This window comes from Lysobacter sp. TAB13 (assembly GCF_052113885.1).
Taxonomy (GTDB): domain Bacteria; phylum Pseudomonadota; class Gammaproteobacteria; order Xanthomonadales; family Xanthomonadaceae; genus Lysobacter; species Lysobacter gummosus.
Map to the genome: position 1 here is coordinate 1 of NZ_JBFRDR010000012.1, position 115343 is coordinate 115343.

Sequence of the window (115343 nt, forward strand, 5' to 3'; positions counted from 1 at the left end):
CGAACTGCGGGCCGCGCATCCTACAGCATGTTTCCGATGCGTCAACTACCCATCAAAACCGCTGTTTTCTGCGCCCCAACCACTCGATGAACAGGGCGGCGGGCCGCGCATCTTACAGCATCATCTTCGACCGTCAACTCCTGCCGAATTCGCTGTCTTCCGCGCTCCCTGCCGACCGATACAACCCGTCAGCGGGGCCGCGCATTATGCAGATGCGCATGGGGTTGGGGAAGGGGTCGAAGCAAGAAAAACCAAAAAACTTTCGGCTTGACGATCGCCCCGCGCTGGCCGATGGTCGCGCCATCCATCGCGCTATAAGGAATTACGCCATGCCCAAGCGGTTCGCGCTCTTGCTCGCCTGTGCCGCGGCGCTCGCCGGCTGCGCCTCGGACTCGGCGGAAAGCTGGGTCGAGGTCCGCGGCCAGCGCTACCAGGTGGAGGTCGCCAAGACCGACGAAAGCCGCCAGCGCGGGCTGATGTTTCGCGATGAGATGGCGGCCGATCACGGCATGGTGTTCGTGCACGAGGCCGAGACGCCGCAGGCCTACTGGATGAAGAACACCCATATCCCGCTGGACATCCTGTATTTCGACAGCAAGCGCAGGTTGGTCACGCAACAGCGCGACGTGCCGCCGTGCTCGGCCGGCGACCGCTGCCCGCCCTATCCCAGCGACGCGCCGGCCAAATACGTGCTGGAGCTCAATGCCGGCCAGGCGGCCAGGCTGAAGCTGGAGAGCGGGGACGAAATGAAGCTGGGCCCCGGAATCGACTGACTGCGCCGGCGCGGGCCGGCTGAACCGTATCGCCCGCCGTCACAGCGCGGGCGTCATGAGGTCGGAGCCGACGGCTCAGACCTCCATCATCTCGAAATCGTCCTTGGTCACGCCGCAGTCCGGGCAGGTCCAGGTGTCGGGGATGTCCGCCCAGCGCGTGCCCGGGGCCAGGCCTTCTTCGGGCAGGCCCTTGGACTCATCGTAGATAAAGCCGCACACGACGCACATCCAGGTGCGGTAGGCGGTGGTCGCGGCGATCTCGGACATGGGCGGATAATGCTTGGCGTTGCGGGACGGGCATTGTCCCATCCCGCCCTCCCCGACGGAAGCTGACCCATGAATTTATCCTGGCCGCGGCGCGGCCTGTACGCGATCACGCCCGACGAACCCGACAGCGGGCGGCTCGCGGCCCGGGTCGCCACGGTCCTGGAGGCCGGCGCGGCGTGGCTGCAATACCGCAATAAACAGGCCGACGCCGGCTTGCGGCGCCAGCAGGCCCTGGCGCTGTTGCCGCTGTGCCGGGCGCGCGGGGTGCCGTTGATCGTCAACGACGACTGGCGCCTGGCCGCCGAGATCGGCGCCGACGGCGCGCATCTGGGCGAAGACGACGGCGAACTGGCCGCCGCGCGCGCCGCCCTGGGCGATGCCGCGATCCTCGGCGCCTCGTGCTACGACGACATCGCGCTGGCGCGTACTGCCGCCGCTCACGGCGCCAGTTACATCGCCTTCGGCGCGTTCTTCACCTCACCGACCAAACCCAATGCGCGCCGCGCCTCACCGCAATTGCTGCAACAGGCCGCGGCGCTGGGTTTGCCGCGAGTGGCGATCGGCGGCATCACCCCGGACAATGCGCGCGGCCTGGTGCTCGCCGGCGCCGACCTGCTCGCGGTGATTAGCGGCGTGTTCGACGCGCCCGATCCCGCCGCCGCGGTCGCCGCCTACCTTTCCTGTTTCGAAGAAGAACCCAATGAATAACCCACGCTCCCACGATCTGTTCACCCGCGCCTCGCAACTGCTGCCCGGCGGCGTCAATTCGCCGGTACGCGCGTTCAAGTCGGTCGGCGGCGAGCCTTTCTTCGCCGAGCGCGCGCAAGGCGCGCATCTGTTCGACGTCGACGGCAATCGCTATATCGACTACGTCGGCTCGTGGGGCCCGATGATCGCCGGCCACGCCCATCCGCAGGTGCTCGCCGCGGTCGAGCGGACCATGCGCAACGGCCTGAGCTTCGGCGTGCCGAACCCGCTGGAAGTGACGATGGCCGAAGCCATCACCCGCATCGTGCCGAGCTGCGAGATGGTGCGCATGGTCAACTCCGGCACCGAAGCCACGCTGTCGGCGATCCGGGTGGCGCGCGGCGCGACCGGCCGCAGCCGCATCGTGAAATTCGAAGGCTGCTATCACGGCCACGGCGACAGTTTCCTGGTCAAGGCCGGCAGCGGCGCGCTGACCCTGGGCCTGCCGAATTCGCCTGGCGTGCCGGCGGCGCTGGCCGATCTCACTCTCACCCTGCCCTACAACGACTTCGACGCGGCCACGCGCCTGTTCGAGGAAGCCGGCGACGACATCGCCGGCCTGATCATCGAACCCATCGTCGGCAACGCCAACTGCATCCTGCCCGAAGACGGTTATCTGCAGCATCTGCGCGAGCTGTGCAGCCGGCACGGCGCGCTGCTGATCTTCGATGAAGTCATGACCGGTTTCCGGGTCGCGCTGGGCGGCGCGCAGCAGCGCTACGGCATCGTTCCGGACCTGAGCACCTTCGGCAAGATCATCGGCGGCGGCATGCCGGTCGGCGCTTACGGCGGCCGGCGCGATCTGATGAGCCAGGTCGCGCCGAGCGGCCCGATCTACCAGGCCGGCACGCTCAGCGGCAATCCGGTGGCGATGGCCGCGGGCCTGGCGACGCTGGAGCTGATCCAAGCGCCGGGATTCCACGATGCGCTGGAACGCAGCACGCACGCGCTGTGCGACGGCCTGGAAGCAGCCGCGCGCGAGGCCGGCGTGGCCTTCCACACCACCCGCGCGCCGGGCATGTTCGGCCTGTATTTCCGCGAAGGGCCGGTGCGCAGCTTCGCCGATGCCATGGCTTCGGATACCCAGCGTTTCAATCGCTTCTTCCACGGCATGCTGGAGCGCGGCGTGTATCTGGCGCCGTCGGCGTTCGAAGCCGGTTTCGTCTCCAGCGCGCACGGCGAGGCCGAAATCGCCCAGACCATCGAAGCGGCGCGGGCGGCATTCGCCGCGCTGTAAGCGAACTGGCTTCGCGAACGAAAAGGCCGACGCAATGCGTCGGCCTTTTCGTTACGGCAACCGCGATCAGAACGTGAACGTCGCGCTCAAGCCGATGTTGCGCCGCGCGCCGAACCAGCAATCGCCGCGGCCGCCGCAGTAGCTGAAATAGCGCTTGTCGGTGAGGTTGGTGACGTTGAGCGCCCAGCGCCAGGCGCCGACGTCGTAGGACACCATCGCATCGCCGAGAACGACCGACGGCGTGGTCGGGCTGGGCGGTTCGACGAAATCGCTGAAGTAGCGCACGCCCAGGCCGGCGGCGAAGCCGTCGCGGCCTCCGACGCTGAAACGCTGCTTGCCCCACACCGCGGCCTGATGGCGCGGCGCCGGGGTCAGCTGCTTGTCGTTGTCGAGATAGTTGTAGTGCGCGGTGATCTCGAAGCTGGAGGTCAGCTTGCCGGTGAATTCGAGTTCCAGCCCGTTGACCTTGGTCTTGCCGACCTGCAGGTTGTTGTTCGGATTCGACGGATCGGCGACCAGGCGGTTTTCTTCGCGCAGTTCGTAGGTCGCGGCGGTGAAGCTCAAATCGCGCCCGGCCGGTTCGAACTTGACGCCGGCTTCGACCTGCTCGCCCTGCTGCGGCTTGTACCGCGCGCCGCTGATGGCGTTGGTGCCGGCCACCGGAGTGAAGGACTCGCTGTAGCTCACGTACGGCGACCAGCCGGCCCAGTCGTGGAACATCACGCCCAAGCGCTTGGTGGTGGCGCTGGATTTTTCGTCGGCCGCGCCGACCTTGCCGCTCTTGGCCCGGTCGTGGCGCAGGCCGGCGACGACGATCCAATGCTCGCCGATATGCATCTGATCCTGCAGATACAGGCCGATCTGGCGCTGGCTGGTATTGACCGCGGCGCCCAGCGGCGGCGGCGTGTACGGCACGTAGACCGGATTGAACACGTCGATCGGCGGCAACGTGCCGCCGCGTTCGGGCGCGCCGTCGAAGCTCTGCGCCTCGCTCTGCTTGAAACGCTGCGCGTCCAGGCCGAGCAGCATCTGGTGCTTGACCGGGCCGGTGCCGAAATGGCCCTCGACGTGCTGGTCGATGTTCTGCATCCGCGCTTCGTTATGGGCGAACCAGCCTTCGCGGTTGATCACGCGCTGCTGCGGATCGATGAAGGGATTTAGCGGATTGCTGAAAGGATCGGCGTAGACGGTGACGTAATCGACCTCATTGCGCGAGGCGCGGAACGATTGGCGCAAGGTCCAGTTCTCGTTGAAACGGTGTTCGAACAACCAGCCGGCGCTGCGGTGGTCGGTGTCGTAGTGGTCGCCGGGATTGCCGATGAAACGGCTGGCCGGAATGCGCCCGTTCGGATTCGGCGAAACCAAGCCGCTCCACTGGAAGAACTGCGAGGTCGAACCGGTGCGGTCCTGCTGCCAGCGCAACAGGAAGGTCAACGAGGTGTCTTCGCTGGGACGCCAGGTCAGCGACGGCGCGATCAGGCGGCGGTCGTCGTTGACGTGATCGACCTGGGTGTCGCTGTCGCGGTACAGGCCGACGAGGCGATACAGCCAGGTGCCGTCGGCGGTCAGCGGGCCGGTGAAGTCGGCGTTGATCTGGCTGCGGTCGAAGCTGCCGACCTGCACGCCGATCTCGCGCTGGGTCTGCGCCTGCGGGCGTTTGCTCACCAGATTGATCACGCCGGCGGTGCTGCCCTGCCCGAACAACATCGACGAGGGGCCGCGCAGCACTTCGATGCGTTCGAGCATGTACGGATCGGTGCGGGTGGTGCTGGTGTAGTAGTTGTACGCGCTGCGCAGGCCGTCGAGATATTCGGTGGGATCGCTACCGCGGATCAGGGTCCAGTCGCCGCGCGAATCCAGGCCGTAAGCCTCCGAACGCACGCCGGCGGCGTAGTTGAGCGCGTCCTGGACGTTCTGCGCGCCCTGGTCGCGCATCTGCTCGCCGGTGACCACGGTGATCGCCTGCGGGGTTTCCCCGATCGGCGTGTCGGTCTTGGTCGCGGTGGTCGCGTTGGCGGCCTTGTAGCCGTTGGCCTGGCCTTGGACGACGACGTGGTCGAGATTGGTGGCCTGCGGATCGGGCGCGTCGGCGACCTCCGCCGGGGCGGCGGCCAGAGCGGGCGCGCTCAGGGAAAAGGCGATGGCCAGGGCCAAGGGCGCCTGAAGATGGCTGCGGGACATGCGGGGGACTCCGAGGGCTTGAAGCAAACGAGAATTATTATCGTTTGAAGGAAATGCCCACGTAAAGCCCTGTGAACGCGATCGGCCGCCGCGGCGCGCGGCGAAATGCCGGCACCGGAGCGATTAGTCGGAAAATCGAGCGCGCGATCAAAGCCGCGCGGCGATGCGCTCGGCCAGACGATCCAGGCTGGCGCGATCGCTGGGCGCGGGCAAGCCGTCGCGGTAGGCGCTGAGGATGCCGTCGTTGTGACGGCGCGGCTGCACATGCAGATGCACGTGCGGGACTTCCTGTCCGCCGGCATCGCCGTTGGATTGCCACAGATTGAGCCCCGGCGGCGGCCCGTGCGCGGCCAGCGCCTTGGCCACGCGCACCGCGACCGCCATCAGATGCCCGGCCGTCGCCTCATCCAGGGCGTAGATGTCCGGCACGTGCCGGCGCGGTATCACCAGCACATGCCCTTCCACGGCCTGGCGCAAGTCCATGAAGGCGACGACGCGATCGTCGCGGTAAACGAAACTCGCCGGCGCGCGGCCGGCGAGAATTTCGCAGAAGACGCATTCGCTCACCGGCGATGCCGCCCGCGCGCGCCGGCCATCGGCCTCAGCGTCCGAGGAACTGCAGCAGCGCCGCGCGCAGGCGCGACAGGCCGTCGGCGATGTCGGCATCGCCGATGTTGAGCGCGGGCACGAAGCGCAGCACGTCCGGGCCGGCCTGCAAGACCAGCAGGCCGTGTTCGACGCAGCGGTCGAGGATCTCGCCGGCCTTGCCCGCGTACTCCGGCCGCAGCTGCGCGCCGATCATCAGGCCGCGGCCACGGACTTCCGCGAACAGGCCCAGCTCGGCGTCCAGCGCCGCCAAACCATCGCGGATCGCCTGCGCCTGGCGTTCGACATTGGCCGCGATCTGCGGCGAGCGCAGTTCGCGCAACGCCGCGCCGGCCACCGCCGCCGCCAGCGGATTGCCGCCGAAGGTGGTGCCGTGGGCGCCGAACTGCATCGCCTGCGCGGCCTTGCTCGCGACCAGCATCGCGCCGATCGGAAAACCGCTGCCCAACGCCTTGGCCAGGGTCACGGCATCGGGCTTCACCCCGTAGCCGTGACAGGCGAACAAGTGCCCGGTGCGGCCCATGCCGCATTGGATTTCGTCCAGGATCAGCAAGGCGCCGTGGCGATCGCACAACTCGCGCAGGCCGCGCAGGAAATCCTCCCGCGCCGGCGTCACCCCGCCCTCGCCCTGCACCGGCTCGACCAGCACCGCGCACACCGCGCCGTCGGCCATTGCCGCTTCGGCCGCGGCCAGATCGTTGAAATCGCTGTAGCGAAAGCCCGGCGGCAACGGCTCGAAACCTTCGTGGTACTTGGGCTGAGCGGTGGCAGTGACCGCGGCCAGGGTGCGGCCGTGGAAGCTGCCGCGGAAACTCAGAATCACCCGGCGCTCGGGCTCGCGGCCCTGCGCGGTGGCCCACTTGCGCGCGAGCTTGATCGCCGCCTCGTTGGCCTCGGCGCCGGAGTTGCACAGGAACACGCGCTCGGCGAAACCGGAGGCTTCGACCAGTTGCTCGGCCAGATGCAGCGGCGGCTCGCTGATGAAGACGTTGCTGGTATGCCACAGCTTGCCGGCCTGCTCGGTCAGCGCCGCGACCAGCGCCGGATGCGCGTGGCCGAGCGCGTTGACGGCGATGCCGGCGCCGAAATCGACGTATTCGCGGCCGTCCAGATCCCAGATGCGCGAGCCTTTGCCGTGATCGAGCACGATCCGGCGCGGGCGGTAGACAGGCAGGTAGTAGCGCTCGGAGAGGGCGTACAGCGAGGCGGTATCCATGGGGGCGTCGATGCGGCGAGGGGAACGGAACGGCCATTGTCGCCGATCGCTGTGGCGCTTGCAGTGCCGAAGGCCGGCAAGGCGGCCCGGGCGCGGCCGGGCGTCGGCGCGGGGCCGGGAACGCGACGGCCGCCATCCCTGTTGCGGCGCCAATGCGGGCATCATCAGCCGGCGCCCAGGCCACGGCGCGTGCGGCCGCGTTCCCGCTCGGGACCACGTCCGCAAGCGCCATCCGATCGCTGCTCGAACGCCGATTCAACGTTACCTACGACGAGGGAAACGCCATGAGTTCACGCTGTCGCCGTATCGCTCCGCCGTTTACGATCGCCGCGCTGTCCGCCGCACTGATGCTGGCGCTGAGCCCGGCCTTCGCCGCGCCGCCCAAGATCGTCATCACCGAAACCCAGGCCTTCGACGCCAGCTCGGTGCCGGCCTACACCGGCGATTACGCCGATGTGTACGCGCAGTTGGACAAGCAGCGCGAAGCCGATGTCGCGCAACTGCAGCGCTGGGTGCGGCAGCCGTCGATCAGCGCGCAGAACAAGGGCATCGCGCAGATGGCCGAGTTGCTGCGCGAGGATCTGTCGAAGCTGGGTTTCCGCGACACCGCGCTGGTGCCGACCTCCGGCCATCCGGGCGTCTACGGTTATTACGACGCCGGCGCCGCGCACACGCTGGTGGTCTACATGATGTATGACGTGCAGCCGATCGAGCCGACCGGTTGGAAGGTCGATGCCTTCGCCGGTTCCCTGGTCGATGAGCCCAAGCTCGGCAAAGTGTTGATGGCGCGCGGCGCGACCAATCAAAAAGGGCCGCAGCGCGCGTTCCTCAACGCCCTCGACGCGGTGATCAAGACCCGCGGCAAGCCGCCGGTGAATCTGATCGTGCTGGCCGAAGGCGAGGAAGAACTCGGCTCGCCGCATTACCCCGAGGTTGTGGCCAAGTACCAGGAACAACTGCGCAAGGCCGACGGCGTGTTCTTTCCGATGAACACCCAGAACCGCGACGGACAGGCGTCGATGTTCCTCGGCGTCAAGGGCATCTTGTACATGGAGCTGGAGGCCAAGGGCAATCCGGCCACCGGCGGCCCGCAGCGCAGCGAAGTGCACGGCTCGCTCGCGGCCAAGCTCGACTCGCCGAGTTGGCGGCTGGTGCAGGCCTTGGCGACCTTGACCACGCCCGATGGCGAAATCGCGGTGCCGGGCTATCGCGATGCGATCCGCGCGCCCAATGCCGAGGAGCAGCGATTGTTCAACGGCATCGTGCGCAACGCCGAGGGCGAGCAGGCCAAGCAGCTCGAAGGCCTGGGCGCGGCGCGCTGGAAGAACGGCCGCAACGTCCGCGAAGCCGCAGCCGCGGAGTTGTTCGACACCACTCTCAACATCGACGGCCTGGTCGCGGGCTATACCGGCGAAGGCGTGAAGACGATCCTGCCGCATCGCGCGGTGGCGAAGGTCGATTCGCGGCTGGTGCCGAACCAGACCCCGGATCAGGCCTTGGCCTTGATCCGCAAACAGCTGGATGCGAAAGGGTTCCAGGACATCGAGATCCGCAAGATGTCGGGTTATCCGCCGGCGCAGACTTCGGTCGATGCGCCGCTGACTCGCGCCGCGTTGGGCGTCTATCGCAAATACGGGCAGACGCCGCCGGTGGCGCCGCGCATCGGCGGCAGTGCGCCGTACTACGTGTTCACGCAGACCTTGGGTTTGCCGATGATCGCCGGCGGCCTCGGGCACGGCAACGGGGCGCATGCGCCGAATGAGTACATGGTGATCGAGCCGGAGGCGGGATCGAAGATCGCGGGGTTGGTGCAGGTGGAGCGGTTCTATGTGGATTTGCTGTATTCGTTGTCGGATGCGTTGAAGCAGTCGGGTAAGTAAGGCCGGTTCACGCGGCGGCTTCAGCTTGAAGCGGCTTCGTGTTTTCAGGTGTGGCCGAACATCCGGCGCAGCAACTGATGAATTGCTCCGCATTTGCTCTGGCATTGCACTTGCCCTGGCTTTGCACTTGCTCCGGCCTTGCACTTGCTCTGGCCCGGCGCAGCTTGTAACTCGCGAGACCAGGGACACCCGGAGGGCGGCGCACATGGACGTGCGCCGGGTCCCACCTTGGGCAGGATGCCCAATGTGGGACCTGCCTGCGCAGGCATCGCACTCGTGGCTCTTGATTCGAAACAGCTAAAGCCCTTTCTTTGGTTACTTTCTTTGTGGCTTTGGACAAAGAAAGTGACCCGCCGCTTTATGGCGGAAGCGTTTAGCGTTTGATCTTGCTTGAAGCTTCTAAGGCTTCTAAGGCTTCTAAGGACCCTGAAGTCCCTGATCGAAACAACCAGACCCGTGCACTCCCTCCTACCGTCATTCCCGCGAACGCGGGAATCCAGAGACTTCAAACGTTCTCGCACGAAAGGCCCTGGATTCCCGCGTTCGCGGGAATGACGAGCAATAGAGCTTCAAGCAAGAGCGAGAGCGAGAGCAGGATCAAACGCCTAAAGCTTCCGCCATGGAGCGGCGGGTCACTTTCTTTGTCCAAAGCGACAAAGAAAGTAACCAAAGAAAACGCATTGGCTGTTTCGAGTCAAAAGCCACGAGTGCGGTGCTTGCGCAGGCAGGTGCCACATTGGGCATCCTGCCCAAGGTGGCACCCGGCGCACGTCCATGTGCGCCGCCCTTCGGGTGTCCTTCGGTCTCGCGAGTTACAGGCGGCGCCCAGCAACGGCAAAAGCTAAGCAAAGCAAAGCCGGAACAGAGCAAAGCCGGAGCAGAGCTAAGCCAGAGCAAAATCTTGGCGCTCGCAATCGCTATGGCAAGAGCCACTGCAACGCGGGCTCCACGATTGTCGAAACGAAATGCCGCCGGCAAAACGCTACGTCAATCCAAGAACAAATCCGGCAGCAACGACTTGCCCGGATCGACCGCGTACTTGCTGAAATCCGTCACCCCCGCCTCGCTCAACACCTCTTCGTCGATCAGGAAATGACCGTAGAAGTCCTTCGCCGGCCGCACCAGCACCGCATGCACGGCGTCGGCGACGATTTCGGGTTTGCGGCAACGGTCCAGGGGGACGCCGGGGATCAGGTTCAGAGCGTCCGTGGCGATGATGGTCCTCGGCCACAGGGCGTTGACCGCTACTCCGGTTGGACCGAACTCGCCGGCCAGGCCCAGGGTGACGAAGCTCATGCCCATCTTCGCCAAGGTGTAACCGGTGTGCTGCGCCCACCACTTCACCTCCAGGCTCGGCGGCGGCGCCAAGGTCAGGATGTGCGGGTTCGGCGCTTGTTGCAGATACGGCAGACAGGCCTGCGCGCACAGGAAACTGCCGCGCGAATTCACCTGCTGCATCAGGTCGAACCGCTTCATCGGCGTGTCCAGAGTCCCGCGCAACCAGATCGCGCTGGCGTTGTTGACCAGGATGTCGATGCCGCCGAACGCGTCCACCGTCGCCGCCACCGCGGCGTTGACCTCGTCTTCTTCGCGAATGTCGCACTTGAGCGCAAGCGCGCGGCCGCCGGCGGCGGCGACTTCGGCCGCGACGCTGTGGATGGTGCCCGGCAACTTGGGATTGGCGACCGAGGACTTGGCCGCGATCGCGATGTTGGCGCCGTCGCGCGCAGCGCGCAGCGCGATCTCGCGACCGATACCGCGCGAGGCGCCGGTGATGAAAAGGGTCTTGCCGGACAGAGTACTCATGGGTTTTGGCCGTGATTAGGGATTCGGGAATCGGTCAAGCAAAAGCAACGCCTCAATCCTAATCCCAATCCCGACCTCTAGCCGAGATCAGATCGACGGCGCTACCGCTTTAAACGATTCCCGAATCCCCAATCCCGAATCCCGGCCCTCAGGGCTTAGGCCCCTGCCCCTCGTTGTCTTCCCAATGCAGGATGCGCCGGGTCACGAAGCGGTACACCGGCTTGCCGGTCGCGAACCAGGCCTCGCGCACCCATGAGTGACGCTTGAGCACGCGCCGCTCCACCGGCGTCAGCGCGTTCGCGCAGTACGTGCGCTTGTGCTTGAGCAGATGGCGCAGGTCCTCGCGCGCGAGCAGGCGCATCCAGCGCGAGCGCGGGTCGCCGCGCACGGCGAGTTGGAAATCGATGATCGCCGGCGTGCCGTCGGCCAACACCAGCCAGTTGGCTTCCTTGGCCAGATCGTTATGCGCCAGGCCGCGCCGGTGCAGGCGCTGCAACAGGCGCCGGGCCAATCGGAAATAGGCCAGATCGCCGTGCGGCGGGCGCTGGTACATGGCCGCGCCTTCCATATAGCTGCGATCGAGGCGGCGGCCGTTCCAACGCAACAACTGCGGCGTCGCTTCCAACCCGTGCACTTGCTGCAGCGCGCGGGCCTCGCGCCGCGCCAGCCACCAGGCCGGCAGACGCAGCCACAGCGGCACGTGGGCCAGATCGCGGCGCACGAACAGGCCGCCGGCGTCGCGCATCAAGGCGATGCGGCCGAAACTGTCGGCCTTCAGCGCGGCCACTTCGATTTCACTGACGTCGGACATCGGGGAAGTGTACTTCGGGCCCGGTCGGGGGCATTGGACGCAAGGCGCGGGGATTACGGAACTCGCGGGCCCGCCGCGACTCGATTCATGGCGAGCGAAGCCCGTCCACGCCCCTCGTTCCCCTTCCGCCCCGGTCCTGTCCCGTGCCCTCAGTCACGCCCACCAGTCACCCGCGCCACAGAATGGCCTGCCTATAATCGACCGATGGACTCAGCCTGGCTAGAAAGCGCGACCGCATGGATCGCGGCCAATCCGATCGCGGCCGGCATCGTGATCTTCCTGATCGCGTTCTGCGATGCACTCATCATCCTCGGCATCGTGGTGCCGGCGCTGCCGTTGCTGTTCGCGGTCGGCACGCTGGTGGGCCTGGGCCACATCAACGGCCCGTATGCGCTGATCTGCTCGACCCTGGGCGCCTTCGCCGGCGACGGGCTGAGTTACTACATCGGCCACCGCTGGGGCCCGCAATTGCGCGAGCGCTGGCCATTCTCGAAATATCCGCAATGGCTCGACCGCGGCGAGAGTCTGTTCCGCCGCAACGGCAGCAAGGCCATTCTGATCGCCCGCTTCGTCGGCGCGATCCGTCCGTTCGTGCCGGCCATCGCCGGCATGCTGCGCATGCCGATGCGCCGCTACGCCTTGCCCAGCCTGATCGCCTGCGTCGGCTGGTCGGCGCTGTTCCTCGCCCCAGGTTGGGTGCTGGGCGCGTCCTACGACGCGGTCGCGGCGGTCGCCGACCGGCTCGCGGTGGTGCTCGGCGGCTTGCTGGTGGCGGTCGCGCTGGTGTGGGCCACCGTGCTCTACACCTGGCGCTGGTTCGCCAATCACGCCGACAACCTGCTCGCGCGCGCGCTGCGCTGGACCCGCGCGCATCCGCGCCTGGGCCGTTACGCGGCCGCGCTGATCGATCCGAACCGGCCCGAATCGGCGTCGCTGGTGATGCTGGCGGTATGCCTGCTGGCGATCAGCTGGATCTGGTTCACTCTGCTCGCCACCTTGCTGGCCAGCGGCGGGCCGCTGCAGATCGATCACACCGTCCACGAGTTCATGTGGACTTTGCGCAATCCGCTCGCCGACCGAATGATGGCCGCGCTCGCCGGCCTGGGCGATCTGCAGGTGCTGGCGCCGGCGTCGATCGCGGTGCTGGCCTATCTGGCCTGGCGGCGGCGCTGGATGGCCGCGGCGCACTGGGTCGGCGCGATCGTGTTCGGGCTGGTGCTGACCTCGGTGCTGGAAGCGGCCATCGACATGCCGCGTCCGCCGACCGCACCGGCCGGGTTCGGCTTTCCTTCGGTCGCGGTCACCATGACCACGATCGTGTTCGGCTTCTTCGCGGTGCTGATCGCGCGCGAATTGCCGGGACGGCAACGGGTGTGGCCGTACTTGCTGGCGGGCGTGGTCACCACTCTAGTCGGATTCGCGCGGTTGTACCTGGGCGCGCACTGGCCCAGCGATCTGGTCGGCGGCACTTTGTTCGGCATCGTCTGGCTGTTGCTGCTGGGTATCGCCTATCGCCGCCACGTCGCGCGTTCGTTCTGGATGCGGCCGCTGGCGTGGTTGTTCTACAGCGTGTTCGTGATCGCGGCCCTGTGGCATGCGCCGCGTTCGGCCGATGCGCTGCTGGCCAAGTTCGCTTCGGCCACGCCGACCACGGTGTTGGACGCGGAGCAATGGTGGCAACGCGACTGGACGCAACTGCCGGCGCAGCGCAACGAGCGCGATGCGCGCCGGCGCTGGCCGCTGGACATCCAGATCGCCGGCCCGCTGCCGCCGTTGCGCGTGAGCCTGGAAGCCGCCGGCTGGCGCGTGCAGGAACAGGCCGACTGGCTGTCGACCATCGCTCTGCTCGACGACGGCACGCCGCCGCGCGAGCAAGTCGTGCTGCCGGCGACGCTGGACGCGCAGGCCGAATCACTGCTGATGCTGCGCGACGGCCCCACACCCGACGTGCAATACGCGCTGCGCCTGTGGCCGGCGCCGTCGGTGTTGTCCGACGGCACGCCGCTGTGGATCGGCACCACCCAGACCCTGCGCCTCAACCAGCCCTTCGGCGCGGCGGCGCTATGGCTGCCGCAGTCCGACGACGGCAACGCGCACGCGCAAGTGCGTCATGCGCTGACCGGTTTCACCATGATCCAGCAGGCGCATCCGAAGAACGGCGTGGAAGTGTTGCGAGTGCGTTCGCAGTATCGGCCGCCGGGCGAGGCACCCGCCTCGCCGCAACCTCAGGGCAACAGCGCCAGCAACTGATCCAGGCGCAGGTGCGGATCGTCCATCTGCAACAGCATCTGCCGCTGCGGCAACGACAGCGGCAACAGTTCGGCCAGGCGCCAGCCGACCCAGGCCGCGTCGTCCATGCGCGAATGCGGGGCCTTGGCGTGTTCGCCGCCCGCTTGTTCCAGCAGGCTTTCGAGCAAGGTCACCAGCAACGAATGCTGCGGCCGTACGACTTCCTCGCCGTCGCCGGCGCACCACTGCACTTCGGCGACCTGCAGGCCGTTGTCGCGCACGCGCACGCGGCTGGCGTGGAAGCGGCGCGCGCCGCGCACGCGCAAGGTCAGCAGGCCGTCGTCGCCGGTGCCGAAGTCTTCGATCAAGGCTTCGGTGCCGTAGGCCGCGGCCGATGCCGGGTTGCCGACTTCGCTGCCGTCGATGATCAGGCACACACCGAAGCCGCGGCCCTGGCGGCCGCATTCGCGCACCAGATCCAGATAGCGGCGTTCGAATACGCGCAGGCCCAGCGAGCCGCCCGGCAGCAGCACGGTGTGCAGGGGGAACAGTCCCAGCGTCTCGGCGGCGGCGGTGTCGGCGGACATGGCCGCAGTGTAACCGCGACGCGCGCGCTCACCCAGCCGGTTGCGGCGGCGAGAATGTGATGCGGCGACGGGGCCTGCGACCGGCATCGCAGAGCGAGTCGGGCGATGCCGGCGCCGATGCCGGCGGGCGCGCGGCCCGCCGCGTAACGATCGTCAGCTTGCTTGCGATTCGCGCAAGGCGGCGAAAAACCGGCGCGGCGCGCCGTCGAAGCCGCCGTTGGACATGAACACGACGTGGTCGCCCGCGCGCACGCGTTCGCGCAAGGCCGCGATCAGCGCGTCGGCGTCGGGCACGGTGACGCCTTCGCCGCGCAATCCGCCCACGACCTTGCCCGCATCCCAGGCCAGTTCGGGGCGATGCAGAAACACCACCGCGTCGGCATCGTTCAACGACGGCGCCAGCGCTTCGGAATGCGCGCCCAGCCGCATCGAATTGCTGCGCGGCTCCATCGCCACCACGATCCGCGCCGAACCCACGCGCGCGCGCAGGCCGGCGAGCGTGGTCGCGATCGCGGTCGGGTGATGGGCGAAATCGTCGTACACGGTGACGCCGCCGGTTTCGCCGATCACTTCCAGCCGGCGCTTGACGCTGCGGAACTCGGCCAGCGCCGGCAGCACCGTCGCCACATCGACCCCGACCGCGTTCGCCGCGGCCAGCGCGGCCAGCGCGTTCATCACGTTGTGGCGGCCCAGCAGCGGCCAGCGCACTTCGCCGATCTCGCGGCCGCGATGCACGACGATAAAGGCGCTGCCGTCGTCGTGGATCATGCGCGCGGTCCAGTCGTAACCGGCCTTGCCTTCCAGGCCGAAGCGCTCGACCGGTGTCCAGCAGCCCATCGCCAGCACTTCGCTCAGGCGCTCGTCCTCGCCGTTGACGATCAGGCGTCCGCGACGCGGCACGGTGCGCACCAGATGATGGAACTGGCGCTGGATCGCGGCCACGTCGGGAAAAATATCGGCGTGGTCGTATTCCAGATTGTTGAGGATCGCCACCAGCGGCCGGTAGTGGACGAACTTGCTGCGCTTGTCGAAGAACGCGGTGTCGTATTCGTCGGCCTCGACCACGAACTCGCGGCCCGCGCCGATGCGCGCGGACACGCCGAAGTCCTCCGCCACCCCGCCGATCAGGAAGCCCGGCTTGCGGCCGGCGGCTTCCAGCAGCCAGGTCAGGATGGTGGTGGTCGTGGTCTTGCCGTGGGTGCCGGCGACGGCGAGCGTGTCGCGGCCCGGCAGCACCTGCTCGGACAGCCACTGCGCGCCGGAGGTGTATTTGCGGCCGTCGTCGAGGACCTGCTCGACCGCGGCGTTGCCGCGCGAGAGCGCATTGCCGACCACGATTTCGTCGCAATCGGCGGAAATGTGCTCGGGCTTGTAGCCCTGCTGCAGCGCGATGCCGAGTTGTTCGAGCTGGGTGGACATCGGCGGATATACCGCCTGGTCGCTGCCTTCGACGTCATGGCCGAGTTCGCGCGCGAGCGCGGCGACGCCGCCCATGAACGTGCCGGCGATGCCCAAGATATGGAGCTTCAAGATCCGAAATTCCGAAAGAGACTGCGAATGTTCAACGTAGCGGCTCCCGCTGGCACCAACTCCCCCTCTCCCGCTGGCGGGAGAGGGATGGGGTGAGGGGGCGCGAAGGTCGGCGAACGGCGCAACCTGCCTGACACCTACTCGAACCGCCTGGCTTTCAATATGGCGTGGGGCTGCGCTTGCCCTCACCCCGGCCCTCTCCCGCGAGCGGGAGAGGGAGAAAAAGCAGATCAGCCAACAACCGGAGCCGGCGACAACGCCTCGATAATCCGGGTAAACACCTCATCCAGCGAGCCCACGCCATCGACCACGGTCAGGCGCCCATGCTGGCGGTAATACTCGATGACCGGCGCGGTGACTTCGTCGTAGACCTTCAGACGGGTGCGGACCGCGTCCGGACTGTCGTCCTTGCGGCCTTGCTCAGCGGCGCGGCCGGCGATGCGCTCGACCAGCAGTTCGATCGGCACTTCCAGCTGCACGGCGAAGTCCATCGGCTGGCCGATCTTCTTCAGCAGCGCGTCCATCGCATCGGCCTGGGCCAGATTGCGCGGGTAGCCGTCGAGAATGAAACCGCCGGCGGTGTCGGGACGCGAGAAACGGTCCTCGAGCATGCCCAGCAGGATTTCGTCGCTGACCAGGTTGCCGGCATCCATCACCGCCTTGGCTTCCAGGCCCAGCTTGGTGCCGGCGGCGACTTCGCCGCGCAACAGGTCGCCGGTGGAAATATGCGGCACCTGCAGATGCTCCTTGAGCCGCGTGGCTTGCGTGCCCTTGCCGGAACCGGGCGCGCCCAGTAGTACCAATCGCATCAACATCGCTCCTAAGACACATGAAACCATGGCGTCCGTGCGCCCTGGCGACGGACCCGGCCCACCGGCCGCGCTTGAAGCTGGCCAGTCCGCGGGGCGGCGCTACACTCGAAGCTGCCAACCACCCGCCGGGCAAAATGTTGCGGTCAGCTTACCGCAAACCGGCGCCAATCCTGGAATTCCCATGCCGACCGGAACACCCGCCAGAAAGTCGCCCCGCCCCTCTTCGGGCAAGATCGCCGGAAATCTGCTTTACGCGCAATCCGGCGGTGTGACCGCCGTCATCAATGCCACCGCCGCCGCGGTGATCGAGACCGCCCGCGCCCGCGGGGTCAAGGTATTGGCCGCCCGCAACGGCATCCTCGGCGCGCTGCGCGAGGAGCTGATCGACACCTCGAAGGAAACCGCCGCGGCGATCCGCGCCTTGGGCCACACCCCCGGCGGCGCGTTCGGCTCGTGCCGGGTCAAGCTCAAGTCGCTGGACGCCGACCGCGCCCGCTACGAGCGCCTGCTGGCCGTGCTCAAGGCCCACGACGTGCGCTGGTTCCTCTACAACGGCGGCAACGATTCGGCCGACACCGCGCTCAAGGTCTCCCAGCTGGCGGCCGAATTCGATTACCCGCTGACCTGCATCGGCGTGCCCAAGACCGTGGACAACGATCTGGCCGTGACCGACTGCTGCCCGGGCTTCGGCTCGGCGGCCAAGTACACCGCGGTGTCGGTACGCGAGGCCGCGCTGGACGTGGCGGCGATGGCCGAAACCTCGACCAAGGTCTTCGTCTACGAGGCCATGGGCCGCCACGCCGGCTGGCTGGCCGCGGCCGCGGGTCTGGCCGGCGACGGCCCGGACGCCGCCCCGCACCTGATCCTGTTCCCGGAGCGGCCGTTCCAGGAAGCGGATTTCTTCGCCAAGGTGAAGGCCACGGTGGAGCGCGTGGGCTATTGCGTGGTCGTGGCCAGCGAAGGCATCCAGACCGCCGACGGCCGCTTCGTCGCCGATGCCGGCGGCGGCAAGGATTCCTTCGGCCACACCCAGCTCGGCGGCGTCGCCTCGCATCTGGCCGGGCGGGTCAAGGACGCGCTGGGCTACAAGGTGCATTGGGCCCTGCCCGACTATCTGCAGCGCTCGGCGCGGCACGTGGCGTCGAAGACCGACGTCGAACAGGCGCGCGCGGTCGGCAAGGCCGCGGTCGAGTTCGCGCTGAAGGGCATGAACTCGGTGATGCCGGTGATCGTGCGCACCTCCGACGCGCCGTATCGCTGGAAGATCGAAGCCGCGCCGCTGAACAAGGTGGCCAATCACGAGAAGAAGATGCCGGCCGGGTTCCTGCGCAAGGACGGCTACGGCATCACCGCCAGCGCGCGCAAATACCTAGAACCGCTGATCCGCGGCGAAGCGCCGCCGCCGTACGGGCGCGACGGCCTGCCGCAATACGTCTCGCTGAAGAACACCGCGGTGAAGCCCAAGCTGCCGCCGTTCGAGGGCTGAGCGGCGACCGTGTCCAGCCGCGCGCCTTTGCTGCCGCCCCTGCGGCCCTGGATCGAACAGGTCTGGGTCAGCGCGCGCGCCGATGCGGCGCCGGCGCATGCGCATGCGCGCGAGCATTCGCTGCCGAGCGGATCGATGCATCTGGCGATCCGGCTCGACGGACCGCCGCTGCGGTTGTATGCGGATGCGGACGATCGGGTCGGGCGCGGTTATTCGGCGGCGGTGGTGGCGGGTGTCCGGGCTTCGTATTGCATCAAGGACACGTCGTTGCCGGCCGCTTCGGTTGGCGCGGTGCTGCGTCCGGGCGCGGCGCTGGCGCTGTTCGGGGTGTCGGCGGCCGAGCTGGAAGGCCGCCACGTCGATCTGCGCGAGTTGTGCGGCGCGCGCGCCGACGACTTGTACGAACGCCTGTCCGCCTGCGCCGATCCGCGCCGCCGCCGTGCCTTGTTCGAACGTTTCCTGCATGCGCAGCTGCGGCCGGTACGCGGGCTCGATCCGCAGATCGCGCAGGCGGTGAGCAGCCTGCAGCGCAGTGCGCCGGCCTTGCAGGCAGCGGCGCGGTTGGAAGCGATCGTCGCCGATGAAGATGACGATGACGACCTGCGCATCGCCGCGCTGGCGCGGGCGAGCGGCCGCAGCCATCGGCACTTCATCGCCGGCTTCCGCGATCTCGCCGGTCTGGCGCCGAAGCGTTATGCGCGGGTGCTGCGTTTCAAGCGTCTGCTCGCCGCGCTGGCGGCGACGCCGCGGCCGCAGTGGGCGCAGTTGGCGGTGGATGCGGGGTATTTCGATCAGTCGCATCTGATCCGCGAGTTCCGCCGCTTCGCCGGGGTAAGTCCGCGCGAGTATCTGGCGGCGGGGGCGGCTTCGGCGCATCACTTGCCGGTGGGAATTGCACGCGGCGATTTGAGCGGAAAGCGTCGGGGCTGAAAGCCCCTCTCACAAAAAGCCGCCCCTCCCTCGAAACACTTTTGTGAGAGGGAGCTTCAGCCCCGATGCTTTCCGATCCGGCGCTGATATCTGAAACAAGGGCATCGGGGCTGAAGCCCCTCCCACAACAGCCCCTCCCACGAACTCGGTAAATTTCGTCCAATCCGCAGCGCCGGCGACGCCGCACACTCGCGCTCACTTTCCAAACGGAGCCCCTTCATGGCCGTCCACGAATTGTTCTCCTACCTGTGCGTGGCCGACGCCCAGGCCGCGGTCGAGTTCTACTGCAAGGTGTTCGAGGCCAGCGAGAAGTTCCGTCTGGTCGAACCGGGCGGGCGCATCGGCCATGTCGAGCTCGACCTGGGCGGCACCACCTTGATGCTGTGCGAGGAATTCCCCGAAGTGGACATCCGCCGCCCGCAGCTCCAAAGCGGCCACAGCCACACCCTGCATCTGCACGTGGACGACGCCGACGACACCATCGCCCGCGCGGTCGCCGCCGGCGCGCGGCTGACCATGGCGCCGCGCGATCATTTCTACGGCGAGCGCTCGGGCACGGTGATCGATCCGTTCGGCCATCGCTGGAACATCGGCCACAGCATCGAGGCCCTGGCGCCGGAGGAAATGCAGCGCCGCTACGATCTGGACCCGGATTGCGCCGGCAGCGAAACGGCGTCCGACTGAAGCCCGGCGGGCCCGACGGCACAGGCCGGAAGGCCCGCCGCGACGCGTGGCCGGCGGTCACCGCATCTGTGCGCCGCGTCGCCTAATCCCGCACTCCGGGCCGCGATAGCCACCGAAAAACGTTGAATCGCCCACCCGATTGCGGCAATCTGCCGCCGTCGGCGTTCGTGCGGGATCAGAGCGCAGGGACGCAACGATTCATCATTACAGGGAGTCCTTCATGAAAGGCAAGTTTCTGGTTCCGTTGGTGCTGCTGATCCCTTCCCTCTCGGCCGTCGCCGGCCAGTGCGAAACCAATTTCGTCAAGAAGGGCAACATGATCACCGGCACCGAGTACTTCACCTCGGTCCAGGTCAGCGGTCTGTCGGCGGCCAGCGCCATCGGCCAGGTCCGCAACGCCGGCATCGCGCGCAACATGGTCGTGCTGGACGAAGACCTGAACGCCGGCACCCTGGTGCTGGAAGAGCCGTCCACCGCGATGAGCCGCCCGCTGCCGCTGCAGGTCACCGCCGACAACAGCGGCACCGTGACCGCGTCGCTGAAGCTGCGCAAGGCCTCGGTCGGCCATACCGAAGAAATCAAGAAAGGCATCTGCGAGATGATCGGCTCGCTCAAGCCGGGCAAGACCGCGCCCTCGCGCGCCGCCGCGCCCAAGCCGCTGCCGACCGTGATCGACGCGCCGCGTCTGGCGCGTGAAATCGAAGCGCAGGCGAAGGAAAACGCCGCGGTGGTCGCCGACCGCTACAAGGGCCGCGTGTACACGGTGAAGGGCTCCAACGCCGGCGTCAGCGACGGCAAGAACGGCCGCTACTACGTCACCTTCCAGGCCACCACCTCGCTGATCCCGGGCATGGCCGGCAGCGATCGCGAGCTGTTCGCCACGCGCGTGCGCTGCCTGCTGCAGCCCAACCAGAAGGCCTATGCGCTGACCTTGCGCGCCAACGACCGGATCCAGCTCACCGGCACCTTCGATGAGTACAACGACACCGACTTCGTGGTCGAGCTCAAGGATTGCGTCGGCGTCAAGTAAGCCGACGCTCCCGCAAGAAACGCAGAGGGCCGCGAAAGCGGCCCTCTTGCTTTATCGAAGTTGGAAACCGCCGCGCTCAGCCGCCGCAGGCCTTGCCTTCCACCGTCATCGACGCTGCGAACATCGGCACCGCCGCCAGTTTGCTGGCCGCGGCCTTTTCCTTTTCTTCCTGCAGGTACAGGCGCGACTTGCCCTGCGCGTCCAGCGTCGGCGGCGCGATCGCGGCCGGCTTGCGCCAGATCCGCACCACCGCCTGTTGCTGCGTGCAGGCCGCGTTGGAAACCCGGATCAGATCGTTGAACAACCAGCCGCCGGCCACCGAGGGCTGGGCCTTGGCCGCATCGACGAAACGCGCGCGCGGCTGGCAATTGGGGCTGGTGCGCACGACCGCGAATTTGTACGGCTGCGCGGCCTGGCCGGTGAACGCGCCCTCAAGGCGCGCGCAGGCTTCGGGAATCTGCCGCAGCGTGCGCACCTCGCCGACCGGCTGGGCCGGCACGGCGGCATCGCGCTTGATCTCGGGCGTCGGATCGGCGGCGGACACCGGGGCGGCGATCAACGCCAGGGCGCTGAACAGGCTGACACTGACTAGGACGGGGACGTAACGCATCGTCGGCTCCGGTTCGCAAGGCCGACGCAGCCTCGCACGCAGCGGCTGAACCGTCACTTCACCCCGGCCGCGCGCATCTGCGCTACATCCGGCGGGCGCGGCGAAAGCCGGCGGCCGTTACGGCCGCCGGCGCGCTCGGCTCAGTCGATCGGCACCGGGCACTGCTTCTGCACGCAGCAGGCCCAGCAGTAGGCCTGAGTGCCGCCGTTCTGCTTGCACTCGTAGATGCACTGCGCCATTTCCGGGGTGATGCTCGCGCTACCGGCGAAGGCGGTCACGCCCAGGCCCATGCCGAACAAAAACACGCAGCCCGCGATCAGCTTCTTGCTCATTCGTTTCTCCCCAATCGTTTGAAGTTCGACGGAACATCCTTTCCTGCACTTCAAGCGCGCGGGCCCCGGATCGATTCGCGACTCGGCGCCCGGCTCTCGGCCACGGATGCAGCGCTCCGCGGCGCGCGCCGCGCCGGTCGTGGCGATTCCATGACCTTGCGGCACGCGCTGCGATCTAAGCCGCGTGCCGCGGCAGTGTCAAACCGGCCCGTCATGCACGGGCAGACCGCGGTGCGCACGCTCACGCGGCTGGCCGCGCGAACGCACGCGCCCCCACGTCCCGATCACGCATTCAGCCTCAAACCGCTCCCGCCCATGGACGCAGGTCAAGCCCGCGCCGGGATCGAGTCGGGAACAAACCGGACGGGTTCCGTGACACGGGTCGCAAGCCCGCATCGAATGTCTCCGCGCCCCCGGCGCGTCAACGGCGCGTGGTTTCGTCGGCCCAGTGCCTATGCCATAGTCGGCCCACGCCGTGTTCGCAACACGGCGTCGCTGCAATGCAGCACGCGCAGCGCGCGGGACGCGATTCCACGGCACATCGGCCAACGAGCGAATTCGCGGCTTACAACTCGATCCGTTGTCCTGTGATGTCCACTTTCTAACTCGGGGAGGGGTTCATGCTGGAGCAGTACGGTTTGATTCTGGCGCTAGGCTGCGCCGTCATCGCGATCCTTTACGGCATCGTGTCCGCGCGCTGGATCAGCGCTCAACCCGCCGGCAACGCACGCATGCAGGAGATCGCCGGCGCGATCCAGGAAGGCGCACGCGCCTATCTCAATCGCCAATACACCACCATCGCCATCGCCGGCGCGGTGTTGTTCGTACTGATCGGCATCTTCCTCAACTGGCATACCGCGATCGGCTTTTTGATCGGCGCGGTGCTGTCGGGCGCGGCCGGCTACATCGGCATGAACGTCTCGGTGCGCGCCAACGTGCGCACCGCCGAAGCCGCGCGCAAGGGCATGGGCCCGGCGATGGACGTGGCCTTCCGCGGCGGCGCCATCACCGGCATGCTGGTGGTCGGCCTGGGCCTGCTGGGCGTGGCCGGTTACTGGCTGGCGCTGGCCAAGATGGGCGTCAGCGGCGAAAAAGCCCTGCACGCGCTGGTCGGCCTGGCCTTCGGTTCCTCGCTGATCTCGATCTTCGCCCGACTGGGCGGCGGCATCTTCACCAAGGGCGCCGACGTCGGCGCCGACCTGGTCGGCAAGGTCGAAGCCGGCATTCCCGAGGACGACCCGCGCAACCCGGCGGTGATCGCCGACAACGTCGGCGACAACGTCGGCGACTGCGCCGGCATGGCCGCGGACTTGTTCGAAACCTATGCGGTGACGGTGATCGCGACCATGCTGCTGGGCTCGCTGATGGCCAGCGAGGTCGGCGGCAACGGCGTGCTGTATCCGCTGGTGCTGGGCGGCGTGTCGATCATCGCTTCGATCATCGGCGCGTTCTTCGTCAAGGTGAAGACCGGCGGCTCGATCATGGGCGCGTTGTACAAGGGCGTGATCGTCTCGGCGGTGCTGGCGGCGATCGCGTTCTATCCGATCACCACCGAGCTGATGCGCGATTCCAGCTTCGGCGCGATGAACGTCTACGGCTGCGCGCTGATCGGCCTGATCCTCACCGGCGTGATCGTGTGGATCACCGAGTACTACACCGGCACCCAGTACGCACCGGTCAAGCATGTCGCGCAGGCTTCCACCACCGGTCACGGCACCAACATCATCGCCGGCCTGGGCGTGTCGATGAAATCGACCGCGCTGCCGGTGATCGCGGTGTGCGTGGCGATCTGGGGTTCGCACTACCTCGCCGGCCTGTACGGCATCGCCATCGCCGCGACCTCGATGCTGTCGATGGCCGGCATGATCGTGGCGCTCGACGCCTACGGCCCGATCACCGACAACGCCGGCGGCATCGCCGAGATGGCCGAGCTTCCGCCGGAAATCCGCGCCATCACCGATCCGCTGGACGCGGTCGGCAACACCACCAAGGCGGTGACCAAGGGCTATGCGATCGGTTCGGCCGCGCTGGCCGCGCTGGTGTTGTTCGCCGATTACACGCACAACCTGCAGGCCGCGCATCCGGGCGCGGTGTTCAACTTCGATCTGTCCGACCACATGGTGATCATCGGCCTGCTGATCGGCGGCCTGATTCCGTATCTGTTCGGCGCGATGGCGATGGAAGCCGTCGGCCGCGCGGCCGGCGCGGTGGTCGAGGAAGTGCGGCGTCAGTTCCGCGACATTCCCGGCATCATGGAAGGCACCGGCAAGCCGCAGTACGACAAAGCCGTGGACATGCTGACCAAGTCGGCGATCAAGGAAATGGTCGTGCCCTCGCTGCTGCCGGTCGCGGTGCCGGTGGTGATCGGCCTGCTGCTGGGTCCGAAGGCGCTCGGCGGCCTGTTGATCGGCACCATCGTCACCGGCATCTTCGTCGCCATCTCCATGACCACCGGCGGCGGCGCCTGGGACAACGCCAAGAAGTACATCGAGGACGGTCATCACGGCGGCAAGGGTTCGGAGGCGCACAAGGCCGCGGTCACCGGCGACACCGTCGGCGACCCGTACAAGGACACCGCCGGCCCGGCGATCAATCCGCTGATCAAGATCATCAACATCGTCGCGCTGCTGCTGGTGCCGCTGTTGCCGGTCGGCGATCTGAACGCCTCCGATGCCGGCGCCCCGCAGCCGGCGCTGACCGCGCCGGCCGACAGCTCGATGGGGTCCGATGCAGGCGGCGAGCCCGCCGCCGAAGCTCCGGCCTCCGATGCAAGCGCTTCGGCCACCGCGAGCGGTGATGCGAATGCAAGCGACGCCGCAGCGCCGCAGCGCAGCGCCAAGCTCTACTTCGACGTCGGCAAGTCGCAGCCGCCGGCCAATGCCGAAGCCGATCTGGCCGGCGTGGTCGCCGCGCTCAAGGACGACGCCAACACCAAGGCGCGCATCTCCGGCTTCCACGACGAGACCGGCACCGCCGCGACCAACGCGGAGCTGGCCAAGAAGCGTGCGCAGGCGGTGCAGCAGTGGCTGGAATCGCAGGGCATCGCGGCCGACCGCATCGTCCTCGACAAGCCGGCGATCGCTACCGGCAGCGGCGATGCCAAGGAAGCGCGTCGGGTCGAGATCACCGTCGAGTAACACCGGCGGCGCAAGCTGCATGCGACGACGGCGGCTTCGGCCGCCGTTTTCGTTTTCGGCGTTGCAGTGGGAGGGGGCTGTTGTGGGAGGGAGCTTTAGCCCCGATGCTTTTCGATCCGGCACGGCGATCTGAAAGAAAAGCATCGGGGCTGAAGCCCCTCCTACAACAGATTCCGAAGCATGCGCAGGTTGTAGTTATGATTGCGCCGAACCATTCAGGCTCAACGCCCGCGCTCGCCACGGGCCTCACAGGAAGGACACGATGAAAACGAACTATGGATGGCTGCTGATGTTCGCGCTGATCGTCGGCGGTTGCTCGCGCTCCGGCGCCGATGCGAGCGCGCCGGGCGCGGCTTCGAATGCAGACGCGGAAGCGAAAACCCTCACCCAGGCCCGCGCCTCGGTCGATCCGCAACTGATCCGCCAGCAGCGCGACGGCACGCCGGTGCCGGTGCCGCCCCCGGGCACGCTCGATCTGGTGCGCTATCCGGCCGCGGCCGGCGAGCTGGCCGCCTATCTGAGTCCGCGCCCCGCCCAGCCGGGCAAGCACCCTGCGATCATCTGGATCAGCGGCGGCGACTCCAACACCATCGGCGATTCGTGGACGCCGCAGTCGCGCGACAACGATCAAAGCGCGATGGCGTTTCGCCAGGCCGGCGTGGTGACGATGTATCCCTCGCTGCGCGGCGGCAACGACAACCCCGGCGTGCGCGAAGCCTTCTACGGCGAAGTGCAGGACATCCTGGCCGCAGCCGATTATCTGGCCAAGCTCGATTTCGTCGATCCCAAGCGCATCTACCTGGGCGGACACAGCACCGGCGGCACGCTGGTGCTGTTGGTCGCCGAAACCGACCCGCGTTTCCGCGGCGTGTTCGCCTTCGGCCCGGTCGCGGACGTGTCCGGCTACGGCGAAGGCATGCTGCCGGTGGCATTGGACAACGAAGCGGCGATCCGCCTGCGCTCGCCGGTACATTGGACCGCGTCGATCCGCAGCCCGGTGTTCGTGTTCGAAGGCGACCACGATGCCAACACCGAAGACCTGCTGCTGTTGCGCAAGCTCAATCAAAGCCCGCAGGCGAAGTATTTCCTGATCCCGCGCGCGACCCACTTCAGCACCCTGGCGCCGGCCAATGAGTTGATCGCGAAGAAGATCATCGCCGATCGCGGCGAGCGCAGCGATATCGGGTTCAGCGAGGCGGAGCTTTCGCAGTTGCTTCCGTAAGCGATCTCGGTCGATCGCTCGGCCTATGCGTGAGCGCAGCCGCTGCGCTCACGCGCCGCGCCTGCAGCAAGGCGCGGCGCCATTGTGGGCTTCAAGATTCAAAAGCCATGCGCGCGACATCGAACCAAGGCGTGCACAGCGTCTGCTGACGTTCGGCCACGGCGAACGACGCGCGCCAGATTTCGACATCGCCGACCTGCTCGGGCGAGTTGAAGTCGGCGTCGGCAAACGCGGCCACGCCCAGGCACCAGCGCAATCGCTTCGGCGCCTGCAGGCCGGGCAATGCGAATTCGAAATGCCCGTTGGACTGCGCGCCCGCCGCGAGCTTCGTCGCCAGCGGCGTGGGCGGCGATACCGGCGCCGGGCGCGGCAACGGCAGGGCGATGTGTTCGAGCACGACGTCGTCGCCGATGCTGCGCAATGTCGGCGCGGCGATCGCGCCGGCTTTCTGCCGGCCGCTCGCGAGCGCATGGCGATCGCCGCGATCGAACACCGCCAACGCCTGCGCGCCGGTGTTGCGCAATCGGTAATCCACCCGCAGCACGCGCTTGGCCGGATCGTAGGCGAAGGACGCGGACAGCTCGGCGCCCTGCCCTTGCACCTGGGTTGTCGCCGCGGCGGCCGATGAGGCATGGGTGGAAGCAGACATGGTCCGGCCGGGCTCCGCGGCGAAACAGGGAGGCGACGCTGCCGCGGCTATGGCCAGCAACGCGATGGGGAAACGGGCTGCAGATTTTTTAAATTTCATACCGCGACTCGGATAAGGGGAACGGTACTGTTTTTGTGGGAGGGGCTTCAGCCCCGATGCTTTCCTTTCAGATCGCCGCATCGGACCGAACAGCATCGGGGCCCAAGCCCCTCCTACAGAGACCTCGCGGCAATCTAAACAAAGCGAAGGCAGCCCGCGGTGAACGCGGGCTGCCTTCAGGCTCCCCTAACCTAACCACAGTGGCAGCGATATTCAGAGCGAGTAGCTCGGCCGGTCCGGCAAGCCGAGTTCGCCGCGCAAGCCGTTCTCGGTCAGATGATCGGGATTGGCCGTGGTCTTGGGCGTGCCGGGATCGCCGTCGAAATCGTAGGCCGGCGCGCTGGTTTCCAGGCCCACCGCCTGACGTTCGGCATTGGGCACCCGGCCGTCGTCCGGACCGGTGCCGCGATAGGTGCCCGGCTGGAAGCTGCCGTTGACGCCGTTATAGGAATGCGACATCTCGTGATACAGCACCACCACCGGCGCCGGGAATTCGGCCATGTGGAACGAGGGGTTGTAACTGATCTGCACGTCGCCGCCCTTGCCCGGCTTGCCGTTGACGATATCGGCGTCGTTGCTGAAGGTCTGGGCGTAGCCGTTCTGCTCGTTGGCCAGTTCCTTGATGGTCACGGTGTTGCCGCGCGCGGCGGCCTTGTCGAATTCGGCCAGCATCTGCTGCCCGTTCGGCGAGCTGCGCAGGAAGTCGATCTCGGCGCCGACGCGCTGCTTGAACGCATCCGAGCCTTCGATGCTCACGCCCTTGCTGGAGCTGATCTCGACGTTGATCACCGTGTTCTTGGCGCCGCCGGCGGCGTTGATCAGGTCGGCCGCGGTCTGCGCGTAGACGGTGTCGGTGCCGGACTGGTTATCGACCGTGTCCTTGCCCGCGCCGGTATAGACCGCGTCGTCGCCTTCGCCGCCGCGCAAGGTGTCGTCGTCCAGGCCGCCGGACAGCATGTCCTTGCCGGCGCCGCCATCGAGCGTGTCGTTGCCCTTGCCGCCTTCCAGGAAGTCCACGCCGTCGCCGCCGGCCAGGCTATCAGCGCCGTCGCCGCCATAGACCACGTCGTCGCCGCTGCCGGCGTCGAGACGATCGTCGCCGCTGTTGCCGAACACATCGTCGCGGCCGGCGCCGGTGCTGATGTCGTCGTTGCCCAGGCCGCCGTCGATGCGATCGGCGCCAGCGCCGGTGGCGATCTTGTCGTCGCCCGCGCCGCCATCGACGACGATGTTGACCTTGACGTTGGAGGCGACGTTGATGGTGTCGTTGCCGGCGCCGCTGCGGATGGTGAGTTCCTGGCTTTCGCCCAGGCGCACCTCGTACTTCTCACCGTTGACGCCGACATCCAGGGTGCCGTCGTCGCGCTGGGTGATCTGCACGTCGTCGTTCTTCGCGCCGGTGCTCAGCACCACTTGGTCGGTGCTGACGTAGGTGCGGCCGCCGCCGGCGTCGGCCAGGGTCTGCTCGCGCGCGATCGAGACTTCGGCGCCTTGATGCAGCGGGTCGATCTGGACGGTCTTGCCGTCGGGCGTGCTGCCCTGGCTGCGCTGCTGCGGATTGGTGTCGGTACCTTCGATGCGGACTGCGTCGCTGGCCGCCGCGCTTTGCGCCGGCGCCAGCAAGGCGGCCGGATCGGCAGTCACCTGCGGCTGCGGATCGAGCAGACGGCTCGGGTCGTTGGCGGCCGGGTTGTCCCAGTAGCTGTCGGCCGGGGGCGGTGCGGGACGGGTGGCATCGAGCTGTACGGACATGTCGGACCTGCGATGGACGGAGTTCGAAGCTCCATAGATACGCAGACGTATGGCCGCATCCAAGCTAGGGCGTACCCAAGCTAGGGTCGGCACCAGGGTCGGCCCGCGGCCGGCGCGGACCGCGGCCGTGGGTTACCAGACTTCCAGTTCGTAGATCCGCATGGCCGGGTCGGCCGGGTCCTGCGCGGGCTGGCTTACCTCCAGGCGCACGTAGCGCGCCTGCACCGGTGCGATGGGATGCGTGCTGACGCCTTCGACGTTGTCGCCGACCTTCACCACCTGTCGCCACGTCGCGCCGTCGGGCGACACCGACAAGGTGAACGCGCGGGTGTTCATCGATGCCGGTTCCGCGCCGGCCTGCGCATGCTTGACCGTGAAGCCGTGCAGCGTGCGCAGCGATTGCAGATCCACCTGCAGCCACGCCGGCTGCTCCAGCGAACAGAACTTGTCGTGGGTTTTGCTGGCAAGCAAGCCGTTGACCGCTTTCTCCGCTTCCTCGCCGGGCTTGCAGATCGTCGAGCCCGTGGTCGGACGTTTCAGCGCCAAGTTAACCCGCGCAGGTTCCAAGGCCTGCGCCGAAGACCCAAGCAAAACCAGACTCACCGCCACACCCCACCCACACCCACGCTTCATACCGATGCCCTCTGCTGCGCCAACCACGCACGTTTGCTTGCCTCAGCCGTCTTGTGGTCGCCGTCGTGGCTCCAACCCGGCGGCATCACCAGATACAGCAACTTGTTCTTCAATCCCGGCGCCTTGGCGATATCGCGTCCCAGCGCATGGAACTCGCCCAGATAGGCATCGAGAAAACTGCCGGGCTTCATCGGCCGGGTGATGCCGTACTCGATGCGCACATCTTCGCGCTGCGGTTGATAGGTTCGAAACACGCGGTCCCAGACGTTGAGCAGATTGCAGAAGTTGGTGTCCATGTAGACCACGTTGCGCGCGTGATGCACGCGGTGATGCGCGGGCGTGAGGATGATCCGGTGCAGGAACCCCAGGCGTCCGTCCTTGAGCGCGTGTTCGCCCAGATGAATGAACTGTCCCCACAGGCCGTCGATGAACATGATCAACAGCAACAGCGGCGGCTCCACCCCGGCCAGGATGCAGATGCTGGTGCGGATCAGGTCCGCGTACGGCGCTTCCAGGAATAAGTGCGCGTAGTTGACCGACAGATTCATCGCCACCGGCGCGTGATGGGTCGAATGCAGACACCACAGCAGCCGCACCTTGTGCGCGAGGTAGTGGTAGACGAAGTGCGCGAACTCCCAGACCAGATAGCCGTAGATCAGCCCCGGCACGCTGATGCCGACCTGGAACGGCGCGTACGGCTGCAGCAGGCCGATGCACAGGGTGACCACGCCGAAGGTCAGGAACGCCGAGATCAGCCGGTTGGCCAGCATGGTCAGGAACGGGAGCTTGTAGTCCTCGAGCTTGAACTGGCGATGGGCGATGGTGCGCAGCAGCTCATAGATCAGCAGGACCGGGATCACCGGATACAGCAATGCCGCCGCGCCGTCGGCGCTGAGCAGGGCCCGGTAGCCACGCTCGGCCAACAGCTCCAGCAATGCGCCCAGGCCGAAAAAGCCGACCAACTCCTGCTGGACATGCCCCCACCACTGCATCGTCGCCCCCGGATTTATATCGATCTAAATCGAGGATAGACAGCCGGGCCGGGCGCCGGCAAGCCGGCGGCCGCGCAGGCGTTGGACGACGGATTTGCGTTTTTTGGACGCCTCCCGGGGCGCCGTCGGACCACGGCGCTCGATCGCGCGTTTCGCCGCCGTTCGCCGCATGAAGACCGGGCTTTGCCGCCGGTTGGACGTTTACGCGCCGGACGGGCCCGCTCCGATCCGCCCGGCCCCTCGTGCTGCAATGCAACAGCCGGCCGCGTAGAATGGCGCACCCCTTTCTTTCATCCGGCCCGCACCTGCGCGGGCCTCAGCAGTCGGAGCACACATGGGTCTGGACCTCGTTCCCACCGGCAAGAACCCGCCGCACGAGCTCAACGTCATCATCGAAATCCCGAAGGACGCCGAGCCGGTCAAGTACGAGGTCGATAAGGCCTCCGGCGCGATCTTCGTCGACCGCATCCTCTCGACCCCGATGCGCTACCCCTGCAACTACGGCTACGTGCCGCACACCGTCTGCGGCGACGGCGACCCGGCCGACGTGCTGGTGGTGCTGCCGCTGCCGCTGATCCCCGGCTCGGTGATCCGCTGCCGCCCGGTCGGCGTGCTGCGCATGGTCGATGAGGCCGGCGGCGACGAAAAGATCCTGGCCGTGCCGGTGGACAAGGTCTTCGCCGGTTACAGCCACATCAACGACATCGACCAGGTCAGCCCGCACTGGCTCGAGCGCATCGGCCACTTCTTCGAGCACTACAAGGACCTGGAGAAGGGCAAGTGGGTGAAGCTCGACGGTTGGGGCAACGCCGAGGAAGCCAAGAAGATTCTGGTGGAGTCGATCGAGCGCTACGCGGCCGAGGCCGACAAGCCGAATTTCTGATCGATTCGCCGCATCGCACGACCGGATGCAAAGGGCCGCCCCGATGGGCGGCCTTTTTTTTGCCGCGCGCCGGGGCCGGCATCAGCGCCGATAGCCGCGCGGTCTGGGCGACCTGCAAATTGGGACCGCTCTCACGGTCGAACACGCCGATGGCACTTTCTGTCCACATCGAGTGGGTAGGGAGACCGCGAGTGGGCGGCGTTACAACTACTGCCCCTCTCCCGCTTCGATGGGGCTACCGGCTTACCCACCGCACTCAGGAATCCATGCCCATGATCGCAAAGACCGCGCTATCGCTTGCCTTGCTCGCCGGATTGTCGGGTTTCACGGCTATCGCTTCGGCGGAAGAAATGGGGCCCGCTCCCGTCACCGCGGCACCTTCGGCCAAGGCCTTGGGCGGCGTCGAGTTCGCCACCGACAGCAAGTCGAAGGCCATCCGGGCGGTCGATCTGGGGCTGCCGGAACAAGCCGCGCTCACCGCGATCCGAGGCCGTCGCGCCGACCAGGTCAAGAACGGTCAGCCGCTCGAGATCGGCTTCGCCCGCAACGTCGGCCGCAGCCGCATCGACCTGGGAGGCCTGGACTGGGAAACCCTGGCCGACGGTTCGCGCGGCGCGCGCTTCACCCTGACCTCCACCAATGCGGTCGCGCTGCGGGCCGGCCTGCAACTGCGGGCGACCGGCAAAGCCGCCGCCTCGGCGGTCACGTTCCGCTTCGCCGGCAGCGACGGGCGCGTCTTCGCCCAGGGCGGCGGCGCGTTCTCCGGCAAGGCGCCGGGTTGGTCGCCGGTGGTCGCCGGCGACACGATCACCGTCGAAATCGTCCTGGCCGCCGGTCAACGGCCCGATGCTTTCTCGCTGACCGTACCGCAGCTGTCGCATCTGGATATCGATCCGGCCGGCAGCTCGCGCGAATTCGCCAAGGCCTCCGGCGTGGGCGCAAGCCAGGCCTGCGAGCAGGACATCGTCTGCCGCGTCAACCCGAGCGCCAGCTTTGTCGATACGAGCAAGGCGGTGGCGCGGATGGTTTTCACCACCAGCGCGGGGTCGTATCTGTGCTCGGGAACGCTGCTCAACAACAGCAACTCGCCGAAGCGGAATCTGTTCTGGACCGCGGCGCATTGCATCAGCACGCAGACGGTTGCCGACACGCTGCAGACCTATTGGTTCTTCGACGCCACCGCTTGCAATAACGACACCGCCAATCCGAGTGCGGTCACCTTGTCCGGCGGCGCCTATCTGCGCCACGCCGACACTACTCGCGACACCTCGCTGCTGGAGCTGAAGAGCGCGCCGCCGACGGGCGCGTTCTACGCCGGTTGGAACACCGCGGCCATCGCCGCTACCGGCACTTCGATCGAAGGCATCCACCACCCCGCCGGCGATCTCAAGAAGTACTCGCAAGGCACGGTGAAAGGCTTGTCGACGACGCTCGACGGCAAGACGCCGCTCACCCAGGTGGTCTGGAATGCGGGCGTGACCGAAGGCGGTTCGTCGGGTTCCGGGCTGTTTACGGTCAACAGCTCCGGCGACTACCAGTTGCGCGGCGGCCTGTACGGCGGCTACTCGGCGTGCAAGAAAAAGGGATCGCTGGGCCCGGACAAGCCGGACTCGTACTCGCGCCTGGATGGGGTGTGGTCGAGTATTTCGTCCTACTTCTCGCCTTAATCTTTTCTTTGTTCGAACACGGCCCCCTCCTGGGCTCAGGAGGGGACATCCGGCTCGCGGTCTTGGCGAGCCGCGGTAAACGACTGCATGCGGGCAACGCCCGCATGCGAATACTCAGCGGCTCAATGGCCTTTGCCGTTTCCTTTGCCATTTCCCTTGTCGTTGCCGTGTCCCTTGCCGTTGCCGTGCCCTTTCCCATTGCCGCGGAAATCATCGCCCTTCGACCCGCCCTTTCCATGGCCTTTCGACGAAGGATGGTCGTAGCGATACGAATCGTGCTTGGACCCGCCCGGCCCTTTCGAGTGGCCCTTGCCCTTGCCGGGACCGTGATCGGCCCAGTTCACGTGCACGGATTGATCGACCCGGATCGGATAGCCCCAGCGATCGTAGGTGGTCACCGCGCCGCGCTTGAGCGCGTGGAAGGCCGGCGAACCGGGCTTGATGCCCATGCGTTGCGCGACCGCGCCCCAGCCCTGCCCCGGATTGCGGTCGTATTCGCGAACCACGTTCTGGCAAGGCACGCCGAGTGAACGCGCCAGCGCGCAAGCGTAGTAGACATCGCCCGGCGCCCAACGCCGGCGCTGCAACAACTCTTCGACGTAGGACCGCGGCGCGCCGTAGTAGCCGCTGACCTCATCGACGAAGGGTTCCGGATAACGCCGTCCGTAATCGTTGATCTCGCCCAGGCGCGTATCCACCCAGACATCGCCGGTGCGTATGTTGTAGCCGATGGTTTGCGCCTGCGCCGTCGCCATCAAGCTCAGGCCAAGCAGCGCAGTGAGCGCGCAGCGCTTTAGAAGTTTCATCGTGACACCTCGTCGTGGTGCGTGTGGTCCAGGACATGCGAAAAACCGCGCCGATGCCCGCAGGCGCCCGCGTCCATGCTTGAAGTTCTGCCCCTGTGTCCGATCTTAGCGCGAAGCGCCGGCCCGGGCGGCGACGCCGGCTTCACAGGTCAATTCTCGCCGTGCTTTATGTAGCCGTTGCTCGCCGACCGCGCACGGGTCTTTTCTTCCGCGTCGATCCGCAGCGTCCGACCGACCGTCAGGCCCGAGTAGGCCCATAGGACATAGAGGACTTGTTCGAGCAGCGAGCCGTTCGGCGCATCCAGACTTTGCTCCGCCATGGCGGACAAGGCCGCAAGCGAGGCCGCGGCCAGCAGTTGCGCCAAGACGACCACAAAGAATGCATGCAAGTACGGCCAGGCCGCCTGGACCCGCCCCAGCCTGGCGAACACCGCGATCACGACCACGGCAGTGATGAAGTTTTCGAGCCCCAGATAGAGGACCGAGGTCAGAGCCGATTCATGACCGGTAAGCGTTGGAGCCAACGCCCCAATCGCTACCTGCGACACCAGCAGCAACAAGGCGAACTTGAAGATTCTGAGGATATTCAAATTAAGCGCCGCCGTGCGCAAGGGCGATGCCCCGCATCTTAGTGCACGGATCGCCTCGCGGCGACGAACCCGACCGGCAAGACGGCGACCGACAAAAAACTACGGCCCCTTTTGGGGCCGTAGTCGTATTGCGGTACTGCCTGACTTCTTATCAGAAGCGCTGGGTGTACTTCATGTACACGAAGCGGCCGATGTCGAAGCTGCCGTTGTAGCTGAAGCTGCTGTTCGGCTGGCTGTACATGGTCTGGCCGATGTGGTCGAACACGTTGTTCGCGCCCAGCGAGACCGTGGCGTTCCACGGGGTGTTGTAGCGGACCTGCACGTCGTGGAAGGTGTTGGCGCCGACTTCACGCACCGGCACCGCGCCCTTGTACGCCGAACGGTAGCCCGGCTTGTCGCACTCGGCGCCGCCGTTCAGATCGTACGAGCACTCTTCCTTCAGACCCGAGTAGTAGCGGATGCCCCAGCTCGCGCCGAAGTCGCCCCAGCTCCAATCGGCATTGAAGTTCGAACGCACGCGGAAGTTGCTCGCGCCGTCGGCGACCCAGCTGGAACGCTGCTCGACCGGAGTCGTGGACTCGTTGTCGCGCTTGTATTCCAGGTAATCGACGTAGGTGGTCTTCCAGGTGAAAGCGAAGTTGCCGTAACGGGTGTCGGCCAGGCGGTAGGAGATGCCCAGGTCGTAACCCGCGGTTTCCTGGTAGCCGGCGTTGATCAGGTTACGGGTGACGCCGACGACTTGGCCGAGGTTGTCCGGATCGGTGTCGCGGATGAAACGACCGCAAGCCGAATCGATACCCAGGATGTAGCAGTTGTTCAAGATCGAGGAGACGGTCTCAGCCGCGATCACGTCGTCGATCTTGATCTTCCACCAGTCCAGGCTGATGTCGAAGCCGTTGAACCAGCTCGGGCTGTAGACGAAACCGACGGTGGTGGACTTCGAGGTTTCCGGCAGCAGGTTCGGGTTCGAACCCGACAGGAACGAGCTGTCGGACTGAGCGTTCGGACCGGTCGCCGGCTTGCCGCCGGAAGCGACCTGACGGAAGCCCGCCGGAACGCCGCCAGCGCCGCAACGCGTCGCGACCTGCGGGTTACGCACGGCCGAACCGAACAGCGTGTCGCACGGATCGGTGTAGTTGTCGAAGCTCTCGCTGATGCCGCCGTACAGATCGGCCACGGTCGGGGCGCGGAAGCCCGTCGCGTAGGTGCCGCGGATCAGCAGGTCGTCGATCGGCTTCCACTTCAGGCTGAACTTGCCGTTGGTGGTGTCGCCGAAGGTGTTGTAGTCGGAGTAACGGCCGGCGATGTTGAACGACAGTTCCTTCGCGAAGGCCACATCCGACAGCACCGGCACGGCCAACTCGACGTAGAACTCGTCGAGCGAGTAGCCGCCCTGGGTTTCGCTACCGGCCAGATCGGTGCTCAGACCCGACTGCAGCAGCGCGTCGGGCGAGTAGTGAGCCTCTTCCTTGCGGTGCTCGTAACCCGCCGCGATGCCGAGGTCGCCCGCCGGCAGCGTGGCGAGCACGCCGCTGAGGTTGAGGCTGTAGACCTGGGTCTTGGTGGTCGAGGTGTCGTGGGTCGGCAGGTACAGGAACTTCTGCAGATCCTTGTTGTTCAGCGAACCCGGGGCGTTGACGTCCGGACCCAGCAGCGGGTTCCAGGCGTAGCAGCCGGCGATCGGGTTGGCTTCGGTGCCGCAGCGCGCGACGCCGCTGGCATCGACGAACGACGGGCCCAGCGCCTTCTCGACGTTCGGCAGGAACAGATTGCCGGTGCCGGTCTTGACGCCCTTGTTCTGGTTGTACAGGTAACCGACGTCCCAATCCCACGGCTTGCCGGCGAAGTCGAACGAACCTTCCAGGCCACCGCTGAAGCGATAGGTGGTCAGCTCGGACTTGGTCTGACGCGGCACTTCCCAACCACGGCGGTAGAAATTGGCGTCACGGCCGAGCGGGTTGAACGCGCTGTCGGCCTTCAGGCTCAGGTCGCCGTCATAGCGATCGCTGAAACCGGTCGAGCGGAACGGATAGCCCGCGATCTGCTGGGTCGCTTCGCGATCGGTATACAGCACGTCGGCCTTGGCGCGGACGTTGTCGGTGATATCGAACTCGGCGTTGGCGAACACCGAACGACGCTCCAGACCCGTGGACAGGTACATCTGCTGGTTGGCGTTAGCCTGGTCCAGCAGACCGTTGGTGTCGTGGAAGTTGTTCTTGTCTTTGGTGTTGGTCGTGCCGCGGTTGGCGGTCAGCTGACGGTCGTCGAGCTTATTGTCGGGAGTGCCGTTGTTATCGAACAGCGTGCCCCACTGATTGATGCCGCTCCAACCGTTGCTGCGAACGCCGCCGTTGGGACCACCCAGATCCGGCGTCGGATGCGCGCGGCCCTGCGGGGAGGCAGTGAAGTCGCGGTCGCGTGCATAGACCGGATCTTCCTTGCTGTATTCCGCGCCCAAGGTCACCGAACCGCGCTCACCGGTCTGACCGATGACGAAGTTATAGACTTCCTTCGTGCCGTCGCCCTGACCGTACTGGCCCAGGTACGCGCTGCCTTCCAGGCCGTCGAAACGCTTGCGGGTGATGATGTTGACCACGCCGGCGATCGCGTCGGAGCCGTACAGCGCCGAAGCGCCGTCGGTGAGGACTTCGATGCGCTCGACGATCGAGCTCGGGATCGCTGCCAGGTCGGAGTAGCCGCTGGAGCTGATGCCCATGCGCTTGCCGTCGATCAGCACCAGGGTGCGCTGCGGACCGAGGTTGCGCAGATCGACATACTGGCCGCCCACGTCTTCGCCCGACGCCAACGCGTCAGCGCGCGAGATCGCCGGCGAACCGGTAGCGGTGATGTTCTGGACGATGTCCGCGATGCTGGTGAAACCCTGCTTCTGGATTTCGGCGCGGGTCATCGTGACGACCGGCTGCGAGGTTTCCAGATTCGCCTGACGGATGCGCGAACCGGTGACTTCGATGCGGTCGAGGGTGGTGGGGGTTTTGGAGGCGTCAGCTTCCTGGGCGCCGGCAATCGCCGGGACCAGAGCCGACACTAACGCCGCGGCGATAGCGGACGGCAACAAGCCGTACCGCGCCGAGGGGCGCAGACTGCGATGGTTCATCTATCTCTCTCCAGTAATCTCGTTATGGGCGTGTTAAAACGCCCTGCAAAATTACGTTCGAAGTGGCGATGCTGCTTTGCGGGTGACGCCGGGTGACTTTGCCGAATCAGCCCTCGCGGTCTGGGTCACGTCACAGTAAGAAACGCGCAGCGCGCCTGAAATGTGATGTGTTGGCGTAATTTTTGACCGACAGCGCATTCATCAATTGAATCTCGGCACATATCGCGTCAATTTTGCGTTGAGTGCTCGCACGCTTTGCCGAATCGGCTCGCACAATTTTCGATACGTTTTGTGTGGATCACGTTCTTCGCGATGCGAATGCACGGCGATGAATCGCGCATCGATGACGCGCGGGCGATGTTCAGCGAACTCGTATCTGTCTGCATGCGGTGTCGCTTACGCACGCGAGCGCGGCAGCGATCGCCACGGCGATGATCGAGCGCAACGCGCACGGCATTGCGCCGATGCGAGCCGGATCGAATGGAAAGTGTGTGCGCGCCATCGCGACGACCGCGCCCGGCCTTGCGCCGGACCGGCGCCGAGGCTTCGCTGCGCGCGGGCGCGCAGTCGAAACCTCGGCGGTCTTCATCGGATCGTGTAACTGCCGCGGGGGGAGGCTGGCGGGCACGCGTCTGCGCGATGGATCGGGCAGGCGTACAGCGGGCGCCAGGTGGTGCGGTCTTGCCGGACAACTATCGGTGACTTACGCCGCGATCACCTGCGACGCGCTCACAGACTTACTTCTTTCGTACAACCGCTTGGATCTTTCGTACCGCTTTCGTCCCGACAGCTTGCGCCGTCGCGGGACTCAGCTCGCCATCGCCAACTTGCGCATCGGCGCCACCGCCGGCTTGGCCGACTCGAGCTTGGCGCTGGCCGCGGCGCTGCGGTAACGCGTGGCCGAGGTGCCGAAGCGGGCGCGGAAGGCGCGAGCGAAGCTGCAGCAGTTGTCGAAACCGCTGGCGGCCGCGACTTCGCCGATCATCATCGAGGTGTTCTTCAACAAGTCCGCCGCGTGCTCCAGGCGCATGCGCGCCGAAGCGGCCTGCGGGCTTTCCTCGTACAGGCTGTGGAAGGTCTTGGAGAAGTACCAGCTCGAGAAACTGGTCAGCTCGGCCAGCTCGCTGATGCGCACGACGCGGTCGCAGTTGCCTTCCAGGTACAGGCGGGCGCGTTGCAGACGGCCGAACACCTGGCGCTTGCGGCTGCGCGAGCGGCCCGGGCAACGCTGGATGCGGGCGGTCAGGTCGCGCTGGACGCCGGCCAGGTGCAGCAGGATCGGACGCAGGGCGTTGATGTCGAAGCCGGTATCGGCCTCGCCGCCGCGGGCATGGGCCTGGCGCCACAGGCGCAGGGCGATGCGGGCGTCGTGACGGCTCATGCGGCCGCGGCCGGCGTACAGGCTGCTGTCGGCCAGGCGGGCCATCGACTTGATCGCGTCGGCGGTCAGGTTCAGACCGATGCACACGCCGTAACGGTCGGCCTGCAGGACCGGCTTGGAGTCGCGCTCGAACGCGATCCAGTCACCGCGCTTGAGGCGGAACTTGCCTTCTTTGGCCTCGACCCAGGAGCTGCCGCGCAGCTGTACCCAGATCGAGAAGTGAGTTCCGGACAACTGGGCGCTGCCCAGTCGCGAGACGCCGACGCAACTTGCCTGAACGGACAGATCCTGAGCGTCCAGCTGCAGAAGCTGTCCGCGATCGGCCCACAATGCTTGCTCCATTGGTCCACCTCATTTGCGGGGAATGAGGTTTTTATTTGCCTGAGCAACGAACCCGGTGCCGGAAATTTGACGGAGAGTTAGACGAATTCGGAACGACGTCACAACCGAAGCTTTTCCGAAAGAGGTTTTTACTTTCGAATCAATTAGTTGAGCCAGCCCGGAACGAAGGTCTTCGGCTCTTCGGGCAGATCCATGTAACCGATATCGGCGCCGTCCCACTTCGCCAGCGACAAATACACGGTGTCGCCGCGCGGGCTCAGGCTGAATCCGTTGGGGGCCGAACGCCGGCTTTGGTCCAGGCACAGCACCGACGGCGGCAACTGCGGGGAGGCGATCCGGCGCAGCATCGCCAGGCAGGTCGGTTGCTGGTCCAGGTAGCGCAACTCGCCGGTTTCCGTCGCCACGTCCCACAGCCGGTAGCGCTCGGCGACCGGTTCGCTGTCGTCGATGCGACGCACGCTGGACGCGGTCAGGGCCAGATCGGACTGCCACAGGCCGGTCTGGGTCTGGCGGGTGAACAGCAGGCGGTTGCGGGCGCCGTCCACCCGGACCTGGGAGATGTCGTCGATGGCGCCGGCCAGGCGCCACGGCGTGCGCTGGCGGTCGAACAGGTTCAGGCGCAGGCGGCCGTCGCCGACGCTGGTCAGGATCAGCAGCCGGCCCGGATCGGACGGTTGCAGCGCCTGCACCGGCTCGCCGGCGGGAATCGGCAGGCGGTTGACCCGGCCGCTGGCGGGGACGATCTCGTAGACCACGTTGCGACCGTCGGCGTCCGGCCCGACCACGGTGACGCGGGTGCTGTCGGCCGACCACGACGCGGCGTAGCGCGTGCCCGGCTGCACGCCCTGCAGCATGCGCAGCGAGTCGGGCTGATCCAGGTCGGCCCACCACAGATGGTTGCTGCCGGAGCGGTCGGAGAAGAACACGATCTGGCGGCCATCCGGCGCCACCATCGGCAGCATGTCGCGCGCCGAGGACGGGAACAGCGGATCGACCACGTGCACCGCGCCCTTGCTGCTGTCGCCGAGCACGACCCGGAACAGGCCGAAATACGGTTTGCGCTGGACGAAGGCCGCGGCCGGCCGCGCCGCCGCGACCGCCGGCGCCTGCGCCGATTCGATGCCCAGGTCGCGGGCCTGGCCGGTTTCCAGGTCCAGGCGGAACATGCGGGTATCGCCGTCGATCATGCGGCCGAACAGGATGCTGCGGCTGTCGGGCAACCAGTCCCAGCCGCGCACGTCGGCGCTGAGCTGGCTCAGGCGCTCGGCGGTGCCGCCCTCGGCCGGCAGGCGCCAGAAGTCGCCTTGCGGGTTGTTGCGCAGGAACACGATCCAGCGGCCGTCGGGCGAGAACCGCGGCGACAGATCGACATTGCCGGCGCCGGGGCGATACGGCACCGCGCGCCATTCGCCGCTGGCCAGATCCAGCACGCGCATGCCGACCAGGCCCTGCGCGGTGAGCATGCTGCCGAAGATCAGGCCGCGGCCGTCGGGGGTCCATTCGAAGGTCGGCGGGCTGCGCGGATCGCAGGTGCCGATGTCGCGCTCGGCGCCGCCGTTGGCGGCGATCATCAGCACTTCGCAGGACACGCCCGGCTCGACCCGCAGGAATGCGATCGAACGGCCGTCCGGCGACCAGGACGGGGCGCTGTCCTCGGCCAGACCGCTGGGCCGGGTCAGCTGCCGCGGCGGGGTCTGGTCGGTGGTCTGAACCAGGATCGCGGTGCCGCGCTGGCCTTCGGGCACCGCCACGTAGGCGACCAGGGCGGCGTCGGGCGACAGGGTCGGGGCCAGCTCGAAGCCCGGCATCGAGGTGATCAGGCGATACGGCCGGGCCGCGCCGGCGATCCTGGCCGGGTCCAGCGGCGCCACGGCCGCGCCGGACGCGCTGGGCTGCCGCGCCATCGACCACCAGACCAGACCGGCGACCAGCGCCACCACCGCCGCGATCACCCCGAGGATGGAATGCCAGGTGCCGCGCGGCCGCGCCTGGAGCGGCAGCGGCACCGGCTCGACGTGCTCGTCGATCCGCGCCGTCTCGGCGCCGTGGCCATTGCCGTTACCGGCGCCGATCAGCTCCACGTCCACGGCCGGCTCGGCGTCGTGCGCCGGGGTCGCCTCCGGGCTCAGCCACTCGACCTTGGCCAGCAGGCGGTAGCCGTTCTTGGCGATGGTTTCGATGTAGCGCGGATTGCCGCGGTCTTCGTCGAAGGCCTTGCGCAGCTGGGTGACGGCCTGGGTGACCACGTCATCGGTCGGCAGCGTATCGGGCCAGACCTCGGCCAGCAGCGCGTCGCGGCTGACCACGCGGTCGGCATGATCCACGAGCACGAGCAACACGCCCATCGACTTGGGCGTGATCCTGCGCGGCCGACGCGCCCCGGGCGCGCGGATCTCGCGCAGGGGAATATCGACCACGCAATCGCCTACCCGCAGATGTTCGGCGGGCAATGGCGGCGTCGATGGCTCATGGAGTCGCGGCATGAATCCTGCTAATGGTGCGCACTTGCCTATTGCCGGTCATGTGCCTGAACGCATAGGCGACACGAAGGGCGAATCGACATATCCGGCATAGCGCGATGGCGCGATCGGAAAAGCGCGCCGATCTTTCTTGTTCTAGCCGCCATTCTAACGTCCGCGAAGCTGAGCCGAGGCTGTTCGAGCGTCGCAGGTGCCATTACGTGCGGTAAAAGGCTGAAACGTATCGTTCCAAAACACGCAAAAATGCGTGTGTTTATGTGTAACCCATCGCGATATCTGCGCTGATTCGTTTCAGCGCCGTTCATGCCGGAGCATCGTCAGCCCGATCAGGCGCGACACCACGGCGGCGATATAGCCCACGCCGGCGAACTGCTCGAACATGGTCAGCACGCGCGCCGCCGGGCTCATCGGCAGGATGTCGCCCAGGCCGACCGCGGACAGATTGGTGAAGCTCAGGAACAACAGTTCGATCCAGGTGCGCGGCTCGCCGGGCCGCTCGGCGCCGACGAAACTGCCCGGATACCAGGCCTGGCAGACCAGGAAGGCGTACGCGAATCCCCACGCCAGCAAGGTGAAGGTCGCCCCGGCCGCGAACAATTCGTCGGCGGTGACCTTGTGGTCGCTCATCATGTACGCGATCAACGCGCCGGCCGCGTAGAAATACACCGCCGCTTCCAGCGCCGAGGACAGCACCAACAGGCCGGGGCTGGCGATGAGCACCGACAGCACCGACAACGCGAACGCCGGAACCGCCAATATCCACGCGATCCATTTGATCGCCGGGCTGCGATTGACCACCCACACCGCCAGCGCCAGCACCAGCACGCCGAACGCGCCGAACACCACGCGTCCGTGGCCGCCGGGTTCGAACAGCGGATACGCCAGCATGCTCAACAACTGCGCCGCGAGCAGGAAGGCGGACGGATGCCGGCGCGCGAGGGCGCGCCATTTCAGGCTGGCGTAGCTCAGATCGCTCATGCGCGGAAGTTTGCAGGACTTGGGGGGCGGCGGACAGTGGGGCGGGTGGAGCAAATCCCCCTCGATCCCCCTTTTTCAAAGGGGGAAGTCCTTCGGGTTGGGGCGTGGGGATTTGGCGACGGTTTCGCGTCTCGACGCACTTCACGCCGCAGCGGCTTGTCTTCCCCCTTTGAAAAAGGGGGATTGAGGGGGATTTGCTTCACCCACAAAAACAAAACGCCCGCGCGCGCCAACTCGGCAACGCGCGGGCGTCAGCCCAGCGACAGCTACGCGCGAATCAAGCCCGGCGATACACCTGCGCACCTTGCGCGCGGAACTCGGCGGCCTTCTCGGCCATGCCCTCGTCCAGCGCCGCGGCTTCTTCCACGCCGTGTTCCTTCGCGTACTCGCGCACGTCCTGGGTGATCTTCATCGAGCAGAAGTGCGGCCCGCACATCGAACAGAAATGCGCGACCTTGTGCGCGTCCTTCGGCAAGGTTTCGTCGTGGTACTCGCGCGCGCGCTCCGGATCCAGGCCCAGGTTGAACTGATCCTCCCAGCGGAACTCGAAGCGCGCCTTGCTCATCGCGTTGTCGCGCGCCTGCGCGCCCGGATGGCCCTTGGCCAGATCGGCCGCGTGCGCGGCGATCTTGTACGCCATCAGGCCTTCGCGCACGTCCTGCTTGTTCGGCAGGCCCAGGTGCTCCTTCGGCGTGACGTAGCACAGCATCGCGGTGCCGAACCAGCCGATCATCGCCGCGCCGATCGCGCTGGTGATGTGGTCGTAACCCGGCGCGATGTCGGTGGTCAGCGGGCCCAAGGTGTAGAACGGCGCTTCGCCGCAGACCTCGAGCTGCTTGTCCATGTTCTCCTTGATCAACTGCATCGGCACGTGGCCGGGGCCTTCGATCATGGTCTGCACGTCGTGCTTCCAGGCGATCTTGGTCAGCTCGCCGAGCGTTTCCAGCTCGCCGAACTGGGCTGCGTCGTTGGCGTCGGCGATCGAGCCCGGACGCAGACCGTCGCCGAGCGAGAAGGCCACGTCGTAGGCCTTCATGATTTCGCAGATGTCCTCGAAGTGCGTGTAGAGGAAATTCTCCTTGTGATGCGCCAGGCACCACTTGGCCAGGATCGAACCGCCGCGCGAAACGATGCCGGTCACGCGCTTGGCGGTCAGCGGCACGTAGCGCAGCAGCACGCCGGCGTGGATGGTGAAGTAGTCCACGCCCTGCTCGGCCTGTTCGATCAGAGTGTCGCGGAAGATTTCCCAGGTGAGTTCTTCCGCGCGGCCATCGACCTTTTCCAGCGCCTGATAGATCGGCACCGTGCCGATCGGCACCGGCGAATTGCGGATGATCCACTCGCGGGTTTCGTGGATGTGCTTGCCGGTGGACAGGTCCATGACCGTGTCCGCGCCCCAGCGGATCGACCACACCAGCTTCTCGACTTCCTCCGCGATCCCGGAGGACACCGCGGAATTGCCGATGTTGGCGTTGACCTTGGTCAGGAAGTTGCGGCCGATGATCATCGGCTCGCTTTCCGGATGGTTGATGTTGTTCGGAATGATGGCGCGGCCGCGCGCGACTTCGTCGCGGACGAATTCGGGTGTGATGATCTTCTGGATATCGGCGCCGAAGGTGTGACCGGGATGCTGATTGAGCAGGTGCGCTTCGCGGATCGAATCCAGGCGCTGGTTCTCGCGGATGGCGATGTATTCCATTTCCGGCGTGACGATGCCGCGGCGCGCGTAATGCATCTGGGTGACGTTGGCGCCGCCGATCGCGCGGCGCGGCAGCGGACGATTGCCGAAGCGCACGTGCGCCAGCTTCGGATCGTGCTCGCGCTTGCGGCCGAATTCCGACGACAGGCCGGTCAGTTCCTGGGTATCGCCGCGCGCGGCGATCCAGGCCGCGCGCACCGGCGCCAGGCCCGAGGCCAGGTCGATGGTCGCGCCGGCATCGGTGTAGACGCCGGAGGTGTCGTAGACCGCGAGCGGCGCGTTGTCTTCGCCGCCGAAGATGGTCGGCGTGCGCGCCAGTTCGATCTCGCGCATCGGCACCCGCACCTCATGCCCATGAGCGGCATCGGGCGAACCTTGCACATAGATCTTCCGCGAACCGGGGATCGGGCGAGTGACGTCTGCCGACAGCTTGTCGGCTTGCTGGATCAGTTCGGAGGGCACCGCGTTCATTGACTGTCGTCCTGTTGTTCGCTCCAACGGAGCCGGGACGAAGCGGGCGCGCGCAGACGCGGCAAAGCCGGGTCTTGCGAAGCTTCCCTACGGCGGTGTCAACCGCATCAGGTTCGAAGGGACTGTCTCAACCGCCGGCGCAAGCCGCCGCGGTACCCCCGCTTCAGTGCGCATTAGACATGGAAACGCGGGCCGGCGCCAATGCGCGGGCGTTCAGCGGGGGCCGGCGATCCGGGCGCCGGGGCCGCCCGGCGCGATCCGTGAACCCGGACACGGCCGAATTCGACCTGATCCACCCGGTGCCCGCGCCCCCGCCGCCGTGGGGCGGCTGAAGCGCGGGCGTCGAACGCGCGGCGGTCAGTGGCCCGGGTTGGTGTACCAGCCGTAGCAGTAGTTCTGTCCGTTCTTGGTCAGGTAGAAGCGGCTGCAGTTGGTGTCGTAGCTGCTGCCGGTGGCGGTGATGCGATAGCCCGACAGGTAGGCGCCGTTGAGGTGATAGAAGCTGCCGTTCTGTTTAAGCGACCAATGCTCGTGCGGACCGGTCGAGCTGCCGCCGTTGCACAGCGCCTGCGCCTGGGTGTTGGCCGGATTGGCGATGGCGGTGTTGCTGCCGACGTTCGCGCCGGTGTTGTACTGAATGTTCATCAGATGGTAGTAGGTCGTGGACCAGCCGCCGCTGTGCACGATCTCGGCGAAGCACGAGGAGTGGCGCTTGAACGAACCGTTCGCCGACGCCGACACCCAGGTGTTGTTCTGGTTGCTGCCCCAGCCGCCGCCCAGCGACATGTCCAGCGACGACATCGGGTAGTTGCCCGAGCCGGTGTTGGTATGCGCGCCGCCGACATGCCAGCGCGCGCCGCGCGGGAACGGGAATTGCAGCAGGCCGTTGGGCGACAGCGGCTGCACGTCCGGACCGGCCTTGGCGAAGCGCGCCGACGGCGCCTGGGCCTGGCGCGGCTCGTTGAACAAACGGCCGTAGACCAGCTGGAACTCGCCGTCGCCGCTGAGCTTGGCGCTGGCCTGGCTGGCGCCGGCGCGTTCGAACAAGGCCTGCAGCGGATTGGCGCGCGCCAGGGTCACCGCGCCCTTGGCGTCGGGGCCGTCGTTCTCGTACAGCGCCTCGCGCAGGGCCTGGGCGACTTCGCGGGTCTGGCCGTTGAAATCCTTCGCCTTCGCCAACGCGCCGAACGGACGCTTGGCCGCGTCGGCGGCGGCGTGCTTGCGCGTGATCGCGCCGCTTTGCTGCTCCATCAACGCGATCAGCACCTTCGGGCTGATGCCGCTGTAACCGGCCCAGTGCGAGATCGATTCGGCGTGACGCGACAGATGCGGCGCGTTCTTGGCCAGATACGCATCGATGTCGAAGTCGAACATTTCGTCGTACGAGTACACCAGGTCCTCCCCGCTCAAGCCGCGTTCGGCCGCGCCCGCGCCGCCGCCGATCGCGGCCAGCACGCAACACGCCAGCAGTCCCAGTCCCATCTTGGAGAACGCATGATTCGAGCCAGTCTTGTTCGACATCGTCTTGCTCCCGAGGTTTTGATGGGCGGCTCGCTGATAGACCACCGCGTCGTCGTACGCGGACATTCGCTCGCGGCGGCCACCCGGGTTGGTGCGAGCCGCAACGACTCTGACCGCCCGCGCAAGTGCTGTCGTGCGACCGCGGTCAAATCGCCAAAACGCAAATGAGACTGCGGCTGCAACATCCGCACAAGAATGGAATGCGCGTAAAACCCCTGGATTTCAGCGTTCAGCGAGAAACGGTCGCAGCGCACAGATCGCCGCGCGCGCATCGGGCCGACCGATCGTGCGCAAACGGCGGCATCGATGCACGCACATCCATCGCGGCCGAAGCGATGCGCAAACCAAGCGCCGCTAACCGCGCGCCCGAGCGCTCGCGCAAAGCCCGCCGAACTCGCGCATCATGTGCGCACGATCCGGACCGTCGTATCGCGTCGCCCTCTCATGGAATCCATCGCATGAACACGCTGCATCGCCATGTCGCTTCGCTTGCCCTGTCGCTGCTGGCGCCGTTGGCGCAGGCCGCCGACTTCACTCTGGAAAGCCCCGACCTGCGCGAAGGCCAGAGCATCGACAACGCCTTCGTGCACAAAGTCCTGGGCTGCAAAGGCAGCAATACCTCACCGCGGTTGGCGTGGAGCAATCCGCCGGCCGGCACGCGCAGCTTCGCGGTCACCGTCTACGATCTGGACGCGCCCGGCGGTAGCGGCTTCTGGCATTGGCTGGTGGTGAACATTCCGGCGAAAGCCAACCTGATCGATCACGGCGCCAGCACCGCGGGCCTGCCGGCCGGCGCGTTGCAGATCCGCAACGACTTCGGCCAGGCCGGTTACGGCGGCCCGTGTCCGCCGCCGGGCAAGCTGCATCGTTACGAATTCACGGTGTGGGCCTTGAAGATCGACAAGCTCAAGATCGAGCCCAGCGCCGGCGGCACGCTGGCGGCTTTCATGATCAAGCAAAACGCCCTGGGCCAGGCCAAGCTCACCGCGCCGTACGAGCGCCCGCAGGCCGAAGGCAAAAATCCCCTGGCGCCGGTTCGGTGACCTGAGTGCATATCGCCGCCCGGCGGCCGCCTCGCGCCGGGCGCCGCGGCCTTCGCACCGCCCGCACAAATCTTCATCGCCCCTCTTGACGCGCCGCACAACGGCGCGGTATTGCTAGCCCATGCACCCCGCCTTCGCCATCGCCCGCAACGTATCGACCCAGCCGCTCGGCCGGGTATCGAGCGTATGGTCGATGTCGATTACCACTACCGGTACCGGTACCACCTCTTCAGGGGTGCGGACGGGCGTGTCCAGCTAACAGACCACGCCGCTCCGCACCCGAATCCGGGTGCGGGCTGGCCGCCCTACCCCGGACCGGAACGCGGAGCTCCAACAGGAGCTTCACCATGTCGTCCGCCCCGCCCCAAGCCGCTTTCGATGCCCAGCCCGATGCGGCCGTGGCTGAAGAACCACTCGCCAGCGATCTCGACGCGCCCGTAGCCGCCGATCCCGTCGCCCCGGCCCGTCACACGCATAAATTCGGCGGCAGCAGCCTCGCCGACGACGCCCGTTATCGCGTCGCGGTCGGCCTGCTCGACGACGGCTCGCGCGAAAGAGTGGTCGTGGTCTCGGCGATGCAGGGCGTCACCGACGCGCTGGTCGCGCTGGTCGCCAGCGCGCTCGACGGACAGGACTGGGCGCCGGCCTGGGCGGTGTTGCGCCGGCGCCATGTCGAAGCGGCGCAGTCGCTGGACCCGCACGACCGCCACGGCACGATCGAAGCGATCGAAGCCGAGTTCGCGCGCTTGCGCGAAACCATCGACGGCCTGCGCGCGCAACCCGATGACGTCTTGGCCGCGGCGCTGCCGGGCTTGGGCGAAGTGCTTTCTTCCTACCTCATGCACGCCGCGCTCGGCGGCGACACCGCGGGCTGGACGCGGCTGGACGCGCGCGAGGTGCTGGTGGTGCATCCGGGCGAAATGGGCGTCGGCGTGGACTGGGCGCAAAGCCGCGAAAACCTGGATGCGTGGCGCAAGCAACACCGATCGCGCGATGTGATCGTCACCGGTTTCGTCGCCCGCGATTCGCATGGCCGCGACACCACGCTCGGCCGCAACGGCAGCGACTACTCGGCGGCGATCTTCGCCAATCTGTTCGACGCCGACGCGCTGACCATCTGGACCGACGTCGACGGCGTGCTTTCGGCCGACCCGCGCCTGGTGCCCGACGCGGTCTGCCTGCCGTCGATGTCGTACGCCGAAGCCTGCGAACTGGCCTACTTCGGCGCCAAGGTGCTGCACCCGCAGACGCTGGCGCCGGTGCAGCAGCGCGGCATTCCACTGCGCATCCGCAACACCCGCAATCCGCGCGCGCCGGGCACCCTGATCAGCCTGCGCCCGCAAGCCGACGTCGGCACGCCGGTGAAGGGACTGAGTCTGGTCCACGATCTCGCCGTGCTGGAACTGGTCGGCAACGGCATGGTCGGCGTGCCCGGCACCGCCGAGCGCCTGTTCGGCGCGCTGCGCGGCGCCGGCGTGTCGGTGACGATGATTTCGCAAGGCTCCTCGGAGCATTCCATCTGCGTGGTCGTGCGCGCCGATCAGGCCGCGCGCGGACGCGACGCGATCGTCGCCGCCTTCGCCGACGCCATGGCCGACGGCCAGACCCAACATGTCACCGTCACTCCGGATATCTGCGTGCTCGCCGCGGTCGGCGACGGCATGGTCGGCCTGCCGGGCGTGGCGGCGCAGTTGTTCGACGGGCTGGCGAAGGCGCGCATCAACCTGCGCGCGATCGCCCAGGGCGCGGGCGAGCGCAACATCTCCGTGGCGATCGCCGCGCGCGACGCCACCCGCGCGCTGCGCGCCGCGCATTCGGCGTTCTGGCTGTCGCCGCAGTGCATTTCGATCGGATTGATCGGCCCGGGCAAGGTCGGCCGCGCGCTGCTCGCGCAACTGGCCGCGGCGCAGCCGCGCCTGCAGCGCGATGCGCGTCCGCAGTACAAGCTGGACTTGCGCCTGCGCGCGATGGCCGACAGCCGGCGCATGCATCTGGCGCCGCGCGCGATGGCCTTCGAAGACGCCGGCGACAACTTCGCCGCCGACGCCGAAGCGCTGGACCTGGAACGTTTCGCCGCGCACGTGCGCGCCGAGCACATTCCGCATGCGCTGATCGTCGATTGCAGCGGCAGCGACGCGGTCGCCGCCTATTACCCGCAGTGGATCGCCGCCGGCATCCACGTGGTCACGCCGAGCAAGCACGCCGGCGCCGGCCCGCTGGCGCGTTACGAGGCGATCCGCGAAGCCTCGCGCAATGGCGGCCAATTTCGTTACGAAGCTACCGTCGGCGCCGGCCTGCCGATCATCCAGACCCTGCGTTCGCTGCTCGACACCGGCGATGAGCTGACCGAGGTCGAAGGCATCCTGTCGGGCACGCTGGCGTGGCTGTTCAATCGCTACGACGGCCAGACCGCGTTTTCCGAACTGGTGCGCGAGGCGCACGCGCTGGGCTACACCGAGCCCGATCCGCGCGACGACCTGTCCGGCACCGACGTCGCGCGCAAGTTGGTGATCCTGGCGCGCGAAGCCGGGCGGGCCTTGTCGCTCGAGCAGATCGAAGTCGAAAGCCTGGTGCCCGAAGCGCTGCGCGGCGTATCCAAGGAGGAATTCTTCGAGCGCCTGCATGAACTCGATGCGCCCTTGCAGCAGCGTTTCGATGCCGCGCGCGCCGCCGGATTGAGCCTTCGCTACATCGCCCGGCTCGATCGCGACGGCCGCGCCAGCGTCGGCGTGGTTTCGCCGCCGCCGGGACATGCTTCGCTGCACGGCGCCCTGACCGATAATCTGATCCAGTTCCGCACCCGCCGTTACGCGGATAATCCGCTGGTCGTACAAGGTCCCGGTGCGGGGCCGGACGTCACCGCCGCCGGCGTGTTCGGCGACATGTTGACGATCGCGCAAACCCTCGGAGCCCGCGCATGAGCGCTGCGTCACCTTCTTCTCCCGCCCGCTCCGACGACGATGCGATCGCGCCCTCGGCGCAGCAGGTGAGCGCGTTCGCGCCGGCCAGCGTCGGCAACATCGGCGTAGGTTTCGACGTGCTCGGCCATTCGATCCAGGGCCCGCGCGATGTCGCCACGGTGCGGCGCATCGCCGAACCGGTGGTGCGCATCCGCGCGATCCGCGGCGACGTGCCGGGCGCGGATTCGCTGCCGTTGCAGGCCGAGCGCAACACCGCCGGGCAGGCGTTGATCTCGTTGCGCGAAAAGCTCGGGCTGGCGCACGGGTTCGAGCTGGAATTGGACAAGGGCATCGCGCTGGGCTCCGGCCTCGGCGGTTCGGCCGCGTCCTGCGTCGCCGCCTTGGTCGCGGCCAACGCCTTGCTCGCCCAACCGCTGTCGCGCGAGGCCTTGTACGAATTCGCGCTGGACGGCGAATCGGTGTCCAGCGGCAGCCGCCACGGCGACAACGTCGCGCCGATGCTGCTCGGCGGCGTGGTCATGGCGACTTCCACGCGGATGATCGCGCTGTCGGTGCCCGACTGGTTGTACGCGGTGGTGGTGCATCCGGATCAAGTGTTGGAGACGCGCCGCGCGCGCGCGGTGCTGAGCGATCCGTATCCGCTGTCGCAGGTGGTCAAGCAGAGCGCGCACTTGGCCTTATTCTTGACCGGCCTGCAGCGCGGCGATGCGCAGTTGCTGCGCGAAGGCCTGGTGGATCTGCTGGTGGAACCGCGGCGCGCGCCGCTGATTCCGGGCTTCGCCGAGGTCAAGGCGGCGGCGTTGGAGCATGGCGCGCTGGGCGCGAGCATTTCCGGCGCCGGGCCGAGTTGTTTCGCGTGGTTCGAAACCAAGACCCAGGCGCAGATCGCCGCGGCGGCGATGCGCATCGCCTTCGCCGCCGCCGGGTTCGACTCGCGCGCCTACGTCACGCCGGTGGCGGGGCCGCGCGCGGAAGTGATCGGCTCGGTGTGATGGGGGAGTTCGTCGCGGTCAAAAGCAAATCCCCCCTAGCCCCCCTTTTTCAAAGGGGGGAACGCATTCGTGCGCTAGTGACGATGCCTCGCAACCCGCCTATCGCTTCCCCCCTTTGAAAAAGGGGGGCCAGGGGGGATTTGCTTTTCCACCCAGCCCTCCAAAGCCTCTCCCCCTCTGCGAGCCCACTCCATGAATTTCCTGAGCACCCGCGGACGAACACCGCCCACCGCGATCGACCAGGCCTTGTCGGCCGGGCTCGCCCCCGACGGCGGCCTGTACGTGCCCGAGCGTTTCCCCGCGCTGTCGCAACCGCTCGCCGCCGACGGCCTGGACGCCACCGCGCACGCGATCCTCGCGCCCTACTTCGAACGATCGGCCTTGCGCGAATCGCTGCGCGAGATCTGCGCGCGCGCGTTTTCCTTCGACGCACCGCTACGCCCGCTGTCGCAACCCGACGACTGGCTGCTGGAGCTGTTCCACGGCCCCACCGCCGCGTTCAAGGACTACGCCGCGCGTTTCCTCGCCGAAGCCCTGGCCGGCTTGCGCGACGACAGCGCCGCGCCCACCACGATCCTGGTCGCCACCTCGGGCGACACCGGCGCCGCGGTCGCCGCGGCGTTTCATCGCCGTCCGGGTTTCCAGGTGGTCATCCTCTATCCCGACGGCCGCGTGTCGCCGCGCCAGGCGCACGGCCTGGGCTGTTGGGGCGACAACGTGCAAGCCTTGCGCGTGGACGGCGACTTCGACGCCTGCCAGCGCCTGGCCAAGCAGGCGCTGTCCGACGACGCCCTGCGCGCGCAGCGGCCGCTGAGTTCCGCCAACAGCATCAGCCTGGGCCGGCTGCTGCCGCAGGCGGCGTACTACGCGTATGCCGCCGGCCGCCACTACGCCCAGCGCGGCGAGCCGCTGAATTTCATCGTGCCCACCGGCAACCTCGGCAATGCCTGCGCGGCCTTCGTCGCCAAGCGCATGGGCCTGCCGATCGGCGAGATCCGCCTGGCCACCAACGCCAACGACACTTTGCCGCGCTATTTCGCCGGCGCCGACTATCTCGTTCAGCCGACCCAGGCGACCTTGGCCAACGCCATGGACGTAGGCGCGCCGAGCAACTTCGAGCGACTGCGCTACTGGCATCGCGACGACGCCGAACTGCGCCGCGCCACGCAGGCGCAAAGCATCGCCGACGCCGTCATCGTCGACACCATCCGCAACGCGCCGCAACGCCACGGTGTGGTGCCCTGCCCGCACACCGCGACCGGCCTGCATCTGCTGGAAACGCTGCGCGCGCAAGGCGACGAGCGGCCGTGGGCGGTGGTCGCCACCGCCCATCCGGCCAAGTTCGAAAGCATCGTCGAGCCGCTGGTCGGGCATGCGGTCGAGCCGCCGCCGGCGCTGGCGGCGTCGCTGGCGCGGCCGGCGCAGGCCGAGCCGATGGCGGCGGATTACGACACGTTGCGCGCTTTCCTGGCCGATCCGGCCCACTGACAGCGCCACCGCGCATGTGAACGTGCCGGGCGCGGGTATCGCCTCGCCCACCCGGCCGGATCGCTCCCCCGGCGCGAATCGACAGCGTCGCCGCGGACGCTGGAATCGTCCCGATGCAGCCGGGCGGCGGCATGTCCGCCCGGCCACGACCGCGCTCACACCTCGGCGCCGGTCAGATGCAGGGCAGCATTCGCGCGTCTTGCGCCCGATTAAGGTTGCGGCCCTCCACTGCGACACAGCGATTCGATCCGGTCCCGCGTGCGCGTTCTCGCCGCCGTCGTAACTACGATCACGAACCGCGACGATTTCGCAGGAAACTATTGACAAGCCTTGGACGGCCATGGTCTTCTCGACCCCATGACGCAGCGCAGCAACCACTCGCAGACGACTTCGCTCCAGGCCGCCAAGGCCTCGAACGACGCCGCGCGCGTCTTGCTCCGCCTTGCGCCCGCAATCGCCACGACCATTCTCGTACTCGTACTTATTACCGGGTTTATCAGCGCGGGAAGCGGGTTCGTGTAGAAAAACACACAACCCAAGGTCGAAAGAACCTGAACCCCGCGCCCCAAAGGCGCGGGGTTTTTCGTTTTACAGCCCTGGGTTCCTGAAAACACCGCGCGCGGACGTGCGGGCACTGCGAAGGATTCGCAGCAAAGGAATCGATGTACGTGAGAAGCAACGCCATCAAGCAAGGCCCGGCCCGAGCCCCCGCGCGCGCGATGCTGCGCGCCACGGGCCTGGACGACGCGGCCATCGCCAGACCGCTGGTTGCCGTCGTCCACACCTGGTCCGACGTCTCGCCTTGCAACATCACCCTGCGCGATCTGGCCCAGCACGTGCGCCGCGGCGTGCACGACGGCGGCGGCACGCCGATCGAGTTCAATACCATCGCCGTCACCGACGGCATCGCGATGGGCACCGACGGCATGCGCGCGTCGCTGGCTTCGCGCGAAACCATAGCCGATTCGATCGAACTGGCCGTGTCCGGCCACTGCCTGGACGCGATGGTGTTGCTGGTCGGCTGCGACAAGACCATCCCGGCCGCGGCGATGGCCGCCGCGCGACTGGATATCCCGACCGTGATCCTCTACGGCGGCACGATCATGCCGGGCCATTGCCCGTCGAAGAAAGGCCAGAGCGACGACAAGCCGCTGACCGTGCAGGACGTGTTCGAAGCGGTCGGCGCGCATTCGGCCGGACGCATCGACGACAGCGAACTGCATCGCATCGAATCGCACGCCTGCCCCGGCGCCGGCGCCTGCGGCGGCCAGTTCACCGCCAACACCATGGCGATGGTGCTGACCTTCCTGGGCCTGTCGCCGCTGGGCTACAACGACATCCCGGCGATCCACGAAGACAAGCCCGAAGCCGCGCGCCTGTGCGGCGAACTGGTCATGCAGCAACTGCGCAACGGCGGCCCGACCCCGCGCACGCTGCTGAGCGTGGATGCGCTGCGCAACGCCGCGCGCGCGGTCTCGGCCACCGCCGGTTCGACCAACGCCGCGCTGCATCTGCTGGCGATCGCGCACGAAGCCGGCGTCGCCTTCGACCTGGAAGAATTCGAAGCCGCCGCGCATACGCCGGTGATCGCCGACCTGAAACCCGGCGGACGTTACACCGCCGCGGAAATGTTCGAATTCGGCGGCGCGGCGCTGGTGGCGCGCGAGCTGAAGACGGCCGGTCTGATCGAGGATATTCCCACGGTCACCGGCCGTTCCTTTTTCCAGGAGCTGTCCGAAGCGGTGATGGCCGATGTGCAGGACGTCGTGCGTCCGGTCAACGATCCGATCAAGCCGCGCGGCGGTTACTCGATCATCTACGGCAACCTGGCGCCGGAAGGCTGCATCCTCAAGCTGGCCGGCCACGGCCGCGAACATTTCGAAGGCCCGGCGCGGGTGTTCGATTCGGAAGAAGCCGCCTTCGCCGCGGTGCAGGCGCGGCAGATCCAGGCCGGCGACATCGTGGTGATCCGCTTCGAAGGCCCCACCGGCGGCCCGGGCATGCGCGAAATGCTGGCGGTGACCGCGGCGCTGGTCGGCCAGGGCCTGAGCAACGACGTGGCCTTGATCACCGACGGCCGCTTCAGCGGCGCCACGCACGGCTTCATGGTCGGCCACATCTCGCCGGAAGCCGCGCACGGCGGGCCGATCGCGCGCCTGCGCGAAGGCGACCGCGTCAGCATCGACGTCAAGACGCGCAAGTTGGACGTCGCCGCCGATCTGTCCTCGCGCGAGCCGGCGCGGATCACGCCGCGCGTGACCACCGGCGTACTGGCCAAGTACGCGCGACTGGTCGGCTCGGCCTCGCAGGGCGCGGTGACCGCGCCCGGCCCGCTGCAATCGCCGCCGGCGAAAAGAATCGAAGCCACCCTAATCGAAGAACCCGCAACCGAACCCGCCTGATCGTCACTAACTCCTCACTCCTCTCAACTCGTTCCTCCCCTCCGAGACCACAGACATGACCGCAACGACCTTCCGCCCCAAGATCGCCATCGTCGGCTACGGCAGCCAAGGCCGCGCGCACGCGCTCAACCTTCGCGATTCCGGCTTCGACGTCACCGTAGGCCTGCGTCCGGGCGGCCCGACCGAGCTGAAGGCCAAGGCCGACGGCTTCACCGTCAAGACCCCGGCCGAAGCGGTCGCCGAAGCCGAACTGGTCGCGGTGCTGACGCCCGACATGGTGCAGCCGCAGCTGTATCGCGATGTCATCGAGCCCAACATCAAGCAAGGCGCCTGCCTGCTGTTCGCGCACGGCTTCAATGTGCATTACGGCCAGATCGCCCCTCGCGCCGATCTCGACGTGGTGCTGGTCGCGCCGAAGGGCCCGGGCGCGCTGGTGCGCCGCGAATACGAAATCGGCCGCGGCGTGCCCAGCGTCTATGCCGTGCATCAGGACAAGACCGGCCGCGCGGAAGAGTTCGCCCTGACCTACTGCGGCGGCATCGGCGGCGCGCGCCAGAACGCGATCAAGACCACCTTCAAGGAAGAAACCGAAACCGATCTGTTCGGCGAACAAGCCGTGCTGTGCGGCGGCGCGACCAAGCTGGTCCAGGCCGGTTGGGAAACCCTGGTCGAAGCCGGTTATCAGCCGGAAGTGGCCTACTACGAATGCCTGCACGAACTGAAGCTGATCGTGGATCTGTTCTATGAAGGCGGCGTCACCCGCATGCACGAGTTCATCAGCGAGACCGCGCAGTACGGCGCGCTGACCCGCGGCACCTACATCGTCGATGACCACACCAAGGCGCAGATGCGCAAAGTCCTGACCGAAATCCAGGACGGCACCTTCGCCAAGCAGTGGATCGCCGAATACGCCGCCGGCAACGCCAACTACAAGGCGCTCAAGCAGGGCGACCTGGAGCACCCGATCGAAGCGGTCGGCAAGAAACTGCGCGCCAACATGAAGTGGCTGGACAACGCGCCCAAGGCGCAGACCGCCGCTCCCGCCGCCACACGCGGCGAACGACAGGAAGAGGCTGCCTGATGAACGGTGCCCGCTGGCTGGTGCAAGCACTGGCCGCAGAAGGCGTGGACGTTCTGTTCGGTTATCCGGGCGGCACGATCATGCCTTTCTACGATGCCCTGCACGGGTCGGACCTGAAGCACATCCTGGTCCGTCACGAGCAAGGCGCGGCTTTCGCGGCGAACGGCTACGCCCGTGCCAGCGGGCGAGTCGGCGTTTGCGTAGCCACTTCCGGACCCGGCGCGTCCAACCTGGTCACCGGCATCGCCGACGCGATGCTGGACTCGGTGCCGATGGTCGCCATCACCGGTCAAGTCGCGACCACGCTGATGGGCACCGATGCGTTCCAGGAACTGGACGTGTTCGGCATGACCATGCCGATCGTCAAGCACAGCTTCATCGCGCGTAAGGTCGATGACCTGCCGCGCATCGTCGGCGAAGCCTTCCGCCTGGCGCGTTCGGGCCGTCCCGGCCCGGTGCTGATCGATCTGCCCAAGGACGTGCAGAACCAGGACGCCTCGCATCTGCCCGCGCACGTGCCGCTGCCGACCGATCCGGTGCCGGCCGCGGCCGACGCTGCGTATCACGAAGCCGCCGCGCTGATCGCGCACGCGCGCAAGCCGCTGGTGTACGGCGGCGGCGGCATCGCGCTCGGCGATGCGGTCGAATCGTTCCGCGCCTTCGTCGAAGGCAGCCAGATTCCGTCCGTGCTGACCTTGAAGGGACTGGGCGCGCTGCCGGCCGATCACGCCCTGAACCTGGGCATGTTGGGCATGCACGGCAACCGCGCGGCGAATCTGTCCGTGCAGGAATGCGATCTGCTGATCGTGGTCGGCGCGCGTTTCGACGACCGCGCCACCGGCAAGCTGGCCGAGTTCGCGCCAAATGCGCGCGTGGTGCACATGGATCTGGACGCCTGCGAGATCGGCAAGCTGCGTCACGCCGACGCCGCGGTCAACGGCGACCTGCGCCGCTCGCTGGACGCGCTGACGCCCCCGGTCACCGCGCAACTTCAGGCCCGCAACGGCGCCGCGCGCCGCGCCTGGCGCGACACCTGCCTGCAGCGCAAGCGCGAATGCGCGCCGCGCTACGACGCGCCCGGCGAAACCGTGTACGCGCCGGCCCTGCTGCGCCGCCTGTCGGAACTGGCGCCGGAAGCCATCGTTTCGTGCGATGTCGGCCAGCATCAGATGTGGGTCGCGCAGCACTGGCAGTTCAACGATCCGCGCAAGCACCTGACCAGCGGCGCGCTGGGCGCGATGGGTTTCGGCGTGCCGGCCGCGTTGGGCGCGCAGTTGGAAAGCCCGCAGGCGCAGGTGATCTGCGTCAGCGGCGACGGCTCGTTCCTGATGAACGTGCAGGAGCTGGCGACCATCGCGCGCTATCGCCTGCCGGTGAAAATCGTGCTGCTCGACAACCAGGCCCTGGGCATGGTCCGGCAGTGGCAGGAGCTGTTCTTCGAACGCCGCTATTCCGAGATCGACCTGTCCGACAACCCGGACTTCTGCGCACTGGCCGCCGCGTTCGGGGTCAAGGCGATGTATGTCGATCGCGCCGACTCGGTCGAGGAAGCGCTGACCTACATGCTGGAAACCCCGGGCCCGGTGCTGCTGCACGTGGCCATCGACCAGGCCGCCAACGTCTGGCCGCTGGTCCCGCCCAATCACAACAACGCGCAGATGCTCGACCCGGAAGCGGGCGACGCCGACGCCATCACCAGCCTCACGCCACCCACCACCGCCGAAAAGGAGGACGCCGATGCGATACCAGCTTGAACTGACCCTGCGCCAGGCCGAAGGCGCGCTGGCACGCGTATTGGGCGCCGCCGAACGCCGCGGTTTCCGTCCGCTCTCCGTGGACGGCGAAGCGCAACCCGACGGCGATCGCTGGCACCTGCGCATGACCGTGGAAGGCGATCGCGCCGACACCGCCCTGCAGAGCCAGCTCGCCAAGCTTTACGACTGTCTTGCCGTTGAGGTTTCTCCATGCAGCTGAACACCGAAATCGCTAATCAACCGGCCGCCACCGAAGCGGCGCATGGGGGCTTTGCGGCTTCCGCGGTTCGTGAGCGGGCTTATGCGCCCAGTCAGAGTGAGGGCAGGTCGACCGGATCTGGGCGTTCTGAGTCCCGGGCTCGGGGTGAAGTCCCGAATCCGACGGATCAACCCGTCATTTGGTTCGACGGTCACTTCATCGCTGGCGACGCGCCCGAAGCCCCGCTGACCACCCACGCCATGCACTACGGCACCGCGGTGTTCGAAGGCATCCGCAGCTATGCCACCTCCGACGGCGGCGCGGCGGTGTTCCGCCTGCCCGAACACATGGAGCGCATGCGCAAGGGCGCGGACATGTTCGGCATCGAGTTCGATGCCGAGCGCGCGACCCAGGCCACCCTGGCGACGCTGCGCGCCAACGGCCATCGCGACGCCTATATTCGTCCACTGGCCTGGATGGGCACCGGCAGCATCGGCCTGGACGTCGATCCGCTGACCCAGCATCTGATGATCGCGACGATGGCGAAAGTCGTGCACCTGGGCGGCGCGCGCACGCGCCTGACGGTGTCGCCGTGGAAGCGCAATCCGGCCACCTCGATGCCGCCGCTGAAGCTCAGCGGCGCCTACGTCAACTCGATCCTGGCCAAGCGCGAAGCCAAGCAGCGCGGCTTCGACGAGGCGCTGTTCACCGACGACAAGGGCTATGTCGTCGAATGCACCGGCGCCAACGTGTTCATGGTCAAGAACGGCGTGGTCACCTCGGTCGATCACCGCGACGCGCTGCCGGGCATCACCCGCGACACCATGATCGAATTGTCCGGCGCTCAATCGCGCGAAGTGACCCTGCACGAGCTGCTGGACGCGGACGAAGTCTTCGTCTGCGGCACCGCCGCCGAAGCCACCGCGATCGCTGTGCTGGATCGCCGCGAGTTCGGCGACAACCCGGTCACGCGCGAACTGGCGGCGCTGTACGGCCGCGTCGTGCGCGGACAGGAAGCGCGTTACGCCTCCTGGCTGACCGCGGTCTGATCATGGACGGCGACGTAGCCCGCATGGCCCAAGTAAGCGCCGCCGACCTGCTGGCGGCGCAAGCGCGGCTGCGCCGCTACCTGGATCCCACGCCGCTGCACCACGCCGAACGTTTCGGCTGCTGGTTGAAGCTGGAAAACCTGCAGCGCACCGGTTCCTACAAGGTGCGCGGCGCTTTGAACGCGCTGCTGGCCGCGCGCGAACGCGGCGATCACCGCACCGTGATCGCCGCCTCCGCCGGCAACCACGCGCAAGGACTGGCCTGGGCGGCGTACCGCCTGGGCGTCAACGCGATCACGGTGATGCCGCGCACCGCGCCGCAGACCAAGATCGCCGGCGTCGCCCACTGGGGCGCGACCGTGCGCCTGCACGGCGACACCTACGACGAAGCCAAGGCCTTCGCGATCGAACTGGCGCAACAACACGATTACCGCCTGCTGTCGGCCTTCGACGATCCCGACGTGATCGCCGGCCAAGGCACCGTAGCGCTGGAACTGGCCGCGTTCGCGCCCGACGTGGTGCTGGTGCCGATCGGCGGCGGCGGTCTGGCCGCCGGCGTCGCGCTGGCGTTGAAGTCGGAACTGCTGTCGGGCTCGGCCGCCGCGCGCCGCGTGCGCGTGATCGGCGCGCAGGTCGAAGGCGTGGACTCGATGGCGCGCGCGCTGCGCGGCGACCGCCGCCTGATCGAACCGGCCGCGACCCTGGCCGACGGCGTGCGGGTCAAGGACCCCGGCCGCCTGACCGAGCGCGTGCTGAGCACGCTGCTGGACGACGTGGTCATCGTGCGCGAAGCCGAGCTGCGCGAAACCCTGGTCCGGCTGGCCCTGGAAGAACACATCATCGCCGAGGGCGCCGGCGCCCTGGCGCTGGCCGCCGGCCGCCGCATTGCCGGCAAGCGCAAGTGCGCGGTGGTCTCCGGCGGCAACCTCGATGCCGGCGTGCTCGCGCGCCTGCTCTCGGAAGTGCGACCGCGCGCACCGCGCCGCCCGCGCCGCCGCACCCGCGACGCCGTCGGTCGCGAAACCGCAACCGTCGAGGCGGACATTTACAAGCTCGCCAACCTGTCATTCGAGCGCAGGGCCACGCAGCCCGACGCCGTCATCGCAAACCATTCCCAGCATCCAGTCGTAACAGAGGAAATTCCCGCATGAACGACTCGCCCGGTCCGGTAACGCCCATTACCGAGGCTTCCCAACACGTCACCATCTTCGACACCAGCCTGCGCGACGGCGAGCAATCGCCCGGCTGCAGCATGACCGCGAGCCAGAAGCTGCGCTTCGCCCACGCGCTGTCGGAACTCGGCGTGGACGTGATCGAAGCCGGCTTCCCGGCCAGCTCCGAGGCCGATCTGGAAGGCACCCGCGCGATCGTGCGCGAAGTGCGCGGCTCCACCCTCGCCACCCTGGCGCGCTGCCATCCGGGCGACATCGAAGCCTGCGCGCGCGCGCTCGAAGGCGCGGCCAAGCCGCGCATCCATGTGTTCATCTCGACCAGCCCGCTGCACCGCCAGCACAAGCTCAACCTGGACAAGCAGCAGGTGCTGGAGCGCGCGGTCGCCGCGGTCGAACAGGCGCGGCGCTATGTCGATGACGTCGAATTTTCCTGCGAGGACGCGCTGCGCACCGAGCACGATTATCTGGTCGAAGTGTGCAGCGCCGCGGTCGCCGCCGGCGCGCGTACCTTGAACATTCCCGACACCGTGGGCTACACCACGCCGGGCGAAATCCGCGCCTTGTTCGAATACCTGCGCGCCAACGTCCAGGGCGCCGACAAGGCGGTGTTCAGCGCGCACTGCCATAACGACCTGGGTCTGGCGGTCGCCAACAGCCTGGCCGCGATCGAAGGCGGCGCGCGCCAGGTCGAATGCACCATCAACGGCATCGGCGAGCGCGCCGGCAACTGCGCGCTGGAAGAACTGGTGATGGCGCTGCGCGTGCGCAACGCTTACTACGGCGCGACCACCCGCATCGACACGCGCCGGCTGGTGCCGACCTCGCGCCTGCTCTCGCGCATCACCGGCATGGTGGTCCAGCGCAACAAGGCCATCGTCGGCCAGAACGCGTTCGCGCACGAGTCGGGCATCCATCAGCACGGCATGCTCAAGCATCGCGGCACCTACGAGATCATGAATCCGGAAGACGTGGGCTGGGCCGAATCGCAGATGGTGATGGGCCGCCACAGCGGCCGCGCCGCCTTGAACGATCGCCTGCAGACCCTGGGTTTCAGCCTGGACGAAGCGCGTTTGAACGCGGTGTTCGCCAGCTTCAAGGCCCTGGCCGAGAAGAAGCGCGAAGTGTTCGACGCCGACCTGGAAGCGCTGGTGTTGGGCGCCGACGCCAAGGCCGGACGCGGCTATCGGCTGGTGCGCGCTCACGTCAGCACCGGCGTCTCCGACGGCAGCCTGCCGACGGCGAGCGTGCAACTGGTCGAGCCCGAAGGCTCCACCGTCAGCGAAGCGGCGGTCGGCGACGGCCCGGTGCACGCCTTGTTCGCGGCGCTGGCACGCGCCACCGGCGTGGCCCTGCGCATCGACAGCTACAACGTGTCCAGCGTGACCACCGGCGACGACGCGCAAGGCCAGGCCAGCGTGACCGCGCGCGTCAACGGCGTGGAGCTGACCGGTTCGGGCACCAGCACCGACATCATCGAAGCCAGCGCGCTGGCTTGGTTGGAGGTGGCTAATCGGGTGCATCGCACGCAGCAGGCGCCGCAGCGGCTTACTGCGACTGCGTGAGCATGCGCACCGGTTCTCGACCACCGCGACATCTGGAAGTCGTCATCCCCGCGAAGGCGGGGATCCAGAGACTTCAGAGTGATGTCGCGATAAAGCCCTGGATCCCCGCCTTCGCGGGGATGACGGCTGAGAGAGTCGGGCGCGACTGAGACAACCAGATTCTGAAGATACGACAAACCGCTCCAGCCATAGCAGCCAAAGCAGAACATCGGACTCCATGACTACCACCTCGCCTCATCCCACCACCTTGTTCGAAAAACTGTGGAACGCGCACCTGGTATCGCCCGAAAGCGACACCGCGCCCGCCGTGCTCTACATCGACCTGCACCTGATCCACGAAGTCACCTCACCGCAGGCCTTCGCCGAACTCGAATCGCGCGGCCTGTCGCCGCGCCGGCCCGATCTGACCAAGGGCACGCTCGACCACTCCACCCCGACCCTGCCGGCCGGCGCCGACGGACGCCTGCCATTCTTCACCGCCGAGGCCGAGCACCAGGTCGATACGCTGCGCCGCAACTGCGCGCGCTACGGCGTGGAGTTGTTCGATTACGACGGCCCGCACCGCGGCATCGTCCACGTGATCGGCCCCGAACTCGGCCTCACCCAGCCGGGCCAGACCATCGTCTGCGGCGACAGCCACACCGCCACCCACGGCGCGTTCGGCGCGCTGGCCTTCGGCATCGGCACCAGCGAAGTCGGCCACGTGCTGGCCACGCAGTGCCTGCTGCAACGCCGCGCCAAGACCTTGGCGATCGAGGTGGAAGGCGAACTGGCGCCCGGCGTGGGCGCCAAGGACCTGATCCTGCATATCATCGGCGAGATCGGCGTCAACGGCGGCACCGGCCACGTCATCGAATACCGCGGCTCGACCATCCGCGCGCTGTCGATGGACGAGCGCATGACGGTCTGCAACATGTCGATCGAAGCCGGCGCGCGCGCCGGCCTGATCGCGCCGGATCAGGTCACCTACGACTATCTCGCCAAGACCCCGCGCGCGCCGCGCGGTGCCGACTGGGACCGCGCGCTCGCGCGCTGGAGCCAGTTCAAGACCGACGACGGCGCGGTGTTCGACCGCCACGTGCATATCGACGCGAGCAAGATCAAGCCGACGCTGACCTGGGGCACGCACCCGGGCCAGGTTGCGGCGATCGACGCGCGCCTGCCGCAGGCCAACGATCCCGACGAAGCCAAGGCGCTGGCCTACATGGGCTTCGACGGCGGCGCGACCATGGCCGGGCGTCCGGTCGATGTGGTGTTCATCGGCAGCTGCACCAATTCGCGCCTGTCGGATCTGCGCCAGGCCGCCGACGTGCTGCGCGGCCGCCACGTGCATCCGCGCGTGCGCATGCTGGTGGTGCCCGGCTCCGAGCAGGTCAAGCGCGAGGCCGAAGCCGAAGGCATCGACGCGATCGTGCGCGCGGCCGGCGCCGAATGGCGCGAGCCGGGCTGTTCGATGTGCATCGCCATGAACGGCGATCTGGTCGGTCCCGGCCAGTTGGCCGTGTCCACCAGCAACCGCAATTTCGAAGGCCGCCAGGGCAAGGGCGCGCGCACCTTGCTGGCCTCGCCGCTGACCGCGGCGGCCTGCGCGGTCGCCGGCCACGTGGTCGATCCGCGCGATTACCTCAACGCCGACGTCAAGGAGGTCGCGTGATGTCCGCTTCCGTCAATCCGCCTTCGAGCACGGAAGGTTTCGTCGAACTGGTATCGCGCACCGTGGTCCTGCGCGAACGCAATATCGACACCGACCAGATCATCCCCGCGCGTTTCCTCACTACTACCGAGCGCAAGGGCCTGGGGCGTTTCGCCTTCAACGATTGGCGTTATATCGCCGACGGCTCGCTCAATCCGGCCTTCGAACTCAACAAGCCGCACAACGCCGGCGCGGCGATCCTGGTCGCCGGGCGCAATTTCGGCTGCGGCTCCTCGCGCGAACACGCGCCGTGGGCCCTGACCGACCTGGGCCTGCGCGCGGTGATCAGCAGCGAGATCGCGGACATCTTCCGCAGCAACTCGCTCAAGAACGGCCTGCTGCCGATCGTGGTCGCGCAGGAGCTGCTGGACGAACTGCTGGAGCAACCGGGCATCGAGCTGCGCGTGGACGTGCGCACCCGCACCCTGCACTTGCCCGACGGACGGGGCGTGCAGTTCCCGCTCGATGCCTTCGCCCAGACCTGCCTGATCGAAGGCGTCGATCAGCTGGGTTATCTGTTGCGCCAGATCGACGCCATCCACCAATTCGAACAACGCCGCGACGCGGCGGTCCACAGTCAACAGGAGCAACACCATGCGCGCTGACATCGTCGTGCTGAAAGGCGACGGCATCGGTCCGGAAGTCACCCACGCCGCGGTCGAAGTGCTGCGCGCGGTCGCCCGCCGTTACGGTCATCAATTCACCCTGCACGAGCATCTGATCGGCGGCGCCGCGATCGACGCCACCGGCGAGCCGCTGCCGGCGGCGACGCTGGAGGCCTGCCAGCGCGCCGACGCGGTGCTGCTGGGCGCGGTCGGCGGGCCGAAGTGGTCCGATCCCAAGGCCAAGGTCCGCCCCGAACAAGGCCTGCTGGCCTTGCGCAAGGGCCTGGGCCTGTACGCGAATCTGCGTCCGGTGCAGCCGCACGCGGCGACCCTGGGCGCATCGCCGATCAAGCCGCACTTGCTGTCGGGCGTGGACATGATCGTTGTGCGCGAGCTCACCGGCGGCATCTACTTCGGCCAGAAGCAGCGCAGCGAAACCACTGCGAGCGATCTGTGCGAGTACAGCGTGGCCGAGATCGAGCGCGTGGTGCGTCGCGCCTGCGAACTCGCGCGCGGCCGCCGCCACCATGTGGTTTCGGTGGACAAGGCCAATGTGCTGGAGACCTCGCGGCTGTGGCGCGAAGTCGCCACGCGGGTGGCGCGCGAGGAATTTCCCGACGTGACCTTGGAGCATCAGCTGGTCGATTCGATGGCCATGCACCTGATCGCCAAGCCGCGCGCGTTCGACGTGATCGTCACCGAGAACATGTTCGGCGACATCCTCACCGACGAGGCCTCGATGCTGGCCGGCTCGCTGGGCCTGCTGCCGTCCGCGTCGCTGGGCGAGGGCAAGGTCGGCCTGTACGAACCCATTCACGGCTCCGCGCCCGACATCGCCGGCCGCGGCATCGCCAACCCCTGCGGCACCATCCTGAGCGCGGCGCTGCTGTTGCGTTACTCGCTGGGATTGAACGCGGAAGCCGAGTGCATCGAACAGGCCGTGTCCGCGGTCCTGGACGCCGGCGTGCTGACCGCCGACCTGGCCCCGGCCGGCGAAGCGGCGACGACGGCGGCGGTGACCGCGGCGGTGCTGGCGCGGTTGGAGTTGCCTTGTCAGGTGGCGGAGTTGCGGGACTGATTCGTCTGCTTCTCCCTTTCCGTTCCCGCTCTGCTCCCTCTCCCGCTTGCCACCCAAGGTGACTTCCTTCGGGGCGCGGGAGAGGGCTGGGGTGAGGGCCCGGGCGCTGGCAAGCGCAACCTAGGCCCGCGCGCACCCTCATCCGCCCTTCGGGCACCTTCTCCCGCGCCCCGAAGGAAGTCACCTTGGGTGGCAAGCGGGAGAAGGAGTCGATACCGATTCTCCCGGCCGCAAGCGGGAGAAGGATCTCCACACAATCTCCAGTAAGTCTGTACCCCTTCCCGACGCCCCACGCGTCGGGATTTTTTTTGCCCGCGCCTTGCCGACCCGGTCACCGCCCCCTCACCCACCATTGATGTGAACCCAGGCAACAATCGCCCGGTAACGCTATGCCATCATCCTGAAGCAACCTGGGTCGGCGACGCGCGGCCCGCAGCCAGACGCGGAGCGCATGACCGAGCAAGTACCCACGGCCGACCTGCTGATCGTCGGCGGCGGCATCAACGGCGCGGCGATCGCGCGCGACGCGGCCGGGCGCGGACTGTCCGTGCTGCTGTGCGAGCGCGACGACATCGCCTCGCATACCTCCAGCGCCAGCACCAAGCTCATCCACGGCGGCCTGCGCTACCTCGAACAATTCGAGTTCGCCCTGGTCGGCAAGGCCCTGGCCGAGCGCAAGCGCCTGCTGCGCATGGCGCCGCACATCATCTGGCCGCTGCGCTTCGTGCTGCCGCACCAGCCGCATCTGCGCCCGGCCTGGATGATCCGCATCGGCCTGTTCCTGTACGACCGCCTCGGCGGCCGGCGCGGACGCGGGCTGCCGGGGTCGCGCTCGGTCAACCTGCGCAAGCACATCGCCGGGCGGCCGCTGCAGGACGATTTCGTCCGCGGCTTCGTCTATTCCGACGCCTGGGTGCAGGACGCGCGCCTGTGCGTGCTCAACGCCATGGACGCCAGCGAGCGCGGCGCCACCGTGCTCACCCGCACCGCCTGCGTGTCGGCGACGCGCGGCGAACACGACTGGCAGGTGCAGTTGCGCGGCGCCGACGGCGCGGCGCGCACGGTGCGCGCACGCGCCCTGGTCAACGCCACCGGCCCGTGGGCGGCGCGTTTTCTCGATGAGGTCGCGCACGTTCCGCACAACCACACGCTGCGCCTGATCAAGGGCAGCCATATCGTCGTGCCCAAGCTGTTCGATCACGACCACGCGTACATCTTCCAACAGCCCGATCGCCGCATCGTGTTCGCGATTCCCTACGAGCACGACTACACCCTGATCGGCACCACCGATGTCGATTACCGCGAAGACCCGTCGTCGCCGCGCATCGACCAGGCCGAAACCCAGTACCTGTGCGAGGCCGCTTCGCGCTATTTCAAGAAACCCATTCGCCCCGACGACGTGGTCTGGACTTACAGCGGCGTGCGGCCGCTGCTCGACGACGACAGCGATCAGGCCTCGGAAATCACCCGCGATTACCTGCTCACCCTCGATCGCCAGGGCGCGCCGCTGCTCAACGTGTTCGGCGGCAAGCTCACCACCTCGCGCAAGCTCGCGGAAGAAGCCTGCGACACGCTCTCGCCCTTGTTCGGCGCGCCGCGCCCGGCCTGGACCGGCGGCGCGTCGCTGCCCGGCGGTGATCTGCCGGACGCGAACTTCGAGGCGTTCCACGAGGATTTCAGCCTGCGCCGGCCGTGGCTGCCCGATGCGTTGGCGCTGCGCCTGTGCCGCAACTACGGCAGCCGCGCGCTGCGGATCGTGGAGAGTTGTTCGCATCTGGAAGAGCTGGGCGAGCGGTTCGGCTCGGATCTGTACGCGACCGAAGTGGATTATCTGATCGACTTCGAATGGGCGCGGACGGCCGAGGATATTTTGTGGCGGCGCTCCAAGTTGGGGCTGCGGATCGATGCGCAGGGGCAGCGTCGGTTGCAGGAATATGTTGCGATGAGGTTGGGGGGCGCGGATGGCGAGGTTTGAGAGGTGGCGCTCTTTCGCCTTTGCTCGTCATTCCCGCGAAAGCGGGAATCCAGAGACTTCAAACGTTCTCGCACGAAAGGCACTGGATTCCCGCTTTCGCGGGAATGACGACCTGGGAGATGGCGCTGAAGTCTTTGGATTCCCGCGTTCGCGGGAATGACGACCTGGAGGGATGGCGCTGAAGTCTCTGGATTCCCGCCTTCGCGGGAATGACGGCATGAAGGGGATGCGGTAAACCTATCGGCGCGTCAATGCAGCAGCAACCCGATAGAAATTCGGCAACAGTCAGCAGAAAGCTTCACTCAGAAATAAAAACTAAAAAAGCCTCACCAAGCACCAGGGAGACCCACCGCAATGGCCACACCGATGTCGCAATATCTCAGCGAATTTATCGCCACCGGCATGCTGATTCTGCTCGGCAACGGCGTGGTCGCCGGTGCGCTGCTCAACAAATCCAAGTCCCAGGGCGCCGGCTGGGGCGTGATCACCGCGGCCTGGGGCCTGGCGGTGTTGATCGGCATCTACATCGCCGGCCCGACCAGCGGCGCGATCATGAATCCTGCGCTGACCATCGCGCTGGCCTCGATCGGCAAACTGTCGTGGGCCGTGGTGCCCGGCTTCGTGCTGGCGCAGATCGCCGGCGCCTTCGCCGGCGCGACCCTGGTGTGGCTGACCTATCTGGCGCACTGGCGCGTCAGCGACGATCCCGCGCTCAAGCTGGCGATCTTCTGCACCGCCCCGGCGATCCGCGACACCAAGGCCAACGTGCTGACCGAAGTCATCGGCACCTTCGCCCTGACCTTCTGCGCATTGGCCATCGGCGCCAACACGCTCGCGCCCGGCATGGGCCCGCTCGGCGTCGGCCTGCTGGTCGTCGTGGTCGGCATGTCGCTCGGCGGCCCGACCGGTTACGCGATCAATCCCGCGCGCGACCTGGGCCCGCGCATCGCCCACGCGCTGCTGCCGATCGCCGGCAAGGGCGGCTCGGACTGGGCTTATGCGTGGGTGCCTGTCGTCGCGCCGATCATCGGCGCTCTGATCGGCGCGTTCGCTTTCCAGGCGGTGTACGGCTGAAGCGGGGAATGGAGGGGATCAGGGAATAGGGAATGGCGGGCTCTGTCGCTCACTGATACCTCATCCCTTGCCTTAGCCTCCATTCCCTATTCCCCATCCCCTCATTCCCTGCTTTCATCAGAGAGAGACTCATGGATCGCACCTACATCCTCGCCATCGACCAAGGCACCACCAGCTCGCGGGCGATGCTGTTCGATCGCGACGGCGCGGTGGTCGGCGTGGCGCAGCGCGAGTTCGAACAGATTTTCCCGCGTCCGGGTTGGGTCGAACACGATCCGCGCGAGATCCTCGCCAGCGTGCAGACCACCGCGATCGAGGTGATGACCAAGGCCCAGATCAGCGCCTCGCAGATCGCCGGGATCGGCATCACCAATCAGCGCGAAACCACGGTGGTGTGGGATCGCCACACCGGTCAGGCGATCCACAACGCCATCGTCTGGCAGTCGCGCCAGACCGCGGCGATCTGCGACCAGCTCAAGGCCGACGGCTATGAGCCGATGGTGCGCGAGCGCACCGGCCTGTTGATCGATGCGTATTTCTCCGGGACCAAGGTCAAGTGGATTCTCGACAACGTCGAAGGCGCGCGCGAAAAAGCCGAGCGCGGCGATCTGCTGTTCGGCACCATCGACACCTGGCTGATCTGGAATCTGTCCGAAGACAAGACCCACGTCACCGACTACAGCAACGCCTCGCGCACGTTGATGTACGACATCCACAAGCGCCAGTGGTGCCCGGAATTGCTGGAGATGCTCGGCGTGCCGGCGTCGATGCTGCCGGAAGTTCGTTCCAGCAGCGAGGTCTACGCGCACACCGGCGCGCGTCATTTCTTCAATAACTCGGTGCCGATCTGCGGCGTCGCCGGCGATCAGCAGGCGGCGCTGTTCGGCCAGGCCTGTTTCGAAGCCGGCATGGCCAAGAACACCTACGGCACCGGCTGTTTCCTGCTGATGAACACCGGCGAGAAAGCGGTGCGTTCCGACAACGGCCTGCTCACCACCATCGCCTGGGGCATCGACGGCAAGGTCGAATACGCGCTGGAAGGCAGCATCTTCGTCGCCGGCTCAGCGGTGCAGTGGCTGCGCGACGGCTTGCGCATGCTCGGCAAGGCCGGCGATTCGCAGGCCTATGCCGAACGCGCGCGTTCGACCGAAGGCGTGTACTTCGTCCCGGCTTTCGTCGGCCTGGGCGCGCCGTACTGGCGCAGCGACGTGCGCGGCGCGATGTTCGGGCTGACCCGCGGGACCAGCAAGGAGCATTTCATCCGCGCGGTACTCGAATCGCTGGCGTATCAGACCCGCGACGTGCTCAGCGCGATGCAGGCCGATTCCGGGATCGAACTCAAGGCCCTGCGCGCCGACGGCGGCGCGATCGCGAACGATTTCACCGCGCAATTCCAGGCCGATATCCTCAACGTGCCGCTCAACCGTCCGCGGGTGAACGAGACCACGGCGCTGGGCGCGGCGTATCTGGCCGGACTGGCGGTCGGATTCTGGGAAAGCCGCGAGCAGATCGCGCAGCAGTGGCAGGTCGAGCGCAGCTTCGAGCCGCAGATGCTCGAGGCCGAGCGCGAGAAGTTGTACGCGGGGTGGAAGCGCGCGATCGAAGCGACGCTGGCTTTCAGCGTCGAGCACGCCTGAATCCAGGCCTATCTGAAGCCCTCTCCCGCTTGCGGGAGAGGGTTGGGTGAGGGCACGCGAAGCTTCAAGCCCACGACGCCGCTGCAACCGCGGGGCCCTCACCCCAGCCCTCTCCCGCAAGCGGGAGAGGGAACAAAAACGCCTCAAGCCTCCGCCGGCACCTTGACCTTGAACCAAGCCGCATACAACGCCGGCAGGAACAACAAGGTCAGCGCCGTCGCCACCAGCAACCCGCCCATGATCGCCACCGCCATCGGCCCGAAAAACGCGCTGCGCGACAGCGGAATCATCGCCAGGATCGCCGCCAGCGCGGTCAGCACGATCGGGCGGAACCGCCGCACCGTCGCATCGACGATCGCTTTCCACGGCTCGTGCCCTTCGCCGCGATCCTGCTCGATCTGATCGACCAGGATCACCGAGTTGCGCATGATCATGCCCGCCAGCGCGATGGTGCCCAGCATGGCGACGAAGCCGAACGGCACCCGGAAGATCAGCAGGAACAAGGTCACGCCGATCAGGCCCAGCGGCGCGGTCAACAGCACCATGAAGCTGCGCGAGAAGCTGCGCAGCTGCAGCATCAGCAAGGTGAACACCGCGAACAGGAACAGCGGCACGCCGGCGTTGATCGACTTCTGCCCGCGCGCGGAGTCCTCGACGCTGCCGCCGACTTCGATCGAATAGCCGTAGGGCAGTTGCGAACGCAGGCCGTCGAGCGTCGGCGAAATCTGCGCCATCACCGAGGCCGGCTGGGTGCCGTCGTAGATGTCCGCGCGCACGGTGATGGTCGGCAGGCGGTCGCGATGCCAGATGATGCCTTCTTCGAAACCGTACTCCAGGGTCGCGATCTGGGTCAGCGGCACGCTGCGCCCGCTGCTGGTCGGCACCGCCAGATTGCCGAGCATGTCCAGCTGCACGCGTTCCTCTTGCGGGCCGCGCAACAGCATTTCGATCAGCTCGTTGCTTTCGCGATAGGTGCTGATGTGCGAGCCCGACAGCGAACTGGACAGGAACTGCGACAACTGCGCCGAGCTGATGCCCAGCGCGCGTGCGCGTTCCTGATCGACCTGCAGCCGCACGACTTTGCTCGGCTCATCCCAGTCCAGGTTGACGTTGGCCACGTGCTCATTGGCGCGGATTTTCTCGCGCACCTTGTAGGCGATCTTGCGCACCTCGTCGATATGCTCGCCCGAGACGCGGAACTGCACCGGATAACCGACCGGCGGGCCGTTCTCCAGGCGCGTCACGCGCAACTGCAGTTCGGGGAAACGCGGCACCACGTCCTTGATGATCCAGCTGCGCAGCGTTTCGCGCGCCTGCAAGTCCTTGGGCATCAGCACAAACTGGGCGAAGTTGGCCGCCGGCAGTTGCTGATCCAGCGGCAGATAGAAACGCGGCGAACCGGTGCCGACATAGGCCACGTAGTTGGCCAGATCCTTGCGCGTCTTGAGCAGGGCTTCAAGGCGCTGGGCCTGCTCGGTGGTCTGGCGCAGCGACGAGCCTTCGGCCAGTTCCAGATCGACCATCAGCTCCGGACGCACCGAGTCGGGGAAGAACTGCTGCGGCACGAAGCGGAACAGGAAGATCGAGCCGACGAAAGCGGCGACGGTGATGCCGATCACCAGCCAGCGCCGGCGCACGCACCAGGTCACCCAGCTGCGAAAACGCACATAGAACTTGGATTCGTACGGGTCGTGGGCATGGTCCACCGGATCCTTCGGCGCGATCACGCTCGACAGCAACGGGATGCGCTTGGCGAGATTGCTGCGCGCATCGTGCCAGCGCGCGGCCAGCGATCCGGGCTTGGGCGCGGCGGCGTGGCCGTGATCGGGCAGCAGCTTGTCGCCGAGGAAGGGGATGAACGCCACCGCCGCGATCCACGACACGCACAAGGCGATGGTCACCACCTGGAACAAGGAACGCGTGTATTCGCCGGTGCCCGACGCCGCGGTCGCGATCGGCAGGAAACCGGCCGCGGTGATCAAGGTGCCGGTGAGCATCGGGAAGGCGGTGCTGTCCCAGGCGAAGGCGGCCGCGCGCAGGCGGTCGAAGCCCTGCTCCATCTTGATCGCCATCATCTCCACGGCGATGATCGCGTCGTCCACCAACAATCCCAACGCCAGCACCAGCGCGCCCAGCGAAATCTTGTGCAGGCCGACGCCGAAGAAATCCATCACCGCGAAGGTCATCGCCAGCACGAGCGGAATCGAAAGCGCGACCACCAGACCCGTGCGCAGGCCCAGCGAGAAGAAACTCACCAGCAGCACGATCGCCACCGCTTCGGCCAACACGCGGACGAACTCGCCGACCGACTCTTCCACCGCCGCCGGCTGATCGGCGACCTTGCGCAGTTGCATGCCTGCCGGCAGGGTCTTCTGCAAGTTGGCGAATTCGCTTTCCAGGGTCTTGCCGAGCTTGAGGATGTCGCCGCCCTGTTTCATCGACACGCCGATGCCGATCGCGTCCTCGCCCATGAAGCGCATGCGCGGTTGCGGCGGATCGGAGAAGCCGCGTCGCACTTCGGCCACATCGCCCAGGCGGAAGGTGCGGTCGCCGACGCGGATCGGGAATTGCTTGATCTGATCGACCGAGGTGAACTGGCCGCCGACGCGGATCGGCACGCGGCTGGATGGGGTTTCGAAGAACCCGGCCGCGACCAGCGCGTTCTGCTGGTTCAACGCGTCCTGCACCGCCTGCGCCGGAATGCCGAGGGTGGAGAGCTTGACGTTGGACAGCTCGACCCAGATTTTTTCGTCCTGCACGCCGAACAATTCGATCTTGCCCACGTCCTGCTGGCTTTGCAGGGCGAGCTGGACGCGTTCGGCGTAGTCCTTGAGCACGGCGTAGTCGAAGCCGTCGCCGGTCAGCGCGTAGATGTTGCCGAAGGTGTCGCCGAATTCGTCGTTGAAGAACGGGCCGATGACATCGCTGGGCAAGGTCGGGCGGATGTCGCCGATCTTCTTGCGCACCTGATACCACAGCGGCTGGATCTCCTTGGAGCGCATCGAATCGCGCGCGGCGAAGATCACCTGCGATTCGCCGGCGCGCGAGTACGAGCGGATGAACTCGTACTCGCCGGTCTCCATGAGCTTCTTCTCGATCCGCTCGGTGACCTGGCGCGAGACTTCCTCCGCGGTCGCGCCCGGCCACAGCGTGCGCACCACCATCACCTTGAAGGTGAAGGCCGGATCTTCGCTGCGGCCCAGGCGCAGGTACGACATCGCGCCGGCCAGCGCGAGCACCAGCATCGCGTAGACGATCAGGCTGCGATGACGCAGAGCCCATTCGGAAAGGTTGAAGCGCATAGATAAACCCACTTCATTGTCCCCCTCTGCCGCGACGCGGCAGAGGGCAGGGGTGAGGGCACGAAAGCCTGAAAACGCCTAAAAAACCCGAAGCCGCCAACGCGCGCCGCCGCGACCGGCGGCACGCGGCGCGATCACTTCTCGACCGGATGGTTGTCGCGGTCCACCGCGAGCACTTTCTGACCGTCGCGCAACAGATGGCCGCCGGCGGATACGACCCAGTCGCTCGCGCTCAAGCCCTTGATCACCGGTACGCGCTCCTGGCCGAAGGGTCCGGTGACGATGGGTTTGAGCTTCACCGTGGCGCTGGCCAGATCGGCGACGAACACCGCGGTGCCGTTGCCGGTGCGCTGCACCGCGGCGAGCGGCACGCTCAGGCCGGAAGCGGCCGCATCGGGTTGATAGATGCGCGCGCTCTGGCCCAGTTCCAGCGTTCCGGCCGGGGCATCGACGCTGACCCGCGCGGCGTAAGTGCGCGAGGCCGGATCGGCCGCGGGCGAAACTTCGCGCACGCGCGCCGGCCAACGCTTGCCCGGGATCGACCACAGTTCCACCAGCACCTGCTGGCCCGGCTTGAAGGTCGCGATCGCGCCCTCGGGCACGGCGAAGGCGACTTCGCGCGCGCCGTCGGCGGCCAGCGCGAACACCTGCTGGCCCGCCGCGACCACCTGCCCGGCTTCGGCGCTGCGCGAGGCGATCACGCCTTCGGCCGGCGCGCGCAGTTGGGTGTAGGCCGATTGGTTGCGGGCGACGTCCAGATTGGCGCGCGCCGAATTGAGCTGGGCCTGCGCGGCCTTGGCCGCGGCGTCCTGCGCATCCATCGTCGAGCGGCTGACCAGTTGGTCCTTGCTCAGCTGCGCGAACCGCACCTGATCGGCGCGGGCGCGGGCGTATTCGGCCTCGGCCGCGGCGAACTGCGCCTGCGCGGCGCGGCTTTGCGCCTCCAGGTCGCCCGGATCGAGCACCGCCAGCACCTGCCCGGCGGCGACATGGGCGCCGACATCGACCTTGCGCTCGATCAGCTTGCCGGCGACCCGGAACGACAGCGGGCTTTCTTCGCGGGCGCGGACCTCGCCGGCGTAGGCCGAAACCGCGTTGACCGCGCCGGTCGGCCGGCTCACCAGCACCGGCCGCACCGCTTCGGCGGCCGGCTTGCCGTCGCCGCAGGCGGCCAGGGCCAGGCTCAGCGCCGCCGCCAGCACCGCCGCGCCGGCTGCGAAACCGCGGCGACGGCCGCCGGGCGGTGCCGGAGCGCCGTGCGAAACTGGGATGGAGGCGGAAAAAATCCGGCTGCGCATTGCAGATGGCCTCGTCGCGAATTAATGTACTTGGCGGTACTGTATAAATAACGAACCACGCAGTCCAGTATTGTTTCCTACCAAGTTCAACCCCCACCACCCCGCGTAGAACCCGCCCCCCCCGCTGCGCCAGCCCATCGAAACTGCGTAAAGAACACCCAACTGTGCCGCGCCAGCCCATCGAAGCCACGTAAAGCCCCTGCGCCAGCCCATCGAAATTGCGTAAAGAACACCCAACCGTGCCGCGTCAATCCATAGAAGCCGCGTAAACCCCCTGCGCCAGCCCATCGAAATTGCGCAGAGAACGCCCCACCTTGCCGCGTCAGCCCATCGAAGCCGCGCAAAGCCCCCCCACCTTGCCGCGCCACCCCATCGACTCCGCGTAAAAAACGCCCCACCCCGTCGCGCCAACCCATCGACACCACGCAAAAAACGCCCCACGCTGCCGCGCCAGCCCCATCGACGCAGCAAAGAACGCCCCGCCAGCCACCGCCCCCAAGTCCTACCGACCAGAGCCTCCACCCCCAATCCATGTCCACACCCCGCCCCACCCACCCCGCCGCGCCCCCCAAGCCCCCCGGCCCCGGCCGCCCCAAAGACCTGGGCAAGCGCAACGCCATCCTCGAAGCGGCCAAGCGGCTGTTCCTGAGCGATGGCTTCGACGGCGTGAGCATGGACCAGATCGCGACCGAGGCCGGCGTCTCCAAACTCACCGTTTACAGCCATTTCGGCGACAAAGAGACCTTGTTCGGCGCCGCGGTGAAGGCCTATTGCGAGCAGCACCTGCCCTCGCCGCTGTTCGAGGCGGCCCTGGCGACCCCGCTGCGCGAGCGCCTGATCGAGATCGCCACCGCCTTCTACGAGTTGATCAGCACGCCCGAGGCGATCCAGATCCACCGCCTGCTGTGCTCCCCGCAGATGGCCGACTCGCCGCTGTCGAAGATGTTCTGGGACGCCGGTCCGCAACGGCTGCACACCGAGTTCGCGGATTTGCTGCAACGCCGGGCCGAAACCGGCGAACTGGAGGTGCAGGACGCGTTGCGCGCCGCCAACCAGTTCTTCGCCCTGGTCAAGGGCGAGCCGCACGCGCTGCTGATGTTCGGCTGCGGCAGCACCGGCAAGAGCGAATTGAAGGCGCATATCGAGGCATCGGTAACGATGTTCCTGCGCGCCTATGCCCGCCGCGAGGCCTGACTTTGCCGGGTCTGGCAACGCGTCGGAATGAGCTAAGTAGGCACGGTGCCAGGAGTTCTGGTGACTTTCGGCACTAAGCCCGGTCGGTCCCGTGGTTAATTCTTTTTCTGCCGGGCAAGCGCGGTCCCGGTAGAATTCGCGGTTCCCGCGCACGATGAAGACCCCCCATGATTACGATCGATTACGCCAAGTCACGTGAACTGATGGTCGAACAACAAGTTCGGCCCTGGGACGTGCTCGACCCGCGCGTGCTCGATGTGCTGGCGCAATTGCCGCGCGAAGCCTTCGTGGCCGAAGCGCACCGCAACCTGGCCTATACCGACCTGTCGCTGCCGCTGGCGCATGGCGAATTCATGATGAAGCCGGTGATGGAAGGCCGGACCCTGCAATCGCTGGCGGTCGATCCGACCGACGACGTGCTGGAGATCGGCACCGGCAGCGGTTACCTCACCGCCTGCCTGGGCCGCCTGGCGCGCGAAGTGGTCAGCCTGGAAATCCATCCCGACCTGGCCGCGACCGCGCGCGAGCGCCTGGCCGCCCAGTCCGTCCTCAACGCCCAGGTCATCGAGGCCGACGCGCTGAACTACAGCACCGACCGCCGTTTCAACGCGATCTGCGTCACCGGCGCGGTGTCGCAGATTCCGCCGCAGTGGCTGCAGTGGCTGCAGCCGGGCGGCCGCCTGTTCGTGGTCCGCGGCCGTTCGCCGGCGATGGAAGGCGTGCTGTTGACCGGCGGCGAGCGCAACGAAGTCAACGCTTCGCGCATCCAGTCGTTGTTCGAAACCGATTTGCCGTATCTCCAAGGCGCCGCACCCGCGCCCGCCTTCGAGTTCTGACCGACCTGTCAGTTATCCGTCAGCCCTTCGTAAGAGCCCGCGTGCCAGCATGCGGGTTCTCAAAAACAAGCAAGTCCAAGGAAGCCGCATGATCCGCCGTCCGCTCGTTCTTGCCCTGGCTCTAACCCTGCTGCCGGCCGTCGCGTCGGCCGAGGACCTGTTGCAGACCTACGAGGCGGCGCGCTTGGGCGATCCGGTGCTGTCGCAGGCCGAATCCAGCCGGCTGGACACGCTGGAAAACCGCATCCAGGCGCGCGCGCAGTTGCTGCCGTCGCTGAGCGGCGAGGCCCGGCTGACCCGCAGCCGCACCTTCGGCAAGAGCAACGGCGCCAGCAGCGATCCCACCCAGCCCAGCCTGCCGTTCGGCACCAACATCGAAAGCAACAGCACGCAGCGCAACTACTCGCTCAACGCGAGCCAGATGATCTACAACCGCGCGGCGATCAAGGGCCTGCAGAGCCAGAACGCGCTCAGCGAGGCCAGCGACTTCACCCTGGAGTCGGCCAACCAGGAACTGATCACGCGCACCTCGCAGACCTACTTCAACGTGCTGGTCGCGCTGGAGAACCTGGCCGCGGCGGAAGCGGCGGAAGCCGCGCTGCAGAAGCAGTTCGACTACGCCTCCAAGCGTCTGGAAGTCGGCCTGGCGCCGATCACCGACGTGCACGAAGCGCGCGCTCAGTACGACGATGCGCGCGCACGCACCATCACCACGCGCAACACGGTCGAAGACGCCTATCAGGCGCTGAGCCAGATCACCGGCCAGCCGGTGCGTTCGCTCAAGGCGCTGCCGGCGGACTTCAAGCCGGCCCTGCCGGAAGCGCAGAACATGGACACCTGGGTCAACAACGCGATCCAGAACAATCCCTCGCTGCGCGCGCAGGAACTGGCGGTGCGTTCGGCCGAGATCAACGTGGAAACCGCGCGCGCCGGGCATTGGCCGACCCTGAGCCTGGGCGCCAGCTACGGCGACAGCGCGACCTGGGGCGACACCACCGCCCGGGGCATCACCGAAGACAATCGCAGCAGCGGCAGCCGCGGCCCGAGCGTCGGCCTGACCTTGTCGGTGCCGCTGTACTCCGGCGGCGCGGTGCAGTCGGGCGTGCGTCAGGCGCTGGCCCGCCGCGACTCCGCGCAGGACGAGCTGGAACGGCAGAAGCGTTTGCTGGTGCGCAGCACCCGCAACGCGTATCAGGTTCTGGTCGCCGGCATCAGCGAAGTCGAAGCGCGCCGCTTGGCCGTGGTTTCGGCGCAGGCCGCGTACGACGCTTCGCAGGTCGGCCTGGAAGTCGGCACCCGCACCGTGCTGGACGTGTTGAACAACCAGCGCACCTTGCTGCAGGCGCAGCAGGCGTATGCGCAGTCCAAGTACAACTTCCTGCAGAACCGTCTGCTGCTGGAGCAGTCGGCCGGTTCGCTGGACGTGGCCGATGTGCAGGACATAAACCGTCTGCTGACCGCCGACGCCGCGACCAATCTGGCGCCGCCGCCGGCTACGGTGCAGTGATCGCGTAGCGGCAGGCGCGAGTTGCGAGAAAAAAACCGCCGGCTTGTCCGGCGGTTTTTCTTTGTATGGGCGGTGGTGCTGCGGGCCCCGCCCCACCCCCGCTGCTTCCCCTTGAACGCGCACCACCGCTGTTCCCCCCTTTAAAAAAGGGGGGCAGGGGGGATTTGCTTTTGGCGCTTTAGCGAAACAGCAACAGCAACAGCAACAGCGAATCCCCCCTGCCCCCCTTTTTCAAAGGGGGGAACAGCAGGGACTTCATGCAGGCGTTCGTTGTTGCTACAACTCCCGAGCCGGCAACGACGGCTGCAACAACGCCATCGTCCGCGCCAACGCGCCGCGGCCCAGTTCGACCAGCGCCCGGCCGGCGTCGATCATCTGCGCGCGCTCGATCGGATCGGCGAGCAAGCGCTCGACCGCCGCCTCCACCGCGTCGGCGTCCTGGCCGATGCGCAAGGCGCCGGCGTCTTCCAGCCGCTGCGCGATCTCGACGAAGTTGTGCAGATGCGGCCCGGTGACGATAGGCGTGCCCGTCGCCGCCGGTTCCAGCAGGTTATGCCCGCCGATCGCCTGCAAGCTGCCACCGACGAAAGCGACATCGGCGCAGGCGTAGAAACTCATCAACTCGCCCAGCGTGTCGATCACGAACACATCGTCGCCCGGCTGCGGCCAGCGCGCGCGCGAACGCGTGGACACCTGCCAGCCGGCGCTGCGCGCGTTCTCGGCCACCACCCGGAAACGCTCGGGATGGCGCGGCGCCCACAGCAGCAGCAGGCCGGGGAAACGCTCGCGCAGGCGCCGGTGCATGGCCACGGTCGCGGCTTCTTCGTCCTCGTGCGTGCTCGCCGCGATCCACACCGGCCGCTCGCCGGTATGCCGGTGGCATTCCAGGGCGAACTCCTCCAGCGCATCGGGCACGCTGACGTCGAACTTCAGATTGCCGGTCTGGATCACCTGCTCCGGGCTGGCGCCGAGCTGGATGAAACGCTCGCCGTCGGCGCGCGACTGCGCCGCGACCGCGCGCACCGTGCGCAGCGCGCGGCTCACCAGCGGCGCCAGCGCGCGGTAACCGCGCAGCGAGCGCTCCGACAGCCGCGCGTTGAGGATGTAGGCCGGAATGCCGCGATCGCGGCAGCCGAACAACAGGTTCGGCCACAGCTCGGTTTCCATGATCAGCGCCGCGCACGGCTTGTGATGACGCAGGAAGCGGCCGACCGCGCCGGGCAGATCGTAGGGCAGATAGACGTGCTCGACCGAATCGCCCCAGGCCGAGCGCGCGCGATCCGAACCCGTCGGGGTGATCGTGGTGACCAGCAGGCGCAGGTCCGGACGGCCGCGGCGCAAGGCGTTGACCAGCGGAATGGCGGCGTTGACCTCACCGACCGAGACCGCGTGCAGCCACAAGGTGCGCGTCTGCGCCGGGCCGCGGTAGATCGCGTAGCGCTCCAGCCAGCGCTGGAAGTACGCCGGCTGGCGAAAACCGCGCCATATCAGGTGATACACCGTGACCGGCGCCAACAGATACAGCGCGACCGAATACAGGCCGCGCAACAGGCGCTCGATCAAATCCTTCCGCATGCGGTAAGGATAAGGGCTGTGGCGGTGATTCGCAGGTGGAGACGGTGTGGAACGAGACCGGAACACCGATGCCATGCCGATCCATGTCCCTTTCGCTCCCGCCCGCGCGGCCATTCACGCGCTCACCGCATAAACTATCGGCATGGCCGAACCCGCCCTGCCTCCGCGTCCTTCCCTGCTGTCGCCGCGCCTGTGGCCGATGTGGCTGGCGCTGGCCGGCATGTGCGCCGGCGCGCGCCTGCCGTGGGCGCTGCAGCGCCTGATCGGCGGCTGGATCGGCGCCTTCGCGCTGCGCGCGGCGAGCGAGCGCCGGCGCGCGGCGCGGATCAACCTGAAGCTGTGCTTCCCGGAAAAGACCGAGGCCGAGCGAGAGCAACTGCTGCGCGAGAGCTTCCGCGACCTGGGCGTGGGCTTCTTCGAATTCGCCCGCGCCTGGTGGGGCGAGGTCGCGCCGATGCGGCGCACAGTGCGGATCGAGGGCCTGGAGCTGCTGGACGAGGTGCGCGCGGCCGGGCGCGGCGTGCTGATGATCTCCGGCCATTTCATGACCCTGGAGATGTGCGGCCGGCTGATGTGCGACCACCTGCCGCTGGCCGGCATGTACCGCAAGCACCGCAATCCGGTGATGGAATGGGCGGTCAAGCGCGGCCGCCTGCGCTATGCCGCGGCGATGTTCACCAACGAGGAAATCCGCCCGGCGATGCGCCACCTCAAGCAGGGCGGGTTCCTGTGGTACGCGCCCGATCAGGATATGCGCGGCAAGGACACCGTGTTCGCGCCGTTCTTCGGCGTGCCGGCGGCGACGATCACCGCCACGCATCAGTTTGCGCGGCTCAGCGGCTGCGCGGTGGTGCCGTTCTTCCATCGTCGCGAAGGTGCCGACTACATCCTGCGCGTGGGCGCGCCGCTGCCGAAGTTCCCGTCCAGCGATGCCACCCACGACAGCACCCGCGTCAATGCGCAAATCGAGAGCATGGTGCGGCAGGCGCCGAGCCAGTACCTGTGGATCCACCGCCGCTTCAAGCGCCGCCCGCCGGGGATGGTCTCGCCGTACAAGCGGCAGTCCTGAGGTGCGGCGCGACCGCGGTCGCGGGTTCCGCGCCTATCGACTGTCGACCCGGGTTCCGTCCAGCGGCGGCTGCGCCAGCAAACTGCCGGCATACAAGGCCGCGAGCAGCAACGTCAGCCCGCCCCAGAAGGTCGAATAAAAGGCCAGGTGGGTGTTGAACGGAAACACCGTCACCAGCAAGGCCAGCATCGCCGGCCGCGCGCGTTCGCGCGCCGCGCCGTCGGCGAAGGTCCACGCGCGCCAGGCCAGGGCCGCGCCGGCCAGCCACATCAGCAGGCCGAACGCGCCGGTTTCGCTGAGCACTTCCAGTATCAGCTGATGCGCGTGCAAGGCCGGGCCGTAGCCCCAGGACGTGACCACGCCCGGCTGCGGATCGCAGGCCGGGAAGGCTTCGCGGAAACCGCGCGCGCCCACGCCGTTGATGGGATGTTCGGCGACCATGCACAGCGCCGCGCGCCAGATCCGCGTGCGTCCCGACAGCGCGGTATCCACGCCGATCAAATCGGTGCTGACGATATGCGAGGTGCGCTGCAGGCGGTCGTGCACCTGGGTCGAGGTGAAGTTCAGCACCACCAGCGCCAGCAGGCCCGAGGCGAACAAGGCCGCCAACCGCTTCCAGCCCAGCAGACGCCAGCCCGACAGCAGCAGCACCAGGGCGAAGGTGATCCACGATGCGCGCGAACCGGCCAGCACCACCACGATCCCGACCGCCGCGCTCGCCGCCAGCCAGCCGCCCACGCCGTAACGGCGCGCGGCCGCGTACAGCACGAACGGCGAGAAGCTCGCGATCACCTGGCCGAGCTTGAGATTGCACGGCCCCAGGATGCCGCCGAGCCGGTCGACGCTGGCGATTTCGGCCTCGCTGCAGGTGGCATGGCCGTTGATCGCATGCTTGAGCGCATCGATCAGGAAGAACAGCGGACTGGTGCCGCTGATGCCTTGCAGCAGCGCGTCGGCGGTCCAGATCGAGATGATGATCGCCAGCCCGCCGAAGGTGGTGCGCCGTCCTTCCTTCGACGCGACCGCGGCCGCGACCAGCCACAGGAACGGCAGATAGCGCAGGTCCACCGCGGCCTCGCGCAAGGCGCGGCCGGGATCGACCGCGTCGATCGCCGAGATCAGTTCGGGCAGCCAGTAGGCGGCGAACAGCACGCTGGTCAGCGCCCAGGCCGGATCGCTGAGCAGGCGCGCGCCGGTGTTGAAGCGCGCCAGCACCAGCTTCACCAGCATGGTGATCGCGCCCAGGCTCAGCGCGGTCTCGGCGATGCCCGGCGCGAACAGCAAGGCGACGTAGGCCAGCACCCACACCGGCGCCCAGCGCCAGCCGACGATCGCCGGCGGTAGCTCCGGCGGCGCGTGCGCGGCAGACGGCGGCAGACCGATCGGCCCGGCGGCGGCCGGGCCGGCGGGGTCAGTGGGCGTCGATGAGTTCGGCATAGACGGCAAGCGTGGCCTCCTGCATCGCCCGCAGGGAAAACGCCATCGTATCCACTGCCGCGGGCGCTTGCGTTAGCAATTCGCAAGCCGCGCTTTGCGCAGCCTGCGCATCGAAGGGCTCGACCGCGCCGCGCGGCTGCAGCTGCGCCAGCAGTTCGCCGACGCCGCCGTGATTCCAGCCCAGCACCGGCCGCCCGCAGGCCAGCGCTTCGACCACGGTGCGGCCGAAAGCCTCGGGTTTGCGCGACAGCTGCAGGACCAGATCGCTGGCGGCGTAGGCGCGCGCGATCGCGTCGGTCGGCTCGGTGAAAGCCACCGCGTCGGCGACGCCGAGTTGTTGCGCGAGTTGTTCCATTTCGCCGATGTACGCCTCGCGTCCGCTTTCGCGCGCGCCCGGCAGCCACAGCCGCGCATCGCGGCCGTCGGCGCGCAGGTCGGCCAACAGTTGCAAGCCGTCGGCATGGCCTTTCAGGCGCGTGCCGCGGCCGGGCAGCAGCAGCAGCGGGCCCTCGCCGGCCAGCGCCGGGTGCTGCGCCGCCGCCCACGCGCGCGCGTCGCGATCGGGCCACGGCGCGCGCGGAAACGCCTGCGTGTCGATGCCGCGCGGGATGATCCGCAGTTTGTCCGGCTCGGTGTCGGGATAGTGTTGGAGCACGTAGTCGCGCACGGTGCGCGAGACGCAGATCACGCGTTCGCCGCGGGTCATCACCGCGCTGTAGCGCGAAGGCGAATTCAGGCCGTGCACGGTGGTGACCAGGCGCGGCCGCGCCTGTTCGCTCATGCCGCGCCAGGCCAGCAGGCCGATCCAGGCCGGCAGGCGCGAACGCGCATGGACCAGATCGACGTTCAAGTCGGTCCACAGCCGGCGCAGCTTGAACGCGTGCAGCAAGGTGGACGGCGACTTGCGTCCGACCGGCAATTCGATGTGTTCCGCGCCGCTGGCCAGCAGCTTGGGCACCAGCCGGCCGCCGGCCGAGACCACGATCGCGCGATGGCCGGCGCGCACCAGCGCGTCGGCGACTTCCAGGGTGGAACGTTCGACGCCGCCCGATTCCAGCGCCGGCAGCAACTGCATGACCGTCAGCCGGCGGGTGTTCGTCGGCTCCGGCGATGACATGGCGTGCGCGTCAGGCGTCGATCAGGGTGAAGTGCGCGCCGCAGTACGGGCACAGGCATTCGCGCTCGGCCTCGATCGGCAGGTACACGCGCGGGTGCGAGTTCCACAGCGCCATCGACGGCAGCGGGCAGCTCAGCGGCAGATCAGCGAGGGTGACGGTGTAGCGCTGGTCGGCGTTGGCCTGGGTGGGATGGGCGTTGGCTGCGGTGGTCATGGGGGACGACGGGTGGCGACGCGGGCGGGCAGTTTAACAGCGCGCGGGGGTGGGTCGGGTGTAGGGGGAGAGGCCGATGTGTCGGATTTGGGCAGGTGGAGCAAGAGCGAATCCCCCCTGCCCCCCTTTTTCAAAGGGGGGAACGGCAAAGGCAGGAACGGGGGAGTAGGTACCTGGCTGCGCCCGTCATCGAGGCAGCACCCCACCAACACCGCGGCTGTTCCCCCCTTTGAAAAAGGGGGGCAGGGGGGATTCGCTCTTGCTGTCAGCCCGCAGCCGGCAAATCGAACCAAAGCACATCGGCCGCCGAATCACCCAGCCCGGTCAAGACCAGCGGCGCCGATTCCTCCACGAACCCCAGCGCATCGCCGGCGTCCAGCACCTGCCCGTTGGCGTCGATACGCCCTTGCGCCACCTGCAGCCAATACATCCGCCGCGAATCCAGCGAACGCTCCACCCGCGTGCCCTTGCCCAGCGCCAGCGAATGCAAGGTGAGGTCCTGCCGGATCGGCACGCCGCCATGAACCCCGTCGCGCGAAGCGCGCAGCACGAACTCGCCGTCGCCGCCCTCGACCGCCGCCGGCTGCGCATACGCCGGCTGCGCGTTGAGCCGGTCGGGCTGCACCCAGATCTGCAGGAAATGCACCGGCTCGCTCGCCGATGCGTTGAATTCGCTGTGCTCCACGCCGTGGCCGGCGCTCATCCACTGCAACTCGCCGCGGCCGATGGTGCCGCCACCGCCGCTGCTGTCGCGGTGCGCCAGCGCGCCGCTGAGCACGTAGCTCAGGATTTCCATGTTGGCATGGCGATGCGGGGCGAAGCCCGCGCCGGGATCGACGCGGTCTTCGTTGATCACGCGCAGGCAACCGAAGCCCATCCAGCCCGGATCGTAATAACCGCCGAAGGAAAACGTGTGGCGGCTGTCGAGCCAACCGGCCTGGACGCGGCCGCGGGCGGTGGAGGGGCGTTGGATGATCATGCGCGCGACAGTTTACCGATCAAACCGATCGCGCGGCTCAGGGCTTGGGCACGATCGCTTCGGTGGTGATGTGGATCTTGATCTCGTCGCTGACGTTGGGCACGTACTTGGCGATGCCGAAATCGCTGCGCTTGAGCGTGGTGCTGGCGTCGAAACCGGCCGCGGCGCGCTTGGCCATCGGCTGCTCGCCGATCTTGTTGATGTTCACCTCCAGCACCGCCGGCTTGGTCACGCCGTGCACGGTCAGATCGCCGGTGACCTTCAGCTTCTTGTCGCCGGCCGCTTCGACCTTGGTGCTCTTGAAGGTGATGGTCGGGAACTTGGCGGCGTCGAAGAAATCCGCGCTCTTGAGGTGCTCGTCGAAATCGCCCACGTGCGAATCCAGGCCGTCCAGCGGAATGGTCACTTCGACCTTGGACGCGGCCGGCTTGGCCGGATCATAGGTGATGGTGCCGTCCACCTTGCCGAAATGCGCGATCGGGTTGGAGAAGCCGAAGTGGCTCCAACTGGCGACCACGTCGGTGTGGTTCGGGTCGATCTTGTAGGTCACGGCGGCGGCGCTGGCGGTGCCGGCGAAAGCCAGGCCCAGGGCGGCGGCGAGCAGGATGCGCTTCATGGTGGAGCTCCTCGAAAAGGGAATCAACGGTTGGATCGCGGGTTCTTGCTTGGAGTTCGTGCTTGGAATAATGCGAAACCACTATGGCGCAAGCCGGCGCGGGCCTGATTCGTCCGCGCCGGGAAACGTGCGGGCGCGCACGCCTCAGTCGATGCGCGCGGCCTCGTCGAACGGCAGGCGCGGCGAGCGCGGGAACAGCTGGGCGTGATCGCCGGCGCCCAGGTTGATCAGGAAGTTCGACTTGATCTTGGTGCCGGCGAAGAAGGCTTCATCGACCTTGGCGTTGTCGAAGCCCGACATCGCGCCGGTGTCCAGGCCCAGCGCGCGCGCGGCCAGGATCAGGTAGGCGCCCTGCAGGCTGCCGTTGCGGAAGGCGGTGGTGTTGATCGAGGCCTCGTTGCCGGCGAACCAGCTGCGCGCGTCGTCGTGCGGGAACAGGTAGGGCAGCTTTTCGTAGAAATCCAGATCGTGCGCGACGATCACCGTGACCGGCGCGGCCAGGGTCTTGGCCAGATTGCCCGCCGACAGGGCCGGCGCCAGCTTCTGCTTGGCCTGCTGCGACTTCACGAACACGAACCGCGCCGGCGAGCCGTTGGCGCTGGTGGGGCCCCACTTCACCAGGTCGTAGAGCTGACGCAGCGTCTCCTCGCTGATCTCACCGCCCAGGACGTTGTGGGTACGGGCGGTGCGGAACAGCTGATCGAGCGCTTCGTCGTTCAAAGCCTTGGACATCGTCTTCTCCGTGGGGCTGCCAAGCTTGGCAAGGTGATCGGGAGACGGAAGTGTAGAGTCTCGATCCGACCGCAAAACCGTCACTCCCGGAACGGATTAACTGCGCCCGTGCAACGAAACGGCATTTCTGCGAAGACTGACTCCATTTCCGCAACCTGGTCGCTGACCGACGGCCATGCCGGCAATCAGCGTCAGGCGACCGCTCTGGCCCTGGCCCTGGGCCGGCCGGCGACCGACTGGATCCTGAGCGCGCGAGCGCCCTGGCGCTGGGCCTCGCCGCGCCGGCTGCCCGGGGCCCTGAACGCGTTCGGCCCGGATTTCGTCCGCGCGCTGGACGCCCGGCCGCGGCTGGCGATCGGCTGCGGCCGGCAGGCGGCGCTGGCAACCCGGCTGCTGCGCAGCGACGCCTGCCGCAGCGTGCAGATCCTCGATCCGCGCATCGCCACCCGCCACTGGGACCTGGTGATCGCGCCGGAACACGACGGCCTGCACGGCGCCAACGTCGTCACCCTGCTCGGCAGCCTGCACCCGGTCGATGACCTGTGGCTGGCCGGCGCGCGCAAGACCTTCCCCGCCTTCGGCGCCCTGCCTGGCCCGCGCACCGCGCTGTTGCTGGGCGGGTCGAGCGCGCACGCCCACTTCGATCAGGCCGCCTTCGACGCCCTAGCCGAGCGCTTGCAGACGCTGCTGGAACGCGAAGGCGGCAGCCTGCTGGCGACCACCTCGCGACGCACGCCCGCGCCGATCCGCGCGCGCCTGCGCGAACGCCTGGCGCGATTGCCGCGGGTGTCGTGGTACGAACCCGGCGAAGGCACCAACCCCTACCCCGGCCTGCTCGGCTGGGCCGACCGCATCGTCTGCACCGCCGACTCGGTCAACATGCTGTCGGAAGCCGCCGCGACCCGCGTGCCGGTGTTCGCGTTCGGCATCGATCGGGTCGATGGACGGCCGCGGCGTTTCGTCGACAGCCTGCTCAGCCTGGGGCGGGTGCGCGCGTTCGATTCGCAACTGCTGCCGTATCCGGTGACGCCGCTGCGCGAGACGGCGCGAGTGGCGCTGGAGGTGCGGCAGCGACTGGGGCTGACGGATTGAATCGCGCCGCGGACGCGCGCCGCCGGCCGGCGCGCGCCACTGCGCAGACATCGCGATCGCGAAGCTTTGCGTTAGCGCGCCCGTGGCGGCCCTACGCCGAAACCGAAGCCTTCACGTCGGCTCGGAAGGCTTCACGTTCATTCACTGGGTGGCGGAGCCCATCACTTTGACTTCGGCGATATTGAGGTAATTGCTGCCCGGCAGTTGCACGCGGACATAGCGGCCGACGCCGCCGCTGGTGTTGATCGTAGCGATCGCCGGTGGCGCGGCTCCGAACTGATAATGGATCACCGCCGGGTCGTTCATCAGTTCCCAATAGCCGCGTCCGGACGGATCGGTTCGCGAAATGAAGGTCGTGGCGTAGGCCATCCGTTCGGCGCAGCAGTCGGTGCGGTTGTAGATCACGATGCGATCGAGCGCGTATGTCGCTCCCAGATCGACCTGCCACCACGGATTGGCGTCGTAGTTGGTATGCACCACTGAGCCGTGATCGAAGTTGCCGTCGGTGTTTCCGTCGACGGCATCGTAGGCGACGGAGTTGAAGCCGACGCTCGACGCCGATGCCGACTTGCCGAACGCGACGTTGTAATAGGCCGGCGACGCGGTATTCACCGCCACCTCCGACAGTTGCAAGATGCCAGCACCCGCCAGTTGCACGCGCACATAACGTCCGCTCACCCCGGCCGGAACGGTGAATTGCGCGGGCGCGGCGCCGTTGACCCGATAACGCCAGACTGCGGCATCGCCGACCAGATCCGCGTAGCTTCGCCCGGTCATGTCGGTCGCCGAGACGAACACCGAGAAATTCGCCAACCGCTCATCGCAACATTCCGTTCGGCGCGCCAACACGATGGTGCTGATCGCCTTGGACGCGCCCAGGTCCACTTGCCACCAAGGATTGGCTTCGACACTGGTATGGGTGATCGTATTGCTGGCGTAAAAGCCCGAGCTGTTGCCGTCCACCGCGCGCGCGGCCACACCGCCGTATTCGACCGAAGACTGAGTCGCCGGTCGGCCGAGCGCGACATTGACCGGCTGTACCGCCGGCGCGCCGTATACGCCATCGTGGAACACCGCTTCCCACTGCTTCTGCGCCCACCACTGCTGTACGGCGCGATTCTGATGGATGCCGTCGCCTGAGAAGATGCCGAAATTCGGCGAGTTGCCCGGGTTGTAGATCCGCGCGCCGCTCGCGTCGGTGACAGCGGCCGGATCGAGCAGCTGAAATGCGTTGGCGCCCGGCTCGCTGGCCAGTTCGGTCAGCGCATCGATCAGCTGCTGGGTCATGCCGCGATTGAGCACGATCGAACGCGGCCGGTAGAAGTAGATAGGAAATGTCACGCTTCCGGCGACCGCCCTGAATGCGCCGACCGTGTTGCGGTAGACCTCCTTGATCTGCTCCTTGCTCGCCACCGTTCCCGCGTTGGCCTCGCACTCCCACTGGTTCCAATGCAGGCCGATGATGCGCGGACGCTTGCCCTGGGCGCGCAAGGCCTGCAAGGCATTGGCCAAAGTATTCACGGCGAGCGGATGCAGACTCTCCACGCTGGACGCATCGCGCCCCATCCACCAGCGATTGGTCGGGCCGTCGGCTTCTTGCACACCTTGCGAACTCCATGCGATGTGGATGACATGCAAGTCGGGCAACTTCATCCCGGCATTGATGGCTCGCTGCCAGCGCAGCGCGAATACGCTTGCGGTGTTGTACGCGAGCCCCTGGCCGTACTCCTCGCCAAGGTTGGTGCCACCGCAGGTATAAGCGCCCCAGACCGCGGAAGTCGCGCCCGCCACACGATTGGAATCGCGCCGCAGTCCCTTGACGTTGGGCATTCTGCCGCAGGCATCGATGTCGGCCTGATCGGCGGGGCTGCTCATCAAAGCGCCCGAACCGAGCGCGTTGGATTGACCGAACAACACCAGCACCGGCGCATCGATCGCCAGATCGTACGGCTCCATGCTCTCGGGCGAAGGCGGATGCAAAATGTTCAAGGCCGGATCGTTCGGATCGGCGTTTGCCGCATGCGCGGCAGATGCGGCGACCAGAAAAACCAGGCCGCAGAGCAGTTTCGGCAGCGGCGTGGCGAACCGCCATGCGCGGACAACGGATGTACGAATCATCACCTTCCCCGATTGCGATCCCACCTTCATCCCAATCGCAATCCGAACCCGCGTCAATGCAACTTATGACTGATACGTGTAGACACAACCTGTTTCGCAAGCCGCAAGCAAATTTCCCGGCCTGTTAACTCACTAAAAAAACACTAAAGCATTGTATGTTTTTCAGTCTTTTTAGCGTCTCTTCTGGTAGCGATCAGGCCGATGCGCGAGACGGCGCCGGTGGCGTCGAAAACACGGCGGAGGTTGCGACTGGAGGATTGAGACGGCAACAGTGTCGGGGCTGAAACCCTCTCACACAGACTTCATGCCATCGCTGTGGCGGTCATCGCGGCAGCCTCAAACCTTGCTCACGCATCGCCACGCCGATTGCGCTGCGCGCCGTCGCGATCGCATCGTCTTCGACCACTCGCCGCGGCCGCCGGTCCAGCGTGCATTCCAATCCCGCCGCCAACAGCACCGAATGCGCCCGGCCCAGCGCTTCGGCCTGCGCGTCCGCCAGCGCCGCCGCATCGCGCGCGGCGGCGATCAGGCCGGGCGTGTCGCGCGGCGACAGCAACGCCGGTGCCTGCGCCGAATCGCGCAGCACCAGGTACTGCAGCAGAAATTCCAGATCGACCAGACCGCCCTCGCCCTGCTTGAGGTCGAAGTAGGCCGCGTCGCTGCGATCGAGCTCGGCCTGCATGCGTGCGCGCATGGCCGCGACATCGCCGCGCAGTTTGTCGGCATCGCGCGTCCGCGCCAGGGTGCGCGCGCGCACGGCGTCGAACTTCCCGTGCAGGTCGGCATCGCCGGCGACGAAACGCGCGCGCACCAGCGCTTGGTGCTCCCAGGTCCAGGCGCGCTCGTACTGGTACTCGCTGAAGCTCGCCAGCGACGACACCAGCAAGCCTTTCGCGCCGTCCGGCCGCAGCCGCACATCGACGTCGAACAAACGCCCGGCCGCGGTCACCGCGCCGAGCAGGGCGACGATCTTCTGCGCCAGCCGCGCGAACCAGCGCGGCGCGTCCAGTGGCCGCGCGCCGTCGGACGTCGCGCCGCCTTCGACCGCGGGCGCGTCGTACAGAAACACCAGATCCAGATCGGAACCGAAGCCCAGTTCCTCGCCGCCCAGGCTGCCGTAGCCGAGCACGGCGAAGCGCGCATCCGGCACCCGTCCGTGCGCGGCGGCGACTTCCTGTTCGGCCATCGCCAACACCCGCACGACCACGCCGTCGGCCAGCCACGCCAGCTGGCGCGCGCTGTCTTCGGCCGACTGGCGGCCGTCGCGCAAGGCCATCGCGATGCGGAAGCTCAGCGATTGGCGCACTTCGTTGAGCGCCTGCAGGCTGGCCTCGGTGTCGTCGCCGCCATCGACTTCGGCGCAGGCCGCCAGCAGTTCCTCGCGATCGGGCAAGGGGCCGACCACGCGCGCATCGAGCAATTCGTCCAGCAGCAGCGGATGCGAGGCCAATCGCTCGGCCAGCAACGCGCTGCGCGAGACCACTTCGATCAACCGCGACAACGCCGCCGGCTGTTCGTCGAGCAAGGCCAGATAAGCGCTGCGCCGCAAAACGTTGTGCAGCAAGGCGAGCAGGCGCTTGAGCGCGAGCATCGGCTGCGAGGAAGCCGCCGCGCCTTGCAGCAGCGCCGGCAACACCCGGTCCAGGCGCGCGCGCACCGCATCGGACAAGCCGCGCACTCCCGGACTGCGGGCAAAATCGCGCAGCGCCGCGTCGGCATCGGCGGCCGCTTCGAAGCCGGCGTCGGCCAGCGTGTCGGCGTCGCCGGCCTCGGGCAGCGCGCGCCAGTACGCGGTCAGCGCATCGGGCGCGGCGCGGCGGCGGCGCGGCGCCAGCAGGGCTTCGAATTCGGCGGTGATGCGTTCGCGGCGGCGTTCGAGTTCTGTCAGCAGCGCCGCCCAGTCGGGATAGGCCAGGCCGCTGGCGATGCGCGCGCGATCGGCGTCGCCGCCGGGCAAGGCGTGGGTCTGCGCGTCGCGCAGCATCTGCAGGCGGTTTTCCAACTGGCGCAGATAGCGATAGTCGTCGGCCAGATTCTCGCCGGCCTCTTCGCCGATCTGGCGTTGCGCCACCAGTTCGCGCAAGGCCGGCAGCAGGCGCCGGCCGCGCAGTTCGGCTTCGCGGCCGCCGCGGATCAGCTGCAAGGCCTGGACCAGGAATTCGATCTCGCGAATCCCGCCGGGCCCGCGCTTGATGTCGTCGGCCAGTTCCTTGCGCGCGACCTCGGCGCTGATCGCCGCCTTCATCGAACGCAAGCCGTCGAGCGCGCCGAAATCCAGATAACGGCGATACACGAACGGACGCAAGGCTTCCAGGAACCGCTCGCCGGCGTCGATATCGCCGGCCACCGGCCGCGCCTTCTGCCAGGCGTAGCGTTCCCAATCGCGGCCTTCGCGCTGGAAGTATTGCTCCATCGCCGCGAACGACCACGCCACCCGGCCGGCGTTGCCGTACGGGCGCAGGCGCAGATCGACGCGATGGCAGAACCCTTCCGCGGTGATTTCATCGAGCAAGCGCGCCAGCTGCTGGCCGAGCTTGGCGAAATAGGTTTCCGCGTCGAGCGCGCGCGCCGGATCGCGGCCGTCGAACTGGGTGCCGCCGTCGTGTTCGTAGGCGTAGACCAGATCGACGTCGGAACTGAAGTTGAGTTCGGCGCCGCCGAGCTTGCCCAGGCCGAACACGACCAGCCGCACGCGCTCGCCGTCGGCGGTGCGCACCGCGCCGTGGCGTTGTTCGAATTCGTGCTCCAGCGCATGCAGCGCGGTCTGCAGGCAGACCTCGGCCAGGTGAGTGCTGCCTTCCAGCGTGTCCTCGACGCTGTCCAGGCCCAGCACATCGCGCCAGATCAATCGCGTCGAACCGGCGCTGCGATAACGGCGCAGGCGCGTGCCCCAGTCGCTGCGATGCTCGCTGTCGAGGACCGGCGGCGGCGCGGGCGTGGCGCCGTTGTCGGCGGCGAGCGCCAGCAACACTTCGGGTTGGCGCACCAAGGTGTCGATGGCGAAATCGCTGACCACGGCCACGCGCGCGAGCCGCGCGCGCAGCGACGGCTCATCGAGCGCGGCCTGCGCCTGCGGCGAGGCCGCGCGCAGCCGCGCGATGGCACGTTCGGCCAGCGCGGATTCGAGCGCGCCGGGGTCGGCGGAAGGATTCGAGGACGCGGATACGGGCATGCGCGGATGATCGCATGTCGGTGCTTGTCGTCGGTGGTGTGTTGATGCGGGGTGTCGTAGGCGTGCGCGGGCTGCGGCTGCGGCTGCGGCAATTCAACTGCGATGAAGCTTCGACCTGATCACCATGGCGCACTCAACGCTTGCTTCGCTCTTATGCTCGTCATTCCCGCGAAGGCGGGAATCCAGAGTCTTCAGCGCCATCCTGCTAGTCCGTCATTCCCGCGAAAGCGGGAATCCAGTGCCTTTCGTGCGAGAACGTTTGAAGTCTCTGGATTCCCGCGTTCGCGGGAATGACGAGCAAAAAACTCGACGCACGGCTACCGAACCAGCGGCTTTGAACGGGCTCTTACCCTAGCTTCGTCTGCGCGCCGCAGAGCGACATACAGGCCTTCCGAAAGCCCCGAAATCGATCCCCTGAGCCTAGAAATAAAAAAGCCCGCTTCCGGTAGAACCGGTAGCGGGCTTTGCTCCCTCCCCCACGTCGGGATGCGGGGCGATCGTGAAGGAACCGTTATCCCCTTTGCACGCTGCACTGCAAAACAGAACTTGCCGGTTCATTTGAAACGCTCGTAACCGCCCCCGGCGGCTTATGCCAAAAGCTAATAACGCCAAGGCTGTTACCGATGCCATCGAAATCCGCGCTGTGACCCCGCGCGGATCAAGGCGACCGCCCGCGAGAAACCTGAATAGGGAAAGAGGGTGACCATTTGCGCCAAGCGCTTCGATTCCGCAACGCCTTCGTGCGGCCGGATTGGCCTCGCCCGGCCGTGACTGTCGTTACTTGGCTAGCCGGCGCCGCGCCGCATCCGGTTCCGACACGATCGACAGCGCAAGGATCAGCCCCATGCCCCACCCCGCATCGCGCGCCCCCGACCGCGCATGGCAGCGACCGCTGTATGGCGGCATCCTGGCGGCCTGCGCCCTGCTCTTCGCATTCCCCGCTTGTTCCCAGAACCGATCCGGCCAGGAGGCCACCATGACCGCCGCCCCTCAAACCCCGAGCCCGCTGACCGGCGAGGACGTCAGCCGGCGCGTGCTGAAACTGATCGGCAGCCTGCGCTCCAACGCCGACCTCACCTTCGAACACCTGGAACAGCACACCGGCCTGAGCATGCAGCGCGCCGCCAACGGCGACGGCTCGTTCGGCACCGGCGCGCGCATCGACGCGAACTGGTCCTACAACCTGTTCGTCAGCCCCGTGCTCGGCGGCCCCAGGAACCAGCTGATCTTCGATTTCGCCCGCAACGGCGACCCGGCCGCGCCGATGACGCCGGTGTGCGGCATGGACTTCGACGACTACGCGCGCGAGCTCAAGCGCATGGGCTTCCAGGACAGCGCGGTGCGCGCCGAGCACGGCCGCATCAGCTATTGGAATTTCCGCGGCCCGGTGACGCTGCGCGTGTTCGTCGAAGGCGAATCCAACGAGTCGCCGGAAAAAATCGGCCACCAGTGCGTGAAGACCATCACCGTCGAATAAGCGCCGCGCTCGCTTCAGGCCAGGAGGCCGCCATGTCCAAACCCATCAGCGCCGATCTGCAGAAGCTGCTCGACGATTTCGGCAAGCAACCCGGCGTCAGCGCCAACGCGGTGAAGAACCTCACCGACACCATCAAGGGCTCGCCCGCGCTCACCGATCAGTTGAACGGCGCGGTCGCCGCCGGCCATCTGAAATCGTTCAAGGCGCTGACCGATCCGAACATGGGCGGCGCCTACAACGGCGGCACCCAGACCATGTCCCTGCCGGTCGCCGGCCTGGACGCGGGCTTCAACAAGGGCGAGATCACCTTCGTGCTGGGCCACGAAGTGCAGCACGGCTTCAACCGCGCCGCGCGCGACGCGGTCCGCTCGACCTTCTACACCGAGGCGCAGGCGCTGGCGAAGAATCCGGCCGCCGTGCACGACTACACGCCGCTGTTGAACAAGGTGATCGAAGGCGACCGCGTCAACGAATCCACCGCCAACATCGCCGGCTGGAACGCGCTGGTCAGCGCGGCGAAGGAAGCCAAGCCCGCCGCGACCCTGGGCGATGTCTACAACATGCAGCCCGGCCGCGCCTCGGATTTCATCGCCCGCACCGGCACCGCGCCCAACTTCGCCTACGCCGCCAAGCCCGGGCTCACGCTCGGCGCCGACCTCACCATCGCGGTCAATCCGGCCAACACCGCCGGCATGGCCAAGTACTACTACGATCTGCCGCCGGCCAGCACCGGCCTGGGTTACGGCGGCAATTCCGACTATCCCAACTATCACGGCGCGATCTATCTGCCGATGATCAGCCAGTGGGAACAGGCGCACGGCCGTACCGCCGACGGCGGCAAGCCGCAGGTGCACATCAACATGAACTCGCTGCATCTCAATCGCGAAATCATGGAGACCAACGGCCTGGACCTGGGCGCGGCGACCAAGCAGCCTTACTTCGACACCAGCACCACGCCGCCGACCGCGGCGAATTTCCACCACACCAAGGACACGCACCGGCCGGTGCGCGATCCGATCGCGCCGACCCATGACGCGCCGGCGCACAGCAGCGATCCGTTGTTGCAAGGCATCCGCGACCAGGTCCAGGCCGAGTTCGCCCGCCACGGCAGCCCGCTGTCCGAGCGCGACGCCGACCGCGTCGCCGCGGCGCTGGCGGTGCAGAGCAAGAACGCCGGCATGGGACTGCCCGATCATGTGGTGTTGAGCGTGGACCCGGCGACGAAGGAAGTCGGCAAGACCGTGTTCCTGGTCAAGGGCGAACTCGACAGCCCCTCGCACACGCGCGTGAGCGTGTCGCCGCAGCAGGCGCCGCCGCTGGAAGATTCGTTGCGCCAGCTCGAATCGGCCGCGGTCAACGCACCGGCGCAAAACGCGCAGCAGGCGGCGAAGACGATCCAGCAGTAAACGATTGTGCGATAGCCGGCGCAGTCCCGGTGCGATCCGCCCCCGCAACAACGCGGGGGCTCGGTCGTGCGCCGGTGTCCTGTCGCGCCGGCTTTCGCCGTTGATCAAGCGAGCGCGCCGACTCGACCTACGAGACGCCGTTCTCACTGCAGGTCCGGCATCGCCGGGTAGCGCGACCGGGTTCTCAATCCGGGAACCCTCGTCCCCGGCGCGGACGGACCGGCAGCACGCAGCACCGTCGAAGAGCAACCGCGCGCGATGCATCAGCGAAACCGCGGCCGCCCGCGACGGGCAACAGGGGCCATGACCGATCTCGCAGCAATCGAGCCGTAGACGACGGCGCGGCGCGCCCGTGGGCGCTCGCAATTCGCATGCAGTCGAACCCAGTGCCGTTCCCGCACTTCACTCATTCCATCAGGAGCCCAGCATGGAACGCATTCATTCCTTCTCCGCCGCCGGTACGCGGCTTCGTCTTGCACGCACTCCGCTCGCGGCCGCCGCTGTCGCCTGCCTGTTCGCGGCGGCGCCGTTCGCGCTGTCGGCGCAGGATGCGAGCAAGTCCGCCGCCGCGGCCAAACTGGCGCCGCGCGCGCTGGAGCAGCCGGTGCTGGCGCGCATGCTGCGCTCGCAGGATCTCAAGCCGCTGCTGAGCCAGACCCCGGCCGGCACCAAGCCGCTGGACACGCACGAGGCCAAGCTCGATCTGCGCATCGCCTTCACCGAATCGAAGATCTGGAATCCCAACAGCCAGCGCTACGACAAGGTGAAGCTGCGCTCGTACCAGAGCCCGGGCACCAACCCGGACGTGCCCTTCGTCGCCCCGACCATCGTGACCTCGCCGGGCGAAACCGTGCGCGTGGGCCTGGACAACCAATTGCCGCCGCAGCCCGATTGCCATCCGGCCAACATCAACATCCCGCATTGCTTCAACTCGACCAACCTGCACTCGCACGGCCTGTGGGTCAGCCCCACCGGCAACAGCGACAATGTACTGCTGACGCTGCGTCCGGGCGTCAAGTTCGAGTACGAATACAATCTGCCCGCCGACCATCCCGCCGGCACCTTCTGGTATCACCCGCATCTGCACGGCTCCACCGCGCTGCAGGTGTCCAGCGGCATGGCCGGCGCGCTGCTGGTGCGCGGCGATCGCTTGCCCGGCAGCGACCGCACCGGCGATGTCGATACGCTTCTGCGCGACGAAACCGGCGCGGCGATGCCGGAGCGGTTGCTGATGTTCCAGCAGGTCGCCTACGCCTGCCGCGGCACCGACGGCAAGATCAAGACCGACAAGAACGGCTTTTGGACCTGCGGCGAAAATGACATCGGCCAGATCGACAACTACGACGATCAGTTCGGCTTCGGCGTGTGGCAGAAATCCGGCCGCCACACCAGCATCAACGGCACCGTGCTGCCGACCTTCAACGGCCTGGTCGCCGGCCGCGTCGAACGCTGGCGCCTGCTTCACGCCGGCGTGCGCGATACCGTCAATCTGCAATTGCGCGAAGTCGATGCCGCCTCGGCCAGCATCGCCGGCCTGTCCGGCGCGGCCCTGGACAACTGGGTGACCCAGCACTGCACCGGCGCGCCGCTCAAGCAGTTCGAAGTCGCCAGCGACGGCCTCACCCACGCCAAGACCATCGTCAAGACCGAAAACGTGCTGCAGCCCGGCTACCGCAGCGACGCGCTGGTGGTATTTCCCAAGGCCGCCAAGTACTGCGTGCTGGACGCCGCAGCGCCCGCCAGCGCCAGCATCACCAACGCCCCGGAAGACCGGCAGTTGCTCGGCATCGCCGAGGTCGGCGGCGCGGCGAAGGTGGACGACGTGGAAGCCTTCGTGACCGAAAAACTGGTCGCATCGGCGAAGCAGCAGATGCCCGAGAGCGTGCGCGAACGCGTCGTCGCCGGCTTACGCGATCACCTGCGCCTGGACGACTTCGTCCCGCACCGGACCATCGACAAAGGCGAGATCAACGCCAAGGGCCAGGACGTGGTGTTCAACATCCAGGACGTGGTCGAGGACGGCAAGAAGCGCACCGTCTACATGGTCGACGGCAAGCCTTACGATCCTTCCGCGGCGCGCGACCTGATCCTGGGCAACGTCGAAGAATGGCGCCTGAGCTCGCTGGTCGGCGGCCATCCCTTCCACATCCACGTCAACCCGTTCCAGATCGTCAGCATCCTCGACGACAAGGGCAAGGAAGTCAGCGTCACCGGCGACGTGGACGACAAAGGCAAGCTGGTCGATCCGCAGTACGCCAACCTGCAGGGCACCTGGAAGGACACCTTGTTCGTCAAGAAGGGTTATCACCTGCTGGTGCGCACCCGTTACGAGCGCTACATCGGCGAATACGTCCTGCATTGCCACATCCTCGATCACGAAGACCAGGGCATGATGCAGAACGTGCGCGTGTTGGTGCCCGACGGCAAGGGCGGCGGTATTTCGGCTAGCAGCCACCATTGAGGGCGGCACCGCATCGCCGCGATTGCGGCGATGCGAGAGCGATCTGTGAGCTGTGAACGCACACGCTGATTGAGCAATGATGGAGCCCCTCTCCCGCTTGCGGGAGAGGGAATATCCCGCAAGCGATGGCGAAGGCAACCTGCACCATCGCCACGACCCGACCGCGCCTCAGCGCTTCCCGCGTTTCTCGTACTCCGCCATATCCACCCGAAGAATCCGCCGCAACTCCAAAATCGCCTGCGGCGTCTCCTGCACGCTGTGGCCGGACACGATCACCTTCTCCGACAGCGCGCCGTCCAGATGCGAGCTGCGGTACGGCACCGCGCCGTCGCTGGACTGCAGCAGCGACAGCTTGGCGTCGCGCTGGCCGACGATGGTGTGATACGGCAGGCCCGATTCGATCGGCAGGTCTTCGGTGCTGCGCATGAACAACGAATGCGGACTCAGATCGTCCGGCCCGGTCGGCGGACGGCCTTTGCGGAAACCCAGTTTCTGCAGTTCGTCCTGATTGACCTGGGTGCGCTGGATCAATTCGGCGGTATCGCGCAGCACGTCGAACGGCAGGCGGATCAGTTTGCGCACCATGCGCAGCGGCCATGCGTCGCTGACCACCGCGCCGCGATGCGGCGAGGCCAAGAACACGGCGCGGCCGAACTGCGGCATCGGCCGGAACACGGTCAGCGCGCGCACCAGCGGTTCCTGGCTCAGGCGCTGGGCGGCGGCTGGGTCGAAGGAGCGCAGGGTTTCGTCCATCACATGCTCGCCGCTGTCGCTGACCAACAGCCGCGCGATCACCCCGCCCATGCTGTGGCCGACCAGCACCGCATCGTGGCTGGCGATGTCGTCGCCTTCCGGATCGTAGTGTTCGAACGTCTTGCTCAGGGCCGAGTCGATCGCCAGGCGATTGGACAAGATGCCCATGTTGGTCGGATAGAACACCTGCCACAGCTGATAGCGCTTGCGCAGGGTTTCATCGCCGAGGATTTCGTTGGCCAGGTTGACCCACGCCTCCGGGCTGCTGGCCAGCCCGTGCACCAGCACGATCACGCGCTTGTCCGGATCGTAGGGCTGGTTGAGGTAGATGCGCGGCTTGAAGCTGCGCGCCTGCTTGGGCCGCAGCAGGCTCGACAGACTCAGCCGCGCCAGTTCCGAACGCGCCAGCCACACGCCGTAAGCCGCCGAGTAGTTCGCCGCCAGCGGCACCTTGCGCCCGCCAATGGTCTCGCTGTCGATGCGGTAAGGGTTGTAGACGTCCATGCTGGCCTCGCCGCTGGCCAGCACGCCGTCGAGGCCGTCGCCGGCGAAGCGCAAGGTCGCGGTCACCGGCAGATAGCGGGTCTCGCGATAAGGAACGTCCTCGGCATCGGGGTCTTGCGGCGAACGCCGCGGAAACACCGCGACCAGCCCAGTGCCGAATCCATCGCGCCGATACACCGCGCGCAGGTTGTCGAACCCCAGGCTGTCGGATGCGAGCAAGGCCTCGGGTTGCTTGCTGATCTCGGAGGCCTCGTAACCGTGCAGGCCGATCCCCAGGTTCATGCCGCCGACCTGCAGCGGCGTCGCCCCGACCTGGCCGCGGCTGGCTTCGAACGCCGATTGCGCGACCACATCGACCGCGCGGTTGTAGTACTGCAGCACGCGTTCCTGGCGCGCTTCGAACACGCGCTGCTCGGGCGTGCGCGGGGTCAGGAACAGATAGGCGTAGGCATAGCGCGCGGTCTCGATCGCCGCGCGCGTGCGCTCGTCGCCGGCGACTTGCGCGGCGACCTCGGCCGAGGCCTGGGCGACGCCGGCGTCGCCCGACCCGGCGGCCGCGGCCTTGCGCCTGGACCAGCCCGCGCTTTCGGCCGCCTTGCTCAGCGTCGCCGGCGCGGCGTTCATGCGCAGCAACTGCAGTTCCGACGCGGTCGCCAGCCAGTCTTCGATCGGCGCGAGCGCGCGCAGTTGCCGGATGCATGGCGCGGCGTCCTTCGCGCACTGGTCCGGGTCGAGCCCGGCCGAACCCAGCGCGGTCGCCGCCGAGGTGCTCAGCTTGCCGCCGTTGAGCGCATCGAGATTGCGTTCGGCGGCGATCTCGCCGAACCCGCGCTCCTTGACCTTGACCACGGCGCAGCCGCTGCCGCCGAGCAACGCCAACCCCACCAACAAGCCGACTAAACCACGCATGTCCGATCCACCGGGCAGAAACCGTTGGCATTGTCGAGTGCGCCCGCTCTGGCGTAAACACCAGCCGCGGCTTTCGCGCGCCTTCACGCCCGGCTCGCCCCGGCGTTTTCCGTATCGATCCGTCCCCCTTTCTTCAATGCGCGCACGAGGCGACCGCCATGCAGCCGTTCGGAAATCCCGCACAGTCAGGCCAGCCCGAACTGCACGTCCAGCACATCGCCTGCGCCAACAACGCCGCGTTCGTCCTGCGTTTCATCATCCAGCGCCTGGACGGCGACCGGGTGATCAGCCAGGCCACGGCGGGCGGCGCATTCCCGGCCGGGCAGACCCGCAGCGTCGATTTGTCCGCGCTGCGCTTCCACGGCCAGGCGCTGGACGTGGGCGACCGCGTGCGCATCCGCGCGCGCGCGATCGGCGGGACGCGCCGCGACGGGCCGTCGGTGGCCTATGCGCCCAACGGCCACACCGCGACCTTCAGCGTGCGCGGCACCACCTTGAGCTTCTCGATCAACCGCATCTGAGGCATCCGCCCATGTCCGCGTCCCACGCGTTGGAAGGCCAAGCCGTCGATTGGCTGCGCGACAGCGACGATCTGTTGGTTCGCTTCGGCCTCAACGATGAGGATGCCGACGCCCGCCATCGCAATCGCGGCGCGCAGGCGAATATGTTCGCCGACGCGCACTTGCCGCAGATCGCGCCCGATCGCGTGTTTCCCAACGTGGTCGCGGTGAGCCGCGGCGCGGCGCTGTCGATCCAGATCCGCGCGCGATCGCCCGGGCCGCTGGGCTTCGGTTTCCGCATCGCCACCGGCGCCGAGCCGGTGGTGGATCGCCTCTACGCGGTCCAGCGCGCCGACTCTTCGGGCTATCGCAACGTCACCGTGCGCCGGTTCCAGCGCGATGCGAATCTGATCACTATCGATCTGATGCGCGCGCGGCTCGGCCATGCGCACCGCCTCGACGCGCTGCAACAGCTTTGGACCTGCGACATCACCACCTGGGACGTGCACCAGTTTCTCGACCCGATCACCGCGCGGGTCTATACCCGGGCCAACCCGCGCTTTCCGCCGACGCCGCCGGCCGGGCCGGTGGACACCCGGCGCGGCAGCGTGCGCGAGGCTTCCGGCGGCGCCGCGCTGCAGGTCAACGCCGGGGTGATCTGGGCCGACGGCAGCGCCGAGCAAACCTTCGAGCGCATCCAGGTGCAGGCGCAAGCCGATCCCGATCGGGATTTCTCCGGTCGGCTGCGCGTGCATTTTTTCGTCGTCGATCCGGATTGAGCGGCGGCGCGCCGCATCCGCCGCATCGCGCAACCGAGGGCTGAGCATGCTCGTCACCATCGCATTCGCCGGCGAACCCGACCGCGACCTGGTCCTGCGCCTGGAGCAGGACGCTTCGCTGCGGCAGGTTCGCGAACAACTCGCGGCCCTGGACGCGATGGCGCCGGGGGATCGCTTCCGTTTCGGCAATGCCCGTCTGGACCCGTCGATCGAGGCCGACACCAAGCTCAAGGAAGTGATCGGCGAGGACGGCGTGCTCACCGTGCGCCCGGCGCCGCGCGCGCCGGAACCCGAGCCCGAGCCCGAGCCCGAGCCGGAACCGGAGCCAGAACCCGAACCCGCACCCGCACCGGCGCCCGCGCCGCCGCGTCCGGCGCTGCGCCCGACCGCGCCGCAAGCGCAGCCCGCCGAAGCGAATTGGGGACTGCGCAGCGAAGACGAAACGCCGGACCTGCTGGCGCAATTGCAGGGCCGCATGGCCGGGTTCAGCGTGCGCACGCCGGACGATTTCACCGCGCTGCCGCTGGCGACGGTGCAAGCGCTGTTCGCCGCGCGCCGGCTCGACCGCGGCCTGCGTTTCGGCCCCGATCCGGGCGACAGCCTGTTCGGTGCGCGCGCGCCGCGCGCGCCGGTGGTCTACCGGCATCCGCAGCGGCCGCCGCATTCGGGCGGGGTCTCGTTTACCTCGCGCTGGAACATCAGCGCCACCGCCAGCCGGGTGCTGCACGAGTTGCACACGCGCAGCATCCACAACGCCAACGCCGGCGGCGGCGTCAACGGCTTCGGTCTGGCCGCCGATTTCCGCAGCGACCTGGAGCGCTTGCGGCGCAACGAGGTCACCACGATCCATCTGGTCGATGAAATGATCGTGCCCAAGGTGGTGCTGATGCTGGATCCCGACACCGACCTGGACGTCGCGCCCGAGTTGGTCGAAGCGGTCGACCGCGCGCTGGCGACGCCCAGCCGGATCGGACAATACGAAGCGCTGCACGAGCGCGTGTTCGCCGTCTTCGGCTATTTCTTCCCGTGCGAGGCCTTGCTCGGCGGCACCCGCTTGCGCACGCTCAGCGCGACTAGCGAAGACCTGCGCGAGCAGGAGCAACTACTGTCGGGCTTCGGTTTCGGCGCCGCCGCGAAGGACGCGCCGACCAGCTTCGGCCCGGCCAGCGGCGACATCGGCTACGCGCGCGCCGACAACCGGCTGTCCACGCACCGCCACATCCGCCAATTGCGCGAGCAGAACATCCGCACCATCGGCGGGCATCCGGCGCTGGGCCTGGCGGACGAGCAGGCCCTGCAATGGATGGCCGGGCTGGACGCGGTGGAGCTGTGGGCTACCATCGGCCATCGCCGGCTGATGCCGATCCTGCGCTTCCTGCCGCCCCGGCAGCGCAACCGCTGCGTCAGCGTGATCGAACAGTTCGCCCGTTCCAGCACCAGCGCGCAGCACACCGTGCTGGACATGGCCGCTTATGTGATGCCGCTCAATCGCGATTTGCTCGGGGCGATTCTCTAGTTTGCATTCGCGCGAGCCGCGGTCTGAGTCGACATAAAAAAACCCCGCCTTTCGGCGGGGTTTTCTTGTTGCTTCAGGGCGATCGGTTGATCAGAAATCCATACCGCCCATGCCGCCCATGCCGCCGCCGCCCGGCATCGCCGGCTCGTCCTTCTTCGGCAGCTCGGCGACCATCGCTTCGGTCGTGATCATCAGACCGGCGATCGAAGCCGCGTTCTGCAGCGCGGTGCGGGTGACCTTGGTCGGGTCCAGGATGCCGAACTCGAGCATGTCGCCGTATTCGCCGTTGGCGGCGTTGTAACCGAACGCGCCGGTGCCTTCCTGGACCTTGTTCAGGATGACCGACGGCTCTTCGCCGGCGTTGGTGACGATTTCGCGCAGCGGGGCTTCCATCGCGCGCAGGGCGATCTGGATACCGTGGTTCTGGTCTTCGTTGGCGCCCTTCAGGCCGGCGATGGCCGCCTTGGCGCGCAGCAGCGCGACGCCGCCGCCCGGGACGATGCCTTCTTCCACGGCAGCGCGGGTGGCGTGCAGCGCGTCTTCAACGCGAGCCTTCTTTTCCTTCATTTCGATTTCGGTCGAAGCGCCGACCTTGATCACCGCAACGCCGCCGGCCAGCTTGGCCACGCGCTCTTGCAGCTTCTCGCGATCGTAGTCCGACGAGGTCTCTTCGATCTGCGCCTTGATCTGCTTGATGCGGGCCTGGATCGAATCGCCGTCGCCGGCGCCGTCGATGATGGTGGTGTTCTCCTTGGAGACCTGCACCTTCTTCGCGCGGCCCAGATCCTTGATCGTGGCCTTCTCGAGCTGCAGACCGACTTCTTCCGAGATCACGGTGCCGCCGGTGAGGACGGCCATGTCTTCCAGCATCGCCTTGCGACGGTCGCCGAAGCCCGGCGCCTTGACGGCGCAGACCTTGACGATGCCGCGGATGGTGTTGACCACCAGGGTCGCCAGCGCTTCGCCTTCGACTTCTTCCGCGACGATCAGCAGCGGCTTGCCGGCCTTGGCCACGCCTTCCAGCACGGGCAGCAGGTCGCGGACGTTGGAGATCTTCTTGTCGTACAGCAGCACGTAGGGGTCGTCCAGTTCGGCCGACATCGACTGCTGGTTGTTGATGAAGTACGGCGACAGGTAGCCGCGGTCGAACTGCATGCCCTCGACGACGTCGAGCTCATTCTCAAGGCCCGAACCGTCTTCAACGGTGATCACGCCTTCCTTGCCGACCTTGTCCATCGCCTGGGCGATCAGGTCGCCGATGTCGGCGTCGGAGTTGGCCGAGATCGCGCCGACCTGGGCGATTTCCTTGCTGGTGGACGACGGCTTGGACAGCTTCTTCAGCTCGACCACCGCTTCGACCACGGCCTTGTCGATGCCGCGCTTGAGGTCCATCGGGTTCATGCCGGCGGCGACCGCCTTCATGCCTTCGCGGATCAGCGCCTGGGCCAGCACGGTCGCGGTGGTGGTGCCGTCGCCGGCGTTGTCGGAGGTCTTGGAAGCGACTTCCTTGACCATCTGCGCGCCCATGTTCTCGAACTTGTCGGCCAGTTCGATCTCCTTGGCGACGGACACGCCGTCCTTGGTGATCGTCGGCGCGCCGAAGCTCTTCTCAAGCACGACGTTACGGCCCTTCGGGCCGAGGGTGGCCTTGACGGCATTGGCGAGAATATTTACGCCGCGCACCATCTTGGCGCGTGCGTCCTCACCGAAACGAATTTCTTTGGCAGCCATGGTGAAACTCCGGGAATTGGGAATGGGGAATCGGGAATAGGAAAAGCAGAAGCGGCGGAATCGGCACGGGCGGGAACGTCAGCGCAAGCGCTTTGACGACTCCCGATTCCCCATTCCCGATTCCCGGCTCGCTCAGCCGACGATCGCGAGAACGTCGTCTTCCTTGAGGATCTTGTATTCGACGCCGTCCTGCTTGTAGGAGCTGCCCGAGTACTGGCCGTAGATGACCTTGTCGCCGACCTTGAGCTTCGGCGCGCGCACGCTGCCGTTGTCCAGGGCCTTGCCTTCGCCAACGGCGACGATCTCGCCCTTGGTGGACTTTTCCTTGGCGGCGTCGGGGATGATGATGCCGCCGGCGGAGACTTCGTCGGCTTCGATCGGCTTGACCACAACGCGGTCATAAAGCGGCTTGAGATTCATGGCGACCTCTGTAAGTGACTGAATGGGTGGAGAAAGAACGGGAATTTTAGCAGTCGCCCCCGTCGAGTGCCAACCGCGGGGACAAAAGCGCCCGGCAAGCCGGGACTGCACGCTTAATGAGGGGCGCCGGCGGGCTTTCAAGGGGGCGGGCGAATAAATCCTTCGCGCCGCCCGTCCGGGACCGGGCCGGTTCCGGCCCCAGGATCGGAGCCGGACGCCGACAGGCCCCCATCGCCAGGCGAAACCGGGATGACAGGGCGGCCGTCGCCGCGGACCGGGTTCAGGCCAGGGGCGGCGCCCGCGCCGGGCGGGTTACAGGCGCTTGTGCATCCGCACGCAGGCCAGGCTGACGCCGCACGGATGCGCATACGCGGCATCGCCGATCGTCTGGAACCCCATCGCCTGATAAAAAGCGACGGCATTGAGCGAAGACGCCACCGTCAACGCCGACAGTCCGTGGGCGCGGGCGATCGCATCGATCTCGCCCATCAGCCGCGCGCCCAGGCCGCGCCCGCCGTGCGCGGGATCGACGAACATCGCTTCGACTTCGGCGCCGTCCAGATCGACGATGCCGTAGCCGAGCAACTCGCCGTCTTCCTCGATCAGCACCGCGCCGCCGGCGGCGATCATGCGCTCATAGGAATCCGGCAACGGCGAGGCCGACCACGCCGCGACGGTGGCGGCGTCGTAGTGACTGATGCAGGTCGCGCGCACCGCCTGCGTGCGCAGCGCCCACAGGCGCGCGGCTTCGTCGCTGCGGGCCGGGCGCGGCGGCGGCAGGGTGCGCGCATGGGATGGGGGCGAGGACATGCAAGCATTCCGTAAAGATCCGGCCTCACGATAATCCACGCCCGCGCAGACCGCGATGCCGCCGGCCGCGCGCGTACTAAACTGCCCATCCCAGCCTTCGCCAGGACCCCACCATGTCGTCCGTGACCTCCCCCGCCGAAATCGCCGCCTCGCTCACCGAACTGTGGTCGCCGCGGGTGGTGGCCGAGGTGGACGAGGCCTACATCAAGGTCGCGCGCGTGCACGGCACCCTGGCCTGGCACAGCCACGCCGACGAGGACGAGTTGTTCTACGTGCTCAAGGGCCGGCTGGTGATTGAGATGGAAGAGCGCAGCGTCGAGCTGGGCGCGGGCGAGATGTTCGTCGTGCCCAAGGGCGTGCGGCACAACCCGATCGCCGACGAGGAATGCCACCTGCTGCTGATCGAACGCAAGACCGCGCAGCACACCGGCGACGTGGTCACCGACAAGACCCGTTCGCTGCAGGAGCAGTTGCGGCCGCTGGGCTGATCCGGCCCATCGGCCGAGGCCGCGGTCCGGCGCCACAAAAAGAAAGAGCGCGTCCCGTGGAACGCGCTCTTTGGTGCGGAGATGGCCGTCCTGCGCATGGCGCAATCCTGCGCCCGTCCCCCGAACCGACCTCGTGTCTAGCCGAAGTCCGTATCGGCGAGGTGCCATATTCCGAAGTCCTCATCACGGTTGCTACACCACCGGATCGTGTTTTTGGCTACTTTTGCTAGCTCTTACACTTGTTCGAACGGCTAAGCTACTGTATTCATTGGTTGCGCCGGCACACAACGCTAGCGAAAACGCACTAGCTCCTGTGTCTATCGCTCACCAGGTGAATATCGGTAGCAATAGCGGAAAAACTCCTTAAAAACTGCCCAAAACTGTCACATGACGCCGCAGCAGCGCATACGTCTCGCCCGTCGCCACGCCGGTCTGTCGCAAGCTGCGCTGGGCGCGGCGGTCGGCGTCCAGCGCAGCGCGGTCGGGCACTGGGAATCGGCCCAGGGCAAATTCCCCAGCGTGTCGCATCTGCGCGAAGTGGCGATGGTGACGGGCGTCCAGTTCGAATGGCTGGCCACCGGCCGCGGCAAGATGAGTCTGTCGCAGGACACGGCGATGGATTCGGTCGCCGCCGCCGACGCGCTGTTGATCGACGATCCCTTGGAACTGCGGCTGATCGCCGCGTTCCGCGAGGCGCCGACCCGGTCGAGGGCGCCGCTGGTGGAAGTCGCCGAGCAATTGGCGGAGTTGCGCACCGGGCGGCCGCGCAGCAGCGGCGGCAAGGCGCGCGGGGCGGCTTGAGCAAAGAAGCTTTTGCGGAAGCGCTTTTGTGGGAGGGAGCTTTAGCCCCGATGTTCTTTTTTCAGATCGCCGCAAGCGGAACGAAGAGCATCGGGGCTAAAGCTCCCTCCCACAAAAGCCGCCTCTCACACGCTTCCCGCGCAGCTGTCGCCGCCCTTTCGCTTTCCTGTCGCCTAGTTGGCGCGAAGCTGTCGCCCCGCTATCGCCGTCCAAGTGGCCAAGCGCGACACCCGTCGCTGTTTCGCGATGCCGTCGTCGTTGCCCGGGCCGACGCTGTCACAAAGCCCGACTAGACTCGACCGACGCGCCCTGGGGAGGGCGCCCGAATCGCGCCGGCGGTTCGCCGCACGGCGACCGCGCGCGATGCCACTCAAAAGGAGCCGTATCGATGCCCAAGTCCGTTGCTGGCTGTTCCAATCTCATGTCCGCGCGCCGTGCCGGCGTTCTCACGCTCGCCATCGCCGCGCTGTTGCCGACGATGGCTCCGGCCGCCGTGTTCATCAACGAATTCCATTACGACGACGCCACCTCCAGCGGCGATGTCGGCGAGCGCATCGAGGTCGTCGCCACGGCCGGCGAAACGCTCAGCAATTACCGCGTCTATCTGTACAACGGCAGCACGCCGTCGTCGGCGACCACCTACGACAACGATCTGGTCCCGGCCGGCAGCGTGGTGACGTGCGGCGGCAGCGTGCGTATCGCCACGCTGAGCTATCCCACCAACGGCATCCAGAACGGTTCCAACGACGGCTTCGCCCTGGTCGATGGGAGCGGCGCGGTGGTGCAGTTCCTGAGCTATGAAGGCGGAATCACCGCCAGCAACGGCCCGGCCTCGGGCAAGACCAGCACCAATCTGCCGGTATCCGAATCCGGTTCGGCCGCGGCCGGCACCTCGCTGCAGTTGTCCGGCAACGGCAGCGCGTATTCGCAGTTCACCTGGCAGAGCTCGGCGACCCAGACCTTCGGCGCCTGCAACAACGGCCAGACCTTCACCGGCAGCGCGCCGAACACGCCGCCGAGCGTGAGTTCGACCACGCCGTCCAACGGTTCGACCAGCTTCCCGGCCGCCGGCGATCTGGCGGCGAACTTCAGCGAAGCGGTGACGCTCGCCAGCGGCGCGCTGACCTTGCAGTGCGCGACCTCCGGCGCGGTCGCCCTGACCTATCCGTCCAGCGGCACCGCAATCGCCGCTTCCACCGGCACCGCGCTGCACGCCGGCGAGGCCTGCACCTTCACCGTCGTGGCGAGCAAGGTCACCGACGCCGGCGGCGCCACGCCGGCCGCGAACACGGTGGTCAACTTCAATGTCGCCAGCGGCGGCGGCACGCCGACGGGCTACTACTCGCACGTCAACACCAGCAGCGCCAGCCAGCTGCGTTGCTCGCTGCACGAGACCATCAAGGGCCACACGGTCTATCCGTACAGCGGCGGCACCACCAACGTCTGGTCGATCCTGGAAATCGCCGACGAAGATCCGAACAACTCCGGCCGCATCCTCGATGCGTACAAGAACCGCAGCTTCGTCAAGGTCACCGACCGCGCCGGCAGCGGCAGCGGCGTGAAGTACAACCGCGAACACACCTGGCCGAACTCGCTGGGCTTCGGCACCGCGACCGGTAACCTCGGCCTGCCCTACGCGCCGTACACCGATACCCACATGCTGTATCTGACCGACGCCGGCTACAACGCCGATCGCGGCAACAAGCCCTACGCCGATTGCTCGCTGTCCAGCGGCTGCGGCGAGCGCGTCACCGAGGTCAACAACGGCAGCGGCGGCGGCAGCGGCGTGTATCCGGGCAACTCCAACTGGTTCAAGACGCCCGACGGCAACAGCGGCTCGTTCCAGGTCTGGGGCAAGCGCCGCGGCGACATGGCGCGCGCGGTGTTGTACATGGCGATCCGCTACGAAGGCGGCACCGATCCGAACAACGGCCAGAGCGAGCCGGATCTGGAACTGACCGACGACCGCAGCAAGATCGTCATCACCTCCTCCTCGCCTGCGTACATGGGTTTGCTGACCACGCTGTTGTCGTGGCACCAGGCCGATCCGCCGGATGCGGCCGAGAAGGCGCGCAACGAAGTGATCTACAGCTTCCAGGGAAACCGCAACCCGTTCATCGATCATCCGGAATGGGCGACGGCGTCGCTGTTCAATTCGGCCAAGCCGGCGAGCTGCCAGTTGATTCCGTAAGCGCTGACGATTCATTGCGATACGACGAAGGCCCGCGATCGCGGGCCTTCGTTTTTTGTAGGAGGGGCTTCAGCCCCGATGCTTTTGTTTCAGATCGCTGTGGACTTCGATAAGGCCTGAGCGAAAAGCATCGGGGCTGAAGCCCCTCCTACACAGACCTCGAAAGACTTCTGCTCAATCGAACATCACCACCGGCTTACCCACCTGCCGCTGTTCCGCGATCGACGCGATCGCCCGCGCGCCGTCTTCGAACGAAAACCGTGCGCCGACCACCGGACGGATGCGATGGGCTTCGACCTCATCCAGGTATTCGCGCAAATCCTGCAGACTGCCCACGCTGACGCCGTGGATATTGAGCTGGTGCGCCATGATCGGGCCGATCAGATTGCCGTCCACGTTCATGCTCTGCAGAAATCCGATCACCGCGATGTGGGCGTTGTCGGCCGCGGCCTGCAGCAACTGCAGGAATTGCTGCCCGCCCACGACATCGACGATGCCGTCCACGCCGCGTCCGTCGGTGAGTTCGCGCACGGCCGCGGACAAATCCGGCCGTTGCTTGTAATCGATGACCGCGCGCGCGCCGAGCGAGCGCAGCAGTTCGGCCTTGCCTGCATCGCCGGTGGTCGCGATCACGTCCACGCCGCGCGCGGCCGCCAGTTGCAGCGCCATCAGCGAGACGCTGCCGGTGCCCTGCACCAGCAGCTTCGCGCCGGGCTGCAACTGCAGTTTGCGCAGCGCGGTCCAGGCGGTGAGACCGGACACGGGCAAGGTCGAGGCCTCGGCGTCGTCGAGAGATTCCGGCGCGCGCGCGATCGCGTCGGCCGACAGCAGGATCGAGCGCGCCAGCCAGCCGTCGAGCGGGCCGCCGAGCTTGCTCAGGTGGTTCTCGGACTTGAACGGGCCGTCTTTCCAGGCGGTGGTGTAGTGGCCGATCACCCGCTCGCCGACGGCGAAACCGGTGACGCCCGCGCCGAGCGCGTCGATCCGGCCGACACCGTCGGACAGCGGCACGAACGGGCGCGGCAGCTCGGGTTGGTAGCGGCCGGTGGCCAGGGCGTAGTCGCGGTAGTTGATGGAGGCGGCGGCGACCCGGATCCGCACCTGACCGGGACCGGGCCGGGGTTCGGGCAGGTCGGTGCGACGCAGGCTGTCGAGGCTGTGGCCTTGGAGTTGGAAGGCATCCATGACGGGGCTCCTGGGAGCATTGGGGGGTCGGGATGCACAGGCTATTGTTGAGCCAGCCGTTGATATAGGATCAGCCGGACAACTCATCATTGAGAGTGTCTCAATAATGATCGGCGGCCTGTACTCCGAACTCGAAGCCTTCGAGGCCATCCTCCAGCACGGCAGTTTCACCGCCGCGGCCCGGCAACTGCAGGTGACGCCGGGCGCGATCACGCGCCGGCTCAACACCCTGGAAGCGCGCCTGGGCGCCAAGCTGCTCAATCGCTCGACCCGGCGCCTGAGCCTGACCGAATCGGGCCGCCACTATTACGCCGAGGTCGCCCCGGCGCTGGCGCAGATCCTGGCCGCGGGCGAACGCGTCCACGACCTGTCGGCGCAGCCGCGCGGCGAGCTGCGGGTGTCGGTGCCGATGAATTTCGGCCGGATGTATGTGATCCCGCATCTGCCGGCGTTTCTCGACCGCTACCCGGGCATTTCGCTAGATGTGCAGTTCGACGACCGCTTCGTCGATCTGATCGGCGCCGGTTTCGACGCCGCGATCCGGATCGGCGCGCTCAGCGATTCGCGTCTGGTGGCGCGGCGGATCGCCGAGACCCGGCGCATCCTGGTCGCCTCGCCCGACTATCTGCACCGGCGCGGCGCCCCGGCCGCGCCGGCCGATCTGATCGACCACGACTGCCTGCACTACACCTTGTTCCGCGACACCCCGACCTGGGAATTCCAGCGCGACCGCGAACCGCTGCGGGTGCCGGTGCGCGGGCGGCTGAAGGCCAACTACGGCGTGCCGCTGGTCGATGCGGCGCTGCGCGGCGGCGGGATTCTGCAGACGGCGACCTTCGCGGTCGCGCGCGAACTGGCCTCGGGGGAACTGGTGGAAGTGATGCCGGATTGGTGCCTGCTGCCGATCGGCATCTATGCGGTGTATCCGGGGCGCGAGTATCGGCCGCGGAAGGTCGAGGCGTTTATCGATTTTCTTGAAGAGACGATCGGGCGGCCGGCGGTGTGGGATCGGGTGATCGCGGGGGATGGGGGTGCGGTGAGTCGCGGCGGGTAGAGCAAATCCCCCGCGCGGTGGGGGCGCTTCGACTTCGTGGCGGCGCGGGGCGCTCGCCCCCTTTTTTAAAGGGGGCCATGTTCGCGCGCTCGTGTTCGAGTGATGTACGCGGCATCCGCCTCAAAGCGCCAACCCACCAGATCAACCAACGAACCCGCCCGACCGGGTTCCCCCCTTTGAAAAAGGGGGGCCAGGGGGGATTTGCTCTTAACCCGCGCACCGCAGCCCCCAGTTCCCCTCACACTGCACGCCCCGCTCAGCCCCCTCATTCCGTTTTCGCACCATTTGCTGAAAGCTTCACCGGTACCCGCCCCCCGCAACGATGACTACCCAGCCCCCTTCAAGCTCCTCCACCGAACGCCCCGCCTCGCCCTGGCGCCGCGTCGTGTCGTTGATCGCCAGCCTGGCGATCCTGGCGCTGGCCCTGCACGCGCTCGCCGGCGAATTCACCGAGCAGGGCTATCGCTCGATCCGCCACGCCTTCCAGCAGATCGACGCCGCCCGCATCGCCCTGGCGTTCGCGCTGAGCCTGGCCAGTTACGCCTGCCTGGTCGGGTTCGACGCGGTCGGCCTGCGCCGCAACGCCAGCAAGGTCAAACCGCTGCGGCTGATCGTCACCGCGTTCCTGGCCAACGCGGTCGGCCACACCCTCGGCTTCGCCGCCCTGACCGGCGGCGCGGTGCGCCTGCGCGGCTACGGCGCGGCTGGACTGTCCCTGGCCGACATCGGCCAAGTGGTGCTGATGAGCACGCTGGGCTTCGTGTTCGGCGCCTGGGTGCTGCTGGCCTGCGCGCTGATGTTCGAACCCGCGCCGGCGGCCTTGCTGCTGCCGCTGAGCGAAGACGCGATCCGCGCGATCGGCGCGGCCGTCGCCATCGCCTTCCTCGGCCTGCTGTTCGCGGTCGGTCGCGAAGGCCGCACCCTGCGCTTCCGCCAACACGCGCTGTGGCTGCCCGACCGCCGCACCGTGCTCAGCGTGACCGCGCTGAGCGTGGTGGAGCTAGCCCTGGCCGGCGGCGCCTTGTACGTGCTGCTGGCGCCGGACATCCCGGCCGCATCGGGTACCAGCTTCATCGGTTTCGTCGGCTTGTATCTGGTGGCGGTGCTGGCGGGGTTGGTGTCGAGCGTGCCGGCCGGCATCGGCGTGTTCGAATGGAGCCTGCTCAAGCTGCTGCCGGGCGTGGCGCCGGCCAGCCTGCTGGCGGCGGCGGTGGCGTATCGCATCACCTACTACGCCGCGCCGCTGGCGCTGGCGACCTTGCTGGGTTTGTTCGGCTCGGCGCGCGGACCGGTCGCGCGCCGCGCCAGCGCCTTGCGCACCGCGTGGCTGGCGATCCGGCCGTGGCTGCCGCACGTGATCGCGCTGGCCGCGTTCGTGCTGGGCGCCGCGCTGATCATCGACGGCACCTTGCCCAAGCCGCGGCATCGCCTAGCCGCCGCGCCGTTGTCGCTGATCGAAACCTCGCAATTGCTCGCCAGTCTCGGCGGCGTCGGCCTGCTGTTGATCGGACAAGGCCTGCAGCGCCGCAGCCACGCCGCCTGGGCGCTCGCGCTGGGCGTGTGTGTGCTGCTGCCGCTGCCGTCGTGGTTGCGCGGCGGCCACTGGCTGCTGGCGCTGGCGCCGCCGCTGGTGGCGGTGGCGTTGTGGGCGGCGCGGCGCGAGTTCTATCGCCAGGGCGCGCTGCTCGATGAAGCCTGGTCGTGGCGCTGGCTGCGCAATCTGGGATTGGTGCTGATCGCCGCGGTGTGGCTGATGTTCTTCGCCTACAGCCACGTCGAATACCGCAACGAGTTGTGGTGGGAATTCCTGGTCTCCGGCAACGCGCCGCGGGCTCTGCGCGCGATGCTGCTGGTCAGCGTCACCGTGATCGCCTTCGGTCTGGCGCGCATGATGCACGCCGCGCGCGCGCCGCTGCCCAACGTGGACGAAGCCCAGCTCGCGCTGATCCGGCCGATCCTGGCCAGCGCCGACGACAGTCAGGCGCATCTGGCGCTGACCGGCGACAAGGCGCTGCTGCTCGATCCGGAGCAGCGCGGCTTCGTGATGATGCAACGCTACGGCGGCTCGCTGATTTCGATGGGCGACCCGGTCGGCCCGCCGGAAGCGGCGCGCGCGCTGATCTGGCGCTTCCGCGAAGAAGCCGACCGGCTCGGCGTGCGGCCGGTGTTCTATCAGGTCGGCGAACAGCATTGGCAGACCTACCTCGATCTCGGCCTGACCCTGGTCAAGCTCGGCGAAGAAGCGCTGGTGCCGCTGACCGATTTCAGCCTGCAGGGGCCGACCCGCGCCGATCTGCGTCAGGCCTGGAATCGCGGCAAGCGCTCGGGCCTGAGTTTCCGCATCGCGCCGGTGGAAGAAGTCGAAGCGCTGCTGCCGGTGCTGGAAGAAATTTCGGACGAGTGGCTCGAACAAAAATCCGGCGACGAGAAAGGCTTCTCGCTCGGCAGCTTCGATCCCGATTACCTCAAGCGCCTGCCGATCGCCCTGGTCGAACACGAAAACCGCGTGGTCGCCTTCGCCAACCTGTGGAGTGCGACCAACGGCCGCGAGCTGTCGGTGGACCTGATGCGGCACGCCAGCGACGCGCCGAAGGGGGCGATGGATTTCATGTTCGCCGAACTGTTGATGTGGGGGCGCGAACACGGTTACGAGCGTTTCTGCCTGGGCATGGCGCCTTTATCCGGACTGGCGCAGCATCGTCTTGCCGGACGCTGGAACCGCTTCGCCAATCTGATCGCGCGCCACGGCGAACGCTTCTACGGCTTCGTCGGCCTGCGCCGGTTCAAGGCCAAGTTCGATCCGGTCTGGCGTCCGCGTTATCTGGCTGCGCCCGGCGGCATGCATCTGCCTTCGGCCTTGCTCGACGTGACCCGGCTGATCTCGCTGGACCCGCGCCGCCACGACGAACACGAACGCGGCACCGCGCGCTTCCCCGACAGCGCGCCACCGGCTCAGGGCGTAGCGGTGGCACCGGCCGCGGTCGTTCCGGTCGAAATCCCCGACGCCGACAACACCCGCGCCGCCACACCGTCGTAATCGCCGCCGACGTGGTGGTCGCCGGGCATTTTCTCGATCAGCGCCGCGCCCTTGGGCAACTTCGGGCATAGCGCATCGTCGTCGTCGCTGCCGTAGATGCACAGCACCCGGCTCGGCGGCATGCGCGCGACCTGCGGCGCGATCGGCAGGCCCTTGCCGCTGTTGCCGATCCAGTTGGACAGATGGAATTCGTACTCGGCGTTCTGCCCGGCCGAGATCAGCGTGGTCGAACGCACCAGATTGCGCGTGGCCGGCGGCAGTTGGTTGTACGCGCCCGGCAGCACGTCGGCGCCTTGCGAGAAACCGATCAGCAATACGTTCTCGCGTTTCCACTGCGCGCCGTAGTAGCGCGCGACGCGGTCGATATCGACGGCGAAACTCTGCGGCGTGCGCGGCGTCCAGAAATAGCGCAGCGAATCCAGGCCGATCACCGGCACCCCGGCCTTGCTCAGGCGCGCGGCGACGCTTTTGTCGAAATCGGCCCAGCCGCCGTCGCCGGAAACGAAGATGGCGAAGGTGTCGGCGTTGCCGCCCTTGGCCGCGGCGACTTCGGTGATCGGCAAGCCCTTCAGATCGGCCGGCGGCGGCGGCAGGCTGGCGTGACGCTGCGCGCCCAGCGAGGTCAGCGCGGCGCGCAGGCCGGGGGTGGCATCGTCCCCCGCGCGTGCGAACACGCGCGCCTGCGGGATCGCTTTGACGAAGGCGTCCACCTCATCGCTCTTGCAGCTTTTTTCCTGCGCGCGCGGCGCCGCCGTCAGCCACGGCACCTGCAAGGGCGCGGCCTGCAGATGCGCGAGCCCGGCCTCGGCCCGCAGCTTCAGCGCGCCGTTCGCGCACAGCGCGCGCGGCAAGCGCAGGACCGGGCAGAAATCGACCGACACCGCGCCGGCGAACAGGCTGGCGTTGCCCTGCGCGGCGATCGCATACGCCAGTGCCGCGCCTTCGCCGTCGCCGAGCAACAACGGCAAGTGATAGGTGGACAGGCGGTAGTAGGCCTGCACGTAGCGGGAGAAATTCTCGACATCGCCGGAGGAGAAATTGCACGCGCCGCCGTCCTTGCGCAGCAAGGCTTCGAGCGCGGCGACATCGACGGTGGCGACCATCGCGCCGTCGGCGACCAGCGCCTCGATGCGCGCCTTGCGCCGCGCCAGATCCAGGCCGTCGGCG

The 115343-nt window shown here is 67.4% G+C and carries 86 protein-coding genes, 3 pseudogenes and 1 riboswitch (1 of these 90 running past the window's edge); of the genes and pseudogenes, 49 read left to right on the forward strand and 40 right to left on the reverse strand.

What is annotated here, in order from left to right; genetic code table 11:
- Nucleotides 1-329: 329 nt before the first annotated feature.
- Nucleotides 330-773 carry a DUF192 domain-containing protein gene (locus tag AB4Y92_RS15200; protein WP_441820553.1) on the forward strand — a complete coding sequence of 148 codons (444 nt, stop codon included), beginning with the start codon at nucleotides 330-332 and terminating at the stop codon, nucleotides 771-773.
- Nucleotides 774-848: 75 nt separating this feature from the next.
- On the opposite strand, the pseudogene AB4Y92_RS15205 reads toward AB4Y92_RS15200, so the two are convergent.
- Nucleotides 849-1111, reverse strand: a pseudogene (locus AB4Y92_RS15205) (rubredoxin).
- On the opposite strand from AB4Y92_RS15205, the gene thiE reads away from it, so the two are divergent.
- Nucleotides 1110-1748 (forward strand): thiamine phosphate synthase, encoded by a 639-nt coding sequence (gene thiE / locus AB4Y92_RS15210; RefSeq protein WP_441820423.1) that lies wholly within the window; start codon nucleotides 1110-1112, stop codon nucleotides 1746-1748. The pseudogene AB4Y92_RS15205 and the gene thiE overlap by 2 nt on opposite strands.
- Nucleotides 1741-3024 carry a glutamate-1-semialdehyde 2,1-aminomutase gene (hemL, locus tag AB4Y92_RS15215; protein WP_441820424.1) on the forward strand — a complete coding sequence of 428 codons (1284 nt, stop codon included), beginning with the start codon at nucleotides 1741-1743 and terminating at the stop codon, nucleotides 3022-3024. The genes thiE and hemL overlap by 8 nt, the downstream gene beginning before the upstream one ends.
- Before the next feature lie 66 nt (nucleotides 3025-3090).
- Here hemL and AB4Y92_RS15220 read toward each other — a convergent pair whose 3' ends face one another.
- From AB4Y92_RS15220 to AB4Y92_RS15230, 3 genes are all read right to left on the reverse strand, one after another.
- Nucleotides 3091-5205 carry a TonB-dependent siderophore receptor gene (locus tag AB4Y92_RS15220; RefSeq protein WP_441820425.1) on the reverse strand — a complete coding sequence of 705 codons (2115 nt, stop codon included), beginning with the start codon at nucleotides 5203-5205 and terminating at the stop codon, nucleotides 3091-3093.
- A 147-nt stretch (nucleotides 5206-5352) separates the two neighbouring features.
- Nucleotides 5353-5772 (reverse strand): HIT family protein, encoded by a 420-nt coding sequence (locus tag AB4Y92_RS15225; protein WP_441820426.1) that lies wholly within the window; start codon nucleotides 5770-5772, stop codon nucleotides 5353-5355.
- 34 nt (nucleotides 5773-5806) lie between these two features.
- Complete coding sequence (locus tag AB4Y92_RS15230) at nucleotides 5807-7027, reverse strand: acetylornithine/succinyldiaminopimelate transaminase (RefSeq protein WP_441820427.1); 1221 nt, start codon at nucleotides 7025-7027, stop codon at nucleotides 5807-5809.
- A 284-nt stretch (nucleotides 7028-7311) separates the two neighbouring features.
- On the opposite strand from AB4Y92_RS15230, the gene AB4Y92_RS15235 reads away from it, so the two are divergent.
- Nucleotides 7312-8907: a M20/M25/M40 family metallo-hydrolase gene (locus tag AB4Y92_RS15235; RefSeq protein ID WP_441820428.1), complete on the forward strand. Its 1596-nt coding sequence runs from the start codon at nucleotides 7312-7314 to the stop codon at nucleotides 8905-8907.
- Between the two features lie 987 nt (nucleotides 8908-9894).
- Here the strand turns inward: AB4Y92_RS15235 and AB4Y92_RS15240 are convergent.
- Together AB4Y92_RS15240 and AB4Y92_RS15245 are read right to left on the reverse strand one after the other, a co-directional pair.
- The gene (locus AB4Y92_RS15240) at nucleotides 9895-10713 is read right to left on the reverse strand and encodes an SDR family oxidoreductase (RefSeq protein WP_441820429.1); all 819 of its coding nucleotides are present in this window, start codon (nucleotides 10711-10713) and stop codon (nucleotides 9895-9897) included.
- Between the two features lie 148 nt (nucleotides 10714-10861).
- The gene (locus tag AB4Y92_RS15245) at nucleotides 10862-11524 is read right to left on the reverse strand and encodes a serine/threonine protein kinase (RefSeq protein WP_057941713.1); all 663 of its coding nucleotides are present in this window, start codon (nucleotides 11522-11524) and stop codon (nucleotides 10862-10864) included.
- Between the two features lie 204 nt (nucleotides 11525-11728).
- Here AB4Y92_RS15245 and AB4Y92_RS15250 point away from each other — a divergent pair, with 204 nt between their 5' ends.
- Nucleotides 11729-13774, forward strand: coding sequence for a VTT domain-containing protein (locus tag AB4Y92_RS15250; protein ID WP_441820430.1), 2046 nt, complete (start codon nucleotides 11729-11731; stop codon nucleotides 13772-13774).
- On the opposite strand, the gene AB4Y92_RS15255 is transcribed toward AB4Y92_RS15250, so the two are convergent.
- The 3 genes from AB4Y92_RS15255 to AB4Y92_RS15265 all read right to left on the reverse strand — a co-directional run bounded on the left by AB4Y92_RS15255 (nucleotide 13750) and on the right by AB4Y92_RS15265 (nucleotide 16679).
- Nucleotides 13750-14340 (reverse strand): LON peptidase substrate-binding domain-containing protein, encoded by a 591-nt coding sequence (locus AB4Y92_RS15255; protein WP_441820431.1) that lies wholly within the window; start codon nucleotides 14338-14340, stop codon nucleotides 13750-13752. The two genes, AB4Y92_RS15250 and AB4Y92_RS15255, sit on opposite strands and share 25 nt — an antisense overlap.
- Before the next feature lie 153 nt (nucleotides 14341-14493).
- Nucleotides 14494-15873 (reverse strand): UDP-N-acetylmuramate:L-alanyl-gamma-D-glutamyl-meso-diaminopimelate ligase, encoded by a 1380-nt coding sequence (mpl, locus tag AB4Y92_RS15260; protein WP_441820554.1) that lies wholly within the window; start codon nucleotides 15871-15873, stop codon nucleotides 14494-14496.
- Nucleotides 15874-16100: 227 nt separating this feature from the next.
- Complete coding sequence (locus tag AB4Y92_RS15265; RefSeq protein ID WP_441820432.1) at nucleotides 16101-16679, reverse strand: adenylate kinase; 579 nt, start codon at nucleotides 16677-16679, stop codon at nucleotides 16101-16103.
- Nucleotides 16680-16863: 184 nt separating this feature from the next.
- Between AB4Y92_RS15265 and AB4Y92_RS15270 the strand changes: the two genes are divergently transcribed.
- The 4 genes from AB4Y92_RS15270 to AB4Y92_RS15285 all read left to right on the forward strand — a co-directional run bounded on the left by AB4Y92_RS15270 (nucleotide 16864) and on the right by AB4Y92_RS15285 (nucleotide 20812).
- Nucleotides 16864-18168 carry a 6-phosphofructokinase gene (locus AB4Y92_RS15270; protein WP_441820433.1) on the forward strand — a complete coding sequence of 435 codons (1305 nt, stop codon included), beginning with the start codon at nucleotides 16864-16866 and terminating at the stop codon, nucleotides 18166-18168.
- A 9-nt stretch (nucleotides 18169-18177) separates the two neighbouring features.
- Complete coding sequence (locus AB4Y92_RS15275; RefSeq protein ID WP_441820434.1) at nucleotides 18178-19098, forward strand: helix-turn-helix domain-containing protein; 921 nt, start codon at nucleotides 18178-18180, stop codon at nucleotides 19096-19098.
- Between the two features lie 219 nt (nucleotides 19099-19317).
- Nucleotides 19318-19782, forward strand: a complete 465-nt coding sequence (locus AB4Y92_RS15280) for a VOC family protein (RefSeq protein WP_441820435.1) — start codon at nucleotides 19318-19320, stop codon at nucleotides 19780-19782.
- A gap of 220 nt (nucleotides 19783-20002) precedes the next feature.
- A complete protein-coding gene (locus AB4Y92_RS15285) occupies nucleotides 20003-20812 on the forward strand; it encodes a hypothetical protein (protein WP_057941708.1) in 810 nt (269 codons plus the stop codon).
- 76 nt (nucleotides 20813-20888) lie between these two features.
- Here the strand turns inward: AB4Y92_RS15285 and AB4Y92_RS15290 are convergent, their stop codons facing one another.
- Together AB4Y92_RS15290 and AB4Y92_RS15295 are read right to left on the reverse strand one after the other, a co-directional pair.
- A complete protein-coding gene (locus tag AB4Y92_RS15290) occupies nucleotides 20889-21422 on the reverse strand; it encodes a hypothetical protein (protein WP_441820436.1) in 534 nt (177 codons plus the stop codon).
- A gap of 140 nt (nucleotides 21423-21562) precedes the next feature.
- Nucleotides 21563-21754, reverse strand: a complete 192-nt coding sequence (locus AB4Y92_RS15295) for a hypothetical protein (protein ID WP_441820437.1) — start codon at nucleotides 21752-21754, stop codon at nucleotides 21563-21565.
- A gap of 620 nt (nucleotides 21755-22374) precedes the next feature.
- Here AB4Y92_RS15295 and AB4Y92_RS15300 point away from each other — a divergent pair.
- From AB4Y92_RS15300 to AB4Y92_RS15310, 3 genes and pseudogenes are all read left to right on the forward strand, one after another.
- Nucleotides 22375-24399, forward strand: a pseudogene (locus tag AB4Y92_RS15300) (sodium-translocating pyrophosphatase); the annotation flags it as partial.
- A gap of 72 nt (nucleotides 24400-24471) precedes the next feature.
- Entirely contained in the window at nucleotides 24472-24891 is a 420-nt protein-coding gene (locus tag AB4Y92_RS15305; RefSeq protein WP_441820555.1) for an OmpA family protein, read from the forward strand.
- 262 nt (nucleotides 24892-25153) lie between these two features.
- The gene (locus AB4Y92_RS15310; protein WP_441820438.1) at nucleotides 25154-26113 is read left to right on the forward strand and encodes an alpha/beta hydrolase family protein; all 960 of its coding nucleotides are present in this window, start codon (nucleotides 25154-25156) and stop codon (nucleotides 26111-26113) included.
- Between the two features lie 91 nt (nucleotides 26114-26204).
- Here the strand turns inward: AB4Y92_RS15310 and AB4Y92_RS15315 are convergent, their stop codons facing one another.
- From AB4Y92_RS15315 to AB4Y92_RS15330, 4 genes are all read right to left on the reverse strand, one after another.
- Nucleotides 26205-26957 carry a hypothetical protein gene (locus AB4Y92_RS15315; RefSeq protein ID WP_441820439.1) on the reverse strand — a complete coding sequence of 251 codons (753 nt, stop codon included), beginning with the start codon at nucleotides 26955-26957 and terminating at the stop codon, nucleotides 26205-26207.
- A 117-nt stretch (nucleotides 26958-27074) separates the two neighbouring features.
- Nucleotides 27075-28613, reverse strand: a complete 1539-nt coding sequence (locus tag AB4Y92_RS15320) for a M91 family zinc metallopeptidase (protein WP_441820440.1) — start codon at nucleotides 28611-28613, stop codon at nucleotides 27075-27077.
- Between the two features lie 132 nt (nucleotides 28614-28745).
- Nucleotides 28746-29159 carry a discoidin domain-containing protein gene (locus tag AB4Y92_RS15325; protein ID WP_441820441.1) on the reverse strand — a complete coding sequence of 138 codons (414 nt, stop codon included), beginning with the start codon at nucleotides 29157-29159 and terminating at the stop codon, nucleotides 28746-28748.
- An 83-nt stretch (nucleotides 29160-29242) separates the two neighbouring features.
- Nucleotides 29243-30238, reverse strand: a complete 996-nt coding sequence (locus AB4Y92_RS15330; protein WP_441820442.1) for a sterol desaturase family protein — start codon at nucleotides 30236-30238, stop codon at nucleotides 29243-29245.
- Between the two features lie 334 nt (nucleotides 30239-30572).
- On the opposite strand from AB4Y92_RS15330, the gene ppa reads away from it, so the two are divergent.
- On the forward strand, nucleotides 30573-31121 hold the full coding sequence (gene ppa, locus AB4Y92_RS15335; RefSeq protein WP_215055643.1) for an inorganic diphosphatase: 549 nt from the start codon (nucleotides 30573-30575) through the stop codon (nucleotides 31119-31121).
- Nucleotides 31122-31393: 272 nt separating this feature from the next.
- Entirely contained in the window at nucleotides 31394-32788 is a 1395-nt protein-coding gene (locus AB4Y92_RS15340; RefSeq protein ID WP_441820443.1) for a trypsin-like serine peptidase, read from the forward strand.
- Between the two features lie 122 nt (nucleotides 32789-32910).
- Here the strand turns inward: AB4Y92_RS15340 and AB4Y92_RS15345 are convergent, their stop codons facing one another.
- The 8 genes from AB4Y92_RS15345 to AB4Y92_RS15380 form a co-directional block, all read right to left on the reverse strand.
- Nucleotides 32911-33594: a hypothetical protein gene (locus tag AB4Y92_RS15345; protein ID WP_441820444.1), complete on the reverse strand. Its 684-nt coding sequence runs from the start codon at nucleotides 33592-33594 to the stop codon at nucleotides 32911-32913.
- Nucleotides 33595-33743: 149 nt separating this feature from the next.
- Nucleotides 33744-34184, reverse strand: coding sequence for a hypothetical protein (locus AB4Y92_RS15350; protein WP_441820445.1), 441 nt, complete (start codon nucleotides 34182-34184; stop codon nucleotides 33744-33746).
- 151 nt (nucleotides 34185-34335) lie between these two features.
- Nucleotides 34336-37299, reverse strand: a complete 2964-nt coding sequence (locus tag AB4Y92_RS15355) for a TonB-dependent receptor plug domain-containing protein (protein ID WP_441820446.1) — start codon at nucleotides 37297-37299, stop codon at nucleotides 34336-34338.
- A gap of 808 nt (nucleotides 37300-38107) precedes the next feature.
- On the reverse strand, nucleotides 38108-39022 hold the full coding sequence (locus tag AB4Y92_RS15360; RefSeq protein ID WP_441820447.1) for a helix-turn-helix domain-containing protein: 915 nt from the start codon (nucleotides 39020-39022) through the stop codon (nucleotides 38108-38110).
- A gap of 143 nt (nucleotides 39023-39165) precedes the next feature.
- A complete protein-coding gene (locus AB4Y92_RS15365) occupies nucleotides 39166-41505 on the reverse strand; it encodes a winged helix-turn-helix domain-containing protein (RefSeq protein ID WP_441820448.1) in 2340 nt (779 codons plus the stop codon).
- Between the two features lie 288 nt (nucleotides 41506-41793).
- Nucleotides 41794-42480 (reverse strand): ion channel, encoded by a 687-nt coding sequence (locus AB4Y92_RS15370; protein ID WP_441820449.1) that lies wholly within the window; start codon nucleotides 42478-42480, stop codon nucleotides 41794-41796.
- A 277-nt stretch (nucleotides 42481-42757) separates the two neighbouring features.
- Nucleotides 42758-44650 carry a phosphomethylpyrimidine synthase ThiC gene (gene thiC, locus AB4Y92_RS15375; protein ID WP_057941692.1) on the reverse strand — a complete coding sequence of 631 codons (1893 nt, stop codon included), beginning with the start codon at nucleotides 44648-44650 and terminating at the stop codon, nucleotides 42758-42760.
- A gap of 66 nt (nucleotides 44651-44716) precedes the next feature.
- A riboswitch (TPP riboswitch) is annotated at nucleotides 44717-44820 on the reverse strand.
- 187 nt (nucleotides 44821-45007) lie between these two features.
- Nucleotides 45008-46171: a M23 family metallopeptidase gene (locus AB4Y92_RS15380; RefSeq protein ID WP_441820450.1), complete on the reverse strand. Its 1164-nt coding sequence runs from the start codon at nucleotides 46169-46171 to the stop codon at nucleotides 45008-45010.
- 458 nt (nucleotides 46172-46629) lie between these two features.
- On the opposite strand from AB4Y92_RS15380, the gene AB4Y92_RS15385 reads away from it, so the two are divergent.
- The 17 genes and pseudogenes from AB4Y92_RS15385 (at nucleotide 46630) to glpK (ending at nucleotide 69896) form a co-directional block, all read left to right on the forward strand.
- Entirely contained in the window at nucleotides 46630-47214 is a 585-nt protein-coding gene (locus AB4Y92_RS15385) for a YbhB/YbcL family Raf kinase inhibitor-like protein (RefSeq protein ID WP_441820451.1), read from the forward strand.
- A 347-nt stretch (nucleotides 47215-47561) separates the two neighbouring features.
- A complete protein-coding gene (thrA, locus tag AB4Y92_RS15390; protein WP_441820452.1) occupies nucleotides 47562-50135 on the forward strand; it encodes a bifunctional aspartate kinase/homoserine dehydrogenase I in 2574 nt (857 codons plus the stop codon).
- Complete coding sequence (locus tag AB4Y92_RS15395) at nucleotides 50132-51127, forward strand: homoserine kinase (RefSeq protein ID WP_441820453.1); 996 nt, start codon at nucleotides 50132-50134, stop codon at nucleotides 51125-51127. Before thrA ends, AB4Y92_RS15395 begins: the two co-directional genes overlap by 4 nt.
- 192 nt (nucleotides 51128-51319) lie before the next feature.
- Nucleotides 51320-52615, forward strand: coding sequence for a threonine synthase (thrC, locus tag AB4Y92_RS15400; RefSeq protein WP_441820454.1), 1296 nt, complete (start codon nucleotides 51320-51322; stop codon nucleotides 52613-52615).
- Between the two features lie 668 nt (nucleotides 52616-53283).
- Entirely contained in the window at nucleotides 53284-55017 is a 1734-nt protein-coding gene (gene ilvD / locus AB4Y92_RS15405; protein ID WP_441820455.1) for a dihydroxy-acid dehydratase, read from the forward strand.
- A 55-nt stretch (nucleotides 55018-55072) separates the two neighbouring features.
- Nucleotides 55073-56098: a ketol-acid reductoisomerase gene (ilvC, locus tag AB4Y92_RS15410; RefSeq protein ID WP_215055660.1), complete on the forward strand. Its 1026-nt coding sequence runs from the start codon at nucleotides 55073-55075 to the stop codon at nucleotides 56096-56098.
- Complete coding sequence (gene ilvG / locus AB4Y92_RS15415) at nucleotides 56098-57852, forward strand: acetolactate synthase 2 catalytic subunit (protein WP_386793896.1); 1755 nt, start codon at nucleotides 56098-56100, stop codon at nucleotides 57850-57852. The genes ilvC and ilvG overlap by 1 nt, the downstream gene beginning before the upstream one ends.
- Entirely contained in the window at nucleotides 57836-58072 is a 237-nt protein-coding gene (locus tag AB4Y92_RS15420; protein ID WP_036111253.1) for an ACT domain-containing protein, read from the forward strand. Before ilvG ends, AB4Y92_RS15420 begins: the two co-directional genes overlap by 17 nt.
- Before the next feature lie 239 nt (nucleotides 58073-58311).
- Nucleotides 58312-59100, forward strand: coding sequence for an aminotransferase class IV (locus AB4Y92_RS15425; RefSeq protein ID WP_441820456.1), 789 nt, complete (start codon nucleotides 58312-58314; stop codon nucleotides 59098-59100).
- A gap of 2 nt (nucleotides 59101-59102) precedes the next feature.
- Nucleotides 59103-60122, forward strand: a pseudogene (locus AB4Y92_RS15430) (threonine dehydratase); the annotation flags it as partial.
- Between the two features lie 125 nt (nucleotides 60123-60247).
- Nucleotides 60248-61834: a 2-isopropylmalate synthase gene (locus AB4Y92_RS15435; RefSeq protein ID WP_441820457.1), complete on the forward strand. Its 1587-nt coding sequence runs from the start codon at nucleotides 60248-60250 to the stop codon at nucleotides 61832-61834.
- A gap of 217 nt (nucleotides 61835-62051) precedes the next feature.
- The gene (leuC, locus tag AB4Y92_RS15440; RefSeq protein WP_441820458.1) at nucleotides 62052-63488 is read left to right on the forward strand and encodes a 3-isopropylmalate dehydratase large subunit; all 1437 of its coding nucleotides are present in this window, start codon (nucleotides 62052-62054) and stop codon (nucleotides 63486-63488) included.
- On the forward strand, nucleotides 63488-64132 hold the full coding sequence (leuD, locus tag AB4Y92_RS15445) for a 3-isopropylmalate dehydratase small subunit (RefSeq protein ID WP_441820459.1): 645 nt from the start codon (nucleotides 63488-63490) through the stop codon (nucleotides 64130-64132). The genes leuC and leuD overlap by 1 nt, the downstream gene beginning before the upstream one ends.
- The gene (leuB, locus tag AB4Y92_RS15450) at nucleotides 64122-65210 is read left to right on the forward strand and encodes a 3-isopropylmalate dehydrogenase (RefSeq protein ID WP_441820460.1); all 1089 of its coding nucleotides are present in this window, start codon (nucleotides 64122-64124) and stop codon (nucleotides 65208-65210) included. Before leuD ends, leuB begins: the two co-directional genes overlap by 11 nt.
- A gap of 451 nt (nucleotides 65211-65661) precedes the next feature.
- Complete coding sequence (gene glpD / locus AB4Y92_RS15455) at nucleotides 65662-67185, forward strand: glycerol-3-phosphate dehydrogenase (protein WP_441820461.1); 1524 nt, start codon at nucleotides 65662-65664, stop codon at nucleotides 67183-67185.
- Nucleotides 67186-67539: 354 nt separating this feature from the next.
- Nucleotides 67540-68259, forward strand: a complete 720-nt coding sequence (locus AB4Y92_RS15460) for an MIP/aquaporin family protein (RefSeq protein WP_441820462.1) — start codon at nucleotides 67540-67542, stop codon at nucleotides 68257-68259.
- A gap of 131 nt (nucleotides 68260-68390) precedes the next feature.
- A complete protein-coding gene (gene glpK, locus AB4Y92_RS15465; RefSeq protein WP_441820463.1) occupies nucleotides 68391-69896 on the forward strand; it encodes a glycerol kinase GlpK in 1506 nt (501 codons plus the stop codon).
- 143 nt (nucleotides 69897-70039) lie between these two features.
- Here glpK and AB4Y92_RS15470 read toward each other — a convergent pair whose 3' ends face one another.
- Together AB4Y92_RS15470 and AB4Y92_RS15475 are read right to left on the reverse strand one after the other, a co-directional pair.
- The gene (locus AB4Y92_RS15470; RefSeq protein WP_441820464.1) at nucleotides 70040-73198 is read right to left on the reverse strand and encodes an efflux RND transporter permease subunit; all 3159 of its coding nucleotides are present in this window, start codon (nucleotides 73196-73198) and stop codon (nucleotides 70040-70042) included.
- A 134-nt stretch (nucleotides 73199-73332) separates the two neighbouring features.
- A complete protein-coding gene (locus AB4Y92_RS15475; protein ID WP_441820465.1) occupies nucleotides 73333-74496 on the reverse strand; it encodes an efflux RND transporter periplasmic adaptor subunit in 1164 nt (387 codons plus the stop codon).
- Nucleotides 74497-75027: 531 nt separating this feature from the next.
- Between AB4Y92_RS15475 and AB4Y92_RS15480 the strand changes: the two genes are divergently transcribed.
- The 3 genes from AB4Y92_RS15480 to AB4Y92_RS15490 all read left to right on the forward strand — a co-directional run bounded on the left by AB4Y92_RS15480 (nucleotide 75028) and on the right by AB4Y92_RS15490 (nucleotide 78033).
- Nucleotides 75028-75690: a TetR/AcrR family transcriptional regulator gene (locus AB4Y92_RS15480; RefSeq protein WP_441820466.1), complete on the forward strand. Its 663-nt coding sequence runs from the start codon at nucleotides 75028-75030 to the stop codon at nucleotides 75688-75690.
- 170 nt (nucleotides 75691-75860) lie between these two features.
- Nucleotides 75861-76526 carry a protein-L-isoaspartate O-methyltransferase family protein gene (locus AB4Y92_RS15485; protein WP_441820556.1) on the forward strand — a complete coding sequence of 222 codons (666 nt, stop codon included), beginning with the start codon at nucleotides 75861-75863 and terminating at the stop codon, nucleotides 76524-76526.
- Nucleotides 76527-76614: 88 nt separating this feature from the next.
- Complete coding sequence (locus tag AB4Y92_RS15490; protein WP_441820467.1) at nucleotides 76615-78033, forward strand: TolC family outer membrane protein; 1419 nt, start codon at nucleotides 76615-76617, stop codon at nucleotides 78031-78033.
- Between the two features lie 276 nt (nucleotides 78034-78309).
- Here AB4Y92_RS15490 and waaA read toward each other — a convergent pair whose 3' ends face one another.
- Entirely contained in the window at nucleotides 78310-79608 is a 1299-nt protein-coding gene (gene waaA, locus AB4Y92_RS15495) for a lipid IV(A) 3-deoxy-D-manno-octulosonic acid transferase (RefSeq protein ID WP_057941670.1), read from the reverse strand.
- Nucleotides 79609-79750: 142 nt separating this feature from the next.
- Between waaA and lpxL the strand changes: the two genes are divergently transcribed.
- Nucleotides 79751-80677, forward strand: a complete 927-nt coding sequence (lpxL, locus tag AB4Y92_RS15500; protein ID WP_441820468.1) for an LpxL/LpxP family Kdo(2)-lipid IV(A) lauroyl/palmitoleoyl acyltransferase — start codon at nucleotides 79751-79753, stop codon at nucleotides 80675-80677.
- 33 nt (nucleotides 80678-80710) lie between these two features.
- Here lpxL and AB4Y92_RS15505 read toward each other — a convergent pair whose 3' ends face one another.
- The 6 genes from AB4Y92_RS15505 to AB4Y92_RS15530 all read right to left on the reverse strand — a co-directional run bounded on the left by AB4Y92_RS15505 (nucleotide 80711) and on the right by AB4Y92_RS15530 (nucleotide 85772).
- Complete coding sequence (locus tag AB4Y92_RS15505; RefSeq protein WP_441820557.1) at nucleotides 80711-82054, reverse strand: O-antigen ligase family protein; 1344 nt, start codon at nucleotides 82052-82054, stop codon at nucleotides 80711-80713.
- Between the two features lie 34 nt (nucleotides 82055-82088).
- Nucleotides 82089-83231, reverse strand: a complete 1143-nt coding sequence (locus AB4Y92_RS15510) for a glycosyltransferase family 4 protein (protein WP_441820469.1) — start codon at nucleotides 83229-83231, stop codon at nucleotides 82089-82091.
- 10 nt (nucleotides 83232-83241) lie between these two features.
- Entirely contained in the window at nucleotides 83242-83445 is a 204-nt protein-coding gene (locus AB4Y92_RS15515; RefSeq protein ID WP_057941667.1) for a zinc-finger domain-containing protein, read from the reverse strand.
- Between the two features lie 265 nt (nucleotides 83446-83710).
- Nucleotides 83711-84424, reverse strand: a complete 714-nt coding sequence (locus AB4Y92_RS15520) for a pirin family protein (RefSeq protein WP_441820470.1) — start codon at nucleotides 84422-84424, stop codon at nucleotides 83711-83713.
- 37 nt (nucleotides 84425-84461) lie between these two features.
- The gene (locus AB4Y92_RS15525; RefSeq protein ID WP_441820471.1) at nucleotides 84462-85040 is read right to left on the reverse strand and encodes a YceI family protein; all 579 of its coding nucleotides are present in this window, start codon (nucleotides 85038-85040) and stop codon (nucleotides 84462-84464) included.
- A 144-nt stretch (nucleotides 85041-85184) separates the two neighbouring features.
- Entirely contained in the window at nucleotides 85185-85772 is a 588-nt protein-coding gene (locus AB4Y92_RS15530; protein ID WP_441820472.1) for a malonic semialdehyde reductase, read from the reverse strand.
- A 144-nt stretch (nucleotides 85773-85916) separates the two neighbouring features.
- Between AB4Y92_RS15530 and AB4Y92_RS15535 the strand changes: the two genes are divergently transcribed.
- Nucleotides 85917-86864 (forward strand): mitochondrial fission ELM1 family protein, encoded by a 948-nt coding sequence (locus AB4Y92_RS15535; RefSeq protein ID WP_441820558.1) that lies wholly within the window; start codon nucleotides 85917-85919, stop codon nucleotides 86862-86864.
- 141 nt (nucleotides 86865-87005) lie between these two features.
- Here AB4Y92_RS15535 and AB4Y92_RS15540 read toward each other — a convergent pair whose 3' ends face one another.
- Complete coding sequence (locus AB4Y92_RS15540) at nucleotides 87006-88853, reverse strand: galactose-binding domain-containing protein (RefSeq protein WP_441820473.1); 1848 nt, start codon at nucleotides 88851-88853, stop codon at nucleotides 87006-87008.
- Here AB4Y92_RS15540 and AB4Y92_RS15545 point away from each other — a divergent pair.
- On the forward strand, nucleotides 88846-89055 hold the full coding sequence (locus AB4Y92_RS15545) for a hypothetical protein (RefSeq protein WP_441820474.1): 210 nt from the start codon (nucleotides 88846-88848) through the stop codon (nucleotides 89053-89055). The two genes, AB4Y92_RS15540 and AB4Y92_RS15545, sit on opposite strands and share 8 nt — an antisense overlap.
- 249 nt (nucleotides 89056-89304) lie before the next feature.
- Here the strand turns inward: AB4Y92_RS15545 and glnE are convergent, their stop codons facing one another.
- Nucleotides 89305-92154 (reverse strand): bifunctional [glutamate--ammonia ligase]-adenylyl-L-tyrosine phosphorylase/[glutamate--ammonia-ligase] adenylyltransferase, encoded by a 2850-nt coding sequence (gene glnE, locus AB4Y92_RS15550; protein ID WP_441820475.1) that lies wholly within the window; start codon nucleotides 92152-92154, stop codon nucleotides 89305-89307.
- A 976-nt stretch (nucleotides 92155-93130) separates the two neighbouring features.
- Here glnE and AB4Y92_RS15555 point away from each other — a divergent pair.
- The 3 genes from AB4Y92_RS15555 to AB4Y92_RS15565 all read left to right on the forward strand — a co-directional run bounded on the left by AB4Y92_RS15555 (nucleotide 93131) and on the right by AB4Y92_RS15565 (nucleotide 97498).
- Nucleotides 93131-93631, forward strand: coding sequence for a hypothetical protein (locus tag AB4Y92_RS15555; protein ID WP_441820476.1), 501 nt, complete (start codon nucleotides 93131-93133; stop codon nucleotides 93629-93631).
- Nucleotides 93632-93663: 32 nt separating this feature from the next.
- A complete protein-coding gene (locus tag AB4Y92_RS15560) occupies nucleotides 93664-95037 on the forward strand; it encodes an XVIPCD domain-containing protein (RefSeq protein ID WP_441820477.1) in 1374 nt (457 codons plus the stop codon).
- A gap of 427 nt (nucleotides 95038-95464) precedes the next feature.
- Entirely contained in the window at nucleotides 95465-97498 is a 2034-nt protein-coding gene (locus AB4Y92_RS15565; protein WP_441820478.1) for a multicopper oxidase family protein, read from the forward strand.
- Nucleotides 97499-97666: 168 nt separating this feature from the next.
- Here the strand turns inward: AB4Y92_RS15565 and AB4Y92_RS15570 are convergent, their stop codons facing one another.
- Nucleotides 97667-99664, reverse strand: coding sequence for an esterase/lipase family protein (locus AB4Y92_RS15570; RefSeq protein WP_441820479.1), 1998 nt, complete (start codon nucleotides 99662-99664; stop codon nucleotides 97667-97669).
- 158 nt (nucleotides 99665-99822) lie between these two features.
- On the opposite strand from AB4Y92_RS15570, the gene AB4Y92_RS15575 reads away from it, so the two are divergent.
- The 3 genes from AB4Y92_RS15575 to AB4Y92_RS15585 are packed head-to-tail and all read left to right on the forward strand — an operon-like array spanning nucleotide 99823 to nucleotide 102459.
- Nucleotides 99823-100185 carry a hypothetical protein gene (locus AB4Y92_RS15575; protein ID WP_441820480.1) on the forward strand — a complete coding sequence of 121 codons (363 nt, stop codon included), beginning with the start codon at nucleotides 99823-99825 and terminating at the stop codon, nucleotides 100183-100185.
- Nucleotides 100186-100196: 11 nt separating this feature from the next.
- Nucleotides 100197-100943, forward strand: a complete 747-nt coding sequence (locus AB4Y92_RS15580) for a hypothetical protein (RefSeq protein WP_441820481.1) — start codon at nucleotides 100197-100199, stop codon at nucleotides 100941-100943.
- Between the two features lie 46 nt (nucleotides 100944-100989).
- Entirely contained in the window at nucleotides 100990-102459 is a 1470-nt protein-coding gene (locus AB4Y92_RS15585; protein ID WP_441820482.1) for a hypothetical protein, read from the forward strand.
- A 90-nt stretch (nucleotides 102460-102549) separates the two neighbouring features.
- Here AB4Y92_RS15585 and groL read toward each other — a convergent pair whose 3' ends face one another.
- The 3 genes from groL to AB4Y92_RS15600 all read right to left on the reverse strand — a co-directional run bounded on the left by groL (nucleotide 102550) and on the right by AB4Y92_RS15600 (nucleotide 105420).
- A complete protein-coding gene (gene groL / locus AB4Y92_RS15590) occupies nucleotides 102550-104190 on the reverse strand; it encodes a chaperonin GroEL (protein WP_441820483.1) in 1641 nt (546 codons plus the stop codon).
- Between the two features lie 132 nt (nucleotides 104191-104322).
- Complete coding sequence (locus AB4Y92_RS15595) at nucleotides 104323-104610, reverse strand: co-chaperone GroES (RefSeq protein WP_057941652.1); 288 nt, start codon at nucleotides 104608-104610, stop codon at nucleotides 104323-104325.
- A 312-nt stretch (nucleotides 104611-104922) separates the two neighbouring features.
- Nucleotides 104923-105420: a GNAT family N-acetyltransferase gene (locus tag AB4Y92_RS15600; RefSeq protein WP_441820484.1), complete on the reverse strand. Its 498-nt coding sequence runs from the start codon at nucleotides 105418-105420 to the stop codon at nucleotides 104923-104925.
- A 113-nt stretch (nucleotides 105421-105533) separates the two neighbouring features.
- Between AB4Y92_RS15600 and AB4Y92_RS15605 the strand changes: the two genes are divergently transcribed.
- From AB4Y92_RS15605 to AB4Y92_RS15620, 4 genes are all read left to right on the forward strand, one after another.
- On the forward strand, nucleotides 105534-105908 hold the full coding sequence (locus tag AB4Y92_RS15605) for a cupin domain-containing protein (protein ID WP_441820485.1): 375 nt from the start codon (nucleotides 105534-105536) through the stop codon (nucleotides 105906-105908).
- Between the two features lie 387 nt (nucleotides 105909-106295).
- A complete protein-coding gene (locus AB4Y92_RS15610; RefSeq protein ID WP_057941649.1) occupies nucleotides 106296-106709 on the forward strand; it encodes a helix-turn-helix domain-containing protein in 414 nt (137 codons plus the stop codon).
- A gap of 26 nt (nucleotides 106710-106735) precedes the next feature.
- Nucleotides 106736-107002 (forward strand): DUF6053 domain-containing protein, encoded by a 267-nt coding sequence (locus tag AB4Y92_RS15615; RefSeq protein WP_441820559.1) that lies wholly within the window; start codon nucleotides 106736-106738, stop codon nucleotides 107000-107002.
- Nucleotides 107003-107130: 128 nt separating this feature from the next.
- Complete coding sequence (locus tag AB4Y92_RS15620; RefSeq protein WP_441820486.1) at nucleotides 107131-108900, forward strand: endonuclease; 1770 nt, start codon at nucleotides 107131-107133, stop codon at nucleotides 108898-108900.
- Between the two features lie 174 nt (nucleotides 108901-109074).
- Here AB4Y92_RS15620 and AB4Y92_RS15625 read toward each other — a convergent pair whose 3' ends face one another.
- Nucleotides 109075-110085 (reverse strand): zinc-dependent alcohol dehydrogenase family protein, encoded by a 1011-nt coding sequence (locus AB4Y92_RS15625; protein WP_441820487.1) that lies wholly within the window; start codon nucleotides 110083-110085, stop codon nucleotides 109075-109077.
- 106 nt (nucleotides 110086-110191) lie between these two features.
- On the opposite strand from AB4Y92_RS15625, the gene AB4Y92_RS15630 reads away from it, so the two are divergent.
- Nucleotides 110192-111139, forward strand: coding sequence for a LysR family transcriptional regulator (locus AB4Y92_RS15630; RefSeq protein ID WP_441820488.1), 948 nt, complete (start codon nucleotides 110192-110194; stop codon nucleotides 111137-111139).
- Nucleotides 111140-111461: 322 nt separating this feature from the next.
- Complete coding sequence (mprF, locus tag AB4Y92_RS15635; protein WP_441820489.1) at nucleotides 111462-114176, forward strand: bifunctional lysylphosphatidylglycerol flippase/synthetase MprF; 2715 nt, start codon at nucleotides 111462-111464, stop codon at nucleotides 114174-114176.
- Here the strand turns inward: mprF and AB4Y92_RS15640 are convergent.
- On the reverse strand, nucleotides 114092-115343 hold the 3' portion of the coding sequence (locus AB4Y92_RS15640; RefSeq protein ID WP_441820490.1) for a virulence factor family protein. 194 nt of this gene lie beyond the right edge of the window; only the last 1252 of its 1446 coding nucleotides appear in the window; the start codon falls outside the window, past its right edge; the stop codon is at nucleotides 114092-114094. The two genes, mprF and AB4Y92_RS15640, sit on opposite strands and share 85 nt — an antisense overlap.

What these genes read in the sequence shown, in the direction of transcription:
- AB4Y92_RS15565 (WP_441820478.1), top strand. Translation starts at nt 95,465, where the DNA reads ATGGAACGCATTCATTCCTTCTCCGCCGCCGGTACGCGGCTTCGTCTT.
- AB4Y92_RS15345 (WP_441820444.1), bottom strand. Translation starts at nt 33,594, where the DNA reads ATGAAACTTCTAAAGCGCTGCGCGCTCACTGCGCTGCTTGGCCTGAGC.
- glpD (WP_441820461.1), top strand. Translation starts at nt 65,662, where the DNA reads ATGACCGAGCAAGTACCCACGGCCGACCTGCTGATCGTCGGCGGCGGC.
- AB4Y92_RS15600 (WP_441820484.1), bottom strand. Translation starts at nt 105,420, where the DNA reads ATGTCCTCGCCCCCATCCCATGCGCGCACCCTGCCGCCGCCGCGCCCG.
- AB4Y92_RS15295 (WP_441820437.1), bottom strand. Translation starts at nt 21,754, where the DNA reads ATGAGCAAGAAGCTGATCGCGGGCTGCGTGTTTTTGTTCGGCATGGGC.
- AB4Y92_RS15365 (WP_441820448.1), bottom strand. Translation starts at nt 41,505, where the DNA reads ATGCCGCGACTCCATGAGCCATCGACGCCGCCATTGCCCGCCGAACAT.
- AB4Y92_RS15555 (WP_441820476.1), top strand. Translation starts at nt 93,131, where the DNA reads ATGACCGCCGCCCCTCAAACCCCGAGCCCGCTGACCGGCGAGGACGTC.
- thiE (WP_441820423.1), top strand. Translation starts at nt 1,110, where the DNA reads ATGAATTTATCCTGGCCGCGGCGCGGCCTGTACGCGATCACGCCCGAC.
- AB4Y92_RS15515 (WP_057941667.1), bottom strand. Translation starts at nt 83,445, where the DNA reads ATGACCACCGCAGCCAACGCCCATCCCACCCAGGCCAACGCCGACCAG.
- AB4Y92_RS15475 (WP_441820465.1), bottom strand. Translation starts at nt 74,496, where the DNA reads ATGCGCAGCCGGATTTTTTCCGCCTCCATCCCAGTTTCGCACGGCGCT.
- groL (WP_441820483.1), bottom strand. Translation starts at nt 104,190, where the DNA reads ATGGCTGCCAAAGAAATTCGTTTCGGTGAGGACGCACGCGCCAAGATG.
- AB4Y92_RS15250 (WP_441820430.1), top strand. Translation starts at nt 11,729, where the DNA reads ATGGACTCAGCCTGGCTAGAAAGCGCGACCGCATGGATCGCGGCCAAT.
- AB4Y92_RS15395 (WP_441820453.1), top strand. Translation starts at nt 50,132, where the DNA reads ATGAGCGCTGCGTCACCTTCTTCTCCCGCCCGCTCCGACGACGATGCG.
- AB4Y92_RS15545 (WP_441820474.1), top strand. Translation starts at nt 88,846, where the DNA reads ATGTTCAAGGCCGGATCGTTCGGATCGGCGTTTGCCGCATGCGCGGCA.
- hemL (WP_441820424.1), top strand. Translation starts at nt 1,741, where the DNA reads ATGAATAACCCACGCTCCCACGATCTGTTCACCCGCGCCTCGCAACTG.
- AB4Y92_RS15340 (WP_441820443.1), top strand. Translation starts at nt 31,394, where the DNA reads ATGATCGCAAAGACCGCGCTATCGCTTGCCTTGCTCGCCGGATTGTCG.
- AB4Y92_RS15280 (WP_441820435.1), top strand. Translation starts at nt 19,318, where the DNA reads ATGGCCGTCCACGAATTGTTCTCCTACCTGTGCGTGGCCGACGCCCAG.
- AB4Y92_RS15230 (WP_441820427.1), bottom strand. Translation starts at nt 7,027, where the DNA reads ATGGATACCGCCTCGCTGTACGCCCTCTCCGAGCGCTACTACCTGCCT.
- AB4Y92_RS15575 (WP_441820480.1), top strand. Translation starts at nt 99,823, where the DNA reads ATGCAGCCGTTCGGAAATCCCGCACAGTCAGGCCAGCCCGAACTGCAC.
- ilvC (WP_215055660.1), top strand. Translation starts at nt 55,073, where the DNA reads ATGACCGCAACGACCTTCCGCCCCAAGATCGCCATCGTCGGCTACGGC.
- thiC (WP_057941692.1), bottom strand. Translation starts at nt 44,650, where the DNA reads ATGAACGCGGTGCCCTCCGAACTGATCCAGCAAGCCGACAAGCTGTCG.
- AB4Y92_RS15245 (WP_057941713.1), bottom strand. Translation starts at nt 11,524, where the DNA reads ATGTCCGACGTCAGTGAAATCGAAGTGGCCGCGCTGAAGGCCGACAGT.
- AB4Y92_RS15595 (WP_057941652.1), bottom strand. Translation starts at nt 104,610, where the DNA reads ATGAATCTCAAGCCGCTTTATGACCGCGTTGTGGTCAAGCCGATCGAA.
- AB4Y92_RS15510 (WP_441820469.1), bottom strand. Translation starts at nt 83,231, where the DNA reads ATGTCATCGCCGGAGCCGACGAACACCCGCCGGCTGACGGTCATGCAG.
- thrC (WP_441820454.1), top strand. Translation starts at nt 51,320, where the DNA reads ATGAATTTCCTGAGCACCCGCGGACGAACACCGCCCACCGCGATCGAC.
- lpxL (WP_441820468.1), top strand. Translation starts at nt 79,751, where the DNA reads ATGGCCGAACCCGCCCTGCCTCCGCGTCCTTCCCTGCTGTCGCCGCGC.
- AB4Y92_RS15580 (WP_441820481.1), top strand. Translation starts at nt 100,197, where the DNA reads ATGTCCGCGTCCCACGCGTTGGAAGGCCAAGCCGTCGATTGGCTGCGC.
- AB4Y92_RS15625 (WP_441820487.1), bottom strand. Translation starts at nt 110,085, where the DNA reads ATGGATGCCTTCCAACTCCAAGGCCACAGCCTCGACAGCCTGCGTCGC.
- thrA (WP_441820452.1), top strand. Translation starts at nt 47,562, where the DNA reads ATGTCGTCCGCCCCGCCCCAAGCCGCTTTCGATGCCCAGCCCGATGCG.
- ppa (WP_215055643.1), top strand. Translation starts at nt 30,573, where the DNA reads ATGGGTCTGGACCTCGTTCCCACCGGCAAGAACCCGCCGCACGAGCTC.
- leuB (WP_441820460.1), top strand. Translation starts at nt 64,122, where the DNA reads ATGCGCGCTGACATCGTCGTGCTGAAAGGCGACGGCATCGGTCCGGAA.
- waaA (WP_057941670.1), bottom strand. Translation starts at nt 79,608, where the DNA reads ATGCGGAAGGATTTGATCGAGCGCCTGTTGCGCGGCCTGTATTCGGTC.
- mprF (WP_441820489.1), top strand. Translation starts at nt 111,462, where the DNA reads ATGACTACCCAGCCCCCTTCAAGCTCCTCCACCGAACGCCCCGCCTCG.
- AB4Y92_RS15630 (WP_441820488.1), top strand. Translation starts at nt 110,192, where the DNA reads ATGATCGGCGGCCTGTACTCCGAACTCGAAGCCTTCGAGGCCATCCTC.
- AB4Y92_RS15520 (WP_441820470.1), bottom strand. Translation starts at nt 84,424, where the DNA reads ATGATCATCCAACGCCCCTCCACCGCCCGCGGCCGCGTCCAGGCCGGT.
- glnE (WP_441820475.1), bottom strand. Translation starts at nt 92,154, where the DNA reads ATGCCCGTATCCGCGTCCTCGAATCCTTCCGCCGACCCCGGCGCGCTC.
- AB4Y92_RS15380 (WP_441820450.1), bottom strand. Translation starts at nt 46,171, where the DNA reads ATGTCGAACAAGACTGGCTCGAATCATGCGTTCTCCAAGATGGGACTG.
- AB4Y92_RS15330 (WP_441820442.1), bottom strand. Translation starts at nt 30,238, where the DNA reads ATGCAGTGGTGGGGGCATGTCCAGCAGGAGTTGGTCGGCTTTTTCGGC.
- AB4Y92_RS15480 (WP_441820466.1), top strand. Translation starts at nt 75,028, where the DNA reads ATGTCCACACCCCGCCCCACCCACCCCGCCGCGCCCCCCAAGCCCCCC.
- AB4Y92_RS15315 (WP_441820439.1), bottom strand. Translation starts at nt 26,957, where the DNA reads ATGCTGTTCGGTCCGATGCGGCGATCTGAAAGGAAAGCATCGGGGCTG.
- ilvG (WP_386793896.1), top strand. Translation starts at nt 56,098, where the DNA reads ATGAACGGTGCCCGCTGGCTGGTGCAAGCACTGGCCGCAGAAGGCGTG.
- AB4Y92_RS15585 (WP_441820482.1), top strand. Translation starts at nt 100,990, where the DNA reads ATGCTCGTCACCATCGCATTCGCCGGCGAACCCGACCGCGACCTGGTC.
- AB4Y92_RS15305 (WP_441820555.1), top strand. Translation starts at nt 24,472, where the DNA reads ATGGGGTCCGATGCAGGCGGCGAGCCCGCCGCCGAAGCTCCGGCCTCC.
- AB4Y92_RS15265 (WP_441820432.1), bottom strand. Translation starts at nt 16,679, where the DNA reads ATGCGATTGGTACTACTGGGCGCGCCCGGTTCCGGCAAGGGCACGCAA.
- AB4Y92_RS15435 (WP_441820457.1), top strand. Translation starts at nt 60,248, where the DNA reads ATGAACGACTCGCCCGGTCCGGTAACGCCCATTACCGAGGCTTCCCAA.
- AB4Y92_RS15270 (WP_441820433.1), top strand. Translation starts at nt 16,864, where the DNA reads ATGCCGACCGGAACACCCGCCAGAAAGTCGCCCCGCCCCTCTTCGGGC.
- AB4Y92_RS15385 (WP_441820451.1), top strand. Translation starts at nt 46,630, where the DNA reads ATGAACACGCTGCATCGCCATGTCGCTTCGCTTGCCCTGTCGCTGCTG.
- AB4Y92_RS15570 (WP_441820479.1), bottom strand. Translation starts at nt 99,664, where the DNA reads ATGCGTGGTTTAGTCGGCTTGTTGGTGGGGTTGGCGTTGCTCGGCGGC.
- AB4Y92_RS15285 (WP_057941708.1), top strand. Translation starts at nt 20,003, where the DNA reads ATGAAAGGCAAGTTTCTGGTTCCGTTGGTGCTGCTGATCCCTTCCCTC.
- AB4Y92_RS15530 (WP_441820472.1), bottom strand. Translation starts at nt 85,772, where the DNA reads ATGTCCAAGGCTTTGAACGACGAAGCGCTCGATCAGCTGTTCCGCACC.
- leuC (WP_441820458.1), top strand. Translation starts at nt 62,052, where the DNA reads ATGACTACCACCTCGCCTCATCCCACCACCTTGTTCGAAAAACTGTGG.
- AB4Y92_RS15425 (WP_441820456.1), top strand. Translation starts at nt 58,312, where the DNA reads ATGCACTACGGCACCGCGGTGTTCGAAGGCATCCGCAGCTATGCCACC.
- AB4Y92_RS15605 (WP_441820485.1), top strand. Translation starts at nt 105,534, where the DNA reads ATGTCGTCCGTGACCTCCCCCGCCGAAATCGCCGCCTCGCTCACCGAA.
- AB4Y92_RS15355 (WP_441820446.1), bottom strand. Translation starts at nt 37,299, where the DNA reads ATGAACCATCGCAGTCTGCGCCCCTCGGCGCGGTACGGCTTGTTGCCG.
- AB4Y92_RS15290 (WP_441820436.1), bottom strand. Translation starts at nt 21,422, where the DNA reads ATGCGTTACGTCCCCGTCCTAGTCAGTGTCAGCCTGTTCAGCGCCCTG.
- AB4Y92_RS15320 (WP_441820440.1), bottom strand. Translation starts at nt 28,613, where the DNA reads ATGTCCGTACAGCTCGATGCCACCCGTCCCGCACCGCCCCCGGCCGAC.
- AB4Y92_RS15490 (WP_441820467.1), top strand. Translation starts at nt 76,615, where the DNA reads ATGATCCGCCGTCCGCTCGTTCTTGCCCTGGCTCTAACCCTGCTGCCG.
- AB4Y92_RS15235 (WP_441820428.1), top strand. Translation starts at nt 7,312, where the DNA reads ATGAGTTCACGCTGTCGCCGTATCGCTCCGCCGTTTACGATCGCCGCG.
- AB4Y92_RS15240 (WP_441820429.1), bottom strand. Translation starts at nt 10,713, where the DNA reads ATGAGTACTCTGTCCGGCAAGACCCTTTTCATCACCGGCGCCTCGCGC.
- AB4Y92_RS15470 (WP_441820464.1), bottom strand. Translation starts at nt 73,198, where the DNA reads ATGCGCTTCAACCTTTCCGAATGGGCTCTGCGTCATCGCAGCCTGATC.
- AB4Y92_RS15200 (WP_441820553.1), top strand. Translation starts at nt 330, where the DNA reads ATGCCCAAGCGGTTCGCGCTCTTGCTCGCCTGTGCCGCGGCGCTCGCC.
- glpK (WP_441820463.1), top strand. Translation starts at nt 68,391, where the DNA reads ATGGATCGCACCTACATCCTCGCCATCGACCAAGGCACCACCAGCTCG.
- AB4Y92_RS15560 (WP_441820477.1), top strand. Translation starts at nt 93,664, where the DNA reads ATGTCCAAACCCATCAGCGCCGATCTGCAGAAGCTGCTCGACGATTTC.
- AB4Y92_RS15610 (WP_057941649.1), top strand. Translation starts at nt 106,296, where the DNA reads ATGACGCCGCAGCAGCGCATACGTCTCGCCCGTCGCCACGCCGGTCTG.
- AB4Y92_RS15620 (WP_441820486.1), top strand. Translation starts at nt 107,131, where the DNA reads ATGTCCGCGCGCCGTGCCGGCGTTCTCACGCTCGCCATCGCCGCGCTG.
- AB4Y92_RS15420 (WP_036111253.1), top strand. Translation starts at nt 57,836, where the DNA reads ATGCGATACCAGCTTGAACTGACCCTGCGCCAGGCCGAAGGCGCGCTG.
- leuD (WP_441820459.1), top strand. Translation starts at nt 63,488, where the DNA reads ATGTCCGCTTCCGTCAATCCGCCTTCGAGCACGGAAGGTTTCGTCGAA.
- AB4Y92_RS15370 (WP_441820449.1), bottom strand. Translation starts at nt 42,480, where the DNA reads ATGAGCGATCTGAGCTACGCCAGCCTGAAATGGCGCGCCCTCGCGCGC.
- AB4Y92_RS15310 (WP_441820438.1), top strand. Translation starts at nt 25,154, where the DNA reads ATGAAAACGAACTATGGATGGCTGCTGATGTTCGCGCTGATCGTCGGC.
- AB4Y92_RS15220 (WP_441820425.1), bottom strand. Translation starts at nt 5,205, where the DNA reads ATGTCCCGCAGCCATCTTCAGGCGCCCTTGGCCCTGGCCATCGCCTTT.
- AB4Y92_RS15255 (WP_441820431.1), bottom strand. Translation starts at nt 14,340, where the DNA reads ATGTCCGCCGACACCGCCGCCGCCGAGACGCTGGGACTGTTCCCCCTG.
- AB4Y92_RS15525 (WP_441820471.1), bottom strand. Translation starts at nt 85,040, where the DNA reads ATGAAGCGCATCCTGCTCGCCGCCGCCCTGGGCCTGGCTTTCGCCGGC.
- AB4Y92_RS15360 (WP_441820447.1), bottom strand. Translation starts at nt 39,022, where the DNA reads ATGGAGCAAGCATTGTGGGCCGATCGCGGACAGCTTCTGCAGCTGGAC.
- AB4Y92_RS15460 (WP_441820462.1), top strand. Translation starts at nt 67,540, where the DNA reads ATGGCCACACCGATGTCGCAATATCTCAGCGAATTTATCGCCACCGGC.